Below are 113,699 nucleotides of genomic sequence, written 5' to 3' on the forward strand. Positions count from 1 at the left end.
GCGGTCGCCGCGCTCGCGGTCTCCACCATCACGGCCTGTTCGAACGACGACTCCAGCGCGGCCGGGGGTGACAAGTCGCTCGAGGTCGTCTACTGGAACTACGGGCCGGCCGCCGAGACCGGAAACAAGGCCACGGCCGACGCGTTCATGGCCGCCAACAGCGGCACGACCGTGACCCTGACGCCCGTCACCGGGGAGAACTGGGGCACCTACTACGCGAACGTGGCGACGCTGATCGCCTCGGGCAAGCGGCCCGACCTGATGGTCATCTCGGGTGAGGGCGCGCAGTTCGTGCACGCGAACAACCTCGTCCGGCCGATCAACGAGTACCTCGAGAAGGACGCCGGCGCCAAGGCGATCACCGGCGACATCGCGCAGGGCCTGATCGACGGTTTCACGGTCAAGAACGACGTCGTGACGCTCACGTACGGCTGGAACAACATGGTCGTCTACTACAACACCGACGTGTTCAAGAAGGCGGGCGTCGAACCGCCCAAGGCCGACTGGACGTGGGCCGACTTCCAGGCCACGGCCAAGAAGCTGACCGCCGACACCAACAAGGACGGCAAGACCGACAGGTACGGCTTCACCTGGGCCAGCAACGAGATCTTCCCCGGCATCATGCCCTGGGTGGCCAACGCCGGGGGCAACCTGACCAGCGACGACGTGTGCGCCGCGACGGCCGACACCCCGCAGGTGAACAAGGCCGTGTCGTTCCTGCGCCAGCTCATCACCGACGGCGTCTCGCCCGCCCCGATGCCGATGAGCGACGTGTTCACCCGCTTCCAGAACGGCCAGGTGGCCATGTTCGGCGCCGGTCGCTGGCCGATCGGCACGTTCCTGCCGGCCGGCTTCAAGTCGTTCGACATCCAGCTCTACCCGAAGGGCGACACCTACAAGACCGTGTTCGGCGGCGCCGGCTACCCGATCCTCAAGTCGTCCAAGAACCCCGACCTGGCCTGGGAGTACCAGAAGTTCACGGTCAGCGAGGAGATCGAGAAGCAGTACGTGGGCACACCCGAGAAGCCCGGCGACTCGATCCCGTCGCGGCGTTCCCTCGCCCAGACCATCTCGAAGGTCGGCGTTCCGCCCGCGAACTCCGACCTCTTCTACGACAGCATCGACAAGTTCCCGACGCTCGTGCCGTACCCGGCCCCGGCCAAGTACAGCGCCTTCGAGTCGACCGTCCTGCGTCACCTTCAGCTGATCTTCGCCGGCGAGACGAGTGTCGCCGGCGGACTCAAGGCCATGCAGGGTGAACTGAGCAGCATTGTCACCTGCTGAGATGGCCGTGCTCATGACCGAACGTCAGGCTCCCCCGGCTCCGGGCCGGGGGGCCTCCCCCCAGCGACCGGCGCGCAAGGACGGGCTCGCGGCCTTCGCGTTCCTGTCCCCCTCGATCGTCACCTTCGTCATATTCGTGCTGGCCCCGGCGGCCGGCGTGCTGTATCTGAGTTTCTACGACTGGAACCTGTTGAGCGACGGCACCTTCGTCGGCCTCGCCAACTTCGAGCGCCTGTTCACGGATGAGCGCTTGTTGCGCGTCTACGGATCGACTGTGTACATGGCGCTCGCCATCCTCGCGGTCAACGTCGTGCTTGGGCTGTTGCTCGCCGTTCTGCTCGAGACCCGCATGCCGAGGTGGCTGCGCGGGGTGTTCCGCCTGTCGTTCCTGTTCCCGTTCGTGATCTCGGCGGCCGCCGTCGCGCTGATCTGGCGGTTCCTGCTCAACAAAGACCTCGGGCTGGTCAACTACCTGCTCGGCACGCTCGGCGTGGACCGGATCGATTGGCTCGGCTCGTCCGTCTGGGCGCCGATCTCGATCATCATCGTGAACTCGTGGAAGACGATCGGCTTCTCGATCCTGGTCTACATCGCCGGCCTGCAGGCGATCCCCCACCAGCTCAAGGAGGCGGCGATCGTGGACGGGGCCAACGCCTGGACCCGGTTCTGGCGGGTCACCTTCCCGCTGCTCTCGCCGACCATCTTCTTCCTGGTCGTCATCAACACCATCAACTCGTTCCAGATCTTCGCCGAGCCCCGGGTGCTGACCCAGGGCGGCCCGGGCGACGCCAGCCGCACGATCGTGGAATACCTGTACGACCGGGCGTTCGGCGACTTCGACCTCGGCTACGCGAGCGCCATCGGCATCACGTTCATGCTCGTCCTGATCGTGCTGACCGCCATCCAGTTCCGTTTCTCGCGCAGATGGACGTTCTACGAGTGAGCCGCATCCTCAGCCGGGTGGCCACGTTCGCGATCCTCGCGCTCGCCGCCCTCGCCATCACCGCACCGTTCCTGTGGATCTTCCGAGGCGCGTTCTCGGCCTCGGACGCGGAGCTCTACAAGCTGCCGCCGACCTTCGACCCGGCCAACCTGACCGCGGACAACTTCGGCCAGGTCACCGACCAGGTGCCGTACTTCCGGTTCTTCGCGAACTCGATCGTCGTGTCGGCCACGGTGACGGCGGCCCAGATCGTCACCTGCGCCACGGCCGCATACGCCTTCGCCCGCCTGCGTTTCCGCGGCAAGGGCGTGTTGTTCGCGGTGGTCGTGGGCTCGCTCATGATCCCGATCCAGGTGACGATCGTGCCGCTGTTCCTGGTCATGTCCAAGCTCGGGCTGACCAACACGCTGTGGTCGCTGATCCTGCCCGGCATCTTCAGCGGGTTCGGCATCTTCCTGCTGCGCCAGCACTTCCTGGCGCTGCCCTACGAACTGGAGGAGGCGGCCAAGCTCGACGGCGCCGGCCACTTCCGGACGTTCGCCCGGGTCATCCTGCCCCTGTCCGGCCCGTCGATCGCCACCCTGGGCATCCTGTGCTTCACCTACTGGTGGAACGACCTGCTGCTGCCGCTGGTCATGATCAGCGACACCGAGCGGCAAACCCTGCCGGTGGGCCTGGTGCTGCTGGCCGGCCGGTTCTCCACCGGCTCGCTGGGCACCATCGCGGCCGGCATCGCCATGGCGATCGTGCCCGTGCTCATCGTGTTCCTGGCCGCGCAGCGCTACATCGTGCAGTCGATCGCGTCCAGCGGTCTGAAGCTCTAGGGCCTGTCATGGATGTGCTGGTAAGAGAGACGTGGTCGGGCGCAACGGCGTTCTGGCACGAGCTTCCCCGTACGCTGACCGCCGGCGCCCTCGTTCTGGCGGCTTCCGCGCCCCTGGCCGCCGCCCTCGTGTCGGCCGCGCCCGGCTGGATGTCCGCGGTCGCCCTCCTTCCGCTGACTTTGGCCCTGACCGCCGTGGCCTCGTTCGCCGCACCGATCGCCCGGGGTGACCAAGCGTCGTCGAGTGCCCTGCGCCGGATCGACCCGGTGCTGGCGCTGTTGTTGTCGGTCGCCGGCCTGGCGCTGATCGCCCCCTGGGGCGTCGTGCCGGCCGCGGCTGTCGTGATCGTCGGGCCCTATGCGCTCGCCTACGGTGCGGTTCGGGGCAAGCGTGGCCTGGCTGCGGTACGCGGCGGGGCGATCCTCGCCGCGTACCGCCCCTCATGGGCCTTGACGTCGACAGCCCTGACCGTGCTGGCCGGATTCGCCGCGGTGGCTTCCGCCGGCGTGCTGGCCTTGGTCGCGGCCCCGCTGCTGCTGACACTGGCCGCCCGCCAGACAGCCAACCTGCTGGCCGAGATCGACGCTCGGCAGGTCGCTGTGCCGCCTCCAGACCCCGCCCTCCCTTGGGGGCCCCCGTCCACGACCAATTCTGGCGAAGTTTCCGGATCTTCGACGGCCGCCCTGTGGACGGGCGCGAACTGTGGACAACCCAGCGACGTCCGGCGAAACGGTGTATCGGCATGAGCGGGCCACACAGCGACCGGCCGAGCCGCGCGTGGTGACGATCTACGAGGTGGCGGCCCGGGCCGGCGTCTCCACCTCTACTGTCAGCCGCGTTCTCAACGGCGCCAGAGTATCCGCCGAGTCCGAGCGTCTCGTGCGGGCCGCGGCCGAAGCCCTGGCCTTCACCCCCAACCGGACCGCCAGCCGGTTGCGGGGGCGGCGCTCGGCCGTGATCGGGTTGATCATTCCCGACATCGAGAACCCGTTCTTCACCGCGCTCGCCCGCGGCGTCGAGAACCGGGCCAGCGCCGCCGGCTACTCGGTCGTGCTGTGCAACACCGACGAGGATCCCGACCGTGAGGCCACCTACCTCGACATCGCCGTGGCCGAGCACATGGCCGGCGTCATCCTGGCCCCGGCCGACGACGCCAGCGACGTGGGCCGCCTGGTCTCGCAGCGCAGGCCGGTGGTCGCCGTCGACCGCAGCCTGGCCCGGGCCGACGTCGACGCGGTCACCGTGGACAACCGGGCGGGTGGCCGCTCGGCCGCGGAATCGTTGTTCGCAGCCGGTTACTCGCGGGTCGCCTGCATCACCGGGCCGGTCTCGGTCGAGACCGCGCAGCTGCGCATGGCCGGCTGGCGGCAGGCCGCGACCCGGCACACCGGCTCGGCCTATCTCGACGACCTGTTGCGGTACGCCGACTACCGGGTCGAAGGCGGCCGGCAGGCCATGGCCGAGCTGCTGCGGCTGCCCGATCCGCCCGACGCGGCCGTCGTCGCCAACAACCTGATGGCCGCGGGCGCCCTCGACGCCTTGCACGATGCCGGGCTCGACACCCCGGGCTTCGGCCTGGCCGTCTTCGGCGATCTGCCGTTCGCGTCGTTCGGGCGACGCGGCATCCGGGTCGTCGACGTCCCGGCCCGCGCGCTCGGTGAGGCCGCGGCCACCCTGCTGCTGGAGCGCATCGGCGGCGACACCAGCCCCGCCAAAACCGTTGTCCTGCGCGCGATGGAGCAGAAATGAGCCTCTTTCTCGGTGTCGACATCGGCACCTCGAGCAGCAAGGGCGTGCTCGTCGACAGCGACGGCGTCGTCGTCCGGAAAGCCGTGCGCGAGCACGAGGTCGACCGGCCGCGGCCGGGATACGTCGAGATGGACGCCGCCGTCTGGTGGACCGAGTTCCTCTCCCTCGCCAAGGAACTCACCGCAGGCGTCACGGTAAAGGCGGTCGGGGTCAGCGGCATGGGCCCCTGTGTCCTGATCACGGACAGCAAAGGCAGGCCGCTGCGACCCGCCATCCTGTACGGCGTGGACACCCGCGCCACGGCCCAGATCGAGGCGCTCACCGAGGAATTCGGCGACGAGATCCTCGACCGCTGTGGCTCGGTTCTCTCGACGCAGGCAGTCGGCCCGAAACTGCTGTGGCTCGCGGAGCACGAGCAGGTGGGCCAGAGGCTCTTCATGCCGGCCTCGTGGCTGGTCCATCAGCTCACCGGCGCCTACACGCTCGACTACCACTCGGCCAGCCAGTGCACGCCGCTGTTCGACACGCACGCACTCGACTGGTACCGCCCCTGGGCCGAGAGGATCGCGCCCGGCCTGGAACTGCCCCCGCTCGCCTGGCCCGGCGACGTGGCCGGCCTGACCGGAGAGGCGATCGCGGGCATTCCGCCGGGCACCCCCGTCATCACCGGCACGATCGACGCCTGGACCGAGGCGGTCAGCGTCGGCGCCCAGAACCCGGGCGATCTGATGCTGATGTACGGCACCACGATGTTCCTCATCGCCACGGTCGACCGCCCGCTCACCACCCCGGCCATGTGGGGCACGGTCGGCGCCTTCCCGGGCACCCGCAACCTGGCCGGCGGCATGGCCACCTCGGGCGCCATCACGGCTTGGCTGAGCAAAACCACCCAGACCTCGTACGAGCAACTCACCAGAGAGGCCGACGCGTCCGGTCCGGGTGCTCGCGGGCTGCTGATGCTGCCGTATTTCGCCGGGGAACGTACGCCCGTGATGGACCCGGACGCCCGCGGCGTCATCGCCGGCCTGACCCTCGAGCACACCCGCGGCGACCTCTACCGGGCCGCCCTGGAAGCGACCGCCCTCGGCGTCCGCCACAACATCGAAGCCTTGCAGGCGGCGGGGGCCGACATCGACCGGGTCGTCGCCGTCGGCGGCGGCACCCGCGGTGGCCTGTGGACCCGCGTCGTCTCCGACGTCACCGGCCTGGCCCAGGTCGTCCCGCGCGTGACGATCGGCGCGGCCTACGGCGCCGCGTTCCTGGCCGCCGGCGACCAAGACATCAACGCCTGGAACCCCGCCGCCGAGATCGTCGAGCCCGACCCGAGAAACAGGCCGGGATACGACGAGCTCTACGCGCTCTATCACGACCTCTACCCCGCCACCCGCAGCATCACCCACTCGCTCGCCAACCGCCAACGGAGGACCCCGTGAGCACCTACACCCTCCCGGCCGCGCCGTCCCGGCCCGCCGCCGAGCCGACCACCGCCTACCTCATCGCCAGCGGCGACCTGCGCCCCGCGGCCAACCGGGCCGGCTGGCCGGTCCAGCAACGGATGGAGGCCGCCGTCACGGCCGCGCTGGCCGAGTTCGGCTGGACCGTGCGCCGGGCCCACCCGTACGACGAGAACAAGGGCCACGGCTTCATCGACAGTCAGCGCCTGGGCCTCGAGGTGTTCAAGTCGATCCCGCCCGAGGCGCCCCTGATCGTGGCCGAAGCCGTGTGGCAGTACAGCCATCATGTGCTGGCGGGATTGCGCACGCACCAGGGCCCGATTCTCACGGTGGCCAACTTCGCCGGTGACTGGCCGGGTTTGGTGGGCCTGCTCGGTGTCAACGCGGGCCTGGCCAAGATGGGCGTCGGCTACTCGACGATCTGGTCGGTCGACTTCACCGACGAGTGGTTCAAGGCCGGCCTGCGCAGCTGGGTCTCCACCGGTTCGATCGTTCACGACACGTCGCATGTCCGGCCCCTCGGCGAACAAGCGGACACCGCGGAGACCGAGCTGGGCCAGGCCTTGGCCGCGCAACTGCTGGCCGACAAGGCCATCATCGGCGTGTTCGACGAGGGCTGCATGGGCATGTACAACGCGATCATCGACGACGAGCTGATGAACCCGCTCGGCATCTACAAGGAGCGCCTGTCGCAGAGCGCGCTCTGGGCCGAGATGCAGCGGGTGCCCGACGCCGAGGCCGACGCGGTCGGGGCATGGCTGGCCGCCAAGGGCATGAAGTTCGAATTGGGTACGGACGAGGCCACCGAACTGACCGAGGCGCAACTTCGCTGGCAGTACAAGATGTACATCGCCGCGCTGCGGATCAGCGACGACTACGGCCTGGACGCCGTGGGGATCCAGTACCAGCAGGGCCTCAAGGATCTCTCCCCCGCCTCGGATCTGGCCGAGGGGCTGCTCAACAACGCCGACCGCCCGCCGGTCACCTCGCGCGACGGCACCCGGGTGCTGTGGGAGGGGCGGCCGCTGCCGCACTTCAACGAGGCCGACGAGGGCGTGGCCGTCGACGCGCTGGTCACCAACCGGCTGTGGACCGCGATGGGCCTCGACCCGGCGACCACGCTGCACGATGTGCGCTGGGGCGAGGAGTACGACGGCGAGTTCGTCTGGGTGTGGGAGATCAGCGGTTCGGTGCCCCCGTCGCACTTCGCGACCGGCTACGCCGAGGCGGTCGGCCGGCGGCAGGACCCGGTCTATTTCCCGCTGGGCGGCTCGACCATCAAGGGCATCAGCAAGCCGGGCGAGGTCGTCTGGAGCCGGATCTTCGTGCAGGGCAACGCCTTACACGCCGATCTGGGCCGGGCCACCGCGGTCGCCCTGCCGACCGAGGAGTCGGAGCGCCGCTCGCAGGCCACCACCCCGGCCTGGCCGATCATGCACGCCGTGCTGCACGGCGTGACCCGCGACCAGTTCATGGCCCGCCACAAGGCCAACCACCTCAACGTCGCGTACGCCCCGGACGCCGGGACGGCCGACAAGGCCCTCGCGGCCAAGGCCGCCCTGCTGTCGGCGCTCGGTGTTCAGGTCTATCTCTGTGGAGACGCAACCTGCTGACGAACTGCTCATCTATTGCTCGTCGCGGTGTCGATCATCGAAATCTGTGAATCCTAGCGTTCTGTCCGGGCGGCCGGCGTGACCCGTCGGCCGCCCGGGGCAGGGGTCCACCCTGCTTCTCCTCACCTCGGCCCGAATCGGGCCGCCTCCAAGGAGATGGAATGGCAACAGGTCCACATCACCGGCGATGGCTCGGTGCCGGCATGGCGGTCGTCCTGGCCGCCGCCGGAGTGGTCGCGACTGGTGCTGGCGCCCAGGCCGCGGTCGGCAAGGAAGACAAGATCCGGCCCGAGCTGGCGGCCCAGATGGCCGAGCGCGGCGGCGGCGACTTCTGGATCAGGTTCGGCGCGAAGGCCGACCTGACCGCGGCGAGCAAGATCAAAGACTGGAACGAGCGCGGTACGGCGGTGGCCGCGGCCCTGAAGAAGGCGGCCGCGAGCAGCCAGTCCGGGGTCCGGGCCGAGCTCGACAAGGGCGGCGCCACGTACGAGTCGTTCTGGGCCACGAACGCGATCAAGGTCAGCAAGGGCTCGCCCGCCCTGGTGCAGAGCCTGGCCGCCCGGCCCGAGGTCGAGGGCCTCTACGCGCCGGCCAAGGTAGAGGCGCCCAAGGTTGTCGAGGGCAGCCAGCAGAAGGCCGTGAACGCGGTCGAGTGGGGCATCGCCAACATCAACGCCGACGACGTCTGGTCGCAGTACGGCATCACCGGCGAGGGCATCACGATCGCCAGCATCGACAGCGGTGTCCAGTTCGACCACCCGGCGCTGGTCGGCTCCTATCGGGGCAACAACGGCGACGGCACGTTCACCCACGACTACAACTGGTTCGACGCGGCCGGCGCCTGCTCCGGCGCGCCGTGTGACACCAACGGCCACGGCACCCACACGATGGGCACGATGGCCGGCTCCGACGGCACGAACCAGGTCGGCGTCGCCCCCGGCGTCCGCTGGATCACCGCCAACGGTTGCTGCCCGTCGGACAGCGCGCTGATCGAGTCGGGGCAGTGGATGCTCGAGCCGGCCGACTCGGCCGGGGCCAACCCGGACGCGAGCAAACGGCCGAACGTCATCAACAACTCCTGGGGCACGATCAACCCGTCGAACGAGCCCTTCATGGAGGACATCACGACGGCCTGGACGGCGTCGGGCATCTTCGGGGCGTTCGCCAACGGCAACAGCGGTCCCGGCTGCCAGAGCAGCGGCTCCCCGGGCAGCCTGGTCAGCAACTACTCGGTCGGCGCGTACGGCGTGGACAACACGATCGCCGACTTCTCGGGCCGCGGCGCCGGGCAGAACGGCGAGCTCAAGCCGAATGTCTCGGCCCCGGGCGTGAACGTGCGCTCGACCTGGCCCGGCAACGGCTACAACAGCATCAGCGGCACCTCGATGGCCACCCCGCACCTGGCCGGCGCGGTCGCGCTGCTCTGGTCGGCCGCCCCGGTGCTGGTCGGCGATGTCGCGGCCACCCGGGCGCTGCTGGACGGCACGGCGATCGACACCGAGAACAGCCAGTGCGGTGGCAGCGCCGACGACAACAACGTCTTCGGCGAGGGCCGGCTGGACGCGCTGAAGCTGATCGGCGAGGCGCCCACCGGCGACTCGGGCACGCTGGCCGGCAAGGTCACCGACGCCGCGACGGGCTCGGCGGTCGCCAACGCGGCCCTGACCCTGACCGGCGCGGCCGACCGCCAGCTGACCACGGGCACCGACGGCACCTACTCGACGCGGCTGCCGGCCGGCGACTACCAGGTCGCCGTGACCGCGTACGGCTATTCGGCCAAGACCGTGGCCGCGACCGTCACCGCCGACCAGACCACCACGACCAACGTCGCCCTGACGGCCGTGCCGACCGTCTCGGTCGGGGGCGCGGTGACCGACGGCTCGGGTCACGGCTGGCCGCTGTACGCCAAGGTGACCGTGGCCGGACCGGGCGGCGTCTCCGACTACACGACCCCCACCAACGGCCGCTACAGCTTCAAGCTCCCGGCCGGGTCCACGTACAAGCTCACCTTCACCTCGCAGTACCCGGGCTACCAGACGGTGACCAAGGACGTGGTCGTCGGCACCAGGAACGTCACCCAGAACGTGGCCGTGCCCGCCTCGCAGGAGGACTGCACGACCGCGCCGGGCTACGAGAACTCGACCAAGGGCGACTTCCAGACGTTCGACGGCACCACGGCGCCGACCGGCTGGACCGTGGTCGACAACGCCGGCAAGGGCCAGACCTGGAAGTTCACCGACGACGGCCGGCGCGGCAACAACACCGGCGGCGACGGCGGCTTCGCCATCGTCGACAGCGACCGCTACGGCTCCGGCAACACGCAGGACACGTCGCTGGTCAGCCCCGTCGTCGACCTGACCGGGGTGGCGAACCCGGTGATCCGGTTGGACCAGGAGTACCGCCAGTACGCGCAGGAGACGGGCGACGTCGACCTGAGCCTCGACGGCGGCGCCACCTGGACGAACGTGCTCAAGCAGACGACCAACGTGCCCGGCCCGAAGCGCACCTCGGTCGCGATCCCGCAGGCCGCGGGCAAGTCCCAGGTTCAGGTGCGGTTCCACTACTACAACGCCTCGTTCGCCTGGTGGTGGAAGGTCGACAACGTCCTGATCGGCGAGCTCGAGTGCGTGCCGACCGACGGCGGCCTGGTCGTGGGTCACGTCACGGACGGCAACACCGGCGGTTACGTCAACGGGGCCACCGTGGCCGACAAGAACGACGCCGCCGTGAAGGTCACGACGGTCGCCACGCCGGACGACACCGGCCTCGCCGACGGCTTCTTCTGGCTGCTGGCGAAGCCCGGTTCGCGGACCTTCGCGGCCACGGCCGGCAACTACTCCGGCGACACCGCAACAGTCGACGTCGAGGCCGACTGGACCAGCACGGCCGCCTTCGAGCTCGGCGCCGGTCAGCTCGCGGTCACCCCGGCCGCGGTCAGCGCCGACGTCCGGATGCCGGACGGTTCCGCGGCCAAGAAGTTCACCGTGACCAACACGGGCACCCAGCCCGTCGAGGTGAAGCTCTCCGAGCGCAGCGGCAGCTTCGACATGCTCAAGGCCGACGGCTCGAACACGACCCTGGGCGAGATCCTCGGTTCGCCGGGCGCCCCGGCCCAGCGGATCAGCACGGCCGTCTCGTTCGCGGCCAGGACTTCGTTCAAGGCTGCGGCTGTCACCAAGGACGGCCCGTTGGCCGACCCGTGGACCAACATCGGCGAGTACCCGGCGGTCGTCATGGACAACCGGGTCGTCAACCTGGACGGCAAGGTCTACTCGCTCGGCGGCACCAACGGCACCGCCGCCTACAAGACGAACTACGTCTACGACCCGGTCGCCCAGGCCTGGAGGCCGATCGCCGACCTGCCCGAGGCCCGCAGCGCGCTCACCGTGGGCGTGATCGACGGCCAGATCATCGCCACCGGCGGCTGGGGCCCGTCCGGCCCGTCCGCCACCACCTGGGCCTACGACCCGGGCGCGGACACCTGGACGCGCAAGGCCGACAACCCGGCGCCGCGCTCGGCGGCCGGTCAGGCCGTGGTCGACGGCAAGCTGTACGCCGTGGCCGGCTGCACCACCGCCAACTGCACGCCGATGTCGAACGACGTGGTCGCCTACGACCTGGCCAGTGACAGCTGGACGACGCTGGCCGACTACCCGAAGTCGGTCGCCTTCGCCGCATGCGGCGGCATCGACGGCGTCATCTACTGCACCGGCGGCAACGACGGCGCGGTCTCGCAGAAGGCCGGCTACGCCTTCGACCCCGGCACCGGCTCGTGGACGGCCATCCCGGACGCCCCGGCCGACCAGTGGGCCAGCTCGTACGCCGCGGCCAACGGCAAGCTGCTGGTCGTGGGCGGCGTGCAGGCGGGCGCGGTGACCAACGCCGGCTTCGCCTACGACCCGGCCGCCGGCTCGTGGTCGGCCCTGCCCAACGCCAACACGGCCCGCTACCGGGGCGCCGCTTCCTGCGGCTTCTACAAGGTGGGTGGCTCGTCCGGCGGCTTCAACCCGACCACCTCGAGCGAGGTGCTGCCCGGCCTGGAGGAGTGCGGCGCGGCCGGCGACGTCAGCTGGATGACGCTCGACAAGACGGAGGCCACGCTGGCCCCCGGTAAGAAGCTGACCGTCACCGTGGGCATCACCGCCACCGTGGACCAGCCGGGCGCGTACACCGGCTCGGTCGGCATCAAGGAGAACACCCCGTACACCGTGGCGCCGGTCGGGGTCACGCTCAACGCGCTGCCCCCGAAGACGTGGGCCAAGCTGATGGGCACGGTCACCGGCGTCCCCTGTGGCGGCGCCGGCGCCCCGCTGGCCGGGGCCACGGTCCAGGTCGACTCGTGGGCGACCTCGCTCACCTTCGCCACCGACGCCGAGGGCCAGTACGCGTACTGGCTCGACAAGCGCAACAACCCGCTCACCCTGATCGCCGCCAAGGACGGCTACAAGCCCCAGGCCCGTACGTCGAAGGTCGCCCCGGCCGAGCCGAAGGTGGAGAACTTCGCCCTCGCCCCGGTCCGCTGCTGACCCGTTGAGATGAGGCCGGCCCGTCCGCGAACACGCGGGCGGGCCGGCTGCTCGATGAATACCGCCTATGCCGTGAACCGGATTCCGACGCCGCGGATGGCGTGGATCGTCGCCGCCGCACCCAGCCGGGCCAGTTTGGCCCGCACCCGGCGCACCGTCGAGTGGATGTCCGAGCCGCGGCCCACGTGCTCGTTGCCCCAGACCGCGAGATGCAGTCTCTCGTACGTCCAGACCCGCCCCGGCGCGGCCACGAGACACTGGAGGAAATCGTGTTCGAGCGGCGTCAGCGCGACCTCCCGGTCGAGCCAGCACAACACGCGGCGGTCGGAGTCGACCCGCAGCCCCTCCTCCGGCTCGGCTTCGCTCGGCGGGGCCACCACGTTGAGGAACTGCCGCGCCTGGTCCGGTGTGGACACTATGAGAATGGCCTCGCTGCCACCGAGCAGTTGCGCCAGCTTCCGGCGCCCGTCCGGGGAGGACGCGATGCCGATGGCCAACGAGGGAACCGTACTGTTCGTCATGCCCCGCCTCTCAGCGTTCGATCAACGCATTGAAGTAAGGCTATGACCGCGGTCCAATGTCCCGGTGGCGGCGTTGCGCCATGTCATAAATCCGCCACCGCAGTAGTCCCCCGGCGCAGCGGGATGGGGTTGTCGTCGGGAACCACTTGCCAGGCGCCTTCGGCCAGGGGCGCGCGCAGCTCGGCGCAGCGCTCGGTCCGGCCCGCGCCCAACTGTCGCCACGGCGTGGCCGCCAGCTGATCGGTGAGCTGCTCGACCCGGGCGTGGGCGTCACGCCCGGCCGCCGTGGCGACACCACCGGCGTCGAGCCAGCCCCGCTCCCGCAGCCGACCGGCGGCGGCCTGCCACTCGTCATCCGTCCAGCCGCGGGCCGGCTGGGTGACCTCGCGCAGGTGACCACCGTCCCGCCCGACCCGCCACACCAGCGACTCGCAGCCGTCCACCCCGGCGGTGAGCAGCGCGGCGACGTGCCCGTCGCGGCGGTGCTCGCGCAGGATGGTGGCCGCCTGCCACGGCCGGGCCACCGGCTCCTCCGGCCACGGCAGGTCCGCGTGGGCCGCCGCCAACACCCGCCCACCCAGGTCGGCGTTCCGGGCCGCCTCCTCGAGCAGATCGGCCGCCTCGCCCACCGGCAAGTCACCGAACAGCTCCCGCAGCGTCGCCTCGGCTCCCTCGGCCCGAGCCGCCAGCGCGGCGGCCGGGCTGATCCGCACGCGCCTGCCCGAACTAGGCGAACTGGGCGACGACGTGGTCCTGTTCAGCCTGCAAACGATGGTCATCGCCGGTGCGCTGCCCGCCTACAGCACACCCCCACCCAGCCTGCAGGCCGCCTACGAGGCTGAACCCGACCTGGCCCGTTTCCACCTGGGCCTGCAAGACACCCTCGAACTGGGCCTGACCGCCACCCTGCTGGGCGTGCTGCCCCGCGGTGACTAACCCTGTCGTTGGAATTGATGGTACGCAAAAGGGGAGCATGATCCCTCAGTCGGACAGATCGCCCCTGGGTCATGTGTTACGTTCCGACCTGAAGCCAGCCCCATCGGGGTTGGAAGTCGGGCCGTGAATCCCCGCTGGCCGGGAGCCCGGCCCGGCGCCTCACCCAGATCGGCCCGGCTCCCAGGGCACGGGAAGCAGTTCTGTGTGGCGCCGGTAGTGATCCGCGACTCCGGGTTCCCCCTCGGCGAGGTCGCGGCGGAACGCCGCGGCGGCAAAGTCCGCGAGCCACAAGCACGGCTCATCGGAAGCCCTCGCTTGGCCGAACGCGAAATCGCGAAGCACCGGTTCGCGATTCCGCAGACGTCCCGCCACCCGGGCGTCCGCGCTGCGTAGGCGCTCGCCCTCGCGCTGTTCGATCAGGCGTGCTGCGCCAGGGCCGCGCCGATGTCGGCGGTGCGAGCCAGGTCCGGTGAGGGTCCGGGTTCCACCCTGCCGATGACCCGCCCGGACTTCGCGGTCACGGTTTCCCCGCCTCGATTGCTCGAGTTGACCGGTCGGAGTTCCCCGTACGGCCGGAGGCATCGCCGTTGAAACGACGACGGCGAATGTCTACGATCCGGCTGATCACTTCGGGCCGTCGTCCTGCTGCCGCGGCACCACGATGGACTCCCCGCATGGCGCCGGGACGGCACGTTCAGCGATCGGCCACTCATCGGCGGCTACGAGTAGCACGCCGGTCTCTACTGATCACGGGGAAAAGTCATGCGAAGAACTCTCGCGGCTACCGTCGGCGGCCTGGTCGCCGCCGTCGCACTGGTCGCACCCGGCATCGCCCAGGCGGCCGAGCCGCCGTCCGAGGTGAGGGTGATCCCGGCTCCGTCCTATCCGGTCTATCCGACCGACCAGATCGCCTTCGCCGGTGAGACCGGCTTCCTGCACCAGCGCGCCGCGAACCGGCCGTGAGTGTGGACCACCTACGCCGATCGGCAGACCACACCGATCACCAGCCTCCCGAACACGTTCTCGGCCACGCCGGCCGGCGGCGACACCATGGTGTTTCTCGGCGGAGTGCCCAGCCACCCGGCCACCTCGACGACTCAGCCGGCGCTGAACCTGGCCACCAAAACCTGGCGGGACGTGCCGGTGAGCAGCAACGTGCAGCTCACCCGGCTGCTGGGCAACTCGGCGGCGGTGGCGATCACCTCCGGCACTCCGCCCACGGCCGAGCTGCGCCGGATCGCCGCGGACGGGTCGTGGACGTCCGCACCGATCACCGGCGTCCCGGCTGGCACGACCGGACTCACCATCGTGGCCGGTGACGACACCGGCGCCGTGCTGCGGGTCGTCCATCCCGACGGTCCCCGGTACGGCCTGGTGGACGCGGCCGCCGGCCGGATGGCCCTGCTGCCCGCCGGTGTGCTGCTGGCCAACGTGACAACGCTGACCAAGGACCGGATCGGCCTGTTCACCAGCACCTCGGCGCAGAGCCTGTCGCGCGCCGCGGTGCTGGACGGCACCGCGACCGTTCCGGGGACCATCGAGTTCCTGACCACGGTTCCGCTGGGTCTGGCCCGGCTGGCCGGTGACGACGTCATCGTGACGCCGAGCACCGGAGCCACGAACAAGACCGTGCTGCGCTACTCGGTCGGCAGCAGCACCCCGGTGCAGGTCGTGCCCCGGGGCGAGCCGGCCAGCGCGCAGGCGCCGGACGGCGTGCTGTTCGTGGGTGGCACCAATATCGGCGACTACGCGGTCCGCAAGGCCACCGCGTCCGACCAGTCGGTGGTTCTGCCGCTGGTCGCCCCGCTGGTCAACGCTGGCGTGACGCTCGCCTCGGGCGTCGTGCGGCACACGGTGGCGATGCCCCTGCCGGGCGAGAAGCCCGAGTACCGGCACTTCGCCGAGCAGATCGGGCCCGGTGAGCCGACGACCGGTTCTGCGGTGGCAGACGGCGCGCTCGTCAACCCGACGCCCTGCCAGACCGACGCGGTCTGCGTCCGGATGATTGACGGTGCGGACACCGGTTCGGCCTACCTGGACGGCATCACCACGGGCGACTTCGTCACGACGGCGTACCTGCGGTCGTCGCCGAGTGGTGGCGCCACGATCAACACCCGGAGCGACGCCAAGCTCGTCGACGCCTCGCCGACCCACCGGCTGCTCAGCTTCGGCAACTTCCAGTTGGCGTACCGCACCGACGGAAGCAGCATCCAGCTCACCGGCGCCCCGGCCTCCGCCCTGTGGTTCGACACGCTGTGGCGGGCCAACGCGACCGGTCAGATCGAGAACTGGAACCTGCGCGCCGGCACCCCGAGCGCCGGTCCGCAGCCGATCACCACCGGTTCGAGCTGCACCAAGACTGAGGTGCAGGCGACCGGCAAGCACCTGTACTGGACCTGCGGGGCGAACGGGCCGGCCGGTGTCGTGGAGATCGACGGCGGCAAGCGCATCGACGTGCCCGCCGGGCAGTACCTGCTGGGCGACAACTTCCTGGTGCGGCACGACGCCAACGGTGCCCTGGTGCGCCTCGACCTCACCGGCGGCACGCTCGGCGAGCCGGCCACACTGGCCACGTTCGCCCGGGGTGAGCTGACCGACGACCGCAACATCGCCTGGACCGTCGACAAGTTCGGCGGCAACGTCGCGTGGGTCGACGCCGACAACGCCGTGCACATCGTCGACCCCGGTGTCACCACCTCGGCGCCGGCGGCCGGCTCCGTATCGGCCAGCAACGAGACCGACCTGCCGGGCAACTTCCTGGTGGTCGCGAAGCTGACCCGCCCGGTCACCGCCACGCGGCTCACCATCACCCAGGTGCGTTCCGATTCCGTCGTCGCGCGCCTCAGCGGCGGTGGGGCCCGGGTGACCACGACCTACCATTGGAACGGCCAGGTGAACGGCAGGCCGGCCGTCCAGGGCACCTACCGGTGGTCGTTGGCGGCCACGGCCGACGGTCGCGAGGTCACGGTGGCCAACGGGACCACCTCCATCGACTGCGGCGGAACGCCCACCCTGCACAGCTATGACTGCACAGGTCAGCCCACCATCCTCGGACTGACCAGCGCGAGCACCGGCCAGGGCCGCTGGCTGCTCACCCGGGTCGGCGGCACGGTCGTGGCCAACGGCCCGGCCGAGGCGCTGTCCGGGCTGTCCGGGCTCGTGCCGTTCGGCGACATCAACGGCGACAACCGCAACGACCTGCTGATCCGTCGGTCCGACGGCTCGATGCGGGCCTACTTCGGCCAGGACGCGCTGCCGTTCAGCGGCGCCCAGTCGATCGCCATCTCGGGCAACTGGAACCCGTACGACGCTCTGATCCACACCGGTGACCTCAACGGCGACGGCTTCGCCGACCTCATCGCCCGCGACCGGGCGAGCGGCGCGCTGTTCGTCTTCGGGGGCACCGCGGAGGGCGCCCTGTCCGGCTCCGTCAAGATCGAGGGTGGCTACAAGGGCTACAGCCGCTTCGTCGGCAACGGCGACATCAACGGCGACGGCAAGGCCGACCTGATGATGCAGCTCGACTCCAACAGCACCATGTACGCCCTGTACGGCAACGGCGACGGCACCTTCCAGTCCGGTCTCAAGATCGTCGGCACCGGCTGGCTCGGCTACAACACCGTCATCGGCGCCGGTGACCTCAACGAGGACGGGAAGAACGACCTGGTCCTCCGCGACACCGCCGGCAACCTGTTCCGGCGCCTGGGCACCGGTCAGGGCACGTTCGGCGACCGGGCCCAGTACGGCTCCGGTTACCAGCAGTACTCGGGTCTCTACTGACCTATCGGCGGCGCAGGGCGACGACGGCGATGTCGTCGGCCTGTTGCCCTGCGCCGCCGAGCTGCACCCTCAGGCGCCGGCAGAACCCCTATGCGACTTCGGCCGGCGTCCACTGCAGACGCTCGATCCTTGCTCATGATCGAGCGCACTCTTTTCGACATGAGAGCGCGCTGCCGGCTTGACGTACGTAGGCGTTATCGACCCGCCGGTACGGCTCAAGCGGTGTGGACCCCTGGCTCCTGGCGACCGGGTCTGCTGGGTCGCACGGTCGTTCGACGCTCGCTTTCGCAGCTGCGGCGTCGGCATTTGATCTTCTTTCAGGCCTCCCTAGCGCACCCGGCCATCGTGTGCGCCTCCCCCGCGCCCGGCCGCTGAGGCAGGGCCCGATCAGCCGTCGATGAAGCACGCCAGTTCGCTCATGCCGTCGGCGAGCGCGTCGAGGTAGAACTGGATGCGCCAGACGGTCGCCACGACCAGGCCGAGTCGGGCCGTAACCGGTAGCCGGTGGAGGCCTTCGGCTGATCCAGCCGTCCAGATGACCGTCTGGGCGAACAGGTCGGCGATGATGCCACGGACGATGTCGCGGGTCAGCAGGATCAGGTCACCGCCGGACCGGGTGATGATCGACAATGCTCGCGCGAGTCGGGCTTCTCCGGCCAGCGCGTCAACGTTGTTGGTCATCATGGCCAGATAGGAGCGCACGTCCTGCCGGTCGTACCGGGGGATGTCCTGGTCGAGGCACTCAGGGCGAGCCCGCTACCGATGCCGGCATGGAGCGACCAGCAGCCGCGACGCCATCAACCGGATCCCCACCCTGTATGTCCGCGAGGATCAGCTCCTCAACCAGGCCGCTGCGCAACTGCCCGACGTCCGCCCGGACGATGTCCCCGCCCAGATGAAAGCCCGACGGATAACCATCGTCTGCACCCCAGTGAGCGCTGTCATCGAGACCGCCACCATGACGAAAGCGAAGCAAGGCCCGACCGGGCCGACTCAACCGACGATTCCCGGACTGGAAGCGCCGATCAAACGGCGCACACGAGGAAACCCCCACCAAAGTCATCCACAAACATGAAGAACCTTGGTGGGGGTTAACGTGTCCGGAGCCCAACACGAAGGATATTCACACGCTGATCGCAACTAGGGAGCTGGCATGCAGGCCGTGACTTCCCTCACTGAGGCCAGCGGCTTCCGTGGGAGTTAACGCCCGGCAATCGACACAGACCGATACTTTGCCGATTCTGGCTACCATCCCTTTTACTTCACTGCGACAGTGGAATACCGTCCCCGAGGCTTTCTCCGGACGGCATTCCACTGCTCTTCGAGCTTTTCATCCTCGTCGTACGTTAGCTCGGAGACGACGACTAGCGATGGTCTCCGCGTACGGCCTTGTCTTGTGCTTCTGCTCCACAGCCCAGAACGCGCAACATGTGGGCACGCGCTACCCGGTCGAGGATCTGGACGACATCGAAGAGGTCTTCGTCTTCGTAGCCCTTGGTTCCATGGGACAGGTCGTTGCGGACGGTCCTGAGGGCCACAGGCAGCGCCACGACTCGCTCCCCTTTGTCCTTCACCCGTTGGACCAGCGCGGTCGCGGCCAACTCATCGCTCACGTTGTAGGGCAGCGACCTAAACATCTCCAGGAAGCATTCGTCGAGGCCACCGGGTGGCCTTCGCATTAAATACTTCCTCAGGAACTTGAGAGTCGAGGTGGGCAGGTTCGCGACTTCGGCAAGAACCGCAAGAGCTTCATCGCGCTTGACGGTGTGGTCGGCCACGCGCTTCTCCTGCTCCATCTTGTGCTCGTACCCGTATAGGCCTTCCAGCGCCTGCACGAGCAGCAGATATGTTGATCGGGGATGCTGGCGAGGTAGGACGATCGACGCGCCATAGGTCTCCAGCAGAGGATGATGCTCAGCGCGCAGCCGCTGCCAGGCTCGCAGTAGGTGCAGCGGTGACGCGTCCTCCGTATTCGCGCGGAAAGCCGTCTTGATCTTGCGGACGATGTTGTCTCGGGTGGCGAACGGAACCTGATCGAGCTTGTGACCGAAGACTTGGAACTCGTCATGGCGTCCATCACGTCCAGGCCTGGTCAGGCTCAGGTAGGTGATGTCTTCCGCTCGTCCGGTGGCCAGGGAGATGATTCGCCTCAGTGGCTCGATCCACATGTCCAGGGCGCCGTCGAGCGAGAGTGGCTCGACGAGTTCGATCGTGACGACTGGGCTGAACGCCATCCGGAAGAACGCGAACTCTTGGGCGATGGCACTGAACCAGGTGATCGCGATGGTGGCGTGAGGGTCCGACCAGGTCTGCTTGCTATCACTGTTCGGCTGCACCTGCCACGGGTGGTCGTAGAAGCTCTGCGCCTCGGTGGGGAAGCTGAATGCTTTGATGGGGCCGATGCCGGCGTACGCGTCGAGCCCCGAGATCTGAATCGTGATCTTGTTGAAGGTCGGCGGTCCGTCCAGCGGCGCGCGAGGTGGACCCACCAGCGCCGCGCGGGCGCTGACGAATGCCTGATCGTGATGCCACGTCTCAACGTCAGCATCTATCAGCACGACCGTCGGCCCGTTCCTCAACGCGCCGGTCATCACCGGGTGGCTGAAACGTTGAGGGAAAGCAGCCATCGTCGATCCATTGCGATGCTCTCTCACCAGCGGAACCTTGCCCGACAGCGAAGCGGTCGGAGGCCGGCCCGCCGTCAGATCGAGGTCACCGTCCAACTCATGAACCGTCCCGCTCTCATCGGGAACAGACCAACGCCCGCGGTACTGTCCGGGCTCCAGCCGGGGCTTCAGTGCAACTCCGTCGGCCATGCCAAAGTCCTCATCTACGTTGCGGCGCTACGCCCGCACTAGTTGTACAACATCGCCGAAACGCAGCGTTCCGCATCTGGGCGGGCCGGCGGCTAGGAGTCGGGCAGCTCTCGCGTGCTTCGGTGGAGCCGGCCTCGGTTTAGCAGTAGGCACCGGTCTCCGGGTGCTCTGTTCGCTGCCTCTGTGGTCCAAATACCGGTGGCGCGCAGGGCGGCCGATCGGGAAGTCTGGGCGCCGTGGAAGCCAACGCCGAGGTGCCGCAGCTCCAGGCGCGACACAACCTCGCGATCAACAGCGCGTGGACTTGGGGTCGCAGCTCGAGGTTGCAGGCCGAGAGGCTGCTCGACGGGAGCAGCATCTGGGACGCCTACCTACTGATGGTCGCCTTGCGGCAGATGATCCGTGCAGCCGAGATGGCACAGAAGTCATTGCAGAAGCGGCAGGCACAGCAGATCCTCAACTCAGCGCTTAAGCGATTCCGGACCGACCTGCCGGAGCTAGTGGACGCCCGCGACATCATCGAGCACTTCGACGAGTACGCAGTCGGCAAGGGCGCCCTTCAAGAAGCCGACCGGGCGGCTGACCCGACCCTTACGGACTTCGAACTCGCTCAGCAGTACACAACCCGGCTCGAAGGCACCTTAAACGAACCGACCGTTTGGGTAGGGCACCGCGCAATCGAGGTTGCGAAGGTGCAGCCTGCGGTACAGCGGCTGTTCAACAAGATGTGGGCGGCGGCGAAGGCCGAGGACGGGGACTGACTCCGACCGGCGGTTGGCGAGGGCACCTATCCCGGAGTGAATTCCCCGATTGGAGTCGATCTATCGGCACAATCAGCAATGACACCCACCCGGCCGCGACAAAAGTTGCCCGCTACGGAACCATCTCCCTTCGAGCATCTTCTCGGTGCCATGCAACGAACTCTTTCTCACGCATTCGCGAGGCGAGGTTCAATCATCAGCGATTAGGCTTCAGTTTCGTATTCGGCCGTCTGTAACCGAAACTCAGCCAGACGGGCAAACTGCCAAAGGGCTGACCATGCCCGAGATTCATCTTCCGTTTCTCCACCAAGCGCGGCTGGCCTAACCTTATCAAGAAGGTCAGCCCCCGATGCTGCGCGCCCCAAGCTAAGTTCTCTCACCGCAAGGAAGAGATCGATCCGAGCGACGAGCTCTTCAGGTATGGCATCGGCCTCGCGAATAATCGAGAACCACTCGACCAAGTCCGCGAGGCACGGCGACGCGTCCGACGTGGCGTCGGCGAAAACGGCCCAAGCGCAAAGCTTCCCGAAATTGTTAGCGAATTGACCAACTACGTCAATATAGAAGCTTGACCTCCCAAACAGATGCCGGAAGTCGGCGCATGCCCTACGGGCGTCAACCCAGCGCCCCTGTCGCGCCAACGATTCGATCAGAACCCGGTGAGCGAAGAGCTCCAGAGATCCCGTCAATAGTTCGGATTTTAGAACGTCGCGGCAAAGCTTTTCAGCAAGTAACGGCCGATTCTCGCCGATGAGGTCGTTGGCTCGCCTCACCTTATCGACAGACAGCGAATAATCTGTAGGTCCTAGCCTTTCCCGCAAGGCTGCGAAACCATTCAAAATGTCGTGAAAGTGCGTCTCGCGAGCTTGCTCTGCGCTCGGCCTCTCTAGGATGATCTCCACATCTAGGCAGAATTTTACTGCGGCTTTCGGATAAGTGTCCTCAATGCGCTGAGCATATGCAAGCACCTCTGCGAGGTACTCTGCAACCTCTTGCATTTCAAGACTCGAATGGCCGGGCATATCGAAGCGAAGATCTAGGAGTGCAAGCTTGGCTTGCACCTGGACCAACTCTTCAGACTCGGAAAGGCCATCATCCGAGCGCTGCGATAGATGGTGAAGCGTCTCCAATTCTAGCCTCAGGAGGCTATCCGCCATCCGGGGCTCCGAATAGGCGCGGTATGCACCGGCCAGATTTCCGTATAGGAGCGCTACCCGAGGGCCAACTATTCCTAAACGGTGCAGGTGCTGAGCCAGAACTCGCGCATGACCAAACATGATAGAGGCTCGATCGAGCAGATTGAGTTCTAGTGATGATTGCATCCAACGCTCGACGTGGTTCGCCAAACGATTGAGCGTCTCCGCTAGAACTTCGTTCCTAGCATGAGTCGCCCGAACAACGTCTTGCACAATCGTGTTCACGCTCAACGTCGAGTTTGAGTTTCCTAACTTTTCATATCCAGTCGCGGGAATTTCCTCGTCAAGCGCCACCAGCGAGAAGCGGCGAAGTTCTCGGATGACCTCGCCCAGATGGACGATACTCGGATCTACATAAAACGGCCCCATTCCGCTTTCTGGATCAGGATCACTCATGACACTCGCGGCTAGTAGGTGCAGTGGCATCTGCCTGGAGGACAGATAGGAGCTGAATGTTAGAATTCCGAACGCCATGAACGGCCGAATGTCTTGGGTGTCCTCTTCGATTCTTTGTTTTAGGCGATCCATAGACATTAGCAGCGCAGCCGTCAGGGTTCGAGGGTAGCCGGGAGGAAGCGATTGCTCGTCCCTTAATGCCCGCAGCTTGAGCTGTTCCAAGTACAAATCAACGTCGTTCACAGGAATGCCGCAGGAATTCATATATCCGGCGGCCAATTCGAGGGCCAGCGGCCAATAAGACATAGTCTGAGCCAATAACTGGAAACCAGTTTGCGGTGCGGCGGTCGACTCCTCCGAGCCTAGGCGCCTAGATAGCAGTTCAACTGCCTCCTTTGGTTCCATAGTCCCCACGTTGATGACTGTGGCACTGCCGTACTGGGCGGCCGCGTCCAGAGTAGTAAAGATGATGTTGCCTGTCCCTGCGCGCGGAACCCAATAGTTAACCTCGCGCTGATTGACCACGCCATCGAAAATCAATGCCCATCGCCCAGGTAACCGACTTAGCTCGCTATGAAATAGGTCTCTTACCTGCTCTGATGGAAGTTGGTAGATTGTCTCGCCTTGGCGCGGGGTGAGGTAGTGCAGAGCCCTCCTGAATGAGCTGGCCAGTGAATCGGCGGTGCTGCTATCTATCCAAAATATGATTTCGTATAAGTCGGCCTGATCAGCGACGTAGGCGGCTGCAAGGCTTGACTTTCCGGTGCCGGAGAGACCTGTAAGGGCTACGGACCTCACGCGCTCATCGCCGGTGGAAAGAGCTACAGAAATCCTACTCATGTAATAGTGCCTATGCACGTCCGGGATAAAGCACATGGGGCCGACTATCACACCCCAGTCCCTGGTCCCAAATACACGCGCAAGTGTCTCTGAGTTAACTAGTAGATGCCTTCGAAGCTGCTCAATTGTGAAGACAGCCTCACTCTCGTCGACAGCCCTTCGGAGAACTTCGGAAACCAGGTAGCCGGTAAGCATGCCGGCCGACTGGTCACCTAACCCCTTACTGGCTCGATTGCGGAATACGCGAAGGCGTTCACGCAAGGACTGCCTGATCTCAATATCGGTCCGCAGATCGAAGATTAGACGACAGCGAGCCAAGCGCGCAACTTTGTCGACGCTTAGATTATCGAGCAATGCGCTTTTCGATGGCGCATTGGACAACAAATCGCTTAGCCGGGAACTTATGTCTGAATGTTGTGCACCTGAGCTTAGAATGTCATGCAAATTTTGGGCTGAATCTGCGGGTGCTCCACCGATCAGTAAAAGGTACTGGTCTGCTTCTGCACTATCGATTAGCTGGAGCAGTACACCGAACGCTTGGGCTGCTGTGACGGAACTCCCCAGAGTGCGGGTCTTGACCTGAGCAGCTGTCAGGCGGCGCCCTTCATGATTCGTGATATCGAAGTCGATGGCTTCTTCTCTTCCATCTTGATCTGGCCGTCCTTCTATCCGTACGGATGCGACGTTGGTGTCTTCGACGGCATCGAGCATGTATTCCAGCGTGCGCAGGTACTGATATTGGAAACCTCGGGCCGCTAGCCGCCCGCCATCAGGCTTCATGCCAATTCCCCTCCTCAGCAGCTAAAGGTTACTCTCACCCTTCACGAGTGCATCTAGACGGGGATATATCTGGCTAATATCGCTTATGTCTCGGCAGGTTTGTACCGCCCGAAGGAGGTCAATAACGAGTTTGGCAAATTTTCGTGAACCCGATTCTATTGCTCTTGAGTGATATTCGTACAGCGGGAGCAGGTATCCGTCTTGCAAAGGAAGAAGTGTCCAGGATATTCCGTACGGTGGCCAAAAGGTCATTGGAGTACTCGATAGCAACCTGGCCTTCCCGCCTTCTACAGGAAGAACGGCTGGGTGCCGGTATTGTTGGTCACCGTCTGATCGGATGAAAATCTCGCGATGCTGCCCGAGCGTAGGATCGATAAGACGGTTCAATTCGTCAACCCAGACCACGAAGTGCCCATCTGTGGATCCGTCCGAGCCGATCGTCGGGGGGTGATCCCATACGCCGATGTCTTTGTGAGGCGCCGTGTTGCCTTTTACCTGGAAGACGGAGGCGCATGCGGCGAAGACCTCGGATGAGTATCCGAGAAGGCAGAAAGCACGGCTCGCCTGAGCGGCAATGATAAAGTCGCTGTAACGTTTCCGGGCGTAGATAGCTTGATGTATAGCTACAGTCATTGCGTGGGCCGGCAGAGCTCCAAGTTCGGTAGAGCCCAATATATTGGCGAGAACGAAGCTCTCGGTTCCTGGCACAATCAAGGACTCCAACTCTTCGGTGCGTGGAAGAGTTGACCTGACGTCGTCCTCTCGCGCCTTGGGCGGGATGTGCTTGCGTATCGGCTGTCGGCTACTTCGCTTGGCGTTGCGGCGACGGGCGCCCATGCTTCCCCAATGATCGACTACGGTGGGCCACTTTATCGTCGCACTGAGATGGTGGTGGGTGCTACCTCCTAATGATGTGCATGAGGTGCGGCGCATCGCCGCTGCATCAAACGGCCCAAGATCTGACAAAACGCCGTTGCTGGGCGGCGAAGCGCGTGGGGGCCTCTCGGGACGCCTTGATGTGACGGGACGTCCGCACCGATGGGGTCCCCTTCGCAGTTGTCCATCCCGCACTCTCGGTGGGTAGCCGGTATCCAGATCGCGTTGGCATTGGGACACCGGCTACCCGAGGCCCCGACTGCGCGTCTACCGCGAAGAGCGCGCGGTCGGGCTGCCCGAACTAGATCTCCCCGTTACCGCCGACGTTGACGACGGGTCGAGAGCCGGTGAGCGTCGCGCGGATACGAGCGCTGATGCCGTCACCGACTTGCTCCTCGCATCCGCGATCAGCAACGCGAGAGTTGTCCGGGTCGCCAAGCACGATACGTAGCCGCACCGCCCGAGCCAGTGGGCATGACGATGCACCGGGGCACCATGCGCGGCGCCATCGGGGATGACGGCGAGTCTCCGCGACGCAGCCGGCATAGACGCCTCTTATCCGGCCTTCTGCGGTTCGGCCTGTGCGATTCGCGTGGTGGCGGCGGCGGTCGTTCATCTACTGATCTTGTCGGCGGAATCCCAGACTCGTTCGAACGAGTCGAGGTAGGTCGCGGCCATGCCGTCGGCCGCCCATCTCCGCAAGTGGAGCACCGGAGCATGCGAAGCGGGCCGGCCATATATATGTGTATTGATTAGCAACTCGTCGTCAGCTCGGTAGATCGAGTTGTAGAGCACGGTGTCGTGGAGTCGCAGTTCGCCGCCTGCTTCCGCAATGGGATGGAAGCCGATAAGTGCGGTTCGAATGCGGGCGCTCATGCCGTCGCCGATGCGTTCCTCGCCGCCACGGTCGTTGACGTGCACCCCGTCCGGCATACCCAGCGCGATGCGGACGCGTACGCCGTCCACTGCCTTGTCCCGCAGGAGAGTCGATACGGTGATGTCCTCGGCGAGGAAGAGCGCGCTGTAGGCGAGGATATCGATTTCGGCCTTGGCGTCGGCAAATAGTCGCGACCAGGCGTCAGTTGGCACGGTTGAGCGGTGCGGGTAGACGATCCGGACCTCGTCGCCGCTGGCTTCGGGCTGCGTGGGTCGGGGTAGGTCGGGCCAGAGGTCGTGCTGCGACCAGCCGGTGAGGCGGACTAGGGCGTCGCGGTGGCGCGGGTATGGCATGCGGCCGGACATCCAGCGCTGCACAGTCTTCGGGTCGACGCCCAGGCGCGCCGCGACGTCCACGGTGTTGATGCCGGCGCCCCGCAACGCGCGGGCGAGAGGGTTGTTCACGACGACTCCGATCGTCGGGACGAGTAGCCATGCTATTCAAGAAGTCCCAAGACGTCCTACTGCCGTGGTTCACGCTCCGTCACCGGACGGGAAGAGTCAAGGCCAACTTGAGAAGCGGACGGGCTGCGAATGACGAAAGGCGAACGCGAAGACCAGGAGTCGGCGCAAAGGTCGGCGGACCGCTTGGCGATCGCGCTCGAAGACGCGGGCTTCGATGTCGGCCAGGAGTTCCCGGCGCTGCACGACGCCATTGGCCGTCAGGGCGCGGCGGTCGTGCGCATCGGTGATGTCCGTCCGGCCGTGGCGGACCGGCTCGCTACCGCGCTGGTGAGCGGCGCCACGCGGCAAACGGAGGAGGGCGATAACCGGCAGTGACCAGGGCGGTGCGGGACGGGAGGTTCGCTTAGTCTGCCTGTGTGGATCAAGTCGAGCCTGCCCGGGATCTCGCGCGCCTTCTGCTGGCCGAGTCGATCCCGCGCCGCTGGTTCCACAGTCAGGGTGTTGGTCGCAAGGCGGAGTCGGTCGCGCATCTCCTCGGCGACGACGGGTCTGCGCTGGTGGCCGCTGCTTGGCTGCACGATGTTGGGTACGCGCCCGACCTGGTCGTGACCGGCATGCATCAACTCGACGGCGCCCGCTACCTGCGCGATGTCGCCCATGCCGATGATCTGATCTGCCGGCTGGTCGCGCATCATTCGTGCGCGTTCATCGAGGCGCGGAATCGTGGCCTGTCCGACCAGTTGGCTGACGAGTTCGCACCTGTCGAAGGGCTTGCATCGCATGCGATCACGTATGCGGACATGACAACGACGCCCGACGGTGAGCCGACCGAGGTGGAACTGCGCCTTGCCGAGATCCTCGCCAGGTACGGCGACGGCAACCTGGTCGCCGAGTCGATCCGGGAAGCGAGCCCGCTGATCATCAATTCGGTCCGGGTGATCATGGCCGCGCTCGGCGAGAGCTGAGGATCATTCGGCGCGGGAAATTGAGCCTTGCTCGTCGCGGCTCCACCGGCGGCCGGCGCTGTCGAGGAACTCGATCTGTACGGGCTCGGGCTCGACATACGTGCGCAGCCAGTCCGCAGGGGCGGGGCGTTGGACGGTGCTGCCGGGCGGCACGAGCCCGACGAACTCGGCGCTTGCCTCCTCACCCTCGCGGGCCGGCAGTGGCAACTCGACCTCGTAGATCGGCATCGCGCTCGCGTTGTGGATGTGGAACGCCAGTTCACGACCGCCGTCGACCTTGCGGATCAGCTCGACCCAAGCGCTGATCCGCTCAGCCTGGGCGCGGCGCTCGTCCTCGGCGCGGCCGGCCTCGCGGTGGTGCTCGCGGCGCAGCAGCAGGAACCCGACCAGGAACGCGCCTACTGTTCCGACGGCGGAGAACACGTCGGCGAACGCGCTCAACCAGTCGCTATCCAAGGTGCACGTCCGGCCGGGCGGCGAAGAAATGTTCGAGCCGCAGGCGCATCGAACGGTCCATCGGCAGGGAGCTGATCTCGCTTGCGGAGAACCAGCGGACCTCGGTCGTTTCCTCGCTGGTGGTAGGCGTTCCGCCGGTGGGCCGGGCAGCGAAGACCACAGAGAACTCCTGCCTGACCTCGCCGTCGCTCGTGTAAAGGATGACGTGCCGAGGGTCGGTGTAGATGCCGACCAGCCCGGTGATCTCGACTCGAATGCCGGTCTCTTCGAGCGTCTCTCGCACGGCGGCTTTGGGCAGCGACTCGCCGAGCTCCATGGCCCCACCGGGCAGCGCCCAATTGCCGTTGTCGGAGCGCCGGATCAGCAGCACCTCGCCGGCCTCGTTGGTGACGACCACGTTCGCCGACGGCACCAGCGATGTCGCGCGCGGCGCGTCCGGGTCGTCGTAGAAGTCGATTCGCTGGCCCACGCCGGTCTCACTCCAACGGTGTGGCGTCGTCCCACACGTGCTCGAAGCTCTCCAGGTACGTCGTGACCATGCCGCCGCCGGCCACCCGGCGCAGGTGCAACACCGGCGCTTGGGCGGCCGTGAAGCCGTAGATGTGGGTGTTGACCATCAGTTGATCGTCGGCGCGGTAGATCGAGTTATAGAGAACGGTGCGGTGCAATCGGAACTCCACACCATCGATCTTGCGTAGCGGTCGGTACATGACCAGCGCGTTCTTGATCTTCCCGGCCTGCACCTCGTCCACGCCTTCGTCGGCGCCGCGTTGGGCGACGGCTTCGCTGTCCGGGTCGCCGAGCAGGATGCGTACACGTACGCCTGCCTCGGCCTTCTGCCGGAAGATCCGCTGGATGCCAGCGTCCTCGGAGAGGAACAAGCCGCTGTAGACGAGCACGCCGATGTCTTCCTCGGCGGTCTCGAACATGTGCCGCCACAGGTCGGACGGGACCGTCCAGCGGTGCGGGTAGATGTTGATGATCTCGCTTTCGCTGGCGCTCGCTACCTGATCGGGGCTGAGCGCGTCCGGCCACAGGTAGACCTCATCGACGCCGAGGTGAGCGGAGACCGCGTAGCGGTGGCGCCGGTACGGTGTCCGGCCGCTGATCCAGCGCTCGACGCTCTTCGGGTCCACGTTGAGCGCTTCCGCCAGGCCGGCCGGGGTGAGGCCTCGCTCCAACATCGCGGTGCGTAGTCGCTCGTTCGGCATCGTCTTCCCGTCACGGACGTCCCGGCAGCCAGACCACCCTATGGGAGACGTCTCAGACACGTCCAGGTATGACCTGATCACGTCCCGTCCATTTTTCGCACTCTCGGTGGCATCGATGCGAACCGCGCATCGGCTGAACTGAGAGGAGATCCACCCCATGGACACCCAGCACTTCACGTACGAGGCTCCGACCTGCCCGTGCGGCGCTCAGCTCGGCGGAGGACACCCAACGCTGTGCCGCAAGTGCGTCGCCCGGTCGCGGTGGAACCGCCGGCATCAGGCGCGCGGCGGGCACAGCGGAGCGGACCGAGGTATCCGTACGCGTCGGGGCCGCCGCAGTCGCACCGGTGGTGACGCATGACGATCGCCGTCTCCGTCGTCGTCCTGCTCGGCGTCTTCGTCTTCCTGCTGTGGCGGTACGCCCGGTTGCCGCTCTGGCAGGCCGCCATCTGCGCGGCTTTCGGCTACTACCTTGCCTCGTCGTCGCTCGGTCCGGACATCGGCAACGGCCTGCGCGCCCTGGCTCGATTCGTCGCCGGGCTGGAGCTCTGAGGTGAGCCGATCCGACACCGATGGACGCGACTGGTGGGTGATTGTCGGCATGGCCGTTGCCGCCGTGTCCGCCGCTGTGGCCAGCTTCGCCGGCCTGCGCGGGCTGGCACAGGTCGCCGGCTGGCCGGACCGGCTCGCCTGGCTGCTGCCGGTCACCATCGACGCGTACGCGATGACCTCGGCCCGAGTCTGGCTGGCCGGAACGCTCGGCAGTGACCGAGCCCGCGGCTTCGCCCGAGCCAACGCGATCGGGGCCATCGCCACGAGCATCGTCGGCAACGCCGGCTACCACCTCACCGCCGCTGGACTCATCACGATCAACTGGCCGATCGTCGTCCTCGTCGGTGCCGTCCCGGCCGCCGTCCTCGGCCTGACCGCCCACCTGCACGCGCTGCGGGCCGTCCCGGCGAGCGCGGCCGACCCGGCGGTACGGACCCGAGTCCGGACCCGGCGCTCGAAACGCCGCACCGAGGACGCCCTGCTGACCGCCGCTCGCGAGGCCGACGCCCGGCACCGCGCCGCACACGATGGACGGCCCATCAGCCGAGACGGGCTCCGCTCGGCACTGCGCATCGCCGGACCCAAAGCGACCGAACTGCGGCGGCAACTCGCCGCCGAAACCACCGACCGAAAGGAGGCTTCACCCCACCCATGACCAACCAACCGCACATCCCACGCCCGACCGTGGATCAGGAGGCCGTTCGCACCCACCTACACGCCGCTCGACGTAAGCCGACGCCTGCCGCTGTCTGGACCGCCGTCGCCGACATCCCCGTCCTGCTCGCCGAGGTCGACCGCCTCACCCGCCTGCTAAGCCGCACCCGCTGGGACTTCGCCGACCTGCTCGCCGCCGCCCGCGCCACCCTCAACGCCGACCAGGACGGCGAGCCCGACCCGCTGGGCTACCTGCGCGACGCGGTGGCCGAACACCGAGCTTGGAACCCGCCCGACGACGGCGAACCCGCCGCATGAGGGCCTACGGACGCCGGCACCGCCGCTGGAGCCGTCGCAACCCGCAACCCCTCCTACTCCTGCCCGACGAACCGTTGTTCATCGCTGCCATGGCCGCGATTGGACGGGCGCTGTTCCGCTACCGGTCAGGACTCGCCCCGATCAGCGCCGGGCTCGCGCTCGCCGTCGCCGGATTCGCGCTGCACCGCACCCATCCCGGCGCGTGGCCGGTGGTCGCCGTCGTCACGGCCGGCGCGACGCTGGCGGCCGGGCTGCGCGGGCTGCCCTGGGGAGTCACCCGCACCGAGGAACGCGTCTACGCAGCGACGGCCACCACTCTCGCGGGATGCTGGCTCGCCCTCGCAACGGCGCTCGGCCCCGGACACCGACCGTTGCCCACGATTCTCGTCATTTTCGTTGTCGCGCTTGGAATTCCGTGGTGGGCGCACCGGCGCCGCCGCGCCCGGGTCCGTGTGGACCGCATCATCCAGGCGTGGCCGGACCTCGCCGAGACGATCGGCCTCGACGGATCTCGCGTCATGTCCGCCGTGGTCGACACGTGGGGCTGGCGCGCGCGGATGAAGCTACGCCCCGGGCAGAGCGTCGCCGACGTCGTTGTCCGCGTCCCGGCCATCGAGTCCGCGTTGGGCACCCGACCCGGCGCGGTCCGCGTCGAGCAGGACCCGGCACACGCCGGCCGCTGCACGATGCGCGTCCTCGCCGTCGACCCGCACGCCGGCGCAATCCCGTGGCCCGGCCCGACCGCACGTTCGCTGGCCGACCCGATCGAACTCGGCGTCTTCGAGGACGCGACCACCGTCCGCGTGCCGCTGCTGCGGCGGCACGCGCTGATCGGCGGAACCACCGACTCGGGCAAGAGCGGCGTCCTGAACGTCGTCCTCGGCAACCTCGCCGCCTGCTCCGACGTCGTCCTCTGGGGCATCGACCTCAAAGGCGGCATGGAACTACGGCCCTGGGCACCCTGCCTGGCCCGGCTCGCAACCACCCCGGACGAGGCAACCCGCCTGCTCGCCGACGCCGTAGCGGTGCTCGACGCCCGCGCCCACGCGGCCAGCCGCGACAACACCCGCGTCTGGGAACCCACACCGGACACGCCCGCGCTGGTCATCGTCATCGACGAGTACGCCGAACTCGCCGACACCGCACCCGCCGCCGTCACGTACGCCGAATCAGTCGCCCGACGCGGCCGTGCCGTCGCCGTCGACCTGCTCGCCGCAACCCAACGCCCGACGCAGAAGGCCATGGGTGGCGGAGCGCTGCGCTCGCAAATGAGCGTCCGCGTCTGCCTACGCGTGCGAGAGCGACGCGACGTCGACCTCATCCTGGACAAGGGCATGCTCGCCGCCGGCTGGCACGCCCACACCCTCGACGCACCCGGCAAGTTCTACGTCCTCGCCGACGGCCACAACCAGCCACGCCGAGCCCGCGCCTACCTCGTCACCGACGACCACGTGCGGGAGACGGCCGCCCGTTATGCCGACCAGCGGCCGGAACTCGATCCGTTGTCTCAGGCCGCGATCGACGACCAGCCCCGCGCCATCGAATCACGGTCATCCAACGCCGACGACCCGGAACAAGCACTCTTGACGGCGCTCGACGAGGCGCCCGACGAAGGACTCACGATTCCGCAACTCATCGACGCGACCGGCATGCGCCGCACCTGGGTCTACGACCGTCTCCAAGCGCTCGCCGCCACCGGCCGCGCCCGGCAGGTCTCACGCGGACGCTGGCAAGCCTGACCGATCATCCGCGCGGGCGTCCGTCCGCTCGCGCGCGTCTGCGCCTGTCAACGCGCGGACGGACGAGCGGACGGACGTCAACCCCACGTCATGACTTGAGCCCGTGACTAACGACGAACTCAAGGAAGCCGGCGGCGACGGCCTCCGGCTCGCCTCCGTCATGGAAGCAGAACCAAACCTCGTCACGGCAACGTCCCTCAACCACCGGGAACGCCCAATAGTCGCCGGTACCGACCGGCGCGACCGCGACGAAGCTGCGATCGGGGAACTCACGATCGTTGACCGTCAGGAGATCGTCTTCGCGCCCGTCCGGCTCGCCGACGATCGGCAGCAGGTCGACGAAGCCGAACATGCCGCCGCCGTAGCTGCGCATGAACGCCTTGTATGCGGTCGGCAGAGTTACGCCCATCCGTCGCTCAATCTCGGCGATCTCGTCATCGCTGGCGACTCGCCCGTCAATGAGCGCGAAGCCGTAGTTGGCTTGCGATGCAGCCGACTTCACGCGCAGTTCCTCGACACGCGCATCGAACTCCGTCAGATCCATGCCGCCGCTCCAAACCGCGCAGGCCCGCATCACCGGGACACACCAACATCCTTGCCGACCAGAGAGGAGGCCCCACGATCACCACGGAAGACCGCACCGACGAGAGGAGAAATCGCAGCATACGAACAGGAACAACGCTGGGAAACGAGAACGGGCAGCTCAAGACGTCCCTAGAAGTCCCGATCTCCGATGCCGCCGCAGACGTGCTGTGGCGCATCATCGACCGCGCCCGGAAGACTCGACAGGCATGAGGTTCGCCTTCTACGGACGCGTGTCGACCGAGGACCAACAGGACCCGCAGGCATCGAAAGCCTGGCAGCTTTCCCGCGCTCGCAGCCTGATCGAGCCGGCCGGCGGCGAGATCGTCGCCGAGTTCTTCGACATCGGCCAGTCACGCTCGCTGCCCTGGAAGCGGCGCCCCGAGGCGCTGCGCCTACTGGACACGATCAAGAGCGTCGGACGCGACTTCGACGCTGTGGTGATAGGCGAGCCGCAGCGTGCGTTCTACGGAAGCCAGTTTGGCATGACGTTCCCGGTCTTCGTCCACTACGGCGTCGGCCTGTGGGTGCCCGAGATCGGCGGCGCGATCGACCCCGGCTCGGACGCCCACGATCTCGTCATGGCGCTCTACGGCGGCATGAGCAAGGGTGAACGCAACCGCATCAAAGTTCGCGTCCGCTCGGCGATGAAGGCGCAGACCGAGTTGGAAGGCCGGTTCCTCGGCGGACGCCCTCCCTACGGCTACCGGCTCGCAGACGCCGGCCCGCATCCGAACCCCGGTAAGGCGGCTGAGGGGCGGCGACTGCATCGGCTCGAACCCGACCCGGTCACGGCGCCCGTCGTGGCGAGGATCTTCGACGAGTACGTCTCGGGCCGAGGCATGACCTCAATCGCGCGTGGCCTCACGCAGGACGGCATCGCGTGCCCGTCTGCATACGACCGTGCACGCAACCCGCACCGGCGCACTCGGGTGTGGGAGACGACCGCGATCCGCGCGATCTTGCAGAATCCGCGCTACACCGGTCGCCAGGTCTGGAACCGCGCCCGCACCGACGAGGTCCTGATCGACGTTGACGACGTCGCGCTCGGCCACGAGAACCGCCACCGCTGGAACGACCCGAGCCAGTGGGCGTGGTCGCGCACCGAATCCCACACACCGTTGATCAGCACCGACCTTTACGAACGTGCCCAACGAACGGTCAAGACGCGCGGCGCCATCGGCGAGGGAGGGAAGGCTCCGCGACGCAGCAGGCACGCCTACCTCTTCCGCGGTCTCCTGCGGTGCGGCCTGTGCGACCGCGTGATGGAGGGCAGCGTCAACCACGGGCGGATCTACTACCGGTGCAAGGCATCCCGCGACTACGTCAGCCAGCACGGCATCGCACACCCGCCCGTCCTCTACCTCCGGCAAGAGTGGATCACGGATCCGGTCGACCGGTTCCTCAGCGAGGAGTTGGGGAACGAAAACCTAACCGAGACACTGCACCGCATCGCGGATGCGAGCCACCGCGCCGCACTCGCCCAACATCAGCAGCACGACGAGGCGCCGAAGCTGCGCGAGACGATCAACGACTGCGACACCAAGCTCGCCCGCTACCGGGCCACCCTCGACGCCGGCGGCGACCCGGCACTCGTCGCCGGATGGATCAGCGAAACCACCGCGATCAAGAAGGCGGCGCAGGCTCGGCTCGGCTTCACCGACGCACCACCCGAACGCATGAGCGAAGAGCGCATCGCCGCAATCGTGGAAGCCTTGGGCGGGCTCCTCGGTCTGCTGAGGCGAGCGGACCTGGACCACCGCGCCGAGATCTACTCGCGGATCGGGCTCCAGATGCAGTACCGGCCAGGAACCGGAACGGTCCTGGCCGAGATTCGATCGACTGACGTCGATCGTGTACCTGTGATGTGTCCGGAGGGGGACTTGAACCCCCACGCCCGATAAAGGGCACTAGCACCTCAAGCTAGCGCGTCTGCCATTCCGCCACCCGGACTTGCACTGCTGCCTGAAGGGTAACCGATCGTGGTGGATCGGCGTCCCAGCGGGCCGCACAGGAGAGAACTCTACACGGCCTCTCCGCAGGGCTGCGGCAGGGGTGGGGTGGCGACATATGGGCGTATTCGGGCGCTGTGGTGGGATCGGGATGGCGGTGGCGGGTGGTTGCGGGCAGCATGGCGGGCGTGTCTCAGCCCTCGCCCCTTGATCCTGCCCGGCAACGCGCCCGAGCCCTGGCCTCGTCGGGGGATGTTGCGGGGGCGCAGGCGCTGTTGGAGCAAGCTGTCGAACTGGGGAAAATCAACCTTTCTGAGGATGATCCCGATGTTCTTCGCACCGCGTACGAGCTGGGGATTTTGCTGCAGCGGGTGGATGACCCGTCTGGTGCGCGGCGGGTGCTGGAGGAGGCGTACGCGGCTGGGCAGTGGCGGCTGGGGGACTCCGATGCGCTGATGTTGCAGATCTCGCACGAGATCGGGGCGGTGGCCGAGGAGCTGGGCAATCGGCATGAGGCGCGCAAGGCGTTCACGCGGGTGGCCGAGCTGGGGCCGGCGACGCTGGGCGACGATCATCCGGCGGTTGCCAGGGCGCGGGCCTATCTGGGGCCAGGTCAAGAGCCTTCCCCCGTACGGGGTGAGTCTGCGCCGCCGCTCAGGTTCGGTGGCGGACCGGCGCCGGAACAGCCACCGGGCCTCGACAGGAGCGTCCCTGGCCCGGATGTAAGGGGGGCGCAGCGGCAGTCGGCCGGCTTCCTGTCGAGCACGCCACGGTTGCCGGTGCCCGGTGATGGTGCGAGCACCTCGCCAACCCAGCTCACCAGGGTCGAGACAAGCCCGACGCGGGCGCAGGCCCCCGAGCCCGGGACGGGGACGGCGCAGGGACCCGGGACAGGAACGGCGCAAGGACCCGGGACAGGAGCAGCACAAGGACCCGGGACAGGAACGGCGCAAGGACCCGGGACGGGAACGGCGCAAGGACCCGGGACAGGAACGGCACACGGACCCGGGACAGGAGCAGCACAAGGACCCGGGACAGGAGCAGCTCAAGGACCTGGGGCGGTAACGGCGCAAGGACCCGGGACGGGAACAGCGCAGGGGTACGGCACTCCCCCGCCGCACGAAACGCCGACGACTGTGTTTCGGGCTGTGCCGACCCGGGAACGGCCTTCGACGGTGCAGCCGCCCGGTCCGGCCAATCAGCAGGTCTGGACGGAGCCGCCTGAACGGTCGGAGCCTGGGCCGGCGGGCGCGGTGGACGAGCCGACGGTCGCGCAGCCGATGATCGTTCCGCGGCAACAACAGCACGTCGCGCCGCCGCCCAGAGCTTCGCAGCACGCGCCGCATCGGAGCCCGCAGGCCGCGGCGTGGGACGGCAACCCGCAACAGAACCTCGGAGCCCCGCCGTGGGAGGGTGGCCCGCAGCAGGCGCAGTGGCAGGGGGCCCCGCCGCATCCGGGGGCGGGCACGCCGAGTAGTGGGCAAGTGTTCGCGCCTGCGTACCAGAGCGGGCCTGCCCCGTACAGGGAAAGCAGGAAGGGTCTGGGGGTTTTCGCTGCGATCGCGGCGGTCATGGCTGCCGTGATCGCCGTGGCGGCACTGGTGTTTGTGCTTGCCAACCGGTCGGGTGACTCGCCGGACAGTCCTGATGTGCCAACTCTGGCGGGCTCTCCGCCGGGCGATGTGACCTTGGTGGACAAGGGCACGTCGATCGAGGTGAAGTGGTCGGATCCGACCGGTGGCACGGTGTCCTTCATGGTCATCATGGGGCGTCCGGGGTTGGAGCTGAAGCCCGCCGGCACTCTCGTACCAGGCAGAACGTCGTTCGAGATGGGTGGGCTGAACGCGACCTTGAACTACTGCTTCGCAGTGGTGGCCGTCTACAGCGGCAACAAGTTCGCAACATCGCCGCAGGCGTGCACGGCGCGGGTTTCGGCTACTCCTAGATAGACCGCAACCACTCTCCGCGAGCTTGATCACTGATCGTGACGAGGGTTGTCCACAACGGGTAGAACCACCGATCGGCATCGCCCTATGATGGCCAGCGTTCACGGATCCGGTGGCCGTCCGACGGGGAGGAAGCGGCAGTGACCAGCGCAGACGAGGTGACATTGGACCGACCGCGACGCCGGTGGCGTCGGGGTTATCTGGTCACGATGGGCACCGTGCTGAGTCTTGCGGGTGGTCTCGGGCTGACCGTCTTCGGGCTCGGATCGGCCGACCAGGCGGTGGCCAGCTTCGACGCGGCCTCCTGGGTCTGGTCGAAGGCCAAGGGCGAGGTGGCCCGCATCAACGGCGTCACCGCCAAGGTGGACACCCGCGTCGACGTGCCCAAGGCGCGCGGCCACGAGGTGCAGATCGTGCAGAACGACCGGTTCGTGATCCTGCGCGACGTCACCACGGGCGCGATCGGGTCGATGAACCTGACCACGTTGCAGGAGTACTGGGCGGCCTCGTCCACCTCGGGCATCGGCGTACGGGTGGCCTTGCACGAGGACTCCGTTTTCGTCATCGACGCCGTTCAGGGCTCGGTGCAGCAGCTTGATCCCCGTACGCTGGGGCCGGTCGGCAATCCGCTACGGTTCCCGCCGGGCATCGCGGGTGGCGTGTTCGACGGCGAGGGCAAGCTCTGGATCGCCTCGCCGACCGAGGGCACCGTCAGCGCGGTCACACCGGCCGCTGTCTCGTCGGCCGCCACCGACAAGACCAAGACCACACCCCAGCTCGTACGGACCGAGTCGGTGGCCCCGGCGGCCCATGACCTCGCGCTTTCCACGCTGGACGACGGCGTCGCGGTGCTCAACCGCACCAACAACGCCCTGGCCGTGGTCGACGGGGACGAACCTGGTTACGCCAACACGACCTTGCCCCTGTCCGGGCCGGGCACCCTGGCGCCGCGCACCGACGGCGAGCAGGTGCCGGTGACCGTTCCGGACGCGCGCCACGTCTATGTGGTCGGTGACCGGCGGGTCGCCGCCGATTTCCAGGTGCCCGGCGACGGCGAGGGGCTGCAGCCCGCGGTGGCCTGGCAGGGCTACTTCTACGTGGCCGACGACTCCGGTCAGGTGCACGTGTTCAACTCGGCCGGGCAGCGGCAGAAGGACATCACCTTCCCCAGCCCGGGCGGCAAGCTCGAGCTCGAGGTTCGCGAGGGCTACCTGTTCATCAACGCGCCCGGCTCGTCGATCGCACGGGTCGTCGACGGCTCGCACGCGGTGCGCACGGTCGACAAGTACGCCGACGACGTGCTCGGCGGGGACCGTCCGCCGACGCCGCCGCAGGCTCCCCCGCCGCCGCCCAAGCCGAAGAAGCCGGTGGTGAGCAAGCCCAGCGCGCCGCGGAACGTACGGGCCGCCGCGGGCAACGCCGAGGCGCGGGTCACGTGGCAGGCCGCGAACGACAACAACGCCGCGATCACCCGCTACATCGTCGTGGGGGCGGGGCGCACGTTCCAGGTCGGCGCCGACCAGCGCGCGCTCACCGTGACGGGGCTGGTGAACGGGGAGACCTACCAGTTCGCCGTCAGCGCGGTCAACAAGAAGGGTCAGGGGCCGGCCCGTACGAGCAATGCCGTGAAACCGACGTCCGAGGTGCCCGACGCCCCGACCGCGGTGACGGCGGAGGCCAAGCCGGACGGTTCGGTCGTGGTGACGTGGCCCCCGGCCAACGGGCAGGGCCTGGAGATCCGGCGATACACGGTGACAGCGATCTCCGAGGGCGGCAGCGCCCCGATCGGCGACTCCACCGAGGCGTCGCTGACCGTCAAGGACGGCCAGCTCGAGTACGGCAAGCAGTACGCGTTCACGGTCGTGTCGGTCAACGAGCGCGGCGCGGGCTCCAAGCCGTCACCGGTGAGCGGCAGCGTCGTGCCCTACACGAAGCCGGGCAAGCCGGAGGGCACCGACGCGGCGACCGCGGGCGACCGGGCCGGCTCGATCCAGGTGGCGTGGCAGCCGGCGGCCGACAACGGGCGGCCCATCACCAAGTACGTGGTCAGCGGCGGCGGCAAGACGCTCGACGTCACCGACGGCACGGCGGCGACGCTGACGGGGTTCGACACGGGCGCCACCGTCGCGGTCGAGGTGCGCGCGGTCAACGAGGCCGGCGAGGGTGAACCGGGCACGGCCACCGCCAAGACGGTCGCGCTGCCACGGATCACCGGCACCGGGGTCGACGCCACGTTCAACACGGCGACAGTCCGGTTCAGCGTCGACGCGGGCGGCGGCACGGCCAGCTGCTCGGTGCAGGCCTCGGGTGGCGGCGGGTCGGCGTCGGGCAGCTGCTCCAGCCTGAAGGTGGGCAGTCTCAAGCCGAGCACGGCGTACACGTTCACGATCACCGCCAAGAACGCGGCCGGCACGGTGAGCGCGCAGTCCAGGGGCACCACCGACGCGCTCTTCGGCATCGCCACCTGCAGGAACGGCCAGGAGGGTGACACCGCGACGTACTGCGACAGGGACGTCGACGGCCGCAACGGCAACGAGATCTTCAGCGGCACCCGGCAGAACAACGCCCAGCAGGTCGGCTGGGCCAGGCCCGGCACCCGGCTGGAGGCGTACTGCAAGAGGTCCGGCGAAGAGGTCTACGCGTACATCTACAACAACGACAAACGCAGCACCTGGTGGATCCAGGTCAACTACAGCGGCAAGAACTACATCCCGTGGGCGTGGCTCAACCTCGAGGGCGGGGATGACCTGAACGACCTGCCGACCTGCTAGAGCTAGCTTCTCGAGGTAACAACAGTGACGGAACAACTGCCGCCGCAACACATCCACGGGTTCGCCGAAGTGGCGGCCGCGCTCGCCGACCGGGTGAGCGCGGTCGTGCTCGGCAAGCCCGACGTGGTGCGCCTGGCGCTGACCGCGCTGTTCGCCCAGGGGCACGTGCTGCTCGAAGACGTGCCCGGAGTCGGCAAGACGACGCTGGCCCGCGCGCTGGCCGCCTCGATCAAGGGCCAGTGGCGGCGCATCCAGTTCACCCCCGACCTGCTGCCCTCCGACGTGTCCGGCGTGACGATCTTCAACCAGGCCAGCCGCGGCTTCGAGTTCCACCCGGGGCCGGTGTTCGCCAACATCGTCATCGCCGACGAGATCAACCGGGCCTCGCCGAAGACCCAGTCGGCGCTGCTCGAGGTGATGGAGGAACGCCGGGTCACCGTCGACGGCGTGCCGCACCCGGTGCCACAGCCGTTCCTCGTGGTCGCCACCCAGAACCCGGTTGAGATGGACGGCACGTACCGGCTGCCCGAGGCCCAGCTCGACCGGTTCCTGGTGAAGCTGTCGGTCGGCTACCCGAGCGAAGAGGTCGAGGTCGAAGTGCTGCGCGGGGCGGCGATGCGCTCCCCCGACGCGCTCGAGCCGGTCACCGACACCGCCGTCGTGGGCGAGATGGTGCGCATGGCGACCCGCGTTCACATCGCCGACCCGCTTTACACGTACGCGGTGAGGATCGCCGCCGCCACCCGCAACCACCCGCAGGTGCGCGTCGGGGTCAGCCCCCGCGGAGTGATCGCGCTGACCCGGGCGGCGAGCGCGTACGCGCTGATCAACGGGCGGGGTTACGTGCTGCCCGAGGACCTCAAGACCCTGGTTGAGCCGGTGTTCGCGCACCGGGTGCTGCTGTCGGCCGACGCGCAGCTGCGCGGGGTCACGGCGGCCGAGGTCCTGGCGGACGCGGTGCGCTCGGTGCCGGTGCCGCTGCCCGACAACAACCGCGTCACGGCCGGGGCGTGAACACGCAGCCGCCCACGGAGAACCGCCGCTGCCGGTCGGCAGCGCTCCGCCGACCGGCGGCGGCCCTCCCGCCCGGCAACCGGCGGCGGCGCTTCCGCGCTACGAGCGACGGCGATGCATCCGCGGGGCGACCGGCGGCGGTGCGTCCGCCCGACGAGCGGCGGCCCTCCCACAGGGCGACCAACTGCGGCGCTCCCGCCCGACGAGCGGCGGCCCTCCCACAGGGCAACCAACTGCGGCGCTCCCGCACGACGAGCGGCGGCCCTCCCACAGGGCAACCAACTGCGGCGCTCCCGCACGACGAGCGGCGGCCCTCCCACAGGGCAACCAACTGCGGCGCTCCCGCACGACGACCAGCAGCGGCCCTCCCGTGGGGCAACCGGCAGCGGCGCTTCCGCACGACGACCAGCAGCGGCCCTCCCGCGGGGCAACCGGCGGCGGTGCTTCCGCGCGGCGACCGGCGAAAGCGTTCCAACACCGCGACCGGTAGGGGACATCGCGCCGGATTTGCGTGTGGCTCACACACAGCGGCGGCTGCGAGTCCTGACGTTCGAGGCGTCCGGGCGGGTGTCCTCGGGGCTGAGGTGCTGACGTGAACGGCGAGCCGATGACGCCCCTCACCACCCCCGCGAACGGCAGCACGGACGGGAGGAAAGCCGCAGACGCCGTGTCGACAGGACCGGGTGGCACTTTCCGTGCGAGGACCGGCACGGGGCTGCAGAAGTGGCGGCGCGCCACGGGTGTCACGGCGCGGGGATACGGCGTTGTCGTGGCGGCGGTGGGGCTGCTCACCGCGGGTTTTCGGTACGGGTATCCGGATTTGGCGCTGCTGGGGGCGGCGGCCGGGATCGCGCTGGGATGTGCGGTGGGGTTCGCGCTCTGGCGGCCCCGGCTCGGAGTGGAACGGGTCGCCGAGCCCGATCGGGTCGCCCGGGGGGAATCGGCGCAGATGACTCTCACCGTGCGTAACACGAGCCGGATGCGGGCGGCCAATCTGGTGGCCACGGATCGGTGCGGGAACCAGTCGGTGCCGGTGCCGTTGTTGCGGCTTCGGCCGGGGCGGGACACCACTACGCGTTATCCGGTGCCGACCAGCCGGCGCGGGGTGGTGCCGATCGGGCCGTTGCGCGTGACCCGCGGGGACCCTCTGGGACTCATCACGCTGGCACGGACGTACGGGGGGCTTGCCGAAGTGTGGGTGCACCCGCGAATCCATCTGCTGCGGGCGGTGCCGGCGGGGATGGCCCGCAGCCTCGACGGGCGGATCGACAAGGTGCCCCACGGGACCATCACGTTCGACTCGTTGCGGGAGTACGTGATCGGGGACGAGTTGCGGCGGGTGCACTGGCGGTCCAGCGCCAAGGTGGGCGAGCTGATGGTCCGGGAGCAACTGGACACGTCCGAGCCGACGATCGTGGTGCTGCTGGACGATCGGGCGAGCGCGCATCCGGACGTACGCGATGGTGTTGCCGACTCGTTCGAAGCCGCGTGTGAGGCCGCCGCGTCGATCGTGGCTGCCGCGGTGCGTGAGGACATTCCGGTCACCCTGCACCTGGTCAGCAGCGTGGCGAGCGGGCCCTATCTCGACGTGCTGACCCAGGCGGGTCTGGCCCCGGGTGATCTGGCGGCAACCCTTCGGCGCGTACGGGCTCAGCGGCTCGGCGACACGCTGGTGTTCCTCACCGGGCCGGGTGGGCGCGGCGACCTCGGTGCGGTCAGCGCGCTGCGAGGGCCGTACCCGGTGGTCATGGCGGGGTTGCTGGGCGACCGGGACGGCGCGCCGGTCTCGGGTGGCGACGGCCTGATCGTGATCGAGGCGGCCGACGGTTCCGAGTTCGCGGCCGCCTGGGACAGCGTGCGGGGATGGTGAGCATGGCGCGGGCGGCGAAGTGGGTTCGCGCTGCCGTCGTCTCGGTGGCCCTTGCCGGGATGATCGTGCTGGCGGGGGTGGTGCTGGGGCGGATCTTTGCCGGGGCGCTGCTGGTCGAGCTGATGGCGGGGGCCGCGGTCGGGTCGGTCGGGTTGAGTCTGGCCTGCCGGCGGGTGCCGAACTGGGTGGTGGCGCCGCTTTCTGCCGTGCTCCTGGCGGGATATGCGGTGCTGGCGTTGCGGGTGGCGGCCAATCAGGCGGACATCCCCGATTCGATGGCCGCCATCGTGCGGGACAGTGTGCAGAACGGGATTCCGCGGCTTTTGACGGCGATGATTCCGGTGGAGCCGACCCCCGACACCATCGTGGTTCCGGTGATCACGGCCTGGCTGGCGGGATTGGCGGGGGCCGAGATAGCCGTGCGGGCGGGGCGGGTTCTGCTCGGGCTTCTGCCGGTGGCGGCGCTCTACGGTGGCGCGCTTTATGTCGTGGGGCCGAATGCGAACACGGCGGGGACGCCGACGATTGCTTTTGCGGCGCTGGCAGTTGTCGCGCTGGCGGCCAGCGCGCGACCCGCACAACGCGCCGACGCGGGTGATGCAGTCGGTGAAGCCGTACGGGCAAGGGCTTTTGCCTCGGCCGCGGCGGGACTTGCCGCTGTGCTGGTGCTGATTGTGGCGGTGGGGCCCTGGATCGGCGGACGGGTGGGGACAACGCCGGTGGATCCGCGGCAATACGTGGAGCCGCCGCAGGTGGACAGTTTGGACGAGAGCCCGCTCAACCGGATTTCGGGGTGGGCGCTGACGCCGAAAGAACCGCTGCTCAAGGTGTCGAGGGCGTCGGCTTCGCCGGGGAAAAGGCTGCGTTTGCGGCTGGCGGTGCTGCCGGATTACGACGGGGTCACCTGGCGGGTGGGGGCCACCTACCGCAATGCGGGGCGGGTTCTGCCGTCGCAGCCGAGAATGCCCGACACGCAGCTGACCGAGGTGCGGCAGGACGTGATCATCGACGGGCTGACCGGGCGGTTGTTGCCGGTTGTTCCGACCCCTACCGGCGTACGGGGGGCTCGGGTGGCTTTTGACGCGTCGACCGGGACGCTTATCCGGCCGGAGGGGCTGACGGCGGGCCTTCGCTATTCGGTGACCTCGGAATTGCAGACACCTGACCTGAACGTGTTGCCGGCCGCCGATTCGCCGTCGGGGGATGCGGTGGCGCGCTATCTGGCGGTGGGCGCGGATGTTCCGGACGGGATTCAGCGGCTGGCCGATCAGCTCGCCGACGGGAACGGGGCGGCTTTCGACCGGGCGGTCGCGATCGAGGAATTTCTGGCCGAGCACTATCGCAAAGTCGCGGACGCGCCGAGCGGGCATTCGTATCTGAACCTGAACTTCTTTCTGTTCGGGCCCCGGGAACGCGGTGGGCAGGTGGGCACCTCCGAGCAGTTCGCGGCGTCGTTCGCGCTGCTGGCCCGGCTCACCGGGCTGCCGAGCCGGGTGGTGGTCGGGTTCGACGCACCGGCGGCGGGCGGCATCGTGACGGCGGCGAGCGCGCTGGCCTGGCCGGAGGTGCTCTTCGACGGGCTGGGGTGGGTGGCGTTCGACCCGATGCCCAAGAGCAAGAACCCGCGGCCGGTGGAGGAGGACTTCACGCCGAAGCCGTCGAAGCCGCCCACACCGCCGTCGGAGCCGCCCGCGCCGTCGGACACGCCATCGTCGTCGGGGCCGCCGGCTGTGCTCGCTGCTCCGCATAAGGGCGGGCCGCCGGCCGTGGTGGTGGCGGGTGGCGCCTCGGGGACGGTGCTGCTGGCGCTGGTCGCGGCGGCGGGCACGATCGTGGCGATGCGGCGGTCACTGCGGCGGCGGCGGTTGACGGCGGGCAGCCCGGACGATCGGATCACGGGGGCGTGGTCGGAGTTCCGGGACGCTCTGCGGTTGGCGGGGCAACCGGTGCCGGCGCATCTGGCGGCTACGGAGGCTGCGGCGTACGCGGGCAAACGCCTGCGTAAGGCTGTGCCGGACCCCGACCCGGATGAGATGCCGCCGCTGGACGAGCTGGTGGCGGGCATCAACACGGTGGGGTTCGCGCCGGGAGCAGCGGATGACGCCCAGGCTCTGCGAGCCGGGGAACAGGTCGTCGCGTACGCGGAAGAACTGCGCTCGCGTCGCAGCTGGTGGCGACGGTTGTGGTGGAGCGTCCACCCGGGCCCGCTGCGATGGCGCTGAACCCGGAGCCGCTGTCGCTGACGCGTTTCCGACCGGGTACGCGTCAGCGACCCCAACTGCGGCGTGTGAGGTAGGCGAGGACGGCGGTACGCCGGGCGTGCCACGGTCTCACCGGCCGATCGGTGAGGCGTCCGTGAGGAAGTCGGTGTGCTGGTCGGTGTAGGCGGGATGCCCGGCGACCGAGAACTGGTTGCGGCCGCCGCGTTTGGCTGTGTAGAGCGCCCCGTCCGCCCGGGCTGTCAGCTGCTCCGGGGACTCCTCGCCGGCCCATTGGGCGAGCCCGGCCGAGAAGGTCTGGCCGTCGGGCGTCGACTCCATCAGGCGTTCCAGGATGACGGCGGCGTCCTTGAGGCGGCAGTGCATGATCAGGCCGAACTCCTCGCCGCCGTAGCGGGCGATCAAGTCGCCGGCCCGTAGCTGTTCCTGCCAGGCGGAACTGGCGGTGCGCAGCAGTTCGTCGCCGGCCGGGTGGCCGAGCCGGTCGTTGTAGCGCTTGAAGTGGTCGAGGTCGATCAGCCCCACCACCAGGGTGCCACCGGAACGCTGGGCAGCGGCGAGCCTGCGGTCCAGCTCGGCGTCCCAGGCCCGGCGGTTCGGGATCCCGGTCAGGGCGTCGAGGTAGGCCAGCGACTCGAGCTGCGTGGCCTGGTTCTGCACCGTTCGCACCAGCCCGAGGATGCGGACGATCAGCAGCAGGAACACCGCGATGGAGCAGACCGACGCGGCCAGCCAGTCGGCCGTGTCTCCCCGGATGAGGCCGTCGGCGATCAGCAGGACGGGGCTGAGCAGGCAGGCCGAGCTGATCAGCAGCACCCGGGCCGGGGTGATCCCCTCGGGTGGCCGGTGGTCGGCGCCGCCGACCGTGGCCATGGACGGGTGCAGGGCGGCGCCGCCGAGCAGCAGCGCGCTGAGCACGAACGCGGGGGCCAGTTCGTTGTCGTTGGTGCCGTGCCAGGACTGCCAGACCCAGCCGACGTGGGCCAGACCCTGCACGGCGAGGGACGCGACCAGCTGCCAGAACGCGGGGCCGCGGCGGGAGGCGGCGGTGAACATGCGGATGACCCCGGCCAGCAGCAGCAGATCGGCCAGCGGGTACGCCATGGTGATCAGCCGGTCTCCGAGCGGCATGGCCGGCCCGACCAAGGGGCGCAGAAACAGCATCCAGACGCCCAGCCCGAGAGCGCCGGCCACCATCAGCGTGTCCAGGACCCCGGCCCGGTCGCGGCGCCAGGACAGGCCGTCGACCAGCAGCATCAACCCGGCCAGCAGCAGCGGGTAGCAGGCCAGGAAGAAGATGTCGGCCGCCGACGGGAACGGCACGCCGCCGCTGTACAGGTAGACGGAGATGGCGACGTTGCCGGCCCCGCCCGCCACAGTCATGATCAGCAGCAGGATCCAGGGCAGGGTGCGCGGCGGCCGGTTGACCCGGACACCGACGGCGATGGCGGCCACGGTCAGCAGCGGATAGCCGTACGTCACCAGGGCCGCCGCCGTGGACCCCTCCGGCACGAGGATGCGGGCAACCGTCAGCGCGGCGGCGACCGCGCCGTACCCGATCCACAGCTTGCGGATGCCGGAGAACGCCACGTTGGTCACATCGGTGCCCGGCCCGGGAAACTGAGAGCGCTCGCCCGTTCTTGCTTCTTGACCTCCGGGTTTCCGCAGGTCAGCTCGGGTGCGCCGGTTGAGCTTGATCACTGGGCGGCCGGCGCCGGGTGGGGGACTGGCCTGGGGCAGGAAGCAGACGAAACGGCACGACGCCCGCGGGCCGGCCGGCCTCAGGCAGGGTGGACCTCGGCCAGCCGCCGGTCTGCGTACTCGCCGGGCCAGCTGACGGCGGCTTCCCATGCGGCCGACGCCTGCGCGGCGATGTCGTACGTGCCGCCGCCGAGCCCGGCCGCGTTGCCGGGTAGCACGAGGTCGAGTTCTGGCACGTCGACGTGGGCCTCGTCCCAGTCGATCAGCGTGACCCGGTCGGCGGTCACGCGGACGTTCCCTGGGTTGGCAGGGTTGCCGTGCACGACACACGCCGGGCGTCCGGCCAGCCGCGCCCAGGCCGCCCGGCAGCGGGCGACGGCTTCGGCCGGCATCGCGCCGAGGTCCATCTTCGTGCCGGTCTCGGCGTGCAGCAGGTCGGACGACGACCGCCAGCCGGGGCGTTGCGGCCAGTCCTGGGTGAGCCGGTGCAGCTCGCGCAGCGTGTCGGCCACGCGTCGCCAGTCGGCCGAGGTCTCGGGCGGGCCGCCTTCCACGTACGTCATCACCGTCAGCCCGTCGGCGAAGAGGCGGCCGTCGGTGGTGGGGACGGGCAGCGGCACGGGCAGGCCGGCGTTGTCCAGGTGTTGCATCAGCCGGGTCTCCCACGCCAGGTCGGCGTCGTCGCGGGCGCCGAGCCGGCCGACCGCCAGGGTGCCGTTGACGCGTACGCTCCACACATCGTTGGCGGCCCCGCCGGTGAGCTGTTCGAGGCGTACGGCGTCGCGGCCCCACTGGCCGAGGGCGGCCCAGCGACTCATCTGCCCCACCACCCGTACGGGATTGGATCTTCGACTGGTGGGAACGTTAGAGCATGCCCGCTGTGAGCCGCCATGCCCGTCGTCTTGTCCGCGTCGACCGCTCGCTGCCCCGCACGATCGAACACCCCGCCCGTACGGTCGTGATCGGTGGTGGCATCGCCGGGATGACGGCGGCGCTGTTGCTGGCCGAGCGCGGCATCACGGTGACGCTGCTCGAGCGCGACGAGCGGCTCGGCGGGCGGCTCGCGGCCTGGCCGAAGCGGCTGTCCGACGGCTCGCACCAGATGGTCGGGCACGGTTTCCACGCGTTCTTCCGGCAGTACTACAACTGGCGCCAAGTGCTGCGCCGCGTCGACCCGGAGCTGGGGTTCCTGCGCCGGGCCGACGGTTACCCGGTGGTGTCGCGCACCTGGCCCGACGAGGACTTCGGCGGGCTGCCGGGCCGTCCGCCGTGGAACCTGCTCGCGTTGCTGGCCCGCTCCCCCAGCCTGCCGTTGCGCGAGATGCGCGACGTCGACGGACCGGCGTCGCTGGCGCTGGTGCGGTATTCGCGGGCGGAGACGTACCGCGAGTTCGACGCGATGCCGGCGGCGGAGTTCCTCGACCGGCTGGCCATGCCGCAGCGGGCCCGCGCGCTGCTGTTCGACGTGTTCGCGCACTCGTTCTTCAACCCGGCGACCGAGATGTCCGCCGCCGAAATGATCATGCAGTTCCACTTCTATTTCCTGCGCAATCCGGAGGGGCTCGACTTCGACGCGCCCGACGACGACTACGAGACCGCGATCTGGCAGCCGTTGAGCCGCCGCTTGCAGGCGCTCGGGGGTGAGATCCGTACGGGTGCCGCCGCCGACCGGATCGAGCCGGGCTGGACGGTCACCCTCACCGGCGGCGCCGAGATCCGCGCCGACCACGTCGTGCTGGCCACCGATCCCGCGTCGGCCGCGGCCATCATCGCCGCGTCCCCGGACCTGCCGAGTGATCTCGCGAGCCGGATGAAGAGCGTTCAGACCACTTCCCCGTACGCGGTGAGCCGGTTCTGGACGGACAGGGATGTCGCGCCGGACCGCGCCATGTTCAGCGGCGTCGGCGGGGAGCCCCTGCTCGACTCGGTCAGCCTCTTCCACCGGGTCGAACGCGGCGCGCGGCAGTGGGCGCGGCGCACCGGCGGGGCGGTCGTCGAACTGCACGCGTACGCGGCCCCGCCCGGCACGCAAGCGCAGCAGGCGGCCGACGACATGTGGTCGCAGCTGACCGGCATCTGGCGGGAGACGGGCTGGATGCGCATCGTCGACTGCGACACCCGGGTCGGCGCGGACGCCCCCTCGTTCGCGGTGGGCAGCGACGCCACCCGTCCCGGCGTGCTCACCGGCACCGACGGACTGCTGCTGGCCGGCGACTGGGTGCGCATGCCGTTCCCGAGCGCGCTGATGGAACGTTCCGCCGCCTCGGCCGCGATGGCCGCCAACGTCATCCTGCGCAAGCACGGCGTACGGCCGGTCCAGGTCTTCTCGGTGCCGGCCCGCGGACTGCTTCACCGCCGCTCGTCGTAGGCGGCCCGCGCCTCGTCCACGCGGGCCAGGTTTTCGTCGGCCCACGTGGTCAGGTGCGCGAAGAGCGGGCCGAGGCTCGCCCCCAGTTCGGTGATCTCGTACTCGACGCGGGGCGGCACCTCGGCGTGATAGGTGCGGGACACCAGGCCGTCGCGTTCGAGCCGGCGCAGACGCTCGGTCAGCACCTTCGGCGTGATGCTGGTCAGCCGGCGTTCCAGCTCCACGAACCTCTGCCGGCCGTACGTGTGCAGGCTCCACAGGATCGGGGTGGTCCACCGGCTGAACACGATGTCGACCACCGGCGCGACCGGGCACGCCAGCTCGGGATCGGACGTCTGCCGCACGTGCCCTCCGTCACAAAGCCATTACTATCCTCTAGGTACCTACTATCCCTACGCTACTAGCGTCGTCCTCATGATTGTTGTGACAGGCGCTACCGGAAACGTCGGCCGCACGCTCGTGCCGGCCTTGGCCAGATCAGGGGCGGCGGTCACGGCCGTGTCCCGCGGACGCAGCCCGATCGCGCTTCCCGACGGCGTACGCCATCACCGCGCCGACCTCGGACAGCCGGACAGCCTGCGTCCCGCGCTCGCCGGCGCCGAAGCGCTGTTCCTGCTCGTGGAGGGCGCCGGGGCACACCTCGACGGGGCCGCGATCCTGCGTGTCGCCGCCGACGCCGGGGTGAAGCGAATCGTGTTGCAGTCCTCGCAAGCCGCGGGCCGCCGGGCCTCGCACGCGCCACTGCAGACCCTTGAGGACCTCGTACGCGGGTCCGCCCCGGCCTGGACGATCCTGCGCCCCGGGGGTTTCGCCTCCAACGCCTACGCGTGGGCCGAGCCGATCCGTGCCACCCGCACCGTGGCCGCCCCGTACGGCGACGTCGGGCTGCCCGTGGTCGACCCGGACGACATCGCCGAGGTCGCGGCGGCGGCCCTGCTCGGCGGGCACGACGGACGCTCGTACGAGCTGACCGGCCCGGAACTGAGCACCCCGCGCGACCGGGCGGCCGACCTCGCTGCCGCGCTGGGCGAGCCGATCGCCTTCGTCGAGCAGACCCCCGAGCAGGCGCGTGAGCAGATGCTGCGGTTCATGCCGCCGCCGGTGGTCGAGGGCACCCTGGCCATCCTCGGCACCCCGGCCGGGCACGAGCAGCGGATCAGCCCCGACGTGGCAGCGGTGCTGGGCCGGCCGCCCCGCCCGTTCGCCGCGTGGGCAGCACGCCACGTCGACGCGTTCCGCTGACAGCTCACGCCATGAGGTGGTGGATTTGCCCGTACGAGGGATCGGGCCGGCGCGCGGCCCCCACCACTGCGGCGGGCGGGACTCGAGTTCGGCGCGTTCCTGCGTCGTCGGGGATGAGGCGACCGAAGCCGACGGCGACGGACCCCGGCATCAACCACTTCGACGGCGGTCAGCGAGTCGCCGTGGACGGCGACGGACCGGCGGTGCACACGGCTTCTCTGGAACAGCCGCATGGCGCGCGGCACGGGGCGAGAGTGCGTCAAGATGGGCCGGTGAAGATCCTCTCGATTCAGTCGTCGGTGGCGTACGGGTATGTGGGCAACTCGGCGGCCGCGTTCACGTTGCAGCGGCTCGGGCACGAGGTGTGGCCGGTGCTGACCGTGCACTTCTCCAACCACACCGGGTACGGTGCGTGGCGTGGGCCGCTGCTGGCGCCGGCCGACGTGGCCGAGGTGATCGCGGGCATCGAGGACCGGGGTGTGCTCGGCACGGCCGACGCGGTGCTCTCGGGCTACCAGGGCGACCCGCAGGTGGGTGCGGTGATCCTCGACGCCGTCGAGCGGGTCAAGGCCGCCAATCCGGACGCGGTGTACTGCTGTGACCCGGTGATGGGCGACGTGGGCCGGGGGCTGTTCGTGCGTGAGGGCATCCCGGAGTACATGCGCGACGTCGTGGTGCCCCGCGCCGACATCATCACCCCGAACCACTTCGAGCTGGACTACCTGTCCGGCCGGACCACCACCACCCTCGGCGAGGTGCTGGCGGCGGTCGACGTGGTGCGGGCCACGGGGCCGCGGCACGTGCTGGTCACCAGCGTGGTGCACGGCGACGCCGAGGAGGGCACTGTCGACGTGGTGGCGGTCTCGGACGAGGGCGCCTGGGCCGTGACCACGCCGCTGCTGCCGATCACCCCGAACGGCGGCGGCGACGTGACCGCGGCCCTGTACCTGGCCCATCTGTGGACGACCAAGTCACCGGCGACGGCCCTCGAACGTACGGTGTCCTCGATCTTCGCCGTGCTGGAGGCCACGCTCGCGTCCGGCTCGCGCGAGCTCGAACTGGTCGCCGCGCAGGACGTGATCGCGAACCCGCCGGCCGGGCTGACCAGCCGCCGCCTGAGATGACCGACGAGCTCGCTACCCGGTAGCTTTACCCTATGAAAACAACCAGAATGTCCGTCTTTATCATGACAAGCGCGCTCCTGATCAGCCCTCTGACGGCGGGACGACCGGCGTACGCCACGTCGGCCGCCTCGACAACCGGGGCGGCTGAAACGCAGGAGAGTGTGGTCGTGACCGGCGAGGGCGAGGTCTTCGGGCAGCCCGACACCCTCGAGGCCGGCTTCGCCGTGGAGACCACCGCGGCCACCGTTGCCGACGCGCTGGCCCGCGCCACCAAGGCGAGCACCCGCATGCGGGACGTGCTCGTCCGCGGCGGTGTCAAGAAGGACGACCTGCAGACGTCGCAGATGAGCATCACGTCGACACGCAAGGACGACGGGCCGATCACCGGCTACACCGTGCAGCAAGGGCTCACCGCGAAGATCCGGAACCTGCCCCGGGCCGGCGCGCTGATGTCGGCGACCGTGAAAGCAGGCGGGGACGCGGCCCGCATCAACGCGGTGTCGTTCGCGATCGAGGACGACGCCGCCCTGCTCGCCCAGGCCCGGAAGATGGCGTTCGCCGACGCGCGGGGCAAGGCCGAGCTTTACGCACGGGAGGCGGGCCGCTCGCTGGGCCGGGTCGTCAAGGTGACCGAGTCCGGCGGGAGCGGCTGGGCGGGCGGTCAGGACCGGTACGCGGCTGCCGACGCCTCGATCCCCGTGGAGCCCGGCCGTCAGCGGCTGTCGGTGAGCGTCACCGTCGAGTGGGCGTTCACGGCTCCTCAGCCGCGACAGCGTCGATGAAGGACCGGGCCAGCCACTGCTCGTACTCGTCGAGCGACCAGCCCCGGTCCTCCACGAGCAGCTCGTAGACCTCGGGGGCGATCAGCGTCCAGACGATGTCGCTCGCCCGTCCGGGGTCGAGGCCGGCCCGCAGGCCTCCGGTTTCGGCCAGGTGCCGCACGACACCGGAGGCACCGATCATGCGCTCGCGGTTGGTGGTCTCGCGGAACTGCGCCAGGTCGGCGTCGCCGCCACGGGCGCCGGCCAGCAGCTTGGCCAGTAGTGGCCCGGTGCGTTCACTGATCAGGCGAGCGGCATGCGCGTACGCGGAAAGCTTCTGCCTGGGGCCGGCGGCGGTGTACACGGCCCGGATCTCGGGGCGGTCGATCATCGGGATGGGCTCGTCGTCGCCGGCCAGGGTCACGTCGTACACGTCCTTGATCAGGACCGCCTTGGTGCCGAACGTCTTGTAGACCGTCTCGGTCGAGACCCCGGCCCGCCCCGCCACGTCGCGCATGGTGACGGCCGCCGGACCGCGTTCGATCAGCAGCTCACGGGCCGCCTCGAGCACCCGGCGGCGGGTCAGCCGGGCCTGTTCAGCGCGGCGGGTGTTGTCGTATGCGCGACGCGTCATTGAGTACCGCCCATCAGTATCGAATACTTCTCCACTGTATCCGATTACTCAAAGGGAGAGATCATGCGCACCCTCGACACCGAGATCTGCGTCCGCTCCATGCACCTCATGGCCTCGGGCGACCTCGACGAGCTGACCGCGACCGTGCATCCGCAGGCCACCAACCGCGAGGCCAAGGACGAGCCGCCGGAGTGCCGCGGGCAGGGGCCGGCCGCCTTCGCCGCCACCGCTCACTGGCTGCGTGACGCGTTCGCCGGCCTGGCCTTCGAGATCCACGACACGGTGGCCGACGGCGACCTGATCGCCGTGCACTGCACCATGGCGGGACGTCACACCGGCCCGTTCGTCTCGTACGACGAGCACGGCCGGGTGGCCCAGGCGATGCCACCGACCGGCCGCAGCTTCGCGATCACCCAGACCCACTGGTTCCGCATGCGCGACGGTCAGGTGGTCGAACACTGGGCCAACCGCGACGACTTCGGCATGGCCGTGCAGCTCGGCTGGGTCCCGCCGACCCCGGTCTTCCTGTGGCGGATGGCCCGGGCCAAGCGCCGCGCCGTCCGGGCCGCGAACCGGTAGCCCGGATAGGGTCCGATCATGGACGTCGTCGTGGTGGGGGCCGGGATCGCCGGGCTGTCGTGCGCACGGGCGCTGGCCGAGGGCGGCGCCCGGGTACGCGTCGTCGAGCGCGGCCGGGTCGTCGGGGGCCGCCTGGCCAGCAAGCGCTACGACGACCGGTACGCCGACATCGGCGCCGCCTACCTCGTCGCCGACGATCCCGGGTTCGCCGCCCAGGTCGCCTCCTGGCAGGAGCGCGGGCTGGCCCGGCCGTGGACCGACACGCTACGGGTCTACCCCGGCGGCGGGCCGTCGAGCGGGCCGGTGCGGTGGGCGGCGCCGGGCGGGTTGCGTTCCCTGGCCGCCGACCTGGCCGAAGGGCTCGACGTGCGGCTGTCGGCGCCGGTCGACGCTGTGCCCGAGGACGCGGACGCCGTCGTGCTCGCCATGCCGGGCCCGCAGGCGCTGCGGCTGAACCCGCCGCCGGGAATCGCCGCGGCCGCCAAGGCGCAGACGTGGCATCCGGTGATCGCCGCCGTCCTGACGTACCCGTCGCGGCAGTGGGGCGAGCTGCGCGGCGCCTTCGTCAACGAACACCCGGTGCTGGCCACGGTGTGCGACGACGGCGACCGCCGTGGCGACGGGGCGCCGGTGCTGGTCGCGCACTCCACCGGGGAGCTTGCAGCGCGGCACCTCGACGATCCCGGGGCGGCGGGGCCGATCCTCGCGGGGGCGGTCGGTGAGCTGCTGCGCCTGTCGGAGATTCCCACCGTACGGGTGCACCGGTGGACCTTTGCCCAGCCGGATCCGGTGGATGCGGCGTACGCGGTGGACAGCCGGGTTTGGTTGTGCGGTGACGCCTTCGGCCGCCCGCGGGTGCAAACCGCCTGGCTCTCGGGCCGCGCTGTCGCCCACGCCCTGCTCAGCCGGCACTGAAACGACCAGCGACGGCAACGCCCCGCGAGAACGGGGAGGCCCGGCCACAACGGCAACGCCCGGCCCAACGGCGAAGCCCCGCGACAACGGCAACGCCCGGTAGTAACGGCGAAGCCCCGCGACAACGGCGGGGCGCGGCGGCGACGGCCCTGACCCGGGGACTCGGCCGCACCCGGGCCGCGGCCCTCCCCGCGTACGGGAATCAGTGACCGGCCGCGGCGAGAGCGGCTCGTGCGGGACCGGCCAGCTCAGGATTGTCGGCGGTCAGCAGGTCCTCGATGACCGGGCGCAGCGGACCCGGCCGTCCCCCGCTCGCCGCGAAGAGCGTCGCGCCCAGCGAGATCAGATCCCCGGCCGCCGGGCCACCGGCGGCCGGGCCGAGCAGCGCAACCCGGCCGTCGTCGTGCAGCAGGACGGTCCCGGGGTGCAGGTTGCCGTGGTGCGACGCCACCAGCGCGTCCAGCAGGCGCAGCCCGATCGCCCGCACCCGCGCGACCGGCAGCGGACCGTCCTCGCGAAGGACGTCCGCCAGCGTCCGGCCGCTCACGGTGCGCGGCGCCGGGGCGTACGAAACAGCGGTCATGCCTGAGACGATCCTCCGCCGCCGGGCCCGTGTCGTCCGGGTGAGCCCCCAACCGCACTACCGGCTAGCGGTAATCACTTCGTGAACGTGAAATACCGGTACGGGCCGTAGGTGCTGACGTTGGCCGTGTCGCCCGACTTGGCGTACAGGTAGGCGAAGCGCACCCGGTAACGCACGCCGACCGAGTGGGTGCCCTTCAGCTCGTACGTGACCTTCCCGGCGCTGCTCAGCGGGTACCAGCCGGGGCCCCACACGATCCACTTGCCGTTGCGCAGCACGTCGATCTGCATGTACGCCTTGCGGCCCGGATACGCCGTCATGGTCGTGGTGAACAGCGGGTGCTTGGTCTTGCGGAAGTGGTACGTCGGCACCGACCCGATCTTGGCCGTCTTGTAGTGCCGCGACACGGTGGTGGCGACGCTCGCCCGGGTCGCGACCGTGGACTTGACGGTCTTGGCGAGGGTCTTGTCGTCACCGCGGAAGATCGCCGACAGGGTCGTGTTGCGGGTGAGCTTGAGGCTCGCGGTCAGGCTGCCCTTCGCGTCCACGTTGGCCTTGCGCAGCAGACGGTTGGGCTGGTCGCCGCCGGACGGGTCGGCCCAGATCTCGACCGTGCGGCTGGAGCCGGTCGGCCCGAGCTTGGCGGTGAAGGTGACCGTCGTGCCCTGGTTGTAGGCGCTGCCGTTGCGGTCGAGGGTGAGCGTGGCCGCCTTCTTGGGCACGGCGACCAGCACCGACTCGGTGGCGGAGACCGCGCCGTACGTGTCGTCCCCGGAGAAACTGAGCGTGTAGGTGACCTTGCCGGGTGCCGCCTGCGAGTCCTGGAACTCGAACATCCCGTCCTCGGACACCGCCTCGGGGCCGACGCGACGTCCCCCGGGCGTGGCGGCGTCGGATCGGGTAATCACCAGCGGCGAGCCGGCCGGGGCGGGACGGACGAAACCAGTGACCGAGTACGACTGGCCGGGCTGCACCTCGGCAGGAACGGACAGGTTGGCGCTGACCGTCTTGAGCGTGTTCAGGACCTGCAGCGAGAACCAGGGGCCGGGGTTCGAGGCCGCCGTGGACGACTTCAGAGCGATGCCGAACAGGCGGCGACCACCGGGCTCCCAGGCGAGGCCGCTCCCGGCAATGCCGGTCAGGCTCAGCGGTTCGCCGTTCGGGTCCTGCAGGCGGAATTCCCGTACGGCCTCGGAAGTGCCAGGGGTGTGCATGCCCGCGCCGTCACGGGCCGGGAACGCGAGCGTGCCGTCCGTCCGCACGGCGACGGCGTTGCCCAAGCCGGTGCTGCGGTAGGTCTCGACCCGCGACAGGTCGGTCCCGGACAGCGCGAGAGTGCCCGAGGCGTCGGCCACAACGAGCCGGCTGCCGTCGGCGGTGAACGCCATGTCGATGTTGCGGGAGAGCTGGGTCGAGGCGAGCACGGTCGGTGGGGTCGTGGTGATGTCCAGCAGCTGGTAGACGCCCTGCAGGTACGTGTTGCCGGCCGCGACGATCACGTCGGGGCGGCCCGGGGTGGCGGCCAGCTGCGGGACGGTCGTCCACTGGGTGCCGCCCATCTGCTTCCCGGTCGTCACCACGGGTTCCGGGCCGGACAGGTCGAGCGAGCCGAGCCCGTCCTTGTCGCCGAACCAGAGCTTGCCACCGGCCTGGGCGAGCGTGGTGGGGTCGGTGCCGGTGTCGTACCGGGCGACCTCGGCCGAGCCGGCCGGGTCGAAGGCGACGACAGCCTTGCCGTCGGGCCAGGCGGCGTAGAGCCTGCTGCCGTCGTGGGAGAGCTCCAGGTCCGCCAGGCCCGGCAACCCTGCCTTGGTGGCCAGGACCTTGCCGTTGTAGTCGACGGTCACCAGCTGCCCGCCGGTAGGGTCGCTGAGGAAGATCCGCTTGTGCTTGCCGTCGACGGCGACGTCGCCGAAGCCGCGGATCGGCAACTCCATCGCGAAGTCGTCGGCGCTGGCCGACCCGGTGGCGAGCTGGAACGCGACGGCGGTGCCGGCGGCGACGACAGCAACGGACAGGGCGGCACGAACCGACCGCTTGAGCATTGACACTCCCCCATGAGACGCCCTGGCAGCGTACGCACGGGTAACCGAGAAGTTGATCATCCGATCGGCCGAGCCCCGAACCGGTCAGAGGGGTCGATACAGCCCCGAGGGTGCACGATGACGTGATGGCGACGTTGCGATCGGTCAATGTGGGGCTGCCCCGGGATGTGCGCCGGCGGGGCCGGACGGTGCACACCGGCATCTGGAAGACGCCGGTCGAGGGCGCGCAACGGCGAGGAACGCCCGTTCCGGCGACCCGCTCGACCCACCCGCCGACGGCAACGTGCTGATCTGCTCAGCCAAGCCGGCGGGCGACGTGACGCTCGACCTCTAGGCTGGCCGGCATGACCGTCGACCTGTTCGCAGGCATCCCCGTCAGCGACTACACCACCGCGGTGGCCTGGTACGAACAACTCCTCGGCGGCCCGCCGTCCTTCCTGCCCAACGACGTCGAGGCCGTGTGGGAGCTCGCCGAACACCGCTACCTGTTCATCGAGGTGCGCCCCGAACACGCCGGCCACGCCCTGCACACCATCTTCCTGAGCGACTACGACGACCGCCTCGTTGCCATCGCCGACCGCGGCCTGCACCCGGCCGTCACCGAGACCTACGACAACGGCGTCCGCAAGGCCACATTCCACGACCCCGACGGCAACGAGATAGGCCTGGGTGGCGCCCCGCTCGAGACGCCGAGCTAGCGGCCGACGGCCGACGCCCCGCTCGGGACGCCGGCCAGAGATCGAACCAGGTCAGGAGGCCACAGTCGCGGCCGGAGCCGGGGCGGGAACGGCGGCGGCCGGGGCCTGGGCGCGGCGCCAGCGGTTGGCCACGGCGGGGGCCTTCTTTTCGACCGGGCGGCGGACGGCGGCCTCGCCGCGGTTGGGCAGGGAGAGGCGGAAGACCTTGGCCCAGGCCGAGGCGACCTGCTTGGGCAGCGGCCCGCTGGTGTAGGAGAGCCCGTACCGCTGGAACAGGTCCTGGATCTTGGGGGCGATCTCCTTGTAGCGGTTGCTCGGCATGTCCGGGAACAGGTGGTGCTCGATCTGGTGGGACAGGTTGCCGGTCATCAGGTGCATGGCCTTGCTGCCGCTGATGTTGGCCGAGCCGAGCATCTGCCGCAGGTACCACTCGCCGCGGGTTTCGCCCTCGATGGAGGTCTTCTCGAACGTCTCGACGCCGTTGGGGAAGTGGCCGCACATGATGACCGAGTGGCTCCACAGGTTGCGGACCAGGTTGGCCGTGAAGTTGGCGGCGATGGTGTGCAGGAACGACGGGCCGGACAGCGCGGGGTGCACGATGTAGTCCTTGAGCACCTGCTTGCCGATCTTGTTGCGCACCTTCTTGAGCGCGGCGCGGAATTTCGGATCCCGCCGGCTTTCCTTGCTCTTGAGGTTCTTGCCCAGTTCCAGGTCGTACGCGGCGATGCCGTACTCGAAGAAGCAGGCGTTGACGAAGTTGTAGAACGGCTGGCCCAGGTGCGCCGGGTGCCACTTCTGGTCCTCGTCGACGCGCATGATGCCGTACCCGAGGTCGTTGTCGCGGCCGATCACGTTCGTGTACGTGTGGTGCAGCTCGTTGTGCGAGTGCTTCCACTGCTCGGCCGGGGAGGCGTGGTCCCACTCCCACTTCGTCGAGTGGATCTTCGGGTCGCGCATCCAGTCCCACTGGCCGTGCAGGATGTTGTGGCCGATCTCCATGTTCTCGAGGATCTTGGCCACGGACAGGCCCGCGGTGCCGACGAGCCACGCCGGCGGGAAGATCGAGAAGAGCAGCACCCCGCGGCTGCCCAGTTCGAGCCCGCGCTGCCAGGCGATCACCCGGCGGATGTACGCGGCGTCGCGCTCACCGCGGCTGCCCATGACCTCGTCGCGGATGGCGTCGAGCTCGACGCCGATCTGCTCGATGTCCTCGGGGGTCAGGTGGGCGATCGGGCTGGACTTCTTGCGCTGAACAGTGGTCATACGGGTCCTTCTGAATGTCGAGAACAGGTGCCGGGAGCTAGGCGCCGATGGTGCACGGCCCGGCGGCGGCCGAGATGCAGGTCTGTACGGGAATGCTGTCGCCCGGTTCGGCGACGGTGAGCGAGCCGTCGCGCAGGTCGCGCACGGCCCCCTCGCGCAGCGGCAGCACGCAGCTGAAGCAGATGCCCATCCGGCAGCCCGAAGGCATCAGCACGCCGGCGCCCTCGCCGGAGTCGAGCAGCGGCTCGGAGCCGTCGGTCTCGACGACCGTGCCGGACTGGGTGAAGGTGACGGTGCCACCCCCGCCGCTGCTGATCAGGACGGGACGGAACCGTTCGGTGCGCAGCCGGTCGGCGGCGCCGCTGTCGGCCCAGTGGGTCTCGAGGTCGTCGAGCATGTCGTTGGGGCCGCAGGCCCAGGTGCGCCGGTCGAACAGGTCGGGCACGAGCTCCTCGACGTCGGCGGGCTTGAGCCGGCCGTCGGCGCGGGTGTGCCGTTCGATCAGGCGGATGCGGCCCGCGGCGGCCAGCGCGCGCAGCTCCGAGCCGAAGACCACGGCGTCGGGCGTGCCGGCGGAGTGCACCACGACGACGTCGGTGAGCTCGTGCAACGCGCTGCGCAGCATGCCCATGACGGGGGTGATGCCGCTGCCCGCGGTGACGAACAGCGCCTTGGCCGGGCGGGGCTCGTCGAGCAGGAACTCGCCGGTCGGCGGGTCGAGGTGCACGATCGTCCCGCGGCGGGCCCGGCGCACCAGGTGGGTGCTGACCGCGCCGCCGGCCACCTCGTTGACGGTGATCGTGACGCGCCCGTCGGGGCGGCCGGGCGGGCTGGTGATCGAGTAGGAACGCCACAGCCGTACGCCGTCGATGTCCACGCCGACGCGGACGTACTGGCCGGGCCGGTGCGCGCGCCAGCCGCGGCCGGGCCGGAGCACGAGGGTGACGCTGCGGTCGGTCTCCGGGCGAACCGCGTCGATCTTGGCCCGGAGGATCTGGGGATTGCGCAGCGGAGCGATCACGTCGAGATAGTCGGCAGGCACCACCGGGGTCGTGATCAGTTCGACCACGCGCCAGGCGCCGCTCCGGAGGTTGCGTATAACAGCCACGTAACAAGCTTCCTGCGTCGGGGGAGTAAATTCCTGACCAGGCGAAGTGAATTACCCCGTCCTATTTGTTCGTGAGGTACAACGAGCATGTCTGAAACGCTGCCGGACGTCCGGACCTTTCGCTTGTCACCCGCAGTGGTGATGCCCCTTCGGGAGAGGCTGCCGCACGTCGCCACGCAGACCATCGACGCCATCATGGCCGAGGTCCCCGCGTACCGGGAGGCTTTCTCCGGCGATCTGGGCGTCAAGATCGAGCGCGCGGTGCGGGCCGCGCTCGGCACCTTCCTCGGACTGGTTTCCCGAGGCCACGGCCCCGACCCCCAGTCTCCCCTGGCCCCGGCGCTGGAGGCGGCATATGCGCTGGGACGCGGCGAGGCCCGCAACGGCCGCAGCCTCGACGCGCTGCTGGCGGCGTACCGGGTGGGCGCCCGCGTCGCCTGGCACGAGCTGGCCGCGATCAGCGTGAGCGGCGGGCAGCCGGCGGCCACCATCGCCCACTTCGCCGAGCTGGTCTTCGCCTACATCGACGACCTGTCCGCGGCGAGCGTGGCCGGGCACGCCGACGAGCTCGCCTCCACCGGCCGGGCCCGCGCCCGCCACCTGGAACGGCTCGCCCGTGCCCTGCTCGCCGGCGAGAACGAGCACAAGCTGACCGAGGCCGCCCAGCGCGCCGACTGGTCACCGCCCCGCACGCTGACCGCCGTGCTCGTGCCCGAACACGCCAGCCGCGCCACCCTCAACCTGCTCGACCGGCGCACCCTGCAGCTCAACGAGGCCGGCCCCGGAGCGCCGGAACGCTCGGTGCTGCTGGTCCCCGACGCCGACGGCAGCCGCCGCGACGCCCTGCTGGGCCTGCTGCGCGGCCAGAGCGTCGTGGTCGGCCCCGCCCGCCCGTGGTCGCAGGTCAAGGCCTCGTACGATCGGACCGTCCGCGTACTGGGCATCGCCCGGCTGTCGTCGGGGCGCGGAGTCGTCGACACCGAGCAGCACCTGGCCGAACTGGTGCTGACCGCCGACCCGCAGGCGCTGGCCGACCTGCGCGCCCGCATGCTGGCCCCGATCGGCGACACCTCCGACGCCTCGGCCGCCAAACTGGTCGAGACGCTGCGCAGCTGGCTGCGGCACCAGGGCCGCCGCGAGGCGGTGGCCGCCGAGCTGTTCATCCACCCCCAGACGGTCCGCTACCGCATGACCCAGCTGCGCGAGCTCTACGGCGACAAACTCCGCGACCCGTCCTGGACGACCTCGCTGATCATCGCCCTCTCCGCCCCCGACCCGGCCTGACCTCAGCATCCGAGGGAACGAGGCGGCCCTGAGCCGACCGCAGCGTCCGGCGGGACGAGCCTGGGCCGGCCTCAGCGTCCGGCGGGTGGGGCCGGCCCTGGGCTGACCTCAGCGGGCCGGCGGACAGACCGGGTCCGGCTCAGCGGATCTACTCGGCGGTTGCGGCGAACGCTTCCTGCTCGGCGGACTCGGCGGACTCCGCCTCGTGCAGCGGCGAGCTGGTGAGCAGTTCGACCTCCCAGCCCTCGGCAGGCTCCTCGCCCTCCTCGCTCGCCTCGAGATAACTCCGCACCCGTACGCCGAGACCCAGCTGGGCCGCCGCCCGCAGGTGCTCGGTCACGTCGTCGATGCTGCTCAGGTAATGCGTGGCAATGAGTTCGGGCTGCACGGCGTTCTCGTCAAGATCAGTCACCGCCCCAGGGTAAGGGCAGCCGCCCGCCCCGGCAGCGTTCGCCCTGTGCGACGGGCTCCCCGGCCACACGTCGGCGCGGCGTACGGGGAAGGTCTGTCAGATGTCGAGGATCAGCGGGCGGTGGTCGGAGACCTCGGGGGTGGGCGGGATCTCGAAGTGCTTGACCGCCGACGGGTCGGAGATCAACAGATAACTCGCATGCCGTACGGGTTTGGGGTAGCTCGAGGTGCGGGTGTCGGACGTGCCGACCAGGTCGGTCAGGCCCGCCTCGGCCAGGATCGTGAACGTCTCGCTGGTGGGCAGCAGGTTGAGGTCGCCGCACAGGACGGTCAGGTCGCCGGGGCGGGCGATGCGCCGGGTCAGCTCGGCCAGTCTGCGAGCCTGCTCCCGCCGTACGGGGGAATCGCCTTTGCCCTGTGAGTCGCGCAGGCCGTGCGCCTGGACGACGCAGAGCGCGCGACCCGTGGCGGGGTCGGCAACCCGGACGGCGAGCGCGTTGCGGGGGCGGTGGGTCGAGGGCCACTGCTCGTGGGCGGTGAACTGCCCGTGCACGTACTCCGAATCGACGCCGACGACGGGCAGGCGCTCGGCCACCAGGGTCGCCACGCCGAAGTCCTGCCGGTGCGCCTCGCCGTCGACGTGGACCGGGCCGGAGTCGCTGACCAGGAAGAACGGCTGGTGGCGGGGCAGGGCCGCGCGGACGTCGTGGAACAGGTCGGCGCGTTGCGGGAGCGCGCGCTCGGCGTCGGAGAAATGGGTCCAGCCGGTCCGGCCGGGGGTGCGGGTCACCTCCTGCAGGCACAGCACGTCGGCCCCCGCTTCCGGCAGCCACGCGATCAGGTCGTCGTACCGGGCCCCGCCCCAGGCGTTCACGCTGACGATTCGCACGGCGAGCCACCCTACGCGCGCCCGGCGGAGATGGCCGCCGCTTTTCCCCCGGCCACGGCGACGCCACGCCCGGCTGATCAACGCCACACCCGGCTATGCGACGCCGTGCTTCTCGCGGCCGGTCACCCGGACGTCGACGAGGTCGGCCAGGTGCACGCCGGCCTCCTCCAGCAGGCGCTCGACGGTGGCGATGACCAGGCCGTCGACGATGTTGTCGCCGTGGATGAGGCGGAAGAAGTCCTGCCGGCCGCGGCGGACGGCCTCGACCCGCCACCGGCCGTCCGGGGTCTGCATCGCGCCGATCACCCGCCCCTGGCTCGGCGGCGGCACGGGCTCGGGGGCGCGGCGGATCGAACCCGGCGAGCGGTCGGTGCGCAGCCCGCGCCACGACGGGTGCCGCAGGCGGTTGTCGGGCGTCCAGTTGCGGAAGGCGACCTCGCCGATCAGGGCGGGCTCGACCCAATGGGCGTGGCGGGCGTACTCGCGGGGCACGCCCTCGACCGGCGGTGTGGTGCGGGCCAGCGCGGCCAGTTCGGTCTGCAGGTGGCGCAGGGCGCTGTCGGTGAAGCCGGTGCCGACGTGCCCGGCGAAGACGAGCTTGTCGCGTTCGTCGTGCACGGCCAGCAGCAGCGAGCCGATCGTGCCGTTGCGGCGGCCGGCTCCGGGCTTCCAGCCGATGACCAGCACCTCCTGCGTCTTGACCAGCGGCACCTTGGTCCAGTCGGCGGAGCGTTTCCCGGGCCGGTACGGCGAGTCGAGCCGCTTGGCGACCACGCCTTCGAGCCCGGCCAGCTCGGCCGCGCGCAGCACCGTGCGGCCGTCGACCTCGGCGAAGCAGGCCGGGACGCGGACGTGCTCGCCGACCAGCCCGAGTTCGCTGAGGCGGTCACGCCGGGTCACGTACGGCCGGGAAGTGAGGTCCTCGCCGTCGAGGGCGAGCAGGTCGAAGATGTAGTAGAGCACCGGGACCGCGCTGACCAGGGCCGGGCTGGGCGGGGAGACGTGCATGCGCTGCTGCAGCAGGGCGAACGAGGGCCGTTCGTTCTCCAGCGCCACGATCTCGCCGTCGAGGACCGCCTCGCGCCCCCGCAGCAGATCGGGCAGCTCCCCCAGCTCCGGATAGCCGGCCGTGATGTCGTTGCGGTTGCGCGAGCGGGCCTCGACCCGGCCGCCACCGACCGTGGTGATCGCGCGGACGCCGTCGTACTTGAACTCGAACGCCCACCCGGGACCGGCCGGCAACGTGCCGGCGGCCGCGAGCATCGGCGCTGAGTTCACCACTCCAGTGATCACGACTCACGGCCCCGCGGCAACCGGTACGCGGAAAGATCACCTAACTACATCGGTGTAGTTTCCGCTGCTCAGGCACCCGCCCTGCCGATTTGGGCGGGAAGCCTACCCTGGGTTCTCACCAACGAAACGGGGATCAATGCGCGTTCTTCTCGCCGGCGCCGCCGTCGTGGCCCTGGCCGGTGGCTGTGCCGCCCAGCAGCTCCAGGCCCTCGAACCGAAGCTGGAGCTGCGCAACGCCGCGCAGCAGCTGGCCGACGCCCCGCGGGCCGGGTTCACCCTCAAGGTCACCGGCAACCCGGACGACCTGGTCGCCGCGGCCGGCGAGGACGCCGACGCCCGTACGGTCAAGCAGCTGTTCAACTCGTCGGTCACGCTCGCCTACGACAAGGGCGGGCCCGGCGCCGACGACGACAGGTCCAGCCTCGCCGCCACGATCGACGGCCTCGCCGGCACGGAGATCCGGTTCGTCGACGGCCTGATCTACGCCAAAGCGCCCGTCAGCGAGCTCGCGGCCAAGTTCGGCGCGTCCCCGGCCGAGATCAAGGAGCTGAGCGGGGGCGGATCGGACGTCGACGCGTTCTTCGCGGGCAAGTGGGTCTCGATCGACCCGTCGTCGTTCCCGCAGGACGAGACGACGCCGAGCCCCGACCAGGAGAAGGCGGTGGCCGAGCTGACCGCGAGCGCGACCAACCTGCTCGAAGGGGCAGAGGTGGTCCGCGACAGCGCCGACGACAAGCACCTGATCATCACGACGTCGACGGCCAAGGCGTACGGGGAAGCGAAGCGTTTCGCCACGGCGGTCGAGCCGTCGCTGGCCGCGCGGTTCAAGGAGGCCCCGGCCGACAAGCCGATCGTGCTGGACCTGTGGATCGACAACGGCAAGCTGACCGCGGCCGAGCTGAACGTGCTGCAGTTCGTCGAGGGCGCGACCGGCCGGGTGGCGGCCCGCCTCGAGGTCAGCGAGCCGCAGCCGATCGAGGCTCCGGCGGGCGCCACCAAGGTCGACCTGTCCGGGCTGGCCGTGCCCTACCTGGCCGGCGTCTGAGGTTCCGGGGAAAGGGAGACGGCCGGAAGCCCCGGGAGATCACGCTTTCGCGGATCTGCAACCTGGGGCGACCGGCCGCCGCCAACCCCGTCGGCCGAACCGGCCGTCAGGGTGCATACCTCAGAGCGGGCGAATGTTCGCGGCCTGCAGGCCCTTGGCGCCCTGCTCGACATCGAACTCGACGCGCTGGTTCTCGTCGAGGCTGCGGTAGCCCGACGACGCGATGGCCGAGAAGTGGGCGAACACGTCGGCGCCACCGTCGTCCTGGGTGATGAAGCCGAATCCCTTGTCGCCGTTGAACCACTTCACGGTGCCGGTAACCATCTGACAGTTTCCTTTCGACTGGTGGAGGAGACGCACTTTACGAGTCCTCCGCGTCGCGGTTGTGATCCTGTCGACCGACGAAACAAAAAAGACGCCTGACCCGGGTTGAGAAACCCGTCAGGCGTCGAAAAAGCACGTCCAAAAGGAAATCAAAACTGCAACCTGGCCAATGTAGCACGGCCACGGCCGCTCGACCGGATGCGCCGGGGGACGAAAATGGGGGGATGTCGATTCCCCGCTGGAGCATCGACCCGACGGGCGGGTGCTGGCCTACCGTCCGGAGTCCGGCGGCAGCCTGGTCGAGAACGCCATCGCCCGGGTGCCGCTGACCTGGTGCGGGGTGGGGCGGTAGGTCAGTTGCAGGCTGCGGTTGTCGAAGGTCCGGCTTTCGAGCAGCTCGAGGTCGAAGTCGCCCGCGCCGCCGAGGACGGGGCTGGTGCCCGTACGGCCGGAAACGACCGGGAAAATCGTGATCTGCAGGCGGTCGACCAGGCCGGCGGCCATCAGGGCCCAGTTCAGTTTCAGGCTGGCCTGTGAGCGCAGCGGGACGTCCGACTCCTGCTTGAGGCGGGTCACGATCTCGACGGCGTCGCCGCTCACGACGGTCGCGTCGGGCCAGCCCAGCGTGCCGGTCAGCGTCGACGAGATCACCGTGGCGGGCGAGCGCATCGTGCGGACGTTCCACTCGTCGAGCGCGTTCGGGTCGTCGCCCGCCATGATCTGAGCCATCTCGCGGAACGTGGTGGCCCCGTAGACCATCCGCTGGCCGGTCTCGAAGATGGCGGCCCGGTGCGCGAGCAGCTCGGGGCCCTGCTTGCTCCAGTAGCCACCCCAGTCGGCCCCCTCGACGAACGAGCCGTACCCGTCAAGGGTGGAGAAGACGTCCCAGGTGTAAACGGCGGTCATGTCGGTTCCTCTCGTCGGGTTCTCTCACCCTCCCCACGAACGGGACCGGCCCGGCCCGACAGTCATTCCATCAGCGGCCGCGTCAGGGATCTCGGCTCCCGCCCGGCGAGCAGCCAGCCGAGAGCGGCGGCGAGCAGCGGCACACCGACGGCGATCACGAGCAGGTCGACCACCGGCACTCGCGCCAGCTCGGTGAGCTGACTGCGGGACGAGCCCGCCAGGATGAGCGTGTACGCCGTGCCGATGCCCAGGACCGCGCCGAGCAGCGCCAGCCCGCCGGCCGTGGCCGAGGTGAGGCTGCGCCGGATGCCGCCCGTCGCGCCGGTGGCGGTGAGCACGCGCAGGTCGCCCGCCGCCTCGGCCCGGATCAGCCCGACGGTCATGGCCAGGATGGCGAGGGCGAGAACGGCTCCGCCCGCCGTCGCGATCGCCCGTAACGCCGCCAGCCCACCGCGGTTGTCCCCGGCGGCGCCGTGTTCGAGGACGTTCGCCACGATCACGATGGCGGCCGGGACGGCGAGCGCCAGGCTGATGGCGGCCAGCGCGGCGCTCGACCGGGCCTGGTGGCGGCCGAGGTCGCGCCAGGCCAGCCGGGGCGCGACGGGAAGCCGGGCGCCGGCGGCGGCGAGCACCCGCACCGCCGAGGGGGCGACGAACAGCAACGCCAGCCCGATCGCCAGGGTGCCCGCGACGATCAGCGCCGCCTCGGTGATCCGCAGATCGTCGCCCGCGGCCGGGCTGCTGCGGTGTGCGAGAGCGATCCTGAGCGACACAACGCCCAGCGTGACGAGCACGGCAGCCGCCACGGCCGACCGGCGCGCCCGCTTGGGTCGTGGCGGGCGCGCGGACAGGGCCCGGGTGATCGGCACCCGGGCGGCGGCGCGGGCCGGTCGCCACGCCGCCGCTGTCGCCGTCAGGACGGCCAGCAGCACGACGGCGGCGATCTGCCACCACGGCAGGTCCAGCCGGTCGACGCGGCGCCCCACCACCGTCTCGAACCGTGGTGTCACGGCGATCCACATCAGGGTGCCCGCGACCGCGCCGGTCATCGAGGCGGTGACACCGACCGCGGCGCCGTGGGCCAGCAGCACGAGGCGAAGGTGCCGGGGGCTCGCCCCGACCGCGGCGAGCAGGCCCAGTTGCCGCAGCCGCCGGTGCGCGAGGACGGCGAACCCGGCGGACGCGATCAGGCAGACGAGCAGCATGGCGACCGCGTAGACGCCGAACACCGCGGCAGCCGCTTCCACCCACGCGCCCGGCGGGGTCACGTGGTAGCCGGCCGACACCGCCACGGCGGCCACGGCGACGGCAACGGCCAGCAGAGTCAGCACCATGACCTGCTGGCGCCACTCCCGGCGGAACATCCGCCAGGCCCAGCGGACAACCGCGCGCCGGGCCGGCAGTCCCCCGTCCCGGCTCACGCGTTCGCTCCCGGCGTGAGCAGGGACTCCGGGCCGGGGCCGGGCGCTGTCTGATCAACCGCGCGGCCGTCGCGCAGGAACACCACGCGGTCCGCCCAGGAAGCCATCTGGGCGTCGTGGGTGACCATCACGGTGGCCACCCCGTCGTGACCGGCCTGGCGCAGCATCCGCATCACCGCCTCACCGCTGAGCGAATCGAGGGCGCCGGTGGGCTCGTCGGCAAGCAGCACCTGCCGATCACCGACGACGGCCCGCGCGATCGCCACCCGCTGGCTCTCGCCGCCGGACAACTCGTCGGGGTAACGGGTGGCCCGCTCGGCCAGCCCGAGCCGGTCGAGCACGTCCATCGCGGCGGCCCGGGCGGCCTTGACCCGCACGCCGTCCAGCTCCAGCGGAAGCGCCACGTTCTCGACGGCCGTCAGCCCGGCGAGGAGGTTGTAGTTCTGGAACACGTACCCGATCGTCTGGCGTCGCAGCCGCGCCCGGTCGTTGCGGGACCGGCGCGCCACCTCCTGACCGGCGATGACGACGTCGCCGGCGGTCGGCTCCTCCAGCGTGCCGGCGATCGTGAGCAGCGTGCTCTTGCCGGAGCCGCTCGGGCCCATCACGGCCACCAGTTCGCCCGTGCGGACGGTCAGGTCGACCTCGCGCAGGGCGTGCACCTCGGTGGGGCCCGATCCGTAGACCTTCGACACTCCGCGCAGCTCGACCGCCGCGCTCATCGCCGGACTCCCGCGATCCGGCGGCCGATGCGCGGCCGGGAAACCGGTTGCTCGCCCGCGGCTTGTTCACCGGAGGCGCGTGCCGGCAGGCGGCTGAGCCGGGAGTCCGCCGCGTCGAGCCACCGGACGATCGCCTCGATCCGGAACAGCTCCGCGTCAACGATGAGGGCCAGCTCCACCTCGTCCTCGGCGACCTCGCCCTTGAGGCGGGTGTACTCCTGCATGGCCTGAACCAGCTGCCGCCGGTGCACCTGAAGCAGCGCGGGCAGATCGACGCCGGGCACCCGCATCGCCACCAGAACCTTGATGACAAGCTCGTCGCGGGGCGGCGGAACCACGTCGGGCGGTGTTCGCAGCCACTCGCTCAGCTCGCCGGAGCCGGACGCCGTGATCGCGTACACGGTCTGCGGGCTCGCGCCGCCGGAGCCCTCCACCTCGACGAGCCCGTCGCGCTCCAGGCGCTGCAGCGTGGTGTAGACCTGCCCGACGTTGAGCGGCCACACCTCCCCCGTTCGAGCTTCGAACTCCTGCCGGAGCTGGAGGCCGTACTTCGGGCCCTCGCTGAGCAGGGCCAACAGGGCGTGCCGTATCGTCATACCGGGTAATATACTCAGTATACGGAGGGTGAAACAAGGGGCGGCCCCGCAGGAACCGCCCTTTGTTACTGCCGGCGGGTCAGAGGCCGCGGCGGCGGTTCCAGTCGATGACGTACCAGGCATAGAGGATGTTGCCCAGGCCCGCCGTGAAGAAGAACAGCAGCACGTGTACGCCGAACGACTGCCGCTTACGCAGCCCGTGGCCCCCCGCGAACGCCGCGGCGGTGGTGCTGTTCTGGATGATGACCTGGGGCGGGGGCGCGTACTGCTGCTGGTAGGGCTGCTGCTGCGGGTACGGGGAGTAGGCCGGCTGCTGCGGGTAACCCTGCTGCGGATACCCCTGCTGCGGGTAAGCCTGCTGCTGCGGATACGGCTGGCCGTACTGCTGCTGCTCCTGATACGGCTGACCGTAGTGCTGAGGCGGGGCCGGCGGGTAAGCGGCGGGCGGGGCCGACGCCGGCGGGTAAGCGGGCGCGACGGCCGGCGGGGGCTCGCCGTAGGGCGGGTAGCCACCGTAGGAGGGTTGGTCGTGGTTCGGGACCGGGTGGGACACGGCGGCACTCCAGTGGATCTTGGGACGTGAAACCGCAGAGTAGTTGCTGCTCACGACAGGTGGAGGTCGTCCTGACGGTCAGTTCGGCTCGCCGAACAGCCGGTAGTTCGCCTGTCTGCCGTGGCGGGCACAGGGGAAGAATCGAAGGCCTTCGAACACGCCGTGATCGCGTTGGTGGTGCGTGCGCCGGCGACCCTGGGCCTCGTGGGGGGGGTCGCCCTGGCAGCGGGGGTATGCCGGCCGCCGGTGCGGGGCGGGCGGGTTGGTGGCCGTCGCCGCCGGGGCCCTGTTTCTGGCCTTCTCGGCGGGGCCGTCCTGTTCGTGATGTCGGCGGGCTTCCTCGATTGAGCCCTCAACCCGTGCAGCGGTAGGCGACCTCGGCGCCGGACCGGATGGGGGTCGGCTCGATGATGTTGACGGTGGCGGTCTCGGTGGTGGAGCCGACGCCGCTGAACGTCCAGCGGAGGGTCAGGGTGGCGGTGCTCCTGCCCCGGCCGACCTGCTCGGTGAGCACGTCACCGGGCGGGGCGTCGGAGCGGAACCACTGGTAGCGGATAACGCCGCTGCGGCCGTTGGTGCGTACGGTGGCGACCACGTCGACGGTGACGTCGCAGCGCTCCCCCGCGGGTTGCGGCACGGCGACGGTGACGCTTTCCAGCTCGAGGGGCCGGAGCCGCTGCCACAGATACAGCCCGACCACGGCGATCAGCACGATCGTGAGCAGTGTGGAGAGCACCGACACCAGCCGGCGCCACAGCGGCCGCCCGGCGGGAGCAGGGGTGGGCCAGTCAGGCGCGGCGGACGGCGTGGCCGGCACGCCGGGTCCGAACCGGAGCTCGGCCTCGACCCGTACGGTTGGCGCCGGTTGCGATCCCGGCGCCGGCGCCGGTTGACGGCCGCGTGCGGCCTCCGGTTGCGGCCGCTGGTCGTGCCACGCCGGCTGCGGTCCCTGATCGTGCCACGCCGACTGCGGCTGATGGACGGTTGGCGCCGGTTGCGGGTCGTGGGGCGCCGGCGCGGAGGGAGTGAAGCGGGCGGTCTGGTTCGGCCCGCCGAGGCGCACGGTCGCCCCCGGCTGAGGTCCGTAGGCACCCGGCTCCCCGTGCGCTCGTTGGTCGGGGGACGGCGACTGGCCGATCCCCTGCGATTGCGGCTGATAACCGATTCCCGGCGGCGGCTGACGGACGGTCGGCGCCGAGCGAGGATCGTGCACCGTCGGTGTGGCGGGGGCGAAGTGGACCGTCTGGTTCGGGTCGCCGGGGTGCGCTGCGGGATCGATGTGAGTGGCCCCGTCCCGGGACCCGGCAGGATCGACGTGAGTGGGCCCGCCCCGGGACGCGGCGGGGGTGATGCGGGTGGTCTGGTCGAGGTCGGTCCCGTCGAGGTGGACGGTGGGGGCGGGGCGGTTGATGGTTGCCCACGGGTCGGCCGGGGGCGTCATCCGGTCGTCGAACGGTTCCTCCGGCACGGCCGCCTCCTATCCGGGGCTGCAGAAGTTGGTGAGGCTGACGAAGGCCGACGACGCCGACTGGGCCGAGTTGCCCGCGGCGTCGACGGCCGTGACCGAGACGGGGATGCGGGTTGCCGTCCGCGGCATCGGCAGCGGCCCCAGCGTCCCCGAGAAGACGTTGCCTCCGGCCGAGCTCATGGCCCCGGTGGAGGTGGAGCCGCCGAGGGAGTAGCTGAAGCTGACCCGCAGAGCCGACGGGCCGCTGCGGTCGTCCGTGACGGTGGCCGAGATGGTGCTGGTGCGGAAGCCGTACTGGCACTTCTCGCCCTCGATCGTCGTCCGGCTGGCGCTGACCCGACCGACGGCGGGGGCGGCAGTGTCGGGCCTGGTCGACGGGGAGGCGCTGGCCGGCGGGCTCGGCGTGGTGGCCGCCGGGGTGGGGGCGGGTGGGGGCGCAGGCGCCCCAGGGTCCGGCGGCGGGCCGGTCGTGGCGGCGCTGGTCCCGGGCAGAGCGGCCGTCGGAGTCGCGGTCAGGGCAGGGGTCGCGGTGGCGGTGGGCGCCGGGGTGGGGGTCACCGTGCCGCTGGGCAACACCAAGGGCGCAGCGGTTGTGGACCCCGGCCCGAAGACAGAGTTGGCCCGGGCTTCGGCGGTGGCCGGTGACGCGGCCGCCGCGTACCGATAAGCCGCCCCGCCGACGAGCAGGGCGGCGACGAGGGCCCCGCCGGTCAGCGCGAGCCCCTTGCGGCTCCGCATGAAGCCGACCGACGTGGTGGCGACGCTGACCGAGCCGTCGGAGCCCTCCGGGAACGGCCACAAGGCGGCCAGCAGGGCGGCCCGGCGCGCCAGCTCGCGCAGCCCGCGGTCCTCCCAGTCCGGCCCGTACGCCGTCCCGGCGACCTGCTCGAGCTGGTCGAGGAAGGCCACGGCGTGCGGCGGCCGGTCGGCGGGTTGTTTGGCCATGCCGTGCCGCAGCAGCTCATGCACCGGCGCCGGCGCGGGCTCGGTCGGGATGGGCGCGTTGACGTGCTGCTCGTAGAGCGCGAACAGGTTCGGACCGTCGTACGGGGGTTTTCCCGTGAGGCACTCGAAGAAGGTGGCCGTGGCCGCGTAGATGTCGCAGGCCGGGGTCGCCGGCACCCCGGTCCACTGCTCGGGCGCCATGTAGCGGGGCGTGCCGGTGACAACTGTCCCGGTGCCCTGGCCGACCGGCGTGGCGATGCCGAAGTCGGCCAGCTTGCTGCGCCCCTCCCCCGTGACCAGCACGTTCTCGGGTTTGTAGTCGCGGTGCACCACGCCGTGGGCGTGCGCGGCGGCCAGCCCGGCGAGGGAGCCCTTGAGCACGCAGAGCGCCGCTTCGGGGGTGGTGGGGCCGTGCTCGCGCAGCATCTGCCGCAGCGACACGCCGTTGACCAGCTCCATCACGATCGCCGCGCCGCCGGCCGACTCGACGTACTCGTACAGCCGCGAGATGTTGGGGTCGTCGATCTCGCCGAGCAGCCGGGCCTCGCGGCGGAAGTCGGCCCGGAAGGCGGTGTCGTCACCGAGCCCGTGGGCCAGGTATTTGATCGCGACGGCGGTGCCGGTCTCGTCGTGGGTGGCGAGCACGACGCTGCCCGACGCACCGGCGCCGAGCGGACGAACAGGCGTGTAGCCGGACAGCTGCCAGCCGCTCATCGCGAGCACTCCACCATCGAAGGGACGGATGTCGGTCTCCGCCGCGCCGCCCATTGTGGCCACGCATCGACGGTGAAGGATCCCCGCAACGGCTCTTTTCGCCAGCCGTACGGGCGACCCTGGCCGCCGTACGTCGCAAGGTCCCGGCGGGTGCGGTGAATGCCCACCACACCCGCCGGGACGGCTCAGATCCGCGACCAGAGGGCCGGGACGATCGGCGGCTCCCAGCCCACCAGCGAGGTGTGGGCCTGGATGCAGCGGTAGCGGACGCCGTCGTACGTGACAACGGCGCCGATCGCGTACGGGGTGTTGGGGGCCCACGCCGTGCCCGCGGGCGCGGTTGTCGGGGGCAGGGTGGTCGGGGGCAGGGTGGTCGGGGGCGCGGTGGTCGGAGGAGCAGTGGTCGGAGGAGCGGTGGTCGGGCGCGTCGTGGGCGGGGTGGTCGGCGGCTGGGTGGTGGTGCCGCCGCCGGTGGCGTTGCCGCCCGTCCAGTTGACGGCGCCGCTCGCGACGGTCTTGCCGGCCGGCGCCGAGAGCGTGCGCCCGTCGGTGAACGTCACGGTCAGCGCGTTGTTGGTGATGTTGGAGGCCACGTACGTCTTGGCGCCGTTCTTGCTGAACACCTTCGCGAGGGGGTGGTTGGCCGAGACGGTAGCGTCCACCTGGCCCAGCGCCTGCAGGTTGCGGATCCAGTGGAACGTGTGGGCCTTGCTCTCGCCCTCCTCCGGCGTGTAGTTGCCGGCCGCGCGCCACTTGCTCATCGCCGCGTCGGGGTCGCCCAGGGCCAGGTACTGCCAGAGCATGTCCCGCCACACGGTCGGCTCGCCGCCCTTGTTGCGGACCATCTCCGCGTACGTGTTGCGCACCGCGGCCGGGTATTCGCCCAGGTACAGCTGTCCGCCCGTGATCGGCAGCATGTTGATGCCGACGATCATCTCGTGCTCGCCGGAGAACCAGGTGGCGTACGCGCCGCCGGAACCCCACACGATGGCCGAGTAGTTGTGGCCCCAGCTCGCCGGGAAGTTCTCGTTGCGGACGTCGAACCAGTACTCGTTGATCGCCGCGGACTGGGTGGTGTGGATCCAGATGCCGGCGTCACGGATCGCGTTGTTGCCGGTGGCCTGCCCCCACTGGATCAGCGCGTTGGCGAAGTTCTGCCCCTCCGAGGACGACTCCTGGTTGTTGCCGGCGCCGAACGCCCCGTGCCCGGACGCCCAGTCGTGGCCCGCGTAGATGTCGAAGTCACGCAGGTACGGGAAGCGGGTGTCGTTGCGGTCGTAGTTGTTGGCGTCGCGGATCAGCAGGTCGACCATGCCCCCGTACCGGGAGGTGGAGGCCCACGACGGGTCGAACTTGGCCAGCGTGGCGGCCGCCGCGATGAAGTAGCCGTAGTGGAAGTGGTGGTCGTTGAGGTCCTCGTCGGAGGCGTACGAGGCGGGGTAGCCGATCAGCGTTCCCCAGTTCCTGTCGTAGTAGAAGACCCGCTCGTTCTTGCCCGCCGACGCGGTGAACCAGTCGGTCAGGCGCGTGCGGATGACGTTGAGGGCGGAATCCCGTACGGACGTCAGGTTCAGCTGGTCGGCGATCTCGGCGATGCGAGCCGCGCGGCCCAGGCCCTTGCCGGTCCAGTACGTGTCGTTGCCGCGGAAGTCGGCCGGGTTGCCGAGCTCGTTGGTGAGCAGCGTGGTGATCTGGCTCAGGTCAGCGCCGCTGGAGTCGCCGACGGCGGGCAACTCGGGCAGCACACCCGAGTAGCGCATCGACGTCTGGAACTGCGTCCCGGTGACGACCTTCATGGCGCCGCGCGGCGACACGTACGTACGGGAAAGCGGGGTTGATCCGGTCAGGTGGCGCCACTGGTGCGGGTAGAGCGCGATGACCGTGCCGCCGGAGCCGCCCGCCAAGTTCTGCGTGGTGAAGCTGTACGTCGTGGTGACCGTGCCGTTGGCCTGGTTGTAGTTGTAGGCCATGCGGGTGCCGGTGACGTGGTTGTGCGCGTACTGCCCGAACTGGTCGGCCAGCGCGGTCTTGTCGGCCGCGCTCGCGCTCGACAGCGTCGGAAGCACTGCGACCGAGAAGTAGCCCTGGCCGTTCAGCGTGGAGCGCAGGGTGTTGCCCGACTGGGTCCAGGCCGACCCCGAGGGCCCGTACGCGACGTAATCGTGCCCGCCGATCGAGAAGCCGATCCGGCCGCCCGAGTTCTGCCAGACCGTGGGCGGCCCGGTGATGCTGAGCTGGGCGTCGCCGCCGGTGACGCGGTAGTACGACAGCGGCAGGCCGTGCCCGATGGTGGCCTTCAGCGTGCGCGCGCCGTCACTCCACGACGGCGTGACGGTCCAGTCGCTCCAGCCGTCGACGAGCGCCCGGGGAGCGTTGAGCCCGGCCACGCCGACCACGATGTGCTGCGCGTACGGGTAGTGGTATTCGCCCAGGCCGGTGGGGCTGCCGCTGATGGCCGGGTCGGTCTGGTACGACAGGCCGAGCCCGCCCGCGACGGGGCGATAGGACGCCGGGCCCGCGAACAGCGGCTGCGAGAAGTTGCAGTCGTCGCCCTTCTTGAACAGCAGCGACGACCACCAGTCGTTGGTCGGCACCGCGCCGGCGGGGGCGTTCGAGGTGACGTACTGACGGGGGTTGGTCGACATGGCGCCGCAGCCGGTGGGGAGCTTGGCGCCGGCCGGGAGGGTCTCGGTGTAGCTGCCGGCGCCGACGGTGGCGGCTTCGGCGGTGCTGATCAGGGTCACGGCGAGCACTCCTGATCCGGCCGCGAGCGCGACCGCGGCCAGCGAGGAGACGAGTCTTCGGCGGGATGGCATGAGGACGGGCTCCGAGTCTAGGGGGGACGTTGAGAGCGCTCTCACGTTAACGGCTGATGACGGACGTGAATACGCGTCGTTCGGGAAGCATCCGGCGGTGGAAGGGCAAGATTGGGTGCAACCTTGATCGCGGGCGCCGCGTGTAGTCGCCATGACCACCACCGCGGAGAGACCTCCGAGGGGAGCACCGACGTCCATGCCCGCCGCCGAACCGCCAGCGGACTTCGACGCGGTGTACGCCGCGCAGTACGCCAACCTCACCGTGCAGCTGTACGCGTACTTCGGCGACCGGCAGGAAGCACAGGACGTCGTGCAGGAGGCGTTCTGCCGGGCGCTGCGCCGCTGGTCGAAGGTGTCCCGTTACGACGATCCGGTGGCCTGGGTGCGCCGGGTCGCGTGGAACCTGGCCGTCAGCCGCTGGCGCCGTTCCCGCACCGCGCTGTCGTTCGTGCGCCGGCAACGCCTGCAGGAGCCGCAGGTCGAGGGCCCGAGCACCGACCGCGTCGACCTGGTGGCCGCGCTCGCCACCCTGCCCGCGGCCCAGCGGCGCGCGGTGGTCCTGCACTACCTGGGCGACATGAGCGTGTCCGAGATCGCCGAACGGGAGAACGTCGCCGACGGCACCGTCAAGTCGTGGTTGCACCGCGGCCGCACGGCCCTGGCCGGCCAGCTGGAGGACCGTCATGTCTGATCCGCTGACCCCCCTCTTCGACGACCTGCGCCGCCGCACGCTGCCCGAGGTGCAGGCGCCCGGCGCCGAGGCCGCCCGCCGTACGGTGCACCGCCGGGCCACCGTACGGGCATCGGCCCTGGCCGCCGTGGCGATCGCGGCCTTCGGCTCGTACGTGGTGACCCAGCGCGACAACGGCGGCGCCGTCCTGCCCGCCGCCTCGGCCTCGGCCAGCGCGCCGGCCCCACCCGGGCGGCCCGACAAGGCCGAGGTCGCGGCCGCACTGGTCCCCGGGGCCGACCACGCCGACGTCGTGATGGGCGAGTACTCCCAGGACGTCGGGTACAGCGCCTCGGGCGGCAACTGGCTGCTGAAGGTGGGCTGTTCAGGACCGTCGCCGCTGGCGATCACGATCCTGCTCGACGGCGCCATCGAACAGCAGAACTCGGTCCCGTGCACCGACGACGGCACGGTCCGTGACTACGTGTTCACCATGCCGCGCGACGGCAGCATACGCATCCTCGTCGGCGGAGGCCTGCACGACGCGTACGCGCTGAAACTGACCGAACGGTGAGGCGCCCCCGGCTGGCCGCGATCGACGGGCTCCGCCTGCTCGCCGCCCTCGCCGTCCTCGCGTTCCACTACACCGTCGCGTGGCGCATCGACGGCGAACGGGTTCCGGAGCACTTCCTGCCGACGACCGTGCACGTCACGGTGTACGGGTTCCTCGGCGTCGAGCTGTTCTTCCTGATCAGCGGCTTCGTGATCGGCATGAGCAGCTGGGGCCGTACGCTCGGGCAGTTCTTCGTCTCGCGGGTGAGCCGGCTGTTCCCCGCGTTCTGGGTGGCCGTTGTCCTCACCGGCGTCGTCGCCATGGCCTACCCGCTCAGGGGCGGCGTGACCGACGGCGGCCGGCCGAGCGTGATCGACATCCTGGTCAACCTGACCATGCTGCCGCAGCCGCTCGGCCACCACCCGGTCGACGGCGTCTACTGGACCCTGCTGGTCGAGCTCAAGTTCTATCTGATCATGGCGCTGGTGCTGGCCCGCGGCGGCCTGACCTACCAGCGGGCCGTGCTGCTGTGCGCGGTGTGGATGACGGTCGCCGTGTTCGTGCCCACGCTGGACAGCCCGGCCCTGACCGCGCTGACGATCAGCGACTTCGCCCCTTACTTCATCGGTGGCCTCGCCCTCTACCTGATCCACGGCTTCGGCCCGACCCCGCTGCTGTACTGCATCACGGGCTTCGCCTGGCTGGTCTGCCTGTCCCGGGTGGACGACCGCCTCGGCGAGATGCGCTCGGGGTTCCCGGTGCCGTCGTGGCCCGGCCTGCTGATCGTCACGCTTTCGTACGCGGCTCTGCTGCTGATCGCGCTCGGCCACACCGACCGCATCCAATGGCGCTGGCTCACCGTCGCCGGCGCGCTCACCTATCCCCTCTACCTGCTGCACTCGCGGCTCGGGCACACCGCCATCCGCGCCGCCTACGAGCACACCACCGCCCCGGTCTGGCTCATGATCGCCGCGACGACGCTGCTCATGCTGGGGCTGGCGTGGCTGGTCCACCGTTACGTCGAGCGTCCCCTGAGCCGCCGGTTGCGGGGCATGACGCTCACCCCGCGCGAGGCCTCCTCGCCCGGCACAGCCCCGCCCGGCACGGCTCCGCCCGGCACGGCTCCGGCCGGCACAGCCCCGCCCGGCGCGGTCCGGATTCCGGGTCAGCTGGTCGGCTCGTCCGTGCGTGTCCCTTGACTCCTCATCCGAACCTTTGGTCCTCTGAAGCTTCCGCGCAGTCGACACGAGAGGGTCTTGGACGATGTCCACCAGCGATCTGCGGATGACGAGTGTGCCGAGTTCGAAGGCGGAGATGCTCATCCGCCGGCCCGTGTCCGAGGTCTTCGAGGCGTTCGTCGACCCTGCCGTCACCACCCGGTTCTGGTTCAGCCACGGCAGCGGGCGGCTCGCCCCTGCGGCAAAGGTGACCTGGGTCTGGGAGATGTACGGCGTCTCCTCGACGGTGCTGGTCAAGGAGTTCGACCAGGACAGGCGGCTGGTCATCGAGTGGACCTCGGAGGAACACCCCACCACCGTCGAGTGGGTGTTCACCGCCCGCCCCGAGGACACCACGCTCGTGTCGATCACCGAGTCGGGGTTCACCGGCGACGGCGACACGGTGGCGGCCCACGCCATGGGTTCGGTCGAGGGCTTCACGCTGGTGCTGGCCGGGCTCAAGGCCCTGCTCGAACACAAGATCGAGCTGAACCTGGTGTCCGACCGCTTCCCCGACGGGCTGTGAGCTGCCGGGGCGAGCTGTTTTGTCGGGGGGAGCCGTTATCGTCGGCCCATGTCGGAACCTGGGGACGTGCCGCCGGACATTCTGGACCGTCTGCGGGCGATCTGCAGAGGGCTGCCGGAGGCGTACGAGGAACCGGCCTGGATCGGCGTGCGGTGGCGCATCCGGAAGCGGACCGTCGCGCACGTCTACGTCCCGGACGTTCAGCGATACCCGGAATACGCCGCGCACGTCGTCGACGGCGAACCGCCCACGGTGATGACGTTCCGGGTGCCCGCCGACGACCTGGCCGGGCTGACCTCGAGCGGGTTCCCGTTCTTCCGGGCGCTCTGGGGTGACAACGTCGCTGCCGTCATCCTCGGCGACCACACGGACTGGACCGAGATCGCCGAACTGGTCACCGACAGCTACTGCGCGATGGCGCCGAAGTTCCTCGCCGCCCGGATGACCGAATGACACAGCCGAGACGAGCGCCCCTGGTGACCAAGGTGCGCGCCGTGTCCGATGTCGCCGCGCACATGCGGCAGATCGAGCTGGTCGGGCCCGAGTTGCGGCGACTGCGCTGCCGCCCCGGCGCCCACGTCGTGGTGCACACCCCCGACCGGCGGGTCTATTCGCTGTGGCGGCACGATCCCGGCGCTGCCTCGATGACGGTGCGGATCGCCCTGCACGACGCGGGCGGGCCCGGCTGCACGTGGGCCCGCGCCGTCGCGGTGGGCGACCGGGTCACCGTCGAACCACCCCGCAGCAAGATCACCCTCGACGGGACGGCCCGATATCACCTGTTCATCGGGGACGAGACCGGCGCCGTGCCGCTGCTGGCCATGCGCGCCGCCCTGGGGCGGGAGGCCGAGACGTACGGGATCTTCGAGACCACCACGCCCGGCAACGAGGTCCCCGACTTCGCCGCCTTCACGCCGTTCCCGTGGGTGCATCGCGGCGCGGCCCCGGCGGCCGGCTCCCGGGTGCTGCTGCGCGCGGTGCAGGACCTGCAACTGCCGGCCCACCCCGGCACGGCGTACATCGCGGGCGAGAGCGACACGTGCCGCCTGCTGCAACGCCACCTCGTCGAACAGCGCGGCTGGCCCCGCCGGTCCGTGCTGCTGCAGCCGCAGTGGGCGCCGGGCCGCCCGGGGTTCGGCGCGGGAACCCGGGACTGAGGCCCCGCAAGATCGTTCCCCACCTGTACTGATGCGGTTCAGTTGCGGCCGAAGCGGGAAAGCAGACAGTCATGTCTGTCGATTGCCAACCAGTGATGATCTGCCCCGCCCGCATCACGCTCGACGCGGCCCAGCTCGCCTTCTTCAACGGGCTTCCGGCCGAGGCGCCGAGCGTCCAGTCCGAGCTCGGCTGTGAGCTCGAGTGCGGGCATGAGGGCTCGCACGCCGCGCTCGGTCAACAGGTGGAGACCACGATGTGGTGGATCCAGTGGACCCTGAGCGCGTCCGAGATCAACCCGTACACGTGGTGCCCGGAGCACCGGTCGAAGCACGAGTGCTCGCTGTTCGACGGCCACCCCGGGGGCCACACGCCGTCCGCCCACCACGCCGAGGAGATGAACCGGTTCAGCGAAGATCAGCGGGGCGCCACGTCGAGCAGGTGATCGTCGCGGATCTGCGCCACCACGGCCAGCGCCATCTGCCGCCCCCAGTCGGCGGTGGCGTGCTCCCGCAGGACCGTGGGCACGCCGACCCCGAGACGTTCCGCGATGTCGGCCAGACGCTCGCCCACTTCGGCCTCGACGGCCTGCCGCTCCACCCGCACGCCGTGCTTGCGCAGAGTCGAGAGGAACGCGTCGACGAGCTCGGTGCTGCTGGTCATTTTTCCCACCCCGTAGTCAAGATCAGTGATCAGAGTGTGAACGCCCGTCCCCGCAATCCCACGACGACGCGGCCCCAAGATCAGGAACTCCGCCGCAGGGGGTCGTCCGGCCGGCCATCCCACCGTCGGCCGGACGGCCGCCCAGCCAGCGACCCGGACCCCGCCACCCCGCCAACCCGACCGCCACCCCGCCGAGCCACCGATCCGCCGGCGGCTCGGACCTCGCCAGGTCGGCCGGCCCCGACCGGAGACGATCAACGTGCCCCTGTCCCGACGGACTGAATGCAGCCGTTGCTTCCGTCGGCCGAATCGGCGGGGACGGGGCGGAAACCCTAGGCTTTGATCATGTCTACCGAACCTCTGCCCGATCGGGTCGCCGCCATGCTCCGCCAGCCCAACCCCGCCGTGATGGCCACGCTGGCCAAGGACGGGCGACCCGTCTCCGTGGCCACCTGGTATCTCTTCGAGGACGACGGCCGGGTGCTGCTCAACCTTGACGCCGGGCGCGCCCGGCTCAAGCACCTGCAGAACGACCCGCGGGTCTCCCTGACCGTGCTCGACAAGGACAATTGGTACACCCACGTCAGCCTGCAGGGCCGCGTCGAGGAACTCACCGATGACGTCGGCTTGCAGGACATCGACGCGTTGTCGCGGCACTACGGCGGCAACCCGTATCCGAACCGGGAACGGGCCCGGATCAGCGGCCGGCTCGTGATCGAACGCTGGCACGCCTGGGGCGACCTCGCCGACTGAGCAGGCGCCCACCGAAACAGGGCGTCGCCACCCGGCGGGCCAGGTGTTCACCCGGCGGCGCAGGGACGCAGCAAACCGGCAGCTCAGGCGCTCACCCGGTGGGCGCGAGGGCGCGCGTTTCGAACCCGGAGCAGGGAGCAGCCCACCCCCGCATCCGGAGGGTGCGGCGGTTCAGGCGTTCATTCGGAGCAGGGCGTTGCCGCCGAGCAGGATCAGGTCGGCGCCGGCCACCAGGGCCATGCTCAGGTGCAGCCGGCGCGCGGCCTGTTCGGGGTCGCGCTCGAGGAACCCCCGTACGGCGAAAACGGCCGCAGCCCCCACCAGCGGGATGCCGACGAGCAGCAGGTAACCCACCGACGACGGGGTGCGGCCGCCGTTGACCAGCAGCGCGACCATCACCGTGGGCACGATGCCGAACAACACCAGGGCAATTCCCGCGTACCATCGCAGCGCTGTCACGGGTCAGATCGTACGGACGGCCCTTGCGCCGGTGTAACGGGCCAGGGTCCACGCGCAGCGAGCGATGAAGAGCCACTGCACGACCGGGACCGCGGGCCCGGCGAGGCGGCTGATCGTGCGGGCCGGCTTGGCGGTGACGGCAACCTCGAAGCGTACGGAATCATCGGGGTCGAGCCGCACGGTGAAGCGCTCGTCGCCCTCGAAGGTGTGCCCGGGCAGCGCCAGGTAGTGCATCGAGGTGCGCGTCTCCTCCCGTACGACGTCCAGCACCTCACACGGTTCGGGCACCCGGAGGCGGCCGAATCCCAGGTCGGAGCGCATGTGCTGCCCGCGGTGGGCCGGCGGCGCGGACGGGTCGACCCAGGCCCCCGAACGGCGGTGCATCTCCCAGGTCAGCAGCGCGTGGGAGGCGAGCTCGAACCGTTCCCGCCCGGCGCCGATCCGGTGCGTCCACGTGTGCGTCTGCGCCCGGCCGGCGTAGGCGACGACCAGCGCGGTGAGCACGGCCGCCGCGTTCAGCACCCCGTGGGTCAGGACCATCCAGGTCAGGTTGAGGTGCGGCAGCTCGACGACCTGGCCCGACGCGTACAGCAGCGCCAGCCCCATCGTGAGGATGCTCAACGCCAGCAGGAAGCGAAAGGCCTTCCCCGTACGGGCGGCGACTGCCAGCCACAGCCCGGCGCTGAGCAGCCCGGCCCCTAGATCGTTGACCGGAAATTCGGTGCTGGTGGAGACACGCACGGCCGGGTTCGTGACGTAAAGACGAAGAGTGTCCATGATCGGCGTTGCTTACCCGAACGTCGAACCTCACAAGGAAGCCGTGTTGGACGCCGACCTGGACACTCTTCTGATCGCACTGTACGTGGAACTCGACGACCGGATCATCCCGGCCTCACGCCCCCGCCGGGCCCGGCGGGGACCTGGCAGGCCACCGCTGGTCACCGACGCGGAACTGTGCTGCCTGGCGGTGGCGCAGGTTCTGCTGCGCTACAACGACGAACACCACTGGCTACGTGCCGCGCCGGGCAGGGTCGGGCATTTGTTCCCCCGCCTGTTGAGCCAAAGCGAATACAACGAACGCCTCAAGAACGCAGCCGACCTGTTCGAAGCAGCCCTGCGCTGGCTCGCCGGGCGGACACCGGGCAGCGCCGAACCGCTGCGCCTGATGGACGCCACACCGATCGGGTGCGGGCAGTCCAAGACCACCGCGCAACGCTCGGATCTGTTCGGCTACGCCGGCTACGGCTACGAATCAGCGCACTCCCGCTGGTACTGGGGCACGAAACTGTTGCTGATCACCACCCCGGACGGCACGGTCACCGGGTTCAGCCTGGCGAACCCGAAACTGGCCGGCGAACGCGAACAGACCCGCCAGACCCTGACCCGCCAGCCGATCAACCGGCCCGAACCCGGCAGCATCATCGTCACCGACAAGGGCCTCTCCGGCGCCGACGTCGAAGAATTCCTCGACGACCTGGACCTGACCCTGGTACGCCCGGCCCGCCGGGACGAGAAAACCCCGCGCCCGTTCCCGAACTGGCTGCGCCAACGCATCGAAGCGATCATCTGGACCCTGAAAAACCAGCTCGGCCTCGAACACCACAACGCGCGTGTCCCCGCCGGACTCTGGACCCGCGTCCTGCAACGCCTCCTCGCCCTCAACGCCGTGATCTGGCACAACTGGACCATCGACGCACCGGTCAAACGCTCACTAATCGCCTACGACCACTGACCCCGCCACCAGCACACAATTTCCGGTCAACGATCTAGCAGTTCGATCAGGTCACCGGTCGTTCCGCCGACCACGAATCCCAGCCCGACCACCGCCACACCGGCCGGCGCCAGCAGCCTGTGCTCGCCCGTGAGCGCGAGCAGGAGCATCGCGCCGAACCCGGCCACGTGGAAGTGCGCAGCCGTGAGCCCGAGAATCCCGGGCGGGAACCCGAGCAGCGCATATCCGGCCCGCTCGGCCGCCAGTCCCGCCGCGGCCACGGGCAGGCACGCCGCCGCGAAGGCCACCAGCCAGTCGCGCCGGAGCAGCACCGGAACCGCCGAGCAGGCGACGAGGTAGGGCAGGCAGAGCAGGCCGGCGACCCAGCCGCGCGGCAGGGTCATCGCCACGACGGCGGGCACGGCAACCGCGGGCCACCAGCGGACGAGCCTGGTCCGATGTCCGAGCGCCCCCAACCCGAGCGGCACGAAAAGCAACACGCACACGGCGACCACCGCGTACAGCCCGGCCCAGCCGGCTCCGCTCAGCCTGTCCATGACGCCCCCTTGAACGCGTTCAACTGAACATGTTCAAGTTAGCACGCCGTCAAGCCCATCCCACGACCCGCAGGGGGCCGGCAGGGCCGGCGCGAACGGGGAGCCGTCAACGAGGCGTTCCGGCCCATCGGGAACGGCTCGGGCCGCATCCCGGGCGAGCGCCGGCGCCTCGAAGTCGGGCGCGTAGGGGAGGCCGAGATGCTGGCCGCCTGCAAGCCCGGCGAGCGGGACACCTTCGTACGGGTCCTGATCGGTCTCACCCGGCGCTGAGCAGGCCGATGGGCGGGCTCAGCACCCGCCCATCGGCTGACGAACCGTCAGTCCTCGACCCGGAACCCGATCTTCAGCCGGACCTGGAAGTAGGCGACGTCGCCGTCCACCACCTGGCCCCGGATCTCCTGGGACTCGAACCATTCGATGTTGCGTACGGTCTGGGCCGCCTTGCGGATCGCCGTGCGGATCGCGTCGTCGACGCTTTCCTGGCTGCTCCCGACGACCTCGGTCAGCCGGTACACGTGATTGCCCATGACAGCCTCCTCGAGTCGGATCTTCTCACTCAACCAGACCGTGGCCCCCGGCGTGAGAAATGCGCGCAGCCGCCGCCATCGTGGCGGGGCGGGGCGGGATGGACGAGATGTCCTGGGCGAACTTGCCCACCGCGGTCGCCACGGCGTCGGCGTTGGTTTCCAGCGCGAACGTGTTCACGTTGCCGATCAGCTTGTACTTCTTGCGGAGCTGGGCGTAGACGGCCTTGTCGGCGCCGTCGCGTTCGGGGGTGAAGCTGTCGCACGCCTGGTGGTAGCAGGGGTCGTACGCCACGCCGGCGATACCGCCCCACTTCTTGACGTCCTCCGTGGTCTTCTCGACCTCGGCCCCGGTGAACAGGCCGCCGGCCGGGATGCCGGTGCCGATGAACGGGCCGTAGTCGGAGCGGCCGGTGAAGTCGGACGGCGCCGTGGCCTGCTTGCGCTTGGCGAAGAAGTCGAGGAAGACCTTCTCGATCTGCGCCGAGCCGTCCGGCCCGGGACCGGCGCCTGAGGCGGCCGAGTCGTCACCGTCGTACACGCCGAACATGTAGTTGGGCGAGCCGATCATGTCGAAGTTCAGGTACAGCTTGATCTTCGCGTGCTCGGCCTCGGTCAGGCTGTTCACATAGAACGTCGAGCCGACCAGGTTGGCCTCCTCGGCGCCCCACCAGGCGAACCGCAGCTTGTTCTTGCTCTTGAGGTTGCGGGCGTGCAGCGCGGTCTCGAGGATGCCGGCGCTGCCGGTGCCGTTGTCGTTGATGCCCGGCCCTTCCGGCACCGAGTCGAGGTGGGCGCCGGCCATCACGACGTTGTCGGCGTCGCCGTAACGGGACTCGGCGATGACGTTCTCGGTCTGGCGGACCTCGGCCACTGTGTCGGCCGTGATCGTGACGGTCAGGTCAGCGGTGCCGGCGAACGCCACGCCCTGCGGGTAGGAGATCGAAATGGCCGGGATGCTCACCGGGTCGCCGAGCGTGCCGAGGAAGAGGTCCTGACGGTCGGGCGCGGTGGTGTTGCCCTGGTTCATGATGATGACGCCGGTCGCGCCCGCGGCCTGGGCGTTGGCCGCTTTGATGCCGAACGCGCAGCCGCCGCGCTGCACCAGCGCGATGTTGCCGGTGACGCCGGTGAAGTCGGCCGCCTCACAGCCCGACGTGCTGGTGTTGGGCGTGGTCAGCTGCAGATCGACCGGTACGACCGTACCGGTGGCCGTGCCGTTGCCCGAGCAGTCGAGCACGTCGTAGTCGACCTGGTCCACGTACGTGGTCAGGTTCGGGGTGTTCTGGGTGAACGACGACGCGTCGTCGGAGCAGAAGTTGAACGGGAACGGCTGCCGCGTCACGCGATAACCCGCCGCGCGCATCAGGCCGGCGACGTAGTCGGCACTGCGCGTGTAGCCGGGTGTCCCCGAGGCCCGGGTGTCGCCGTTGAGCTTGGCGATCGCCTGGAAGGCCACCAGGTGGCGCAGCACGCCCGCGAGCGTGACCGACTTGGCGAGGTCGGTGGATCTGCCGGACGCCTGGGCCGGCTGCGCGACGGCGAAGCCACCGAGCAGGACCGCGGCCGCCGCCGCTGCGCCCACGCGTTTGAGAAGAGTGCGAGACACCACGTTGTGCTCCCCTGTTGACGGACAGTGAACGGGACATCCAGCAACCTAAATGAGTCGATGAGTTACCGGGAACCTCCGTTCAGGGGAGCACTGCCACGCACTTCGAGGTGGTAGGGCACGATGATCCGGCGGGCGGGCGGCGGATCGTCGCGGCGGGCCACCCGCTCGGCCAGGCAGGCGAGGGCCGCGTCGGCCAGGGCAGCCTTGTCGGGCGAGACGGTGGTGAGCGCCGGGTTGGCGTACCGGCCGTCCTCGATGTCGTCGAACCCGGCCACGGCGAGGTCCTCGGGCACGCGCAGCCCCCGCTCGATCGCGACGTGCATGGCGCCGAGGGCGAGCTGGTCGGTGAAGCAGAAGACCGCGTCGAACTCGGTTCCGCTGTCGAGCAGCCGGTTCATCGCCGCGGCGCCGTCGGCCCGGTGCAGGCTCTTCACGTCAACTTCAAGTTCTTTCCCGTACGGGATCCCGGCCGCGGCCAAGGCCTGCCGGTAACCCTGCGCACGCCGCGCGGCCGTGCCGTTCTCGAGGTGCGGCTGGAGCCCGACGGCGGCTATCCGGGTGCGGCCGCTTTCGATCAGGTGGCGGGTGAGGGCGGCCGCCGCGGCCACGTTGTCGATCGCCACGTGGTCGAGCAGCCCGTCGGCGTCCTGCTCGCCGAGCAGCACGAGCGGGGCGCTGTCGGGCCGTCGGGTCAGCTCGGCCGGCGAGAGGGCCCACGGGCTCACGATCAGGCCGTCGACGGACTGACCCCGTACGCCGTCAAGCAGTTCTCGCTCCCGGGCGGCGTCGCCACCGGTCTGCTGCACCAGCAACGTCCACGCGTACGCCTCGGCGCCGTCGGCCAGATGCCCGGCGAGCTCGCCGAAGTAGGGCGAGGCGATCTCGGGCAGCACCAGCGCGACCAGCCCGGACCGCCCGCCCCGCAGGTGCCGCGCGGCGGCGTTGGGTTTGTACTGCAGTTCGTCGATGACCCGCTGCACGCGCTCGCGGGTCTGCGGCGAGACCAGCGGAAACCCGGAGACGACGTTGGACACCGTGCGGACGGAGACACCGGCGCGCTCGGCGACCTGCCTCAGATTGGCTCCCACGGAAGCATCGTACCCAGCACTTGCAACGTGGCATGCAACGTTGCAACATGGGGGTATGACTATTGCTGAGGGAGCCCGCGAGGCGATCTACACCGACGGCATCACCGCCCTGCGCGGCGCGTTCAGCGTGGCCTGGGCCGACGCGATGCGCGAGGACATCGAGGCCGCGTTCGACGAGGCCATCAACCGTCCCGGCGGCGCGGTGGGCCGCGGCCCGAAGCGCTACTACGTCGAGATCCACCCCGAGCAGCTGCGCGGCTTCGTCGACCTGGTCACCCACCCGTGGGTCACCGCCGTGTGCACCGACGTCCTCGGCCCCGGCTACGAGATCGTCGAACTCGGCTTCGACATCCCCTTCGCCGGCGCGGTCAACCAGCCGTGGCACCGCGACTTCCCGATGCCCGAGGTGACCAGGAAAGAGGGCCGGCTCAACTCCCTGGCCTTCAACCTGACCGGCGTCGACACCACCGACGACATGGGCCCGTTCGAGATCGCCCCCGGCACCCAGTTCGACGACAGCCCCGAGTTCGGGCACGAGATGTTCCCGCCCAAGACGCACTACGCCCGCTACAACGAGCTGGCCGTCCGCAAATACCCCCAGCGCGGCGACATCTCGGCCCGCTCCGCGCTCACCGTCCACCGCGGCACGGCGAACAAGTCGGAGCTGTCCCGCCCGGTGCTGGTCCTCGGCGTCGACGCCCCCGACGCCACCAACGGCGACAAGCACGCCATGGCGGTGACCCAGGGGTACTGGGACGCGCTGCCCGAGCAGGTCCGCGACCACCTGCACTGCCCGATCGTCGACAAGCTCACCCCGATCACCCAGAAGCACACCATCGAGGGCCTGGTCATGGGCGACGCCTGAGCCCTCCCCCGCAGCCGCCGATGACCTGGGCCTCAACCGGGAGACGCCGCGCAGCTGGGTACGGCTCGACGACGAGCGTCGCGGCGCGAGCCCTCGGCCCGCGCATGCGGTCCCGGCGGCGGGTGAGGCGGCCGGCCCGGTCGAGCAGGAGAACGCCGAGGTGCGGCACCGGTTCCGGGAGCTGGAGGAGGAGCGCGACTTATCTGTACCGGCCGCACATTCTTCCGGTTTCAAGAAGGCTCTGAGCTCGACCACAGAATGACGAGTTGCACCCACCCGCAGCCGAACGACGGCCGCGAGTGGTCACCGCAACCACCCACCGACCGCGCCCACACAACTCCTGTCAATCCGCACCAGGGCGCAACCCGCCCCGCACGTGCGCGACCACATCACCCCGGCGTCGCACCACATCCGCACGTGGACTACACAGAGCCGGCTGTAACGGCCCTCGTCGTCGACAACTCCGGCCAGTTGATCTGGCAGCGCTGCGGTGACCAGCGGTAACGCTGTCCGCCCTCAGCGGACCTCGGCCGCGCTCCATAAGATCACGGGCACCACATAACAGATCCACTCGGAAGAACGCCCCTTGTTGTTCGTCGGCGCGCCCTTACACCCCGCCCGCGACGGTGACGGCACGGCGTAGCAGCACCAAAGCCGCAGCCACCACGGCCGGGCCGACTCCCCCAGCAGCTCGCGGACGGCCTACCTGCAGGCTCTGAGCACGTCGAACTCGCAGCCTGGCTCGTTGGGGTCGAAGCCGTGCTCAAGCAGCCACCGGGAAGCCGTCAGGCTGCGGACCGACCACCACGCGCGGATCACGTCGACGTCCACGTCGGCGCCGTAACCGGCGAGCAGGTCGTCCAAGCGCTCCTCGTGGCCGAGTGTCAGCACCGCGAGGTCGAGCAGCGGGTCACCCTGAGCCGCCTCGGACCAGTCGATCACGCCGACCAGCTGGTCGCCGTCCACGAAGAAGTGGGTGATCTGCATGTCGCCGTGGACGAAGGCGGGTTTCCAGGGGCGGAGCGCGATCCCGGCGACCTCGCGGTTGCGCCGGATGAGCGAAGGCGGGAGCACACCGCTGCCCATGAGCCACTCGCACTCGGCGTCGAGCTCGGCGGTGATCTCGTCGAGGCCGGGACCGATCCACGGGGGCAGCGGCGCCTCGTGCAGTTGTCGCACGGCGGCACCGACGGCGGCCCACGCCGCCGGGGAGGCAGGTGACGGCTCCCCGAGAACGCCGAGGGCCATGCCGGGCACGGCGGCGACGGCGAGGACGTTCGGCCGGCGCCACAACACCCGCGGGGTCGGCAGAGGGGCCAGGGCCATCGCCTCGACCTCGCGATCAAGACGCCGCGGATCGCCGTCGACCTTGAGGAAGACGTCACCGACACGCAGCGTGGCGCGCTCGCTGTGCGCCACGACAACGCTGACCTCATCCATGCAAGCCCACGCTGACCTCACGCATACCGGCCATTGTGCGCAACGTGCCCGGCGCCGTCACCCGATATTCGAGGTCAGCCGAACAGGTCGGGCCGCTCCCAGTCCTCACCCCGTACGTGGTGGTCGAGGAAGGCCAGCACGGTCGCGTACCAGGCCTTGGCGTTGCCCGGGGTGAGGATCCAGTGGTTCTCGTCGGGGTAGTACAGGAACTTGTGCGGCACTCCGTCTTCCTTGGAGCGGGACACCAGATCCCACCACAGCCGCAAACCCTCGCCGATCGGCACGCGGTAGTCCTTGTCGCCGTGGATGACCAGCATCGGCGTGGTGATGGCGTCGGCGAAGCGGTGCGGCGAGTTCTCGTGCTGACGCTCCGGGCTCAGCTCGCGCGCCCAGTAGAACGAGTGATCGGTGGTCGCGCCGAACTGGTCGAGCGCCCACAGCGACGCGTGGGTGACGATGGCGTCGAAGCGGTCGGTGTGCCCGGCGACCCAGTTGGCCATGTACCCGCCGAAGGAGCCGCCGGCCGCGGCCGTACGGGTCTCGTCGATGTCGGGGCGGGCGACGACGGTGTCGGTGATGGCCATCAGGTCGGTGTACGGCTTGTCGCCCCAGGCGCCCCAGCCCCGCTTGATGAACTCGTAGCCGTAGCCGGTGGACAGGGCCGGGTCGGGCATCAGCACGGCGTAGCCCCGGGCCACCCACACCCACGGGTTCCACCGCCAGGACCAGGAGTTCCACGAGCTGACCGGCCCGCCGTGGATCTTCAGCACGAGCGGGAACGGCGCGGTGCCGCCGTGCGGCAGAGCCAGCCAGGCCCGTACGCGGGATCCGTCGGCCACGGTCGTCTCGACCTCCTCGAGCCGTCCGGGAAGCTCCAGCGCCTCGGCCGGGCCGCGCAGGAACTCGACGGCAGCCGGTCCAGGCGACCCCGAAGCCGGACCACGCAGGAACTCGACGGACCCCGTGAGGCTGACCCGCACCGGTGAGGGCGGGCTGTCGACGGCGCTGCGCATCGCGTACGCCCAGCGGCCGTCGGGCGAGACGCGTACGTCGTAGTAGCAGCCGTTGTCCGGGGTGAGCCGGGTGACCTGCCCGTCGGCGGCGTCGACCCGCCACAGCGGCGCGCGCCCGTCGTCGTCGGCCGCCACGATCAGGGCGGCGCTGTCCGGGGTCCAGCGGGCCGGGCCGGGCCAGCGGTCCCAGTCGGCGGTCAGGGCCCGTACGGGACCACCGGCGAGCGGCGCGAGGCAGAGCCAGACGTCACCCGGCTCCTCGGTCGTGGAGCGGGCGCGCGCCGAGAACGCGACGGTGGCGCCGTCGGGCGAGATGTGAGGCGACTCGTAGTCGTGACCGGCGTCGTCGGCGATCGTGCGCCGCTCGCCGGTGGCGACGTCGATCGCGACGACCGTGGCGCGCAGCGACCCCGCCTGCTCGCTGACCGCCCAGGTGGCGACGACCGTACGTCCGTCGGGGCTGAGATCCCAGTCCCCCTCGTTGTCCAGCGCCGGCCCGACGTGCCCGGTCAGATCACGCAGCTCCAGCGAGTCGGACAGCGGGGCCGTGACCAGCCGCGGCAGGGCCGGGCCGAGGTCGTGGTCCCAGAACCGCACGGGGTATCCCTCGTGCAGCATCGCCGAGACGCCCGACTCCTTGCGCTGCTTGCGGACCTCCTCGTCGTCGCCGGCCCCCGCCGCCGAGGGCATGATCGGCGAACCGGCCACCAGCGTGCCGTCCGGGCTGACCCGCACGCCGCTGAGCCCGCCGGGCAGTTTCGCGATCACGTACGCGTCGCCGCCGCCGGCGGGTTGCCGCCACAGCGCCGAGACGTCCTCGTCGTCATCGCCGGGGCGCGGCCGGGCCGAGGTGAACAGCAGGTCGCCGCCGGGGGTGAAGGCGGCCGCGGCCTCACCCTTGACGCTGCGGGTGAGCCGCCGGGCGGGTCGCCGCCCCTCGGGGTCGACCTCCCACAGCGCGGTGGTGTAGCGGTTGTTCTCCTCGTTCGGGCCGGCCATGCCGACCACGAGCCGGCCGCCGTCGGGCGAGAGCCACAGCCCGTCGAGGCGGGGTAGACGAACGTACGCATCGAGGTCCGCGAAGGCAGTCACCGTCCGTTTCTATCACCGCCGGACGGGTGTTACCGACCCTGAAACGTCCTGTGACGACCGGCCGTCCCGTGCTCCGCAGCGGGTTAGCCTGCCCGGATGGACACGGCGGGAGCGGTGCTGCGTGCCGTTCTCGACCACGGCCCGGTGGCCCGCAGCTCGGTGGCGCGGGCGACCCGGTTGTCGGCCGCCTCGGTCAGCGGCGTCACGACCTCCCTGATCGGCCGGGGCCTGGTGCGGGAGGCGCCCGAGGCGGCCGGTCCGCCGGGCATCGGCCGCCCGACCGTGCCGCTGGACATCGATCCGGGGGCGGTCGCCGTGATCGGGGTGCACATCGCGGTGCCGCACGCCACGGTGGCCCTGCTCGACCTGCGCGGACGCGTGATCGAGCAGCACCGCGAGCCGCACGGTGAGCGCGACCCGGCGAGGGTGCTGGCCGGCCTGGCCGAGCGGATCGGGAAGCTCAGGCGCCGCCGCCGCATCCTGGGTGTGGGGGTGGCCACCGGCGGCTGGGTGGACGCGGTCGCCGGCACGGTGGTCGAGCATCCCGCGCTGGGCTGGCGCGACGTCCCGGTCGCCGCTGTGCTGTCGAAGGCAACCCGTTTCCCCGTACGGGTGGACAGCAACTCGCGGGCGCTGCTGCGCGCCGAGCAGTTGTTCGGCGAGGTCGCCGCCCGCGCCCGCAGGAGCGCCGTGCACATGTTCGTCGGCAATGTGGTCGACGTGGCGTTCGCGACCGGAGGCGTGGTGCATCAGGGGCCGCGCTCGGCCTCCGGCGCGGTGGCGCACCTGAGCGTCGAGGGATGCTCCGAGCGCTGCTCCTGCGGGCGTACGGGCTGCTTGCAGGCGGCGGTGTCGGAACAGACCCTCGTGCGCCGGGCCCAGGTTTCCGGGCTGCCGGAGCTGCTCGCCCGGGCCGAGGACGGCGACGCGTACGCCCTGTCGTTGTTCCACGAGCGGGCCCGGCTGGTCGGGCGGGCCGCGGCGCTGCTGCTCGACCTGTTCGACCCCGAGGTGCTGGTGGTGGCCGAGGCGGGCGCGAACCGGATCCCGGCCTGCCGGGCGACCCTGCGGGCCGAGGTGGCGGCCTGGTCCACGGCGGGCGCCGACGTCGAGCAGGTGGTGCGCGCGACCAGCTTCCCCCTCACCGTTCTGGCCGTCGCGGGCGGCGCGGTGGCGCTCGATCAGGTGTACGCGGAACCGCTCTCACCTGCGCGTACTTAATTCAGCCGGGCATTTGGTTGCCTTGTTCTCCTAGCTGTTTAGTATGAATTGCAGCGCGCTCCCGAACCCCCTCTGCAAGTGAACGGAGCCCCTCGTGAGGAGACTCTTACCCCTGTCCGCGGCCGTCCTGCTGGCCGGCGTCCTGACCGCCTGCGCGGGCAACGACGGCGGAACCAAGCTGGAACTGACCGCCGCGCTGCCGGAGAAGGTGCCCAGCGGCACCGAGATCCGCATCGGCGACCCGGCGATCCAGGCCGTTCTGGGCGCCTCGGGCCTGGACAAGGAGCTGACCGACGCCGGCGTCGCCGTCGAGTGGGCCAACATCAGCGGCGGCCCCCAGAGCATCCAGGCGTTCCGCGCCGACAAGCTCGACTGCAGCGCCGTCGCCGACATCCCGTCGCTGTTCGCCGCGTGGACCGGCACCTCCACCAAGATCGTGTTCCAGTCGGTGACCAAGGATCCGCTCAACCACCCGATCTATCAGCTCGGCATCGCGCCCGGCGTGAACGTCACGTCCCTGGCCGACCTGCGGGGCAAGAAGATCGCCTACAGCGCCGGGCAGGCCCAGGGCGCGCTCGTGCTGCGGGTGCTGCGGAAAGCCGGCCTGACCCGGAAGGACGTCACGCTGGTCGAGCTGACCAGCACCGGGGACTCGTACGTGACCGCCCTGGGCAGCAAGGCCGTCGACGTGGCGCCGATCGGGGCGGCGAACGTGAAGGTCTACAAGGGCAAGTACCCGGGGGCCACGGCGATCCTGACCGGCATCCGCGACGACGCGTCCACGCTGTACTGCCTGACCTCGGCCGTCGAGGACGCCGAGAAGGCCGCCGCGCTCAAGGTCTACGTCGGGCTGCGGGCCAAGGCGCTGCTGTGGCAGAACGAGAACCCGGACGGCTACGCCGCGGCCTACCTGCAGAAGGTGCAGGGGCTCAGCGCGGCCGACGCCAAGGACGTCATCGCCGCCGACGGCGCGAAGGCGATCCCGGCCACCTGGGACAACGCCATCGCCCGGCTGCAGGCCACCGCCGACCTGCTGGCGGCCGAGCAGAACCACGACAAGCTCGACGTGACAACGCTGGTCGACCGGCGCTTCGAAAAGGTCGAGGCCGAGGCCGCCGGTGACCGGGTCGTCAGCGGTGATGCCGCGTGACCGTCATCGACAAGGCGCCAACCACCACCCCGTACGAGGGTGACGTGCGCGTCGTGCGGCGCCGGCTCGGACCGGGGCGGCGGTTCCGGGGCGCGTTCTGGGCCGGCCCGGCGGTGGTCCTGGCGATCTGGGCGGCGGGCTCGGCGACCGGGCTGATCAAACCGGCCATCCTCACCTCCCCGTGGGACGTGGTGATCGCGTTCGGCACCCAGTGGACCGACCACGACCTGCTCGGCGACATCCTGTCCTCGCTCACCCGGGCCGCCTCCGGCCTGGCCATCGGTGTCCTCACCGGCGCGGTGCTGGCAGTGCTGTCCGGGCTGTCGCGGGTCGGCGAGTCGCTGATCGACGGGCCGATCCAGATCAAGCGCTCGATCCCCACGCTCGCCCTGATCCCGCTGTTCATCGCCTGGTTCGGCATCGGCCAGGAGATGAAGATCGTGACCATCGCGCTGATCAGCCTGGTCCCCATCTACGTGCACACCCACAACGGGCTGCGCGGCATCGACGGCCGCTACGCCGAACTGGCCGAGACCCTCGATCTGCGCCGCGGCGAGTTCGTGCGGCACGTGGTGCTGCCCGGCGCGCTGCCCGGGTTCCTGCTCGGCATGCGGTTCGCGGTCACCTCGTCGCTGCTGGGGCTGGTCGTGGTCGAGCAGTACAACGCGACCGCCGGCATCGGCCACATGATCACGCTGGCCGAGCAGTACGGGCAGACCGACGTCATCGTGGTCGGCCTGGTCATCTACGGCATCTTCGGCTACTGCGCCGACACCGCCGTCCGCCTGACCGGAAGGAAGGTGCTGGCATGGCGGCAAACCCTGGAGGGCTGATCACCGGCCCCGCCGTCCGCGTCCGCGACCTGCACCGCAGCTTCACCGAGAACGGCGGCGTGCTCAACGGCCTCGACCTGGACATCGCGCCGGGCGAGTTCGTGGCGCTGATCGGGCGCTCCGGCACCGGCAAGAGCACGCTGCTGCGGGCCCTCGCCGGGCTGGACCGCGACGTCGCCGGCCGCGGGCACATCACCGTCCCCGGCTCGGTGTCGGTCGTCTTCCAGGACTCGCGGCTGCTGCCGTGGAAGCGGGTGCTCGACAACGTCGTCTTCGGGTTGCGCACCGCCGACGCCGGCGCGCGGGGACGTCAGGCGCTCGCCGAGGTCGGGCTGGCCGGCCGGGAACGGGCGTGGCCGTTCGAGCTGTCCGGCGGCGAGCAGCAGCGTGCCTCGCTCGCGCGTTCCCTCGTACGGGAACCGCAGTTGCTCCTGGCCGACGAGCCGTTCGGCGCCCTGGACGCGCTCACCCGCATCCGCATGCACGCGTTGCTGCGCAAGCTGTGCGAGGCCCACCGGCCCGCCGTGCTGCTGATCACGCACGACGTCGACGAGGCCGTCGTGCTCGCCGACCGGGTGATCGTGCTCGACGGCGGGGTGGTGCGCACCGACGTACGGGTGGAGAAGGACCGGCCGCGCGACGAGCTGCGCCGCTTTCTGCTGGCCGAGCTGGGCGTCGAAGGAGAGGGCCGATGAGCCGCCAACTGCACTTCAACCTGTTCCTGCACGACACCGGGCATCACGAGGCGTCGTGGCGGCTGCCCGGCTCCGACCCGTACGCGAATCTCTCGCTCGCCGCCCATCAGCACCTCGCGCGGGTGGCCGAGGACGCCAAGTTCGACTCGGTGTTCCTGGCCGACAGCCCGGTGCTGTGGAGCGACCCGGGACGCCGCCCGGCCGGCAAGCTGGAACCGACGCTGCTGCTGGCCGCGCTGGCCGTCAACACCAGCCGGATCGGGCTCATCGCGACCGCGTCCACCTCGTACAACGAGCCCTACAACCTGGCCCGCCGCTTCGCCTCGCTCGACCACCTGTCCGGCGGGCGGGCCGGCTGGAACATCGTCACCACGGCAGGGGACGCCGCCGCGCGCAACTTCGGCCTGGCCGGTCAGCCGCTGCACCGCGACCGCTACGAGCGCGCCGACGAGTTCCTCGACGTGTCGACGAAACTGTGGGACAGCTGGGCCGACGACGCGATCGTGGCCGACAAGCAGGCCGGGGTGCACGCGCTGCGGGAACGTGTCCGGGCAATCGAGCACGCGGGGCAGTTCTTCCAGGTCGAGGGGGCGCTCAACCTGCCCCGGTCGCCGCAGGGCCACCCGCTGCTCGTGCAGGCCGGGTCGTCGGAGGACGGCAAGGACTTCGCCGCCAAGTGGGCCGAGGCCGTGTTCACCGCGCAGCCCACGCTGGCCGAGAGCCAGGCCTTCTACGCCGACCTCAAACGCCGGGTGGCCGGGCACGGGCGCGACCCCGATCACGTCGTCGTCCTGCCCGGCATCGTTCCGGTCATCGGGGACACCGAGGCCGAGGCGCGCGAACTCGACGCCGAACTCGACCGGCTGATCGCGCCGCGGTACGCCATCGGGACGCTCGCGCAGACGCTGCGCGTCGACCCCGGCCGGCTGCGCCTGGACGAGCCGCTGCCCGACGACCTGCCCGGCGAGGACGAGATCGAGGGGGCCAAGAGCCGCCGTACGCTGATCGTCGACTGGGCGCGCCGCGAGAACCTGACCGTGCGCCAGCTCATCGGCAAACTCGGCGGCGGCCGGGGGCACCGCACCTTCACCGGCACGCCCGCACAGGTGGCCGGCACCATCCAGCACTATTTCGAGAACGGCGCGGCCGACGGGTTCAACATCATGCCGGCCGTGCTGCCCTCGGGCATCGAGAAGTTCGCCGGCGAGGTCGTGCCCATCCTGCAGGAGCGGGGGCTTTTCCGTACGGAGTACACCGGCGCGACGCTGCGCGAGCACTACGGGCTCCCCCGGCCGGCCAACCGATTGGTGCTGCGATGACGTTCCTCTGGTACATCCCCAACACCGTCGAGCCGGGGCACCGGGGTGACGACGCGGTCGCCGGGTACGGCACGCTGGAGCACAGCGTCGACCTGGCCCGTGCGGCGGAGGAACACGGCTGGGCCGGGGCGCTGATCGGCACCGGGTGGGGGCGGCCCGACACGCTCACCGTGGCCACCGCGATCGCCGCACGGACGAGCACGTTCCGCCCGCTCGCCGCGATCCGGCCCGGCTACTGGCAGCCGGCCCACTTCGCGAGCGCGGCGGCGACCCTCGACCACCTCAGCGGCGGGCGGCTCCTGGTCAACATCGTCAGCGGGCGGGACAACCTCACCGCGTACGGGGACGCCGAAACCGGCTCGGCCCGGCGGTACGCCCGCACCCGCGAGTTCATGCACCTCGTACGACGGTTGTGGACCGAACAGGACGTGACCTTCACCGGGGAGCACTACCGGGTCAGCGGATCCACGGTGGTTCCCCGGCCGGTGGGTGGTGGCCCCCGCCTGTACTTCGGTGGCGCCTCCCCGGCGGCCGAGGAGGTGGCCGCCGCCGAGGCGGACGTGCAGCTGTTCTGGGGCGAACCCCTCGAAGGCATCGCCGGACGCATCGACCGGCTGCGCCGCCTGTCCGCCGCACGTGAGCTGCCGCCGCTCGAGTTCGGGCTACGCGTCACCACGCTCATCCGCGACACCAGCGCCGAGGCGTGGCGCGACGCCGAAGCCCGGGTCGCCACGATGGGCGGCCGCCGCGACGACCGGCTGCTCGACCGGCACGGCCCCGCCGTCGGCCAGCAGCGCCTGCTCGACCTGGCCACCCGCGGCGACGTGCTCGACACCTGCCTCTACACGGCTCCCGGCCGCCACGGGGGCGGCGGCGCGGGCACGACGTGGCTGGTCGGGACGGCCGACGAGGTGGCTCACGCGCTGCGCCGCTACCGCGAGCTGGGCGTCACCCATTTCGTGCTGTCCGACACCCCGTACAGGCGGGAAACGGCCCGGGTGGGCGACGCGCTGATCCCGCGGCTGACCGGGCTCGATCAGGGGCGTGAGGCCGTCGAGCAGGTGCCGCATACCTAGCTCGAAGATGATCCGGACGCCGGGAGGGCCGGTGATGCTGAACGTGACCGGGTACCGGCCCTCCGCGGCGATCCGCCGGAACTCCTGCTCGCGGGCACGCCACCAGTGCTCCACGTCCAGGCCGTACTCGTACTGCTCGACCACCGCCCGGGTGCCCTGCAGAGCCATGCCGGAGGTGTGGGCGGACACGAACGTGAGGATCGCCATCGCCTTGTCCGGGGAGAGACCCTGGGCGGTGATCACCCGCATCATCCACTCGGCGTTGTCCATCAACCGCGGCTGCCCCATGTTCGCGGCCCTGTTCGGCTACGGCCTGGCCCAGATACACCGCCGCCTGGACGGCCCGTGGCCCCCCGCCCGCACGGCCCTGCACCAGCTCACCGGCTACGCGGGCGGTCTCGGCTACGCCGCGCTGGTCGCCCTGATCGCCCGCCGCCTCGACACCCGCCGCGGCCCGATCACCACCGCCCTGGCCGCCCTCGGCCAGCGCTCGATGACGTTCTGTCTGACCCAGTCCCTGATGTGGGCGCTGCTGTTCTCGTCATACACCCTGAACCTGCACCTGACCTCCCCGGCCTGGGCCGTGCTCATCGCCGTAGTTGTGTGGCTGACCACCGTCCTGCTGGCCGACCAGCTTCGCCGCCGCGGACTCCGAGGCCCAGCCGAAACCGCCCTGCGCCGCCTCACCTACGGCCCGCCCCCACGCTGACGAACCACGGCGACCACGGAGCCCCGGACCGAGCATCAGTTCCGCTTTCCTCGTCGGGATACCACAGTTCGAGGCGAACGTCCGGCAGTTGTATGCGCTTTGCGTCATACCGGTGGGGCATGATGTCACCACTAGCTTGAGGTCGCAGGTCGCGACGCCGGGAGAGGTTCGGAGGTGAGCTCGATGAGTCGGGCGGAGTACGTTCCCAGCAGCCAGGATGACCTGGTCATCCGTGCGGTCGGACCCGCGACCGAGGGCGGGCGCCTCCCCTTGTCGGAGCTTGCCCGGCTGGCGGGGGGTCTCCAAGCCTCGCTGGAGCGAATCGCCCTCGTCATCAGCGGCGGGCCCACGAAACCAGGCCGGCGCCCCAGGGACATCGTGGACGCGGTCCGGTTGGATTTCGTAGGGTTCCAGAGCGGTTCGGCGGTTCTGAGCATCGCCCGGACCGGACAGCTGAGCCTCGACGACTTACTGAACAATTCGCTGGACGCCCTGGAAGACGGAGTCAACCAGCTTCTGCGCGACCCGTTGACCCCGCCTCCCCTCTTCACCCCCCAGGTGATCAACGGGATCCGTGACCTGACCGGCGGAATCGGCAGTTCCACCGTGACGCGCATCGAGTTCTGGCGCGCGGGCAGAAAGCGTTTCACCATCGATGAGGCGCTGCAGGCGGCGGTACGGTCGATCCCGTCCGAAACGGTCCAGCAAGCGGTTACCGTCGTGGGCCGGCTGCACATGGGAGACTTCTCACCGGCCGGCCTGCGTTGCCGCATCGACACCTACGCCGGCAGCGTGCTCTGCGATTTCGCGCTCGACCTGCGCGATGCCGTTCTGGACGCCATGGACCAGATGGTCATGGCCGAAGGAAAGGGTGAACTGGAGCCGAACGGCGCCTCGGTCCACGTGCTCCATCTGACGCGGCTGGAGATCCTGGAGAGTGCCCGGCCCAGTTCACTCGACCGCCTCGCGCGCCAACAGCAGATTCAGCCCCTGAGCTCGCTCGACGAACTCGGAGGCGCCCCCATCGACGACTTCGACGAATTCACGACCATCGTCCGGTCCGCACGGCTCGGTGACGAATGAGATACACGATCGTGGACACGGATGCCTTTTCCCATCTGTGGCAGAACCCAGCGACTTCCAGCTCATTCGCTGCGCACCTCATCGGAACCGTCCCTGTCATCAGTTTCACGACCATCGCGGAGGTTCATTTCGGCGCAGCCAAAAGGGGCTGGGGGCAGCGTCGGACAGACCAGCTTGAAGAAGCGATCCGGCGGTATGTGGTGGCGCCCTACGACGATGATCTGGCTCGGCTGTGGGGCCGGCTGAAGAGTCAGGCGCAGCAGACCGGCCATCCCCTCGGCCAGAACAGCCAGACCAACGACCTGTGGATCTGCGCGACCGCCATTTATCACAACGCTCCCCTGCTGACGCTCAACCGTCGGCATTTCGAGAATTTCCCCGGCCTCGTGCTTCTGTCCTGACCCCTGGCGCTGCCTGCGGGTGGTCGGGGGTGCCGGCCCGCTGCCACGGGCGGGCCGGCACGGGTCAGGCGTTTTCGAGGGAGCGTTCGCGGGCGCGTAGCCGGGCGATCAGGGCCGGGGTCACGCCGCGGTAGGCGGACGGGTCGACCGGGTTGAGCCAGTGGGCGGCGCGGACCCGGCGGGGGATGTTGAGGCCCAGGTCGTTGAGGACCTCGTCGGCGTTCTTGAGGGAGAACGGGATGATTTTGGCGCCCCGGCTGTGGTGCCGGTCGGTGGCTTCGTCCATGAAGGCGAGCTGTTCGCGTACCTGGGCCTGCATGTCGTCCAGGGGTGGCAGCGGGACCAGGCCGGCCAGGTGGGCGGTGATCCAGACGGCGGCCATCTCGGCGTTCAGGGGGCTGAAGAACGACGAGTTGTAGCCGTTGAAGTAGAGGCCGTCGACGCCGGGCGGCAGGATCTGGCGGTACAGCTGGAAGTTGCCGCGCTCGTCGAACAGCTTCCGCTGCACGTCGGCGTCGAGGAACGGGACGCCCTGCTGGAAGCCGGTGGCGCAGACGATCAGGCCGGCGGGCAGGACCGTGCCGTCGGAAAGCTCTGCTTCCCCGGCTCGGAGGCGGGCGATCGTGGTGTCGCGGCGCACGCGGATCGTGCCGGCCTCGACGCCTTCGAAGAAGCCCTCGGTGGCCAGGCCGATGGCGCCCTTGACGATCCCCTCCATCGAGCCGCGGGGCACCAGCCCGAGCTGTTCGAGTTTGAACTGGCGGACGGAGACCGACCCGACGGAGTTGAGCATGGCGCGCCGGATCGGGTTGGCGGGGCCGTGCAGGAAACGTTCGACGCCGCGCAGGCGGTGGTATTTGAACAGCGCCTCGCCCATCCGGGTCAGCAGCAGCATCTTGAAGTTGAGAACGCCGCCGATCTTGCGGGGCACCTTCCAGAGCAGTTGCCGGGCGATGACGTCGGTGCTGGCGGCCACCTCGCTGAGCGGCACGGTCACGTCGCACGCCGACTTGCCGTAGCCGACGACCAGAACGTGTTCACCCTGCGCGATGGTGGCGTCGTGGACCTCCGTACCGGGAAGGATCTTGCCGCCGGCGGCGGTGAACTCGTCCTGGCCTTCGAAGACCGGCAGGTTGGGTTCGCAGAAGACCCCGTTGGCGACGACGACGCGGGCGACGTCGCAGGACGAACCGTCGGAGCAGGCGAGCGTCCAGCCTCCGGCCGTGCGGGTTGCGGAGAGGACCCGTACGCCCAGGCGCAGGTGTGGCTCGATCTTGAACTCGTGCGCGTAGGACTCGAGCCAGGACTGGACCTGCTCGCCGCTGGGCCACTCGGGGAAGTCGCGCGGCATCGGGTAGTCGGAGAACCCGTACGTGGATCTGGCGCTCTGCGTGGTGAGACCCGGATAGCGGCGCGTGCGGCTCCACACCCCGCCCACGTCCGGCGCCGGGTCGAAGACCACCACTTCGTGCCCGGCCTGCAGCAGCGTCTTGGCCGTGGCCAGCCCGGCCACCCCGGCTCCGATGATCCCGACGCGCATGGTCAGTGCCCCCCGCCCGGCGGCAGCTGCAGCTCGATGCCGAACTCCTCCATGATCGGCTTCAGCGTGGCCATGTCCTTCGGCCCGGGCGGCAGCTCCCCCAGCGCCTGGTAATAGGCCTCGAGCCCGGCCGGCGACACCACCGAGATCACGCGGGCTTCTTCGCCGTACGGGTTCCGGAACGTGTGCACGACGTTGCGCGGAAGGTAGAGGTAGTCCCCGAATTCGAGCGTGAACTCCTCGCCGCCCAGCGACACGTCGAGGCGCCCGGCCAGGCAGATGAACGACTCGTCCTCGCGGGTGTGGATGTGCGCGGGCGGCCCGTTGGTCTCCGGCGGGATCGCGTACTCGAACAGCGAATAGGCGTCGCGGGTGGCCGGCCCGTTCGCCTTCATCGTGATGTTCAGGCCGATCGCCGGGATCTGCGTCCCCTTGCGCGAGCTGAGCATGTAACCGCCACCAAGGCTCACGGCTCCTCCTCCACTGAGCGGCTGTTAGCTGGCTCACAGCCTGCGGCCGGGCGGGACGGCGCTGTTAGTCGCAGTCCCGCTCAGCGGGACGGAAAGCTGCTGTACGCCCGGGAGGTGGCCGCCGCGGCGAGCCGTACGGCCGGTCCGGCACGGTCGGCCCGGACGAGCGCGGCGGGCCCGGTGACCGAGACGGCGGCCACGACGACGCCCAGCGGCCCGAAGATCGGGGCGGCCACGCAGCTGATGCCGATGTTGCCCTCCTCCCGCTCGATCGCCAGCCCACGGTCGGGAATGGCGGCCAGCTCGCGGCGCAGCGCGGTCGCCGTGGTCATCGTGCGCGGTGTGCGGCGCGGCATCCCGGCGTCGACCACGGCCTGCACCGCCGCCTCGTCGCTGTACGCCAGGATGGCCAGGCCGAGAGCCGAGCAGTACGCCGGCAGCAGCGCCCCGACCTGCGAGAGCATCGGCATCGGACGATGTCCGGTGATCTTCTCGACCAGCAGCACCTGGGTGCCGCTGAGCACCCCGAGCTGCACGGTCATCCGCGTGGCGTGGTGCAGGTCCTGCAGGTACGGCAGGGCCGACTCGCGCAGCTGATGGCGTACGGGGGCCAGGCCGGACAACTCGAAGATGCGGTTGCCGACCCGGTACCGGCCGGCCGGCTTGTCGAGCCAGCCCAGCTTGAGCATCTTGTCGGCCGTGCGGTGCGTGGTCGAGCGGGGCAGGCCGCAGCGGGCGACCAGGGCGGCGAGGCTGAGCTCGCGGTGCTGCTCGTCGAAGGCGCCGAGGATCGCGGCGGCCCGGTCGAGGCCACCCAGCGAGCCGGTGTCCCGCTCAGCGGGACTCAGCGTAGGGCCTTACGTGTCATGGCGGTCAGGCTAACCCCGTGCTCAACTCCCGGAGAACAGCTCTCGTCGGCGGAGGCGGCTCCGGAATCGGGTTCGCCGCCGCCGAGTGCCTGGCCCGCGACGGTCACGACCTCGTGCTCGCGGGCCGCAGCCAGGAACGGCTCGACAAAGCCGCGGCAACACTCGCGGAGCGTACGGGCGCAGGGGTTTCCACCGTGGTCGCGGATCTCGCCGTCGATGTCCCGCGCGTGACCGCCGCGGCCGACGTGCTGCTGCTCAACACCGGCGGGCCGCCACCCGGACGGATCCTGACGGTCGACGACCACGGCTGGCAGAGCGCGTTCGACCTGCTGCTGCGCGGACCGTTGCGGCTGGCCCGGACGGCGTTGCCGGCGATGGCGGGCCGCGGGTTCGGGCGCGTCGTGTTCGTGACGTCCACGGCCGTACGGCAACCGCAGCCGGACCTGGCGACCAGCGTGGTGCTGCGGGCCGCCGTGACGAGCGCGGCCAAACTGCTGTCCCGGGAGTACGCCGGCCGCGGCGTGACGGTCAACTGCGTGGCGCCGGGACCGACCGCGACCGAGCGGCGCCGCCAAGTTCTGAGCGCGCGGGCCGGGAACTACGCCGACCTGGACGCCGCCGACGTGGCGACCGTGCCCGCCGGACGCGCCGGGCAGCCCGAGGAGGTCGGCGCGGCCGTCGCGTTCCTGGCCTCGGCGGCCGCAAGCTACGTCAACGGGACCGTGCTCACGGTCGACGGCGGCAGAACGGAGACACCCTGATGACCTTCGACATGGCAGCGTTCCTGGGCGCGATCTCGGACGTGGTGAAACCCGGCCCGGCGCGGCCGATCGTCGTGCACGACAAGGAACTCGAGACGCTGCCCGCGGCGCAGGTGCACAACCCGACCACGCTGCGGATCGCGGGCGCCCTGCCGACGAGCACGTTCGAGATCTTCCGGCAGACCATCCCGGCGGGGCTCAGCTCCGACATGCAGCGGCACTACCACGAGACCGTGCACTACGTGATCAGCGGGCACGGGCACACCGAACTGGAGGACGAGGTCGCGGAGTGGGAGGAGGGGGCGTTCGTGTACACGCCGCCGTGGACCTGGCATCGGCACTACAACGACTCCGCGGAGGCGCCGGTCGAGTTCCTCACGATGGAGAACTCGCGGCTGCTGGCGTTGTTCGGGGTGGCTCGGCGGCAGAGCGCGGGACTCGTCTCGGTGGACGAGGCGCGGGCACGGTTCGGGGGTGGCGAGTGAGCACGCACATCAGCATCTGGGGCGAGATGGCCACGCTGGAGCACACGCTGCGGTTCGTGGACGTGAACGGCGTACGGACAAGGGTTTTGCAGGCCGGGGCGGGACCCGACCTGATCCTGCTGCACGGCACCGGTGGGCATCTGGAGGCGTACGCGCGGGATCTGGCCGGACTGGCCGAGGACTTCCGTGTGACCGCGTACGACATGGTGGGGCACGGCTGGTCGGATACGCCCGACACCCCGTACACGATCGATGTGCTCTCCGGCCACCTGATCGGGCTGATGGACGCCCTCGGCATCGAGCGCGCGCACCTGAGCGGGGAATCGCTGGGCGGCTGGGTGGTGGCGTGGACGGCCGCGTTCCACCCGGAACGCGTCGACCGGCTGGTGTTGAACACTCCGGGCAACATCGCCGGCAAGCCCGAGGTGATGGCTCGGCTGCGGGACAGCACGATGGCCGCCGTCCGGGATCCGAGTGAGGCGACCGTGCGGCGGCGGGTCGAGTTCCTGTTCCACCACAAGGAAATGGTCACCGCTGAGCTGGTCGGTCTGCGCCGCGCGGTTTACCGCCGGCCCGGGTTCGTGCAGGCGATGACGAACACGCTGGTGCTGCAGGATCCGCAGGTGCGCAAGGCGTACGCGTGGGAGCCGGGCTGGGTCGGCAAGGTGACCGCGCCGACGTTGTTGTTGTGGACCGAGCACGACCCGACCGGCGGGCTCGACGAGGCCGGCCTGCTGCTGTCGTGGCTGCCCGACGCGCGGCTGCACGTGATCGCGGACGCGGGGCACTGGCCGCAATGGGAGAAGGTCGCCGAATACCTGGCCGTCCACCGCGAGTTCCTCGGGAGCGCAGGCGTATGAGTGAGATCGTCGGGTTCGTCGGCATGTCCCATTCCCCGTTCGCGACGCTGTCGCCGTTCCAGGAGATGGGCGAGCGCTTCCTGGCCGACGCCGCGCGGGTGAAGGCTGCCGTCGCCGCCCTGCGGCCGGACGCCGTGGTGGTGATCGGGCCGGATCATTTCCACGCCAACTTCTACGACCAGATGCCGCCGTTCGTGCTCGGAGTCGAGCGGGCCACGGGGTTCGGCGACTTCGGCAGCGCTCAGGGGGAGCTGCCGGTGGCCGGGGAACTGGCCTGGACGATCCGGGACGGGCTGGACGACGCCGGGTTCGACGTGTCGCTGTCGTACGCGTTGACCGTCGACCACGGCGTCGTCCAGAGCTACGAGATGACCACCGGCCTGTCCGTGCCGCACGTGCCGCTGGTGCTCAACACGGCCGCTCCCCCGCTGCCCTCGCCGGCCCGTTGTGTCGCGCTGGGCCGGGCGCTGGGCGACACGATCCGCCGGTCCGCATCGGAGCAGCGGGTGCTGATCGTGGCGAGCGGCGGGCTGTCGCACTGGCTGCCCTCCAACGACCCGCGCGACCCGTCGGTGACCGGCGAGAAGCGCGAGTCGCTGATCCACGGACGCAAGGACACGCGCGCTTTCGCGGCTGCCCGGGAGCCGCGCGTACGGGCCATGGCCGGCAACCCGGAAGCGCGGGTGAACGCCGAGTGGGATCGCTGGTTCCTCCGGCAGCTGTACTCGCTCGACGTCTCGCCCGTCGTCGAGCTCGGGCACGACAAGCTGGAGCACGAGGCCGGCAGCGGGGGCCACGAGATCCGTACGTGGCTGGCCGGCCACGCGGCCGCCGGCCGTCCCCTGGTGTGGGACAGCTACGAGCCGGTCCCCGAATGGATCACCGGCATGGGCATCGGGACTACGTTCCCGGTGTGACTGTCGTAGGGTGCCCGGCATGAGGTTCGATCAGCACACGCTCGTGCTGCTGGTGCGGCCGCCGGACGCTCCCCAACTGAGCCCCGAGGAGGCCGACGCCCTGCAGGACGCCCACCTGGCATTCCGCGCCGACCTGCGCGACCGGGGCTACCTGATCGGCGGCGGCCCGCTCGTCGGCCAGGACGACGAGCGGCTGCGCGGCATCTCGGTCATGACGGTCGACCCCGAGACCGCGCGCGAGCTGTGCAGCGCCGACCCTGCCGTCCGCGCGGGCCGACTCGCCGTGCAGGTCATGACGTGGATGGTCCCGGCCGGCAACGTCACCTTTCACGACGTGCCGGCGCCCCGCTCGATGGCCGAGGCCGAAGCCGGCGACTGACGCGGCGGCTCGATCATGCTCTCGAAGGGCAGTTCGGGCACGGCGCGAAGGGTTGAGACGGCCGGGACCCCGGCCCAGCGCCGCAGGGTGGCGGTCGCCTCGGCGGCGTTCTCCGGGGTCAGGCGCGCGATGGAGGCGCCGTGGTTCGCGCCCGGCGCCACGTACAGGGCCGAGTCGTGCCGGCTCGGCGTGAAGCGCTCGGCGCCCCACGGGTCGTTCTCGCCGTAGACGAACATCATCCGCTTCGAGGCCGTCCGCACCCACAGGTCGACGTCGATCATCGGGAACGGGTTGTGCCGGGAACGCAGCTCGGCCGGCAGCGACGAGTTGGCCGTGTAGAGCCCGGGGTAACGCCGCAGGTCACGCAGGTGCGCGAACTTCAGCGACGGCCAGCCGAGCTGGTTCGCCGCCTGGTAGAAGTACGGCCAGTACGGTTCGAGGCCCTGATCGGTGTAGAACGAGAAGCCGGTCACGTCGTCGATCCAGGTGAACAGCTCGTCGTCGGTGGCCGTCGCCGGGGGCACTGTCGCGCAGTCCGCGGCCAGCCTGTACTGCCAGAACGCCCACGCGGTGTCCAGCACGGTCATCTCGAACGCCCGGTCGGCCGTCCCCAACGTGCGGGTGAAGGTGTAGCCGGACGCTTCGAGCCGGGGCACCAGCCGCGCGCGCCGTTTCAGAGCTTCCCGCTGTACGCCGTCGAGCGCGCTGCGGCAGGCCTGGTCACCGACCGTGGCGAAGAACCGGTCGTACGCGCCGTCGAGGTCGTTGATCGCGTCGTTGGGCGCCACGTACGCCACCACGCCGTCGACGTCGCCGGGATAGAACCGCCGGTGGTAGACCGACGTCATGCCGCCCTTGCTGCCACCGGTCTGGATCCACTTGGCCGAATAGATCGTCTTGAGCGCCGAGACGATCCGGTGCTCGTCGGTCGCTTCCTGCCAGATGGTCAGGTCGTCCCAGTCGGCGGGCGCGGGCCGCGACGGGGTGAAGAACCGGTGCTCGACCGACACCTGGTTGGCGTCGAGCAGCCGGGTCGGCTCGGTGCGCCCCGGCTGCGGGTTCGCGGCCAGCCCGTAACCGCTGGTGGACAGCACGACCGGGGCGTCGAGCGAGCGGTGCAGCAGGGTGAGCCGCTGCTCGTACGAACCCCGGCCGGGATGCTTGTGGTCGGCGGGCTGGCGGTACGTCAGCACGAAGAACCGGTAGCCGGTGGGCTGGGTCTCCGAGACCACCGTCAGCCCGGGTATCGCTCGGAGCCGGTCGAGCAGGTCGTCGGCCGCGACGGCCGGCACAGCGGGCAGGAGCAGAGCCAGGACGGAGCCGAGGACCACCAGCAGTCGACGCATTGACGCATATTAATCGACATTCATTACCGGCGGGAAGACGCCTTCTCCGCCGCCGGCCTCACGCCCGGCCCGCGGTCAGGTCCAGGGCGATGTCGACGATCAGGTCCTCCTGACCGCCGACCAGGCCGCGCTTGCCGACCTCGACCAGGATCGTGCGGACGTCGACGTTGTAGCGTTCGGCCGCGACCTCGGCGTGCCGCAGGAACGAGCTGTAGACACCGGCGTACCCGAGGGTCAGCGTCTCGCGGTCCACCCGCACGGGCCTGTCCTGCAGCGGGCGCACCAGGTCCTCGGCCGCGTCCTGCAGGGCGAACAGGTCGCAGTTGTGCTGCCAGCCCTTGAGGTTGGCGACGGCCACGAACGGCTCGATCGGGCAGTTGCCGGCCCCGGCGCCCTGACCGGCCAGGGAGGCGTCGACCCGATAGACCCCCTCCTCGACGGCGATCATCGAGTTGGCCACCGACAGCGACAGGTTCTCGTGGGCGTGGATGCCGATCTCGGTCGCCGGGTCGAGCACCTCGCGGTAGGCGCGGACGCGGTCGCGGACGCCGTCCATCATGAGGCGGCCGCCCGAGTCGGTGACGTAGACGCAGTGCGCGCCGTACGACTCCATCAGCTTCGCCTGCCCGGCCAGCACGCCGGGCGGGGCCATGTGGCTCATCATCAGGAACCCGGACACGTCCATGCCCAGCTCACGGGCCGTGGCGATGTGCTGCGCGGAGACGTCGGCCTCGGTGCAGTGGGTGGCGATCCGCACCGAACGCACACCCAGCGCGTACGCCTGCTTGAGCTCGGCGATCGTGCCGATGCCGGGCAGCAGCAGCGTGGTCAGGCGCGCGTTGCTGATGTTGGCGGCGGCCACCTCCAGCCACTGCCAGTCGGTGTGGGAGCCGGGACCGTAGTTGAGGCTGCCGCCGGCCAGGCCGTCGCCGTGCGAGACCTCGATGCCGTCGACACCGGCCGCGTCCAGCGCGCCGACGATCTTGGCGACCGAGTCGAGCTCCATGCGGTGCCGCACGGCGTGCATGCCGTCCCGCAGGGTCACGTCCTGAATGAACAGCTTCGTCGTCACGCTTGAGCCTCCTGGGCGTGCTCTCCTGGCCCCACGACCGCTTCACTCACTCCGGTGCAGTCGATCACGCTGAGCCTTTCCGCCGCGGCGATGGCGGCCGAGGTCATGATGTCGAGATTCCCCGCGTACGCGGGCAGGTAGTGCGCGGCCCCCTCGACCTCGAGGAACACCGACACCTGGTGGGTCACCGGCGCGTCACCGGCCAGCGTGTGCACCGGCTGCCCCTCGGGGATCGCGGTGAGCTGCACCTGCTGCTTGAGCCGATACCCCGGCACGTACCCGGACACGACCTTGACCATCGCCTCGACCGAAGCCTTGATCTGCTCGCGGGTGTCGGCGGAGGGCGCGTTCACCAGGCACAGCACGGTGTCCCGCATGATCAGCGGCGGGTCGGCCGGGTTGAGCACGATGATCGCCTTGCCGCGGGTGGCCCCGCCGACCTCCTCGATCGCGTGCGCGGTGGTCTCGGTGAACTCGTCGATGTTGGCCCGCGTGCCCGGCCCGGCCGACTTCGACGCGATCGAGGCGACGATTTCCGCGTACGGCACCGGGGCGACCTTCGCCACGGCGGCCACGATCGGAATCGTCGCCTGGCCGCCGCAGGTCACCATGTTGATGTTGCGAATGTCGCCGGCCGCCAGGCGCTCGTCCAGGTTGACCGCGGGCACCACGAACGGTCCGATCGCCGCCGGGGTCAGATCAACCAGGATCTTCCCGTACGGCTCGAGCTTGGCAGCGTTCGCCATGTGCGCCCCGGCCGACGTGGCATCAAAGATGATCTCGATGTCGTCGAAGCCCTCCATCGCGATCAGGCCGTCGACTCCCTCGGCAGTCGTCGCCACCCCGAGCCGGCCCGCGCGGGCGAGCCCGTCGGAGGCCGGGTCGATGCCGACCATCGCGGCTATCTCCAGCTTCTCCGAGAGCCGCAGGATCTTGATCATCAGGTCGGTGCCGATGTTGCCCGACCCGATCACTGCCACCTTGGTCGCCATCAGGCCTCCCGGACGCTGGTCACGGCCGCCCGGATCGCGGGCCGCGTCGTCGTTGTCATCAGCCCGTTCCGAGCGGCCGACAGGCCCTCAAGCCGCGTCTTCGTCGGGTCCGCCGGCCGCATTCCGGCGCGCACAGTCGTCGTCATCAGGCTTCCCCGAAGGTCGTCGCCACGGCGCCGAGCCCGGTCAGCGTGGCGGAGACGCGCATGCCCGGCTTGACCGGAACCATCGGCCCGAGCGCGCCGGAGAGCACGACCTGCCCGGCCCGCAGCGGGTCGCCGTGGTCGCGGGCGGCCTTGGCCAGCCACTCCAGGGCGATCAGCGGGTCGCCGAGGCAGGCCGCGCCCGAGCCCTTGGACACGACCTCGCCGTCGACGGTCATCTCCATCTGCACGTCGACCGGGTCGACCTCGTCGAGCGTCCGGCGGGCCGGGCCGAGCACGAACAGGCCGCTCGACGCGTTGTCGGCGATCGTGTCGGCGATGCTGATGTCCCAGCCCGCGACCCGGCTGTCGACGATCTCGAGCGCGGGCGCTGCCACCTCCACCGCGGCCCGGACGTCCTCGGCCGTGAAATCGCCGGTCAGGTCGGCCTTGAGCAGGAAGGCGACCTCGGCCTCGATGCGCGGCTGCAGCAGCCCCGCCACCGGCACCACGTCGAGGGCGCTGACGTCCATGTCGTCGAAGAGCACGCCGAAGTCGGGCTGGTCGACGCCGAGCTGCTTCTGCACGGCGGGCGAGGTCAGGCCGATCTTGTGCCCGACGACGCGGGCCGTCTTCTCCCGCAGCGTGGTCTGTTCGCGCTGGACGGCGTACGCCGCCGCGATGTCGTCGGCGCCGATCAGGTCACGGACCGGCGGGCACGGTGTCCCCGTGCGGGCCGCGTCGAGCAGGCGCTGGGCCGCTGGCGATGTCATGCCTGTGACGATGCCTTCCGCGGGCCGGTTTGTCCTAGGAAAAAGTTCCGCTATCCGGAACACGCCGAAAGAGCGCGACACGCGGAGGGGCGCCGCACGGCACACGGTACGGGCGGCCCGGCACACGGAGGGGTGGGGCGGCTACGCGGAGCGGCGGGCCAGTGTCAGCGCGATCTCGGCCGCCGCCGCCCGCACCGCCGCGCCGTGTTTGCGGGGCTGGAAGCGGGTCACCGGCCCGGCCACGCTGATCGCCGCCACGGCCAGGTCGTCCGCGCCGAGCACGGGCGCTCCCACACACACGATGCCGACCGCCGACTCCTCCGCCTCGTACGCCAGTCCGGTCTCCGCCGCCTCGTCGAGCTGACGCCGCAGCAGCTCGGCCGACGTCACAGTCCTCGGAGCGAGCCGCGCCAGGGGTTTCGAGAGCACCTCCCCCCGTACGGGATCAGGCGCGAAAGCCAGAAGGGCCTTGCCGATCGCCGTGGCGTGCAGCGGCAACCGGCCCCCCAGCCGCGACGGCGCACGCGCCTGCCGGTGACCGCCGATCTTCGCCACGTAGACGACCTCGGCACCCTCGCGCCGGCCCAGGTGCACCGTCTCGTGCGTACGCTCGTAAAGGTCTTCCAGGAACGGCGTGGCGACCTCGATCAGGCTGCGCTCGACCGAGGCCCGCATGCCCAGCGCGAACAGGTGCCCGCTGAGGTGGAACTTGCCGTCGACCCGGTCGAGCAGCCGCGCCTCGACCATCTCGCCGCTCAGCCGGTGCAGGGTGGCCTTGGCCAGGCCGGTCCGCCGCTGCAGCTCGGCGAACCCGACCCCGCGATCGTCGGCCGTGAAGGCGTCCAGGATCAGCGTCACCTTCCCCACGACCGACATGAGCTCAGCTTATTCACCGGTTGACGTCGTAGTCCTTGATGCGTGTCTCGATCCTCTTCCCGCCGGTGAGCGTGATCGTGACCTCGGGGTTGGGCGAGCCGTTGTACCCGGAGTAGTCGATCAGCCGGCCCGCGATGGTGTCCGGGGTGCGCTTGGGCCACCAGGCCGTGAAGTAGCCGATGTCGCCGATCAGGCGAATGTTTCAGGCGTTTCCAGAGCCTTCCGCGTGCGCTCGTCAGCCGGCACCAGCACGCGAAGGCGCAGCCACGGAGCGTGAGAAGGCCGGCTCTGCACCAGCAACAGGGCCAGCGGGCCCAGCGTCCGGTGCGGGATCACCTTGCGCGTCGGTTCGAGCGCCCGCACGTCGTGGCGCTCCCACCACGTACGGAAAAAACCGCTCTCGACCTTGAGCTCTTCGACCAGGGAGACGTAGCCGGGATCGCCGGGGTGGCGGGCGAACTCGGCCCGGAAGTCGAGCAGATTGGCCAGGGCCGTCTGCTGCCAGCCCTCGGCGCTCTCGTCCCACTGCCCGCCGGTGAACAGCCACCGCAGCAGGTTGCCGGGCGAGGCCAGCAGGTCGGCGGCCCGGTTGGCGGCCAGCACGTCGAAGCGCGGCCCGAGCACGAACGCGGGATGCGGCAGCAGACCCTGGACCAGCGCGGCGGTCTGCTCGTCGACGTCCGCGCCCGAGGTGGGTGGGGGCTCGACGCCGGCCAGGACGAACAGGTGCTCACGCTCGGACACCGACAGTTCCAGAGCCCGGCTCAACGACAGCAGCACCTGCTCGGACGGGGTGACATCGCGGCCCTGTTCGAGCCAGGTGTACCAGGACAGCCCCACACCGGAACGCTGCGCGACCTCCTCACGCCGCAACCCGGGCGTACGGCGGCGGCTCGTGTCCCCCTCGGGCGGAGGCAGCGCGGCCCGGCGCGTCCGGAGGAAGTCAGCCAGCTCTCGGCGGCACGCGGCCGAGGGTGGTGGTCGGAGTCCCACGATCAACCATCCTCTCCCGGCCGTCCGGTCCGAGGCCAATCATCGGTGGCGTGACAACTTGTCTGCTGCTGCACGGCGGCGCCGGTCCCGCGCCCATGCGACCCCTGGCCGAGTTGCTGCCCTCCCCCGTCCTCGTCCCGACCCATCCCGGGTTCGACGGCACCGACCGGCCCGCCGAGCTGGCGAGCATCCGTGACCTGGCCGCCCACTACGCCGGCCGAATCGACGACGACGTCACCGTGGTCGGCAACTCCATCGGCGGGTGGGTCGCGGCCGAGCTGGCCCTGCTCGGGGTGCCCGGGCTGCGCGGCGTGGTGCTGGTCAACGCCGTCGGGCTCGACGTGCCCGGGCATCCCGTGACCGACGTACGGGGTCTCACCCCGGAGGAGCTGGCGAAGCTGTCCTTCCACGATCCCGCGCGCGTCCCCGCCGACCCGTCACGGCAAGGGCCGGATGTGGCCGCGCTGGCCGCGTACACGGGGATGCGCATGACCGACCCCACCCTGCGGTCTCGGCTGAGCGGGGCGAAGGTGCCGGCGCACGTGATCTGGGGCGAGTCGGACGGCATCGTCACCGCGGACTACGGCCGGGCCTACGCCGAAGCCATCCCGGGCGCGACGTTCACGCTGCTGCCCGAGGCGGGACATCTGCCACAGCTGGAGGCCCCCGACCGGCTGGCGGCGCTCATCCGCGTTGTGGTAGCAGGCATCGGTGTGTCTACGCCAGTCCGTCGCGGCCCGCTCGTGGTGCAGCCGCTCGGGTGCGGAAACGCCGGCGGGGTCACCCGTCTCGGGTCGGAGGCCGGGGGCGGTTGTTGATGATGGCCGTGGCGCGCATGTGGGTTCGCTCGCCCTGGCTGCCGAGCAGTGCGAGAACTTCGGCCGGCTGGGTGCCGGCGGTGCCGAACCAGTGGGGTGCCCGTGTGTCGAACTCGGCGGCCTCGCCCGGTTTGAGCCGCATCTCCTGCTCGCCGAGAACCAGCCGCAGCTCACCGTTGAGGACGTACAGCCATTCGTAGCCGTCGTGGGTGGTCGGCTCGGGCACTGCCGGCGAGCTCTCGCCGGGCAGGATCAGTTTGTACGCCTGGATGCCGCCGGGCCTGCGGGTGAGCGGGATCAGCGTCTTGCCGTTGCGTGTCACGGGACGCAGGTGCACCCGGGCGTCGCCTGTGGGTGGCCCGCCGAGCAGTTCGTCGACCGAGACCGCATGCGCCTGGGCCAGAGCGAGGACCTGTTCGAGCGTGGGCAGGCGATGGCCCTTCTCCAGCCGGGACAGCGTGCTGATCGGGATACCGCTGGCCGCGGACAGGCCTGCGAGGGTCGCGCCGCCACGCTGCCGTAACGCTCGCAGGCGTGGAGCCAGGTTGCGCAGGGTCTCCTCGATCACGGTGGGCACGCTCGATTTTGACAGATCCGCAAAAGATCACCGGGCTGGACCAGATCTGCGGCCACGCTGGGCTCGTTCGGCGAAACGTCTGGAGTGAGAATGCGTATCTTCCTTACCGGCGCGACCGGCTACCTCGGTGGCGCCGTCGCCGCCCGCCTG

108 protein-coding genes, 1 tRNA gene and 2 pseudogenes (2 of these 111 running past the window's edge) are annotated in these 113,699 nt (G+C 70.0%); 60 read left to right on the forward strand and 51 right to left on the reverse strand.

Features of this window, described 5'->3' with window-relative positions; all coding sequences use genetic code 11:
* The 8 genes from C8E87_RS03915 to C8E87_RS03950 all read left to right on the forward strand — a co-directional run.
* Positions 1-1,284, forward strand: partial view of an ABC transporter substrate-binding protein gene (locus C8E87_RS03915; protein ID WP_133871817.1) — the 3' portion only. It extends 36 nt beyond the left edge of the window; only the last 1,284 of its 1,320 coding nucleotides appear in the window; the start codon falls outside the window, past its left edge; it ends in the stop codon at positions 1,282-1,284.
* Between the two features lie 13 nt (positions 1,285-1,297).
* Positions 1,298-2,227: a carbohydrate ABC transporter permease gene (locus C8E87_RS03920; protein ID WP_166661070.1), complete on the forward strand. Its 930-nt coding sequence runs from the start codon at positions 1,298-1,300 to the stop codon at positions 2,225-2,227.
* Positions 2,224-3,051, forward strand: a complete 828-nt coding sequence (locus C8E87_RS03925; RefSeq protein ID WP_166661071.1) for a carbohydrate ABC transporter permease — start codon at positions 2,224-2,226, stop codon at positions 3,049-3,051. The genes C8E87_RS03920 and C8E87_RS03925 overlap by 4 nt, the downstream gene beginning before the upstream one ends.
* Before the next feature lie 8 nt (positions 3,052-3,059).
* The gene (locus C8E87_RS03930; protein ID WP_133871820.1) at positions 3,060-3,797 is read left to right on the forward strand and encodes a hypothetical protein; all 738 of its coding nucleotides are present in this window, start codon (positions 3,060-3,062) and stop codon (positions 3,795-3,797) included.
* 31 nt (positions 3,798-3,828) lie between these two features.
* Positions 3,829-4,800: a LacI family DNA-binding transcriptional regulator gene (locus tag C8E87_RS03935; RefSeq protein WP_133871821.1), complete on the forward strand. Its 972-nt coding sequence runs from the start codon at positions 3,829-3,831 to the stop codon at positions 4,798-4,800.
* Positions 4,797-6,233 carry an FGGY-family carbohydrate kinase gene (locus C8E87_RS03940; RefSeq protein ID WP_133871822.1) on the forward strand — a complete coding sequence of 479 codons (1,437 nt, stop codon included), beginning with the start codon at positions 4,797-4,799 and terminating at the stop codon, positions 6,231-6,233. Before C8E87_RS03935 ends, C8E87_RS03940 begins: the two co-directional genes overlap by 4 nt.
* A complete protein-coding gene (locus C8E87_RS03945) occupies positions 6,230-7,867 on the forward strand; it encodes a fucose isomerase (RefSeq protein WP_133871823.1) in 1,638 nt (545 codons plus the stop codon). The genes C8E87_RS03940 and C8E87_RS03945 overlap by 4 nt, the downstream gene beginning before the upstream one ends.
* Before the next feature lie 161 nt (positions 7,868-8,028).
* Positions 8,029-12,393: a S8 family serine peptidase gene (locus C8E87_RS03950; RefSeq protein ID WP_133871824.1), complete on the forward strand. Its 4,365-nt coding sequence runs from the start codon at positions 8,029-8,031 to the stop codon at positions 12,391-12,393.
* 65 nt (positions 12,394-12,458) lie between these two features.
* Here the strand turns inward: C8E87_RS03950 and C8E87_RS03955 are convergent, their stop codons facing one another.
* Positions 12,459-12,914 (reverse strand): winged helix-turn-helix domain-containing protein, encoded by a 456-nt coding sequence (locus C8E87_RS03955; protein ID WP_133871825.1) that lies wholly within the window; start codon positions 12,912-12,914, stop codon positions 12,459-12,461.
* 83 nt (positions 12,915-12,997) lie between these two features.
* The gene (locus C8E87_RS03960; RefSeq protein WP_166660990.1) at positions 12,998-13,627 is read right to left on the reverse strand and encodes an SCO6745 family protein; all 630 of its coding nucleotides are present in this window, start codon (positions 13,625-13,627) and stop codon (positions 12,998-13,000) included.
* Positions 13,628-13,661: 34 nt separating this feature from the next.
* On the opposite strand from C8E87_RS03960, the gene C8E87_RS45255 reads away from it, so the two are divergent.
* From C8E87_RS45255 to C8E87_RS03980, 3 genes are all read left to right on the forward strand, one after another.
* Positions 13,662-13,850: a hypothetical protein gene (locus C8E87_RS45255; protein WP_239080675.1), complete on the forward strand. Its 189-nt coding sequence runs from the start codon at positions 13,662-13,664 to the stop codon at positions 13,848-13,850.
* Between the two features lie 762 nt (positions 13,851-14,612).
* Entirely contained in the window at positions 14,613-14,813 is a 201-nt protein-coding gene (locus C8E87_RS43485; protein WP_166661072.1) for a hypothetical protein, read from the forward strand.
* A complete protein-coding gene (locus C8E87_RS03980) occupies positions 14,814-17,630 on the forward strand; it encodes an FG-GAP repeat domain-containing protein (protein WP_133871828.1) in 2,817 nt (938 codons plus the stop codon). It abuts the gene before it with no gap.
* A 387-nt stretch (positions 17,631-18,017) separates the two neighbouring features.
* Here C8E87_RS03980 and C8E87_RS03985 read toward each other — a convergent pair whose 3' ends face one another.
* Entirely contained in the window at positions 18,018-18,314 is a 297-nt protein-coding gene (locus C8E87_RS03985; protein ID WP_166661073.1) for a hypothetical protein, read from the reverse strand.
* 680 nt (positions 18,315-18,994) lie between these two features.
* Positions 18,995-20,446: an ApeA N-terminal domain 1-containing protein gene (locus tag C8E87_RS03990; RefSeq protein ID WP_133871830.1), complete on the reverse strand. Its 1,452-nt coding sequence runs from the start codon at positions 20,444-20,446 to the stop codon at positions 18,995-18,997.
* Positions 20,447-20,682: 236 nt separating this feature from the next.
* Here C8E87_RS03990 and C8E87_RS03995 point away from each other — a divergent pair, with 236 nt between their 5' ends.
* Positions 20,683-21,207 (forward strand): hypothetical protein, encoded by a 525-nt coding sequence (locus tag C8E87_RS03995; RefSeq protein ID WP_133871831.1) that lies wholly within the window; start codon positions 20,683-20,685, stop codon positions 21,205-21,207.
* Positions 21,208-21,410: 203 nt separating this feature from the next.
* Here C8E87_RS03995 and C8E87_RS04000 read toward each other — a convergent pair whose 3' ends face one another.
* Together C8E87_RS04000 and C8E87_RS04005 are read right to left on the reverse strand one after the other, a co-directional pair.
* Positions 21,411-24,350 (reverse strand): NB-ARC domain-containing protein, encoded by a 2,940-nt coding sequence (locus tag C8E87_RS04000; RefSeq protein WP_166661074.1) that lies wholly within the window; start codon positions 24,348-24,350, stop codon positions 21,411-21,413.
* 1,557 nt (positions 24,351-25,907) lie between these two features.
* Positions 25,908-26,636 (reverse strand): XRE family transcriptional regulator, encoded by a 729-nt coding sequence (locus tag C8E87_RS04005; protein WP_133871833.1) that lies wholly within the window; start codon positions 26,634-26,636, stop codon positions 25,908-25,910.
* Positions 26,637-26,765: 129 nt separating this feature from the next.
* On the opposite strand from C8E87_RS04005, the gene C8E87_RS04010 reads away from it, so the two are divergent.
* Positions 26,766-27,011: a hypothetical protein gene (locus C8E87_RS04010; protein WP_133871834.1), complete on the forward strand. Its 246-nt coding sequence runs from the start codon at positions 26,766-26,768 to the stop codon at positions 27,009-27,011.
* A gap of 41 nt (positions 27,012-27,052) precedes the next feature.
* Entirely contained in the window at positions 27,053-27,601 is a 549-nt protein-coding gene (locus C8E87_RS04015; protein WP_133871835.1) for an HD domain-containing protein, read from the forward strand.
* Positions 27,602-27,604: 3 nt separating this feature from the next.
* Here the strand turns inward: C8E87_RS04015 and C8E87_RS04020 are convergent, their stop codons facing one another.
* The 3 genes from C8E87_RS04020 to C8E87_RS04030 are packed head-to-tail and all read right to left on the reverse strand — an operon-like array spanning position 27,605 to position 29,241.
* Complete coding sequence (locus C8E87_RS04020) at positions 27,605-28,057, reverse strand: hypothetical protein (RefSeq protein WP_133871836.1); 453 nt, start codon at positions 28,055-28,057, stop codon at positions 27,605-27,607.
* The gene (locus C8E87_RS04025; RefSeq protein WP_133871837.1) at positions 28,050-28,526 is read right to left on the reverse strand and encodes an NUDIX domain-containing protein; all 477 of its coding nucleotides are present in this window, start codon (positions 28,524-28,526) and stop codon (positions 28,050-28,052) included. Before C8E87_RS04025 ends, C8E87_RS04020 begins: the two co-directional genes overlap by 8 nt.
* A gap of 7 nt (positions 28,527-28,533) precedes the next feature.
* Positions 28,534-29,241, reverse strand: a complete 708-nt coding sequence (locus tag C8E87_RS04030) for an XRE family transcriptional regulator (RefSeq protein ID WP_307870863.1) — start codon at positions 29,239-29,241, stop codon at positions 28,534-28,536.
* Between the two features lie 384 nt (positions 29,242-29,625).
* On the opposite strand from C8E87_RS04030, the gene C8E87_RS04035 reads away from it, so the two are divergent.
* From C8E87_RS04035 to C8E87_RS04050, 4 genes are all read left to right on the forward strand, one after another.
* Entirely contained in the window at positions 29,626-29,820 is a 195-nt protein-coding gene (locus tag C8E87_RS04035) for a hypothetical protein (RefSeq protein WP_133871839.1), read from the forward strand.
* A gap of 1 nt (position 29,821) precedes the next feature.
* Complete coding sequence (locus C8E87_RS04040; RefSeq protein ID WP_203720989.1) at positions 29,822-30,475, forward strand: DUF2637 domain-containing protein; 654 nt, start codon at positions 29,822-29,824, stop codon at positions 30,473-30,475.
* The gene (locus C8E87_RS04045) at positions 30,472-30,792 is read left to right on the forward strand and encodes a hypothetical protein (RefSeq protein WP_133871840.1); all 321 of its coding nucleotides are present in this window, start codon (positions 30,472-30,474) and stop codon (positions 30,790-30,792) included. Before C8E87_RS04040 ends, C8E87_RS04045 begins: the two co-directional genes overlap by 4 nt.
* A gap of 89 nt (positions 30,793-30,881) precedes the next feature.
* Positions 30,882-32,531 (forward strand): FtsK/SpoIIIE domain-containing protein, encoded by a 1,650-nt coding sequence (locus tag C8E87_RS04050; protein WP_239080674.1) that lies wholly within the window; start codon positions 30,882-30,884, stop codon positions 32,529-32,531.
* A gap of 88 nt (positions 32,532-32,619) precedes the next feature.
* Here C8E87_RS04050 and C8E87_RS04055 read toward each other — a convergent pair whose 3' ends face one another.
* Complete coding sequence (locus tag C8E87_RS04055) at positions 32,620-33,075, reverse strand: SMI1/KNR4 family protein (protein WP_166661075.1); 456 nt, start codon at positions 33,073-33,075, stop codon at positions 32,620-32,622.
* Positions 33,076-33,322: 247 nt separating this feature from the next.
* On the opposite strand from C8E87_RS04055, the gene C8E87_RS04060 reads away from it, so the two are divergent.
* Positions 33,323-35,017, forward strand: a complete 1,695-nt coding sequence (locus C8E87_RS04060; protein WP_133871843.1) for a recombinase family protein — start codon at positions 33,323-33,325, stop codon at positions 35,015-35,017.
* Here the strand turns inward: C8E87_RS04060 and C8E87_RS04065 are convergent.
* A tRNA-Leu gene (locus C8E87_RS04065) sits at positions 34,982-35,066 on the reverse strand. The genes C8E87_RS04060 and C8E87_RS04065 overlap by 36 nt on opposite strands.
* A 178-nt stretch (positions 35,067-35,244) precedes the next feature.
* Here C8E87_RS04065 and C8E87_RS46770 point away from each other — a divergent pair.
* The 6 genes and pseudogenes from C8E87_RS46770 to C8E87_RS04090 all read left to right on the forward strand — a co-directional run.
* A pseudogene (locus tag C8E87_RS46770) lies at positions 35,245-35,475 on the forward strand (tetratricopeptide repeat protein); the annotation flags it as partial.
* Between the two features lie 1,161 nt (positions 35,476-36,636).
* On the forward strand, positions 36,637-37,014 hold the full coding sequence (locus C8E87_RS45260) for a fibronectin type III domain-containing protein (protein ID WP_239080673.1): 378 nt from the start codon (positions 36,637-36,639) through the stop codon (positions 37,012-37,014).
* A gap of 206 nt (positions 37,015-37,220) precedes the next feature.
* On the forward strand, positions 37,221-39,782 hold the full coding sequence (locus C8E87_RS04075; protein ID WP_133876601.1) for a fibronectin type III domain-containing protein: 2,562 nt from the start codon (positions 37,221-37,223) through the stop codon (positions 39,780-39,782).
* Positions 39,783-39,806: 24 nt separating this feature from the next.
* The gene (locus tag C8E87_RS04080; RefSeq protein ID WP_133871845.1) at positions 39,807-40,796 is read left to right on the forward strand and encodes an AAA family ATPase; all 990 of its coding nucleotides are present in this window, start codon (positions 39,807-39,809) and stop codon (positions 40,794-40,796) included.
* A 592-nt stretch (positions 40,797-41,388) separates the two neighbouring features.
* Complete coding sequence (locus C8E87_RS04085; protein WP_239080672.1) at positions 41,389-42,666, forward strand: DUF58 domain-containing protein; 1,278 nt, start codon at positions 41,389-41,391, stop codon at positions 42,664-42,666.
* Positions 42,660-44,888, forward strand: coding sequence for a transglutaminase TgpA family protein (locus tag C8E87_RS04090; protein ID WP_239080671.1), 2,229 nt, complete (start codon positions 42,660-42,662; stop codon positions 44,886-44,888). Before C8E87_RS04085 ends, C8E87_RS04090 begins: the two co-directional genes overlap by 7 nt.
* A 108-nt stretch (positions 44,889-44,996) precedes the next feature.
* Here C8E87_RS04090 and C8E87_RS04095 read toward each other — a convergent pair whose 3' ends face one another.
* Together C8E87_RS04095 and C8E87_RS04100 are read right to left on the reverse strand one after the other, a co-directional pair.
* The gene (locus C8E87_RS04095) at positions 44,997-46,475 is read right to left on the reverse strand and encodes a GGDEF domain-containing protein (protein ID WP_133871846.1); all 1,479 of its coding nucleotides are present in this window, start codon (positions 46,473-46,475) and stop codon (positions 44,997-44,999) included.
* A 191-nt stretch (positions 46,476-46,666) separates the two neighbouring features.
* A complete protein-coding gene (locus tag C8E87_RS04100) occupies positions 46,667-47,404 on the reverse strand; it encodes a phosphotransferase enzyme family protein (protein WP_133871847.1) in 738 nt (245 codons plus the stop codon).
* A 53-nt stretch (positions 47,405-47,457) separates the two neighbouring features.
* Here C8E87_RS04100 and C8E87_RS04105 point away from each other — a divergent pair, with 53 nt between their 5' ends.
* Positions 47,458-48,954, forward strand: coding sequence for an FAD-dependent oxidoreductase (locus C8E87_RS04105; RefSeq protein WP_133871848.1), 1,497 nt, complete (start codon positions 47,458-47,460; stop codon positions 48,952-48,954).
* Here the strand turns inward: C8E87_RS04105 and C8E87_RS04110 are convergent.
* A complete protein-coding gene (locus C8E87_RS04110; protein ID WP_133871849.1) occupies positions 48,936-49,298 on the reverse strand; it encodes a winged helix-turn-helix transcriptional regulator in 363 nt (120 codons plus the stop codon). The two genes, C8E87_RS04105 and C8E87_RS04110, sit on opposite strands and share 19 nt — an antisense overlap.
* Positions 49,299-49,368: 70 nt before the next feature.
* Here C8E87_RS04110 and C8E87_RS04115 point away from each other — a divergent pair, with 70 nt between their 5' ends.
* The 3 genes from C8E87_RS04115 to C8E87_RS04125 all read left to right on the forward strand — a co-directional run bounded on the left by C8E87_RS04115 (position 49,369) and on the right by C8E87_RS04125 (position 52,102).
* Positions 49,369-50,196 (forward strand): NAD(P)H-binding protein, encoded by an 828-nt coding sequence (locus C8E87_RS04115; RefSeq protein WP_133871850.1) that lies wholly within the window; start codon positions 49,369-49,371, stop codon positions 50,194-50,196.
* A gap of 272 nt (positions 50,197-50,468) precedes the next feature.
* Positions 50,469-51,320 carry a pyridoxal kinase PdxY gene (gene pdxY / locus C8E87_RS04120; RefSeq protein ID WP_133871851.1) on the forward strand — a complete coding sequence of 284 codons (852 nt, stop codon included), beginning with the start codon at positions 50,469-50,471 and terminating at the stop codon, positions 51,318-51,320.
* A gap of 62 nt (positions 51,321-51,382) precedes the next feature.
* Entirely contained in the window at positions 51,383-52,102 is a 720-nt protein-coding gene (locus C8E87_RS04125) for an SIMPL domain-containing protein (RefSeq protein ID WP_133871852.1), read from the forward strand.
* Here C8E87_RS04125 and C8E87_RS04130 read toward each other — a convergent pair.
* Positions 52,071-52,715 carry a TetR/AcrR family transcriptional regulator gene (locus C8E87_RS04130; protein WP_133871853.1) on the reverse strand — a complete coding sequence of 215 codons (645 nt, stop codon included), beginning with the start codon at positions 52,713-52,715 and terminating at the stop codon, positions 52,071-52,073. The two genes, C8E87_RS04125 and C8E87_RS04130, sit on opposite strands and share 32 nt — an antisense overlap.
* 63 nt (positions 52,716-52,778) lie before the next feature.
* On the opposite strand from C8E87_RS04130, the gene C8E87_RS04135 reads away from it, so the two are divergent.
* Both C8E87_RS04135 and C8E87_RS04140 read left to right on the forward strand, forming a co-directional pair.
* Positions 52,779-53,294: an ester cyclase gene (locus C8E87_RS04135; protein ID WP_239080670.1), complete on the forward strand. Its 516-nt coding sequence runs from the start codon at positions 52,779-52,781 to the stop codon at positions 53,292-53,294.
* Between the two features lie 18 nt (positions 53,295-53,312).
* Positions 53,313-54,209 (forward strand): NAD(P)/FAD-dependent oxidoreductase, encoded by an 897-nt coding sequence (locus C8E87_RS04140; protein ID WP_133871854.1) that lies wholly within the window; start codon positions 53,313-53,315, stop codon positions 54,207-54,209.
* Positions 54,210-54,411: 202 nt separating this feature from the next.
* Here C8E87_RS04140 and C8E87_RS04145 read toward each other — a convergent pair whose 3' ends face one another.
* Both C8E87_RS04145 and C8E87_RS04150 read right to left on the reverse strand, forming a co-directional pair.
* Complete coding sequence (locus C8E87_RS04145; RefSeq protein ID WP_133871855.1) at positions 54,412-54,792, reverse strand: protein kinase family protein; 381 nt, start codon at positions 54,790-54,792, stop codon at positions 54,412-54,414.
* Positions 54,793-54,866: 74 nt separating this feature from the next.
* A complete protein-coding gene (locus C8E87_RS04150) occupies positions 54,867-56,837 on the reverse strand; it encodes a YncE family protein (RefSeq protein WP_133871856.1) in 1,971 nt (656 codons plus the stop codon).
* A 344-nt stretch (positions 56,838-57,181) separates the two neighbouring features.
* Between C8E87_RS04150 and C8E87_RS04160 the strand changes: the two genes are divergently transcribed.
* Positions 57,182-57,535, forward strand: coding sequence for a VOC family protein (locus C8E87_RS04160; protein WP_133871858.1), 354 nt, complete (start codon positions 57,182-57,184; stop codon positions 57,533-57,535).
* A 51-nt stretch (positions 57,536-57,586) separates the two neighbouring features.
* Here the strand turns inward: C8E87_RS04160 and C8E87_RS04165 are convergent, their stop codons facing one another.
* Positions 57,587-58,798 (reverse strand): fatty acid desaturase family protein, encoded by a 1,212-nt coding sequence (locus C8E87_RS04165; RefSeq protein ID WP_133871859.1) that lies wholly within the window; start codon positions 58,796-58,798, stop codon positions 57,587-57,589.
* A 37-nt stretch (positions 58,799-58,835) separates the two neighbouring features.
* A complete protein-coding gene (locus C8E87_RS04170) occupies positions 58,836-59,906 on the reverse strand; it encodes a ferredoxin reductase (RefSeq protein ID WP_133871860.1) in 1,071 nt (356 codons plus the stop codon).
* An 87-nt stretch (positions 59,907-59,993) separates the two neighbouring features.
* Between C8E87_RS04170 and C8E87_RS04175 the strand changes: the two genes are divergently transcribed.
* Positions 59,994-61,190, forward strand: coding sequence for a PucR family transcriptional regulator (locus C8E87_RS04175; RefSeq protein WP_133871861.1), 1,197 nt, complete (start codon positions 59,994-59,996; stop codon positions 61,188-61,190).
* Positions 61,191-61,338: 148 nt separating this feature from the next.
* On the opposite strand, the gene C8E87_RS04180 is transcribed toward C8E87_RS04175, so the two are convergent.
* The 3 genes from C8E87_RS04180 to ligD form a co-directional block, all read right to left on the reverse strand.
* Positions 61,339-61,602 (reverse strand): hypothetical protein, encoded by a 264-nt coding sequence (locus tag C8E87_RS04180; protein ID WP_133871862.1) that lies wholly within the window; start codon positions 61,600-61,602, stop codon positions 61,339-61,341.
* Between the two features lie 96 nt (positions 61,603-61,698).
* Positions 61,699-62,490, reverse strand: a complete 792-nt coding sequence (locus C8E87_RS04185) for an endonuclease/exonuclease/phosphatase family protein (protein WP_133871863.1) — start codon at positions 62,488-62,490, stop codon at positions 61,699-61,701.
* A gap of 93 nt (positions 62,491-62,583) precedes the next feature.
* Positions 62,584-63,768 (reverse strand): non-homologous end-joining DNA ligase, encoded by a 1,185-nt coding sequence (gene ligD / locus C8E87_RS04190; protein WP_239080669.1) that lies wholly within the window; start codon positions 63,766-63,768, stop codon positions 62,584-62,586.
* A 151-nt stretch (positions 63,769-63,919) separates the two neighbouring features.
* Here ligD and C8E87_RS04195 point away from each other — a divergent pair, with 151 nt between their 5' ends.
* Positions 63,920-64,828: a hypothetical protein gene (locus C8E87_RS04195; RefSeq protein ID WP_133871864.1), complete on the forward strand. Its 909-nt coding sequence runs from the start codon at positions 63,920-63,922 to the stop codon at positions 64,826-64,828.
* A gap of 120 nt (positions 64,829-64,948) precedes the next feature.
* Here C8E87_RS04195 and C8E87_RS04200 read toward each other — a convergent pair whose 3' ends face one another.
* The 9 genes from C8E87_RS04200 to C8E87_RS04240 all read right to left on the reverse strand — a co-directional run bounded on the left by C8E87_RS04200 (position 64,949) and on the right by C8E87_RS04240 (position 75,293).
* Positions 64,949-65,152 carry a cold-shock protein gene (locus tag C8E87_RS04200; protein WP_133871865.1) on the reverse strand — a complete coding sequence of 68 codons (204 nt, stop codon included), beginning with the start codon at positions 65,150-65,152 and terminating at the stop codon, positions 64,949-64,951.
* A gap of 270 nt (positions 65,153-65,422) precedes the next feature.
* A complete protein-coding gene (locus C8E87_RS04205; RefSeq protein ID WP_133871866.1) occupies positions 65,423-66,058 on the reverse strand; it encodes a dihydrofolate reductase family protein in 636 nt (211 codons plus the stop codon).
* 62 nt (positions 66,059-66,120) lie between these two features.
* Entirely contained in the window at positions 66,121-67,479 is a 1,359-nt protein-coding gene (locus tag C8E87_RS04210) for an FtsX-like permease family protein (RefSeq protein ID WP_203720988.1), read from the reverse strand.
* A complete protein-coding gene (locus tag C8E87_RS04215; protein WP_133871867.1) occupies positions 67,476-68,201 on the reverse strand; it encodes an ABC transporter ATP-binding protein in 726 nt (241 codons plus the stop codon). The genes C8E87_RS04210 and C8E87_RS04215 overlap by 4 nt, the downstream gene beginning before the upstream one ends.
* Positions 68,198-68,797: a PadR family transcriptional regulator gene (locus C8E87_RS04220; RefSeq protein ID WP_133871868.1), complete on the reverse strand. Its 600-nt coding sequence runs from the start codon at positions 68,795-68,797 to the stop codon at positions 68,198-68,200. Before C8E87_RS04220 ends, C8E87_RS04215 begins: the two co-directional genes overlap by 4 nt.
* A gap of 79 nt (positions 68,798-68,876) precedes the next feature.
* On the reverse strand, positions 68,877-69,350 hold the full coding sequence (locus tag C8E87_RS44495; RefSeq protein WP_203720987.1) for a DUF8108 domain-containing protein: 474 nt from the start codon (positions 69,348-69,350) through the stop codon (positions 68,877-68,879).
* A gap of 352 nt (positions 69,351-69,702) precedes the next feature.
* On the reverse strand, positions 69,703-70,818 hold the full coding sequence (locus C8E87_RS44500) for a hypothetical protein (protein ID WP_203720986.1): 1,116 nt from the start codon (positions 70,816-70,818) through the stop codon (positions 69,703-69,705).
* A 9-nt stretch (positions 70,819-70,827) separates the two neighbouring features.
* Positions 70,828-72,531 carry a serine/threonine-protein kinase gene (locus tag C8E87_RS04235; RefSeq protein WP_239080677.1) on the reverse strand — a complete coding sequence of 568 codons (1,704 nt, stop codon included), beginning with the start codon at positions 72,529-72,531 and terminating at the stop codon, positions 70,828-70,830.
* 131 nt (positions 72,532-72,662) lie between these two features.
* On the reverse strand, positions 72,663-75,293 hold the full coding sequence (locus tag C8E87_RS04240; RefSeq protein ID WP_133871869.1) for a glycosyl hydrolase: 2,631 nt from the start codon (positions 75,291-75,293) through the stop codon (positions 72,663-72,665).
* Between the two features lie 196 nt (positions 75,294-75,489).
* Between C8E87_RS04240 and C8E87_RS04245 the strand changes: the two genes are divergently transcribed.
* The 7 genes from C8E87_RS04245 to C8E87_RS04275 all read left to right on the forward strand — a co-directional run bounded on the left by C8E87_RS04245 (position 75,490) and on the right by C8E87_RS04275 (position 79,859).
* Positions 75,490-75,984 carry an RNA polymerase sigma factor gene (locus tag C8E87_RS04245; protein ID WP_133871870.1) on the forward strand — a complete coding sequence of 165 codons (495 nt, stop codon included), beginning with the start codon at positions 75,490-75,492 and terminating at the stop codon, positions 75,982-75,984.
* Positions 75,977-76,537 carry a hypothetical protein gene (locus C8E87_RS04250; RefSeq protein ID WP_133871871.1) on the forward strand — a complete coding sequence of 187 codons (561 nt, stop codon included), beginning with the start codon at positions 75,977-75,979 and terminating at the stop codon, positions 76,535-76,537. The genes C8E87_RS04245 and C8E87_RS04250 overlap by 8 nt, the downstream gene beginning before the upstream one ends.
* Positions 76,534-77,715, forward strand: a complete 1,182-nt coding sequence (locus C8E87_RS04255; protein ID WP_133871872.1) for an acyltransferase family protein — start codon at positions 76,534-76,536, stop codon at positions 77,713-77,715. Before C8E87_RS04250 ends, C8E87_RS04255 begins: the two co-directional genes overlap by 4 nt.
* Before the next feature lie 64 nt (positions 77,716-77,779).
* On the forward strand, positions 77,780-78,259 hold the full coding sequence (locus tag C8E87_RS04260) for an SRPBCC family protein (protein ID WP_239080668.1): 480 nt from the start codon (positions 77,780-77,782) through the stop codon (positions 78,257-78,259).
* A gap of 48 nt (positions 78,260-78,307) precedes the next feature.
* Positions 78,308-78,712 carry an MmcQ/YjbR family DNA-binding protein gene (locus tag C8E87_RS04265; protein WP_133871873.1) on the forward strand — a complete coding sequence of 135 codons (405 nt, stop codon included), beginning with the start codon at positions 78,308-78,310 and terminating at the stop codon, positions 78,710-78,712.
* 41 nt (positions 78,713-78,753) lie between these two features.
* Positions 78,754-79,416, forward strand: a complete 663-nt coding sequence (locus C8E87_RS04270; RefSeq protein WP_166661077.1) for a siderophore-interacting protein — start codon at positions 78,754-78,756, stop codon at positions 79,414-79,416.
* A 71-nt stretch (positions 79,417-79,487) separates the two neighbouring features.
* Positions 79,488-79,859 (forward strand): hypothetical protein, encoded by a 372-nt coding sequence (locus C8E87_RS04275; RefSeq protein WP_133871875.1) that lies wholly within the window; start codon positions 79,488-79,490, stop codon positions 79,857-79,859.
* Here C8E87_RS04275 and C8E87_RS04280 read toward each other — a convergent pair.
* Positions 79,832-80,077 (reverse strand): hypothetical protein, encoded by a 246-nt coding sequence (locus C8E87_RS04280; protein ID WP_133871876.1) that lies wholly within the window; start codon positions 80,075-80,077, stop codon positions 79,832-79,834. The genes C8E87_RS04275 and C8E87_RS04280 overlap by 28 nt on opposite strands.
* A gap of 345 nt (positions 80,078-80,422) precedes the next feature.
* Here C8E87_RS04280 and C8E87_RS04285 point away from each other — a divergent pair, with 345 nt between their 5' ends.
* A complete protein-coding gene (locus tag C8E87_RS04285; RefSeq protein ID WP_133871877.1) occupies positions 80,423-80,830 on the forward strand; it encodes a PPOX class F420-dependent oxidoreductase in 408 nt (135 codons plus the stop codon).
* Positions 80,831-81,001: 171 nt separating this feature from the next.
* Here the strand turns inward: C8E87_RS04285 and C8E87_RS04290 are convergent, their stop codons facing one another.
* Positions 81,002-81,289, reverse strand: a complete 288-nt coding sequence (locus tag C8E87_RS04290; RefSeq protein WP_133871878.1) for a hypothetical protein — start codon at positions 81,287-81,289, stop codon at positions 81,002-81,004.
* Positions 81,290-81,292: 3 nt separating this feature from the next.
* A complete protein-coding gene (locus tag C8E87_RS04295; RefSeq protein WP_133871879.1) occupies positions 81,293-82,066 on the reverse strand; it encodes a DUF1990 domain-containing protein in 774 nt (257 codons plus the stop codon).
* Between the two features lie 46 nt (positions 82,067-82,112).
* Here C8E87_RS04295 and C8E87_RS04300 point away from each other — a divergent pair, with 46 nt between their 5' ends.
* On the forward strand, positions 82,113-83,021 hold the full coding sequence (locus tag C8E87_RS04300; RefSeq protein WP_133876609.1) for an IS982 family transposase: 909 nt from the start codon (positions 82,113-82,115) through the stop codon (positions 83,019-83,021).
* Positions 83,022-83,047: 26 nt separating this feature from the next.
* On the opposite strand, the gene C8E87_RS04305 is transcribed toward C8E87_RS04300, so the two are convergent.
* From C8E87_RS04305 to C8E87_RS04320, 4 genes are all read right to left on the reverse strand, one after another.
* The gene (locus C8E87_RS04305) at positions 83,048-83,557 is read right to left on the reverse strand and encodes a YndJ family transporter (RefSeq protein ID WP_133871880.1); all 510 of its coding nucleotides are present in this window, start codon (positions 83,555-83,557) and stop codon (positions 83,048-83,050) included.
* A 317-nt stretch (positions 83,558-83,874) separates the two neighbouring features.
* A complete protein-coding gene (locus C8E87_RS04310; RefSeq protein ID WP_133871881.1) occupies positions 83,875-84,084 on the reverse strand; it encodes a dodecin in 210 nt (69 codons plus the stop codon).
* A gap of 25 nt (positions 84,085-84,109) precedes the next feature.
* Positions 84,110-85,693, reverse strand: a complete 1,584-nt coding sequence (locus C8E87_RS04315) for a M28 family peptidase (protein WP_133871882.1) — start codon at positions 85,691-85,693, stop codon at positions 84,110-84,112.
* Positions 85,694-85,755: 62 nt separating this feature from the next.
* Positions 85,756-86,781, reverse strand: a complete 1,026-nt coding sequence (locus C8E87_RS04320) for a LacI family DNA-binding transcriptional regulator (RefSeq protein ID WP_133871883.1) — start codon at positions 86,779-86,781, stop codon at positions 85,756-85,758.
* 55 nt (positions 86,782-86,836) lie between these two features.
* On the opposite strand from C8E87_RS04320, the gene C8E87_RS04325 reads away from it, so the two are divergent.
* Positions 86,837-87,646, forward strand: coding sequence for a phytanoyl-CoA dioxygenase family protein (locus C8E87_RS04325; RefSeq protein WP_133871884.1), 810 nt, complete (start codon positions 86,837-86,839; stop codon positions 87,644-87,646).
* Between the two features lie 702 nt (positions 87,647-88,348).
* Here the strand turns inward: C8E87_RS04325 and C8E87_RS04330 are convergent.
* A complete protein-coding gene (locus tag C8E87_RS04330; protein WP_133871885.1) occupies positions 88,349-89,086 on the reverse strand; it encodes an aminoglycoside phosphotransferase family protein in 738 nt (245 codons plus the stop codon).
* A 74-nt stretch (positions 89,087-89,160) separates the two neighbouring features.
* Positions 89,161-91,191: a S9 family peptidase gene (locus C8E87_RS04335; protein WP_203720697.1), complete on the reverse strand. Its 2,031-nt coding sequence runs from the start codon at positions 91,189-91,191 to the stop codon at positions 89,161-89,163.
* Between the two features lie 96 nt (positions 91,192-91,287).
* Between C8E87_RS04335 and C8E87_RS04340 the strand changes: the two genes are divergently transcribed.
* From C8E87_RS04340 to C8E87_RS04365, 6 genes are all read left to right on the forward strand, one after another.
* Complete coding sequence (locus tag C8E87_RS04340; RefSeq protein WP_133871886.1) at positions 91,288-92,412, forward strand: ROK family protein; 1,125 nt, start codon at positions 91,288-91,290, stop codon at positions 92,410-92,412.
* A 94-nt stretch (positions 92,413-92,506) separates the two neighbouring features.
* Complete coding sequence (locus C8E87_RS04345) at positions 92,507-93,562, forward strand: ABC transporter substrate-binding protein (RefSeq protein WP_133871887.1); 1,056 nt, start codon at positions 92,507-92,509, stop codon at positions 93,560-93,562.
* Positions 93,559-94,395 (forward strand): ABC transporter permease, encoded by an 837-nt coding sequence (locus C8E87_RS04350; protein ID WP_133871888.1) that lies wholly within the window; start codon positions 93,559-93,561, stop codon positions 94,393-94,395. Before C8E87_RS04345 ends, C8E87_RS04350 begins: the two co-directional genes overlap by 4 nt.
* Positions 94,371-95,090 carry an ABC transporter ATP-binding protein gene (locus C8E87_RS04355; RefSeq protein ID WP_133871889.1) on the forward strand — a complete coding sequence of 240 codons (720 nt, stop codon included), beginning with the start codon at positions 94,371-94,373 and terminating at the stop codon, positions 95,088-95,090. Before C8E87_RS04350 ends, C8E87_RS04355 begins: the two co-directional genes overlap by 25 nt.
* Positions 95,087-96,409, forward strand: coding sequence for an LLM class flavin-dependent oxidoreductase (locus C8E87_RS04360; RefSeq protein ID WP_133871890.1), 1,323 nt, complete (start codon positions 95,087-95,089; stop codon positions 96,407-96,409). Before C8E87_RS04355 ends, C8E87_RS04360 begins: the two co-directional genes overlap by 4 nt.
* Complete coding sequence (locus tag C8E87_RS04365) at positions 96,406-97,485, forward strand: LLM class flavin-dependent oxidoreductase (RefSeq protein WP_133871891.1); 1,080 nt, start codon at positions 96,406-96,408, stop codon at positions 97,483-97,485. The genes C8E87_RS04360 and C8E87_RS04365 overlap by 4 nt, the downstream gene beginning before the upstream one ends.
* A 27-nt stretch (positions 97,486-97,512) precedes the next feature.
* Here the strand turns inward: C8E87_RS04365 and C8E87_RS46775 are convergent.
* Positions 97,513-97,773 (reverse strand): annotated as a pseudogene (locus tag C8E87_RS46775) (TetR/AcrR family transcriptional regulator C-terminal domain-containing protein); the annotation flags it as partial.
* Here C8E87_RS46775 and C8E87_RS04375 point away from each other — a divergent pair.
* The 3 genes from C8E87_RS04375 (at position 97,679) to C8E87_RS04385 (ending at position 99,678) form a co-directional block, all read left to right on the forward strand.
* A complete protein-coding gene (locus tag C8E87_RS04375) occupies positions 97,679-98,194 on the forward strand; it encodes a DUF418 domain-containing protein (protein ID WP_208116358.1) in 516 nt (171 codons plus the stop codon). The pseudogene C8E87_RS46775 and the gene C8E87_RS04375 overlap by 95 nt on opposite strands.
* 183 nt (positions 98,195-98,377) lie before the next feature.
* Complete coding sequence (locus C8E87_RS04380) at positions 98,378-99,277, forward strand: hypothetical protein (RefSeq protein WP_133871892.1); 900 nt, start codon at positions 98,378-98,380, stop codon at positions 99,275-99,277.
* Positions 99,278-99,288: 11 nt separating this feature from the next.
* A complete protein-coding gene (locus tag C8E87_RS04385) occupies positions 99,289-99,678 on the forward strand; it encodes a type II toxin-antitoxin system VapC family toxin (protein ID WP_239080281.1) in 390 nt (129 codons plus the stop codon).
* Positions 99,679-99,742: 64 nt separating this feature from the next.
* Here C8E87_RS04385 and C8E87_RS04390 read toward each other — a convergent pair whose 3' ends face one another.
* From C8E87_RS04390 to C8E87_RS04400, 3 genes are all read right to left on the reverse strand, one after another.
* A complete protein-coding gene (locus C8E87_RS04390) occupies positions 99,743-101,218 on the reverse strand; it encodes a flavin-containing monooxygenase (RefSeq protein WP_133871894.1) in 1,476 nt (491 codons plus the stop codon).
* A 2-nt stretch (positions 101,219-101,220) separates the two neighbouring features.
* Positions 101,221-101,688, reverse strand: coding sequence for a cupin domain-containing protein (locus tag C8E87_RS04395; protein WP_203720695.1), 468 nt, complete (start codon positions 101,686-101,688; stop codon positions 101,221-101,223).
* 80 nt (positions 101,689-101,768) lie between these two features.
* A complete protein-coding gene (locus C8E87_RS04400) occupies positions 101,769-102,536 on the reverse strand; it encodes an IclR family transcriptional regulator domain-containing protein (RefSeq protein WP_133871895.1) in 768 nt (255 codons plus the stop codon).
* A gap of 38 nt (positions 102,537-102,574) precedes the next feature.
* Between C8E87_RS04400 and C8E87_RS04405 the strand changes: the two genes are divergently transcribed.
* From C8E87_RS04405 to C8E87_RS04425, 5 genes are read left to right on the forward strand one after another with little or no spacing between them, the layout of a single operon-like run.
* The gene (locus tag C8E87_RS04405; RefSeq protein ID WP_133871896.1) at positions 102,575-103,318 is read left to right on the forward strand and encodes an SDR family oxidoreductase; all 744 of its coding nucleotides are present in this window, start codon (positions 102,575-102,577) and stop codon (positions 103,316-103,318) included.
* On the forward strand, positions 103,318-103,803 hold the full coding sequence (locus C8E87_RS04410; protein ID WP_133871897.1) for a cupin domain-containing protein: 486 nt from the start codon (positions 103,318-103,320) through the stop codon (positions 103,801-103,803). The genes C8E87_RS04405 and C8E87_RS04410 overlap by 1 nt, the downstream gene beginning before the upstream one ends.
* Entirely contained in the window at positions 103,800-104,663 is an 864-nt protein-coding gene (locus tag C8E87_RS04415; protein ID WP_239080279.1) for an alpha/beta fold hydrolase, read from the forward strand. The genes C8E87_RS04410 and C8E87_RS04415 overlap by 4 nt, the downstream gene beginning before the upstream one ends.
* Entirely contained in the window at positions 104,660-105,580 is a 921-nt protein-coding gene (locus tag C8E87_RS04420) for a DODA-type extradiol aromatic ring-opening family dioxygenase (protein WP_133871898.1), read from the forward strand. Before C8E87_RS04415 ends, C8E87_RS04420 begins: the two co-directional genes overlap by 4 nt.
* A 19-nt stretch (positions 105,581-105,599) precedes the next feature.
* The gene (locus C8E87_RS04425) at positions 105,600-105,959 is read left to right on the forward strand and encodes a YciI family protein (RefSeq protein ID WP_133871899.1); all 360 of its coding nucleotides are present in this window, start codon (positions 105,600-105,602) and stop codon (positions 105,957-105,959) included.
* Here C8E87_RS04425 and C8E87_RS04430 read toward each other — a convergent pair.
* From C8E87_RS04430 to C8E87_RS04455, 6 genes are all read right to left on the reverse strand, one after another.
* A complete protein-coding gene (locus tag C8E87_RS04430; RefSeq protein WP_133871900.1) occupies positions 105,908-107,305 on the reverse strand; it encodes a S28 family serine protease in 1,398 nt (465 codons plus the stop codon). The two genes, C8E87_RS04425 and C8E87_RS04430, sit on opposite strands and share 52 nt — an antisense overlap.
* 58 nt (positions 107,306-107,363) lie before the next feature.
* On the reverse strand, positions 107,364-108,377 hold the full coding sequence (gene dmpG / locus C8E87_RS04435; RefSeq protein ID WP_133871901.1) for a 4-hydroxy-2-oxovalerate aldolase: 1,014 nt from the start codon (positions 108,375-108,377) through the stop codon (positions 107,364-107,366).
* Positions 108,374-109,369 carry an acetaldehyde dehydrogenase (acetylating) gene (locus C8E87_RS04440; RefSeq protein ID WP_203720694.1) on the reverse strand — a complete coding sequence of 332 codons (996 nt, stop codon included), beginning with the start codon at positions 109,367-109,369 and terminating at the stop codon, positions 108,374-108,376. Before C8E87_RS04440 ends, dmpG begins: the two co-directional genes overlap by 4 nt.
* 145 nt (positions 109,370-109,514) lie before the next feature.
* Entirely contained in the window at positions 109,515-110,285 is a 771-nt protein-coding gene (locus tag C8E87_RS04445; RefSeq protein ID WP_133871902.1) for a 2-keto-4-pentenoate hydratase, read from the reverse strand.
* A 141-nt stretch (positions 110,286-110,426) separates the two neighbouring features.
* Positions 110,427-111,161, reverse strand: a complete 735-nt coding sequence (locus C8E87_RS04450; protein ID WP_133871903.1) for an IclR family transcriptional regulator — start codon at positions 111,159-111,161, stop codon at positions 110,427-110,429.
* Positions 111,162-111,350: 189 nt separating this feature from the next.
* The gene (locus tag C8E87_RS04455) at positions 111,351-112,154 is read right to left on the reverse strand and encodes a helix-turn-helix transcriptional regulator (RefSeq protein WP_166661078.1); all 804 of its coding nucleotides are present in this window, start codon (positions 112,152-112,154) and stop codon (positions 111,351-111,353) included.
* 50 nt (positions 112,155-112,204) lie between these two features.
* Here C8E87_RS04455 and C8E87_RS04460 point away from each other — a divergent pair, with 50 nt between their 5' ends.
* Positions 112,205-112,972, forward strand: coding sequence for an alpha/beta fold hydrolase (locus tag C8E87_RS04460; protein ID WP_239080278.1), 768 nt, complete (start codon positions 112,205-112,207; stop codon positions 112,970-112,972).
* On the opposite strand, the gene C8E87_RS04465 is transcribed toward C8E87_RS04460, so the two are convergent.
* On the reverse strand, positions 112,935-113,540 hold the full coding sequence (locus tag C8E87_RS04465; RefSeq protein ID WP_438866007.1) for a helix-turn-helix domain-containing protein: 606 nt from the start codon (positions 113,538-113,540) through the stop codon (positions 112,935-112,937). The genes C8E87_RS04460 and C8E87_RS04465 overlap by 38 nt on opposite strands.
* A 99-nt stretch (positions 113,541-113,639) precedes the next feature.
* Between C8E87_RS04465 and C8E87_RS04470 the strand changes: the two genes are divergently transcribed.
* On the forward strand, positions 113,640-113,699 hold the start of the coding sequence (locus C8E87_RS04470; RefSeq protein ID WP_133871906.1) for an NAD-dependent epimerase/dehydratase family protein. The gene runs 846 nt beyond the window's last position; only the first 60 of its 906 coding nucleotides appear in the window; its start codon is at positions 113,640-113,642; its stop codon lies beyond the right edge, outside the window.

This window comes from Paractinoplanes brasiliensis, assembly GCF_004362215.1.
In the GTDB taxonomy this organism is placed as follows: Bacteria; Actinomycetota; Actinomycetes; order Mycobacteriales; family Micromonosporaceae; genus Actinoplanes; species Actinoplanes brasiliensis.

What these genes read in the sequence shown, in the direction of transcription:
- C8E87_RS03920 (WP_166661070.1), top strand. Translation starts at nt 1,298, where the DNA reads ATGACCGAACGTCAGGCTCCCCCGGCTCCGGGCCGGGGGGCCTCCCCC.
- C8E87_RS03930 (WP_133871820.1), top strand. Translation starts at nt 3,060, where the DNA reads ATGGATGTGCTGGTAAGAGAGACGTGGTCGGGCGCAACGGCGTTCTGG.
- C8E87_RS03940 (WP_133871822.1), top strand. Translation starts at nt 4,797, where the DNA reads ATGAGCCTCTTTCTCGGTGTCGACATCGGCACCTCGAGCAGCAAGGGC.
- C8E87_RS03950 (WP_133871824.1), top strand. Translation starts at nt 8,029, where the DNA reads ATGGCAACAGGTCCACATCACCGGCGATGGCTCGGTGCCGGCATGGCG.
- C8E87_RS03955 (WP_133871825.1), bottom strand. Translation starts at nt 12,914, where the DNA reads ATGACGAACAGTACGGTTCCCTCGTTGGCCATCGGCATCGCGTCCTCC.
- C8E87_RS43485 (WP_166661072.1), top strand. Translation starts at nt 14,613, where the DNA reads ATGCGAAGAACTCTCGCGGCTACCGTCGGCGGCCTGGTCGCCGCCGTC.
- C8E87_RS03985 (WP_166661073.1), bottom strand. Translation starts at nt 18,314, where the DNA reads ATGATGACCAACAACGTTGACGCGCTGGCCGGAGAAGCCCGACTCGCG.
- C8E87_RS03990 (WP_133871830.1), bottom strand. Translation starts at nt 20,446, where the DNA reads ATGGCCGACGGAGTTGCACTGAAGCCCCGGCTGGAGCCCGGACAGTAC.
- C8E87_RS04000 (WP_166661074.1), bottom strand. Translation starts at nt 24,350, where the DNA reads ATGCTCGATGCCGTCGAAGACACCAACGTCGCATCCGTACGGATAGAA.
- C8E87_RS04010 (WP_133871834.1), top strand. Translation starts at nt 26,766, where the DNA reads ATGACGAAAGGCGAACGCGAAGACCAGGAGTCGGCGCAAAGGTCGGCG.
- C8E87_RS04030 (WP_307870863.1), bottom strand. Translation starts at nt 29,241, where the DNA reads ATGTTGGAGCGAGGCCTCACCCCGGCCGGCCTGGCGGAAGCGCTCAAC.
- C8E87_RS04035 (WP_133871839.1), top strand. Translation starts at nt 29,626, where the DNA reads ATGACGATCGCCGTCTCCGTCGTCGTCCTGCTCGGCGTCTTCGTCTTC.
- C8E87_RS04045 (WP_133871840.1), top strand. Translation starts at nt 30,472, where the DNA reads ATGACCAACCAACCGCACATCCCACGCCCGACCGTGGATCAGGAGGCC.
- C8E87_RS04050 (WP_239080674.1), top strand. Translation starts at nt 30,882, where the DNA reads ATGGCCGCGATTGGACGGGCGCTGTTCCGCTACCGGTCAGGACTCGCC.
- C8E87_RS04055 (WP_166661075.1), bottom strand. Translation starts at nt 33,075, where the DNA reads ATGGATCTGACGGAGTTCGATGCGCGTGTCGAGGAACTGCGCGTGAAG.
- C8E87_RS04060 (WP_133871843.1), top strand. Translation starts at nt 33,323, where the DNA reads ATGAGGTTCGCCTTCTACGGACGCGTGTCGACCGAGGACCAACAGGAC.
- C8E87_RS45260 (WP_239080673.1), top strand. Translation starts at nt 36,637, where the DNA reads ATGGCTGCCGTGATCGCCGTGGCGGCACTGGTGTTTGTGCTTGCCAAC.
- C8E87_RS04075 (WP_133876601.1), top strand. Translation starts at nt 37,221, where the DNA reads ATGGGCACCGTGCTGAGTCTTGCGGGTGGTCTCGGGCTGACCGTCTTC.
- C8E87_RS04090 (WP_239080671.1), top strand. Translation starts at nt 42,660, where the DNA reads ATGGTGAGCATGGCGCGGGCGGCGAAGTGGGTTCGCGCTGCCGTCGTC.
- C8E87_RS04100 (WP_133871847.1), bottom strand. Translation starts at nt 47,404, where the DNA reads ATGAGTCGCTGGGCCGCCCTCGGCCAGTGGGGCCGCGACGCCGTACGC.
- C8E87_RS04105 (WP_133871848.1), top strand. Translation starts at nt 47,458, where the DNA reads ATGCCCGCTGTGAGCCGCCATGCCCGTCGTCTTGTCCGCGTCGACCGC.
- C8E87_RS04115 (WP_133871850.1), top strand. Translation starts at nt 49,369, where the DNA reads ATGATTGTTGTGACAGGCGCTACCGGAAACGTCGGCCGCACGCTCGTG.
- C8E87_RS04125 (WP_133871852.1), top strand. Translation starts at nt 51,383, where the DNA reads ATGACAAGCGCGCTCCTGATCAGCCCTCTGACGGCGGGACGACCGGCG.
- C8E87_RS04130 (WP_133871853.1), bottom strand. Translation starts at nt 52,715, where the DNA reads ATGACGCGTCGCGCATACGACAACACCCGCCGCGCTGAACAGGCCCGG.
- C8E87_RS04135 (WP_239080670.1), top strand. Translation starts at nt 52,779, where the DNA reads ATGCGCACCCTCGACACCGAGATCTGCGTCCGCTCCATGCACCTCATG.
- C8E87_RS04140 (WP_133871854.1), top strand. Translation starts at nt 53,313, where the DNA reads ATGGACGTCGTCGTGGTGGGGGCCGGGATCGCCGGGCTGTCGTGCGCA.
- C8E87_RS04145 (WP_133871855.1), bottom strand. Translation starts at nt 54,792, where the DNA reads ATGACCGCTGTTTCGTACGCCCCGGCGCCGCGCACCGTGAGCGGCCGG.
- C8E87_RS04150 (WP_133871856.1), bottom strand. Translation starts at nt 56,837, where the DNA reads ATGCTCAAGCGGTCGGTTCGTGCCGCCCTGTCCGTTGCTGTCGTCGCC.
- C8E87_RS04160 (WP_133871858.1), top strand. Translation starts at nt 57,182, where the DNA reads ATGACCGTCGACCTGTTCGCAGGCATCCCCGTCAGCGACTACACCACC.
- C8E87_RS04165 (WP_133871859.1), bottom strand. Translation starts at nt 58,798, where the DNA reads ATGACCACTGTTCAGCGCAAGAAGTCCAGCCCGATCGCCCACCTGACC.
- C8E87_RS04175 (WP_133871861.1), top strand. Translation starts at nt 59,994, where the DNA reads ATGTCTGAAACGCTGCCGGACGTCCGGACCTTTCGCTTGTCACCCGCA.
- C8E87_RS04195 (WP_133871864.1), top strand. Translation starts at nt 63,920, where the DNA reads ATGCGCGTTCTTCTCGCCGGCGCCGCCGTCGTGGCCCTGGCCGGTGGC.
- C8E87_RS04200 (WP_133871865.1), bottom strand. Translation starts at nt 65,152, where the DNA reads ATGGTTACCGGCACCGTGAAGTGGTTCAACGGCGACAAGGGATTCGGC.
- C8E87_RS04205 (WP_133871866.1), bottom strand. Translation starts at nt 66,058, where the DNA reads ATGACCGCCGTTTACACCTGGGACGTCTTCTCCACCCTTGACGGGTAC.
- C8E87_RS04215 (WP_133871867.1), bottom strand. Translation starts at nt 68,201, where the DNA reads ATGAGCGCGGCGGTCGAGCTGCGCGGAGTGTCGAAGGTCTACGGATCG.
- C8E87_RS04220 (WP_133871868.1), bottom strand. Translation starts at nt 68,797, where the DNA reads ATGACGATACGGCACGCCCTGTTGGCCCTGCTCAGCGAGGGCCCGAAG.
- C8E87_RS04235 (WP_239080677.1), bottom strand. Translation starts at nt 72,531, where the DNA reads ATGGGCGGCGCGGCGGAGACCGACATCCGTCCCTTCGATGGTGGAGTG.
- C8E87_RS04240 (WP_133871869.1), bottom strand. Translation starts at nt 75,293, where the DNA reads ATGCCATCCCGCCGAAGACTCGTCTCCTCGCTGGCCGCGGTCGCGCTC.
- C8E87_RS04245 (WP_133871870.1), top strand. Translation starts at nt 75,490, where the DNA reads ATGCCCGCCGCCGAACCGCCAGCGGACTTCGACGCGGTGTACGCCGCG.
- C8E87_RS04250 (WP_133871871.1), top strand. Translation starts at nt 75,977, where the DNA reads ATGTCTGATCCGCTGACCCCCCTCTTCGACGACCTGCGCCGCCGCACG.
- C8E87_RS04260 (WP_239080668.1), top strand. Translation starts at nt 77,780, where the DNA reads ATGTCCACCAGCGATCTGCGGATGACGAGTGTGCCGAGTTCGAAGGCG.
- C8E87_RS04265 (WP_133871873.1), top strand. Translation starts at nt 78,308, where the DNA reads ATGTCGGAACCTGGGGACGTGCCGCCGGACATTCTGGACCGTCTGCGG.
- C8E87_RS04275 (WP_133871875.1), top strand. Translation starts at nt 79,488, where the DNA reads ATGTCTGTCGATTGCCAACCAGTGATGATCTGCCCCGCCCGCATCACG.
- C8E87_RS04280 (WP_133871876.1), bottom strand. Translation starts at nt 80,077, where the DNA reads ATGACCAGCAGCACCGAGCTCGTCGACGCGTTCCTCTCGACTCTGCGC.
- C8E87_RS04285 (WP_133871877.1), top strand. Translation starts at nt 80,423, where the DNA reads ATGTCTACCGAACCTCTGCCCGATCGGGTCGCCGCCATGCTCCGCCAG.
- C8E87_RS04295 (WP_133871879.1), bottom strand. Translation starts at nt 82,066, where the DNA reads ATGGACACTCTTCGTCTTTACGTCACGAACCCGGCCGTGCGTGTCTCC.
- C8E87_RS04305 (WP_133871880.1), bottom strand. Translation starts at nt 83,557, where the DNA reads ATGGACAGGCTGAGCGGAGCCGGCTGGGCCGGGCTGTACGCGGTGGTC.
- C8E87_RS04310 (WP_133871881.1), bottom strand. Translation starts at nt 84,084, where the DNA reads ATGGGCAATCACGTGTACCGGCTGACCGAGGTCGTCGGGAGCAGCCAG.
- C8E87_RS04325 (WP_133871884.1), top strand. Translation starts at nt 86,837, where the DNA reads ATGACTATTGCTGAGGGAGCCCGCGAGGCGATCTACACCGACGGCATC.
- C8E87_RS04330 (WP_133871885.1), bottom strand. Translation starts at nt 89,086, where the DNA reads ATGGATGAGGTCAGCGTTGTCGTGGCGCACAGCGAGCGCGCCACGCTG.
- C8E87_RS04340 (WP_133871886.1), top strand. Translation starts at nt 91,288, where the DNA reads ATGGACACGGCGGGAGCGGTGCTGCGTGCCGTTCTCGACCACGGCCCG.
- C8E87_RS04355 (WP_133871889.1), top strand. Translation starts at nt 94,371, where the DNA reads ATGGCGGCAAACCCTGGAGGGCTGATCACCGGCCCCGCCGTCCGCGTC.
- C8E87_RS04360 (WP_133871890.1), top strand. Translation starts at nt 95,087, where the DNA reads ATGAGCCGCCAACTGCACTTCAACCTGTTCCTGCACGACACCGGGCAT.
- C8E87_RS04365 (WP_133871891.1), top strand. Translation starts at nt 96,406, where the DNA reads ATGACGTTCCTCTGGTACATCCCCAACACCGTCGAGCCGGGGCACCGG.
- C8E87_RS04380 (WP_133871892.1), top strand. Translation starts at nt 98,378, where the DNA reads ATGAGTCGGGCGGAGTACGTTCCCAGCAGCCAGGATGACCTGGTCATC.
- C8E87_RS04390 (WP_133871894.1), bottom strand. Translation starts at nt 101,218, where the DNA reads ATGCGCGTCGGGATCATCGGAGCCGGGGTGGCCGGGCTGGCCACGGCC.
- C8E87_RS04410 (WP_133871897.1), top strand. Translation starts at nt 103,318, where the DNA reads ATGACCTTCGACATGGCAGCGTTCCTGGGCGCGATCTCGGACGTGGTG.
- C8E87_RS04420 (WP_133871898.1), top strand. Translation starts at nt 104,660, where the DNA reads ATGAGTGAGATCGTCGGGTTCGTCGGCATGTCCCATTCCCCGTTCGCG.
- C8E87_RS04425 (WP_133871899.1), top strand. Translation starts at nt 105,600, where the DNA reads ATGAGGTTCGATCAGCACACGCTCGTGCTGCTGGTGCGGCCGCCGGAC.
- C8E87_RS04430 (WP_133871900.1), bottom strand. Translation starts at nt 107,305, where the DNA reads ATGCGTCGACTGCTGGTGGTCCTCGGCTCCGTCCTGGCTCTGCTCCTG.
- C8E87_RS04440 (WP_203720694.1), bottom strand. Translation starts at nt 109,369, where the DNA reads ATGGCGACCAAGGTGGCAGTGATCGGGTCGGGCAACATCGGCACCGAC.
- C8E87_RS04445 (WP_133871902.1), bottom strand. Translation starts at nt 110,285, where the DNA reads ATGACATCGCCAGCGGCCCAGCGCCTGCTCGACGCGGCCCGCACGGGG.
- C8E87_RS04450 (WP_133871903.1), bottom strand. Translation starts at nt 111,161, where the DNA reads ATGTCGGTCGTGGGGAAGGTGACGCTGATCCTGGACGCCTTCACGGCC.